Annotated in this window: 91 protein-coding genes and 2 tRNA genes; 41 read left to right on the forward strand and 52 right to left on the reverse strand. The window is 53.9% G+C overall.

Going from position 1 to position 89218, the window contains the following annotated elements:
* Window positions 1–265: 265 nt before the first annotated feature.
* Window positions 266–1135 carry a DNA-formamidopyrimidine glycosylase gene (locus DXY38_RS02025; RefSeq protein ID WP_115070271.1) on the reverse strand — a complete coding sequence of 290 codons (870 nt, stop codon included), beginning with the start codon at window positions 1133–1135 and terminating at the stop codon, window positions 266–268.
* Between the two features lie 5 nt (window positions 1136–1140).
* Window positions 1141–1350, reverse strand: coding sequence for a photosystem I reaction center subunit IV (locus tag DXY38_RS02030; protein ID WP_006854760.1), 210 nt, complete (start codon window positions 1348–1350; stop codon window positions 1141–1143).
* A gap of 108 nt (window positions 1351–1458) precedes the next feature.
* Here DXY38_RS02030 and DXY38_RS02035 point away from each other — a divergent pair, with 108 nt between their 5' ends.
* Window positions 1459–2532: a hypothetical protein gene (locus tag DXY38_RS02035; protein WP_006854759.1), complete on the forward strand. Its 1074-nt coding sequence runs from the start codon at window positions 1459–1461 to the stop codon at window positions 2530–2532.
* A gap of 50 nt (window positions 2533–2582) precedes the next feature.
* Window positions 2583–4073: an ATP-dependent DNA helicase RecQ gene (locus tag DXY38_RS02040; RefSeq protein WP_115070272.1), complete on the forward strand. Its 1491-nt coding sequence runs from the start codon at window positions 2583–2585 to the stop codon at window positions 4071–4073.
* Window positions 4074–4102: 29 nt separating this feature from the next.
* Here DXY38_RS02040 and DXY38_RS02045 read toward each other — a convergent pair whose 3' ends face one another.
* Together DXY38_RS02045 and DXY38_RS02050 are read right to left on the reverse strand one after the other, a co-directional pair.
* Complete coding sequence (locus tag DXY38_RS02045) at window positions 4103–5206, reverse strand: LysM peptidoglycan-binding domain-containing protein (protein WP_115070273.1); 1104 nt, start codon at window positions 5204–5206, stop codon at window positions 4103–4105.
* Between the two features lie 104 nt (window positions 5207–5310).
* Window positions 5311–6711 carry an aldehyde dehydrogenase family protein gene (locus DXY38_RS02050; RefSeq protein ID WP_115070341.1) on the reverse strand — a complete coding sequence of 467 codons (1401 nt, stop codon included), beginning with the start codon at window positions 6709–6711 and terminating at the stop codon, window positions 5311–5313.
* 112 nt (window positions 6712–6823) lie between these two features.
* On the opposite strand from DXY38_RS02050, the gene DXY38_RS02055 reads away from it, so the two are divergent.
* Window positions 6824–8566, forward strand: a complete 1743-nt coding sequence (locus DXY38_RS02055) for an alpha-amylase family protein (RefSeq protein WP_115070274.1) — start codon at window positions 6824–6826, stop codon at window positions 8564–8566.
* Here the strand turns inward: DXY38_RS02055 and DXY38_RS02060 are convergent.
* Window positions 8497–10074, reverse strand: coding sequence for a glycerol-3-phosphate dehydrogenase/oxidase (locus DXY38_RS02060; RefSeq protein ID WP_115070275.1), 1578 nt, complete (start codon window positions 10072–10074; stop codon window positions 8497–8499). The two genes, DXY38_RS02055 and DXY38_RS02060, sit on opposite strands and share 70 nt — an antisense overlap.
* The gene (gene glpK / locus DXY38_RS02065; RefSeq protein WP_115070276.1) at window positions 10067–11578 is read right to left on the reverse strand and encodes a glycerol kinase GlpK; all 1512 of its coding nucleotides are present in this window, start codon (window positions 11576–11578) and stop codon (window positions 10067–10069) included. The genes DXY38_RS02060 and glpK overlap by 8 nt, the downstream gene beginning before the upstream one ends.
* 21 nt (window positions 11579–11599) lie before the next feature.
* Here glpK and DXY38_RS02070 point away from each other — a divergent pair, with 21 nt between their 5' ends.
* The gene (locus tag DXY38_RS02070) at window positions 11600–13057 is read left to right on the forward strand and encodes a glycoside hydrolase family 13 protein (RefSeq protein ID WP_170952821.1); all 1458 of its coding nucleotides are present in this window, start codon (window positions 11600–11602) and stop codon (window positions 13055–13057) included.
* Window positions 13058–13091: 34 nt separating this feature from the next.
* On the opposite strand, the gene DXY38_RS02075 is transcribed toward DXY38_RS02070, so the two are convergent.
* The 6 genes from DXY38_RS02075 to DXY38_RS02100 form a co-directional block, all read right to left on the reverse strand.
* A complete protein-coding gene (locus tag DXY38_RS02075; RefSeq protein ID WP_115070277.1) occupies window positions 13092–13619 on the reverse strand; it encodes a hypothetical protein in 528 nt (175 codons plus the stop codon).
* Window positions 13620–14024: 405 nt separating this feature from the next.
* Window positions 14025–14618, reverse strand: coding sequence for a hypothetical protein (locus tag DXY38_RS02080; protein ID WP_115070278.1), 594 nt, complete (start codon window positions 14616–14618; stop codon window positions 14025–14027).
* 26 nt (window positions 14619–14644) lie between these two features.
* On the reverse strand, window positions 14645–16717 hold the full coding sequence (locus tag DXY38_RS02085; RefSeq protein ID WP_115070279.1) for an ATP-binding protein: 2073 nt from the start codon (window positions 16715–16717) through the stop codon (window positions 14645–14647).
* A complete protein-coding gene (locus DXY38_RS02090) occupies window positions 16717–17283 on the reverse strand; it encodes a response regulator transcription factor (RefSeq protein WP_115070280.1) in 567 nt (188 codons plus the stop codon). The genes DXY38_RS02085 and DXY38_RS02090 overlap by 1 nt, the downstream gene beginning before the upstream one ends.
* Before the next feature lie 415 nt (window positions 17284–17698).
* A tRNA-Thr gene (locus tag DXY38_RS02095) sits at window positions 17699–17770 on the reverse strand.
* 10 nt (window positions 17771–17780) lie between these two features.
* Window positions 17781–17862 (reverse strand) — tRNA-Tyr (locus tag DXY38_RS02100).
* 67 nt (window positions 17863–17929) lie between these two features.
* Here DXY38_RS02100 and aroQ point away from each other — a divergent pair.
* Both aroQ and DXY38_RS02110 read left to right on the forward strand, forming a co-directional pair.
* Window positions 17930–18385 carry a type II 3-dehydroquinate dehydratase gene (gene aroQ, locus DXY38_RS02105; protein WP_115070281.1) on the forward strand — a complete coding sequence of 152 codons (456 nt, stop codon included), beginning with the start codon at window positions 17930–17932 and terminating at the stop codon, window positions 18383–18385.
* Window positions 18385–19011, forward strand: a complete 627-nt coding sequence (locus tag DXY38_RS02110; protein ID WP_115070282.1) for a tRNA-(ms[2]io[6]A)-hydroxylase — start codon at window positions 18385–18387, stop codon at window positions 19009–19011. The genes aroQ and DXY38_RS02110 overlap by 1 nt, the downstream gene beginning before the upstream one ends.
* A 45-nt stretch (window positions 19012–19056) precedes the next feature.
* Here DXY38_RS02110 and DXY38_RS13860 read toward each other — a convergent pair whose 3' ends face one another.
* The 3 genes from DXY38_RS13860 to DXY38_RS02120 form a co-directional block, all read right to left on the reverse strand.
* Window positions 19057–19473, reverse strand: a complete 417-nt coding sequence (locus DXY38_RS13860; protein WP_206749671.1) for a hypothetical protein — start codon at window positions 19471–19473, stop codon at window positions 19057–19059.
* Window positions 19474–19767: 294 nt separating this feature from the next.
* Window positions 19768–20154 (reverse strand): hypothetical protein, encoded by a 387-nt coding sequence (locus DXY38_RS02115; protein ID WP_115070283.1) that lies wholly within the window; start codon window positions 20152–20154, stop codon window positions 19768–19770.
* Between the two features lie 1246 nt (window positions 20155–21400).
* Window positions 21401–21970, reverse strand: coding sequence for an acireductone dioxygenase (locus tag DXY38_RS02120; protein ID WP_115070284.1), 570 nt, complete (start codon window positions 21968–21970; stop codon window positions 21401–21403).
* A 107-nt stretch (window positions 21971–22077) separates the two neighbouring features.
* Here DXY38_RS02120 and DXY38_RS02125 point away from each other — a divergent pair, with 107 nt between their 5' ends.
* Together DXY38_RS02125 and DXY38_RS02130 are read left to right on the forward strand one after the other, a co-directional pair.
* Window positions 22078–22824, forward strand: coding sequence for a precorrin-2 C(20)-methyltransferase (locus DXY38_RS02125; RefSeq protein WP_115070343.1), 747 nt, complete (start codon window positions 22078–22080; stop codon window positions 22822–22824).
* Window positions 22821–23447, forward strand: coding sequence for a DUF4079 domain-containing protein (locus DXY38_RS02130; RefSeq protein WP_115070285.1), 627 nt, complete (start codon window positions 22821–22823; stop codon window positions 23445–23447). The genes DXY38_RS02125 and DXY38_RS02130 overlap by 4 nt, the downstream gene beginning before the upstream one ends.
* Here the strand turns inward: DXY38_RS02130 and DXY38_RS02135 are convergent.
* Both DXY38_RS02135 and dusB read right to left on the reverse strand, forming a co-directional pair.
* A complete protein-coding gene (locus DXY38_RS02135) occupies window positions 23433–25448 on the reverse strand; it encodes a glycosyltransferase (RefSeq protein ID WP_115070286.1) in 2016 nt (671 codons plus the stop codon). The two genes, DXY38_RS02130 and DXY38_RS02135, sit on opposite strands and share 15 nt — an antisense overlap.
* Window positions 25445–26440 carry a tRNA dihydrouridine synthase DusB gene (gene dusB, locus DXY38_RS02140; protein WP_115070287.1) on the reverse strand — a complete coding sequence of 332 codons (996 nt, stop codon included), beginning with the start codon at window positions 26438–26440 and terminating at the stop codon, window positions 25445–25447. Before dusB ends, DXY38_RS02135 begins: the two co-directional genes overlap by 4 nt.
* Window positions 26441–26644: 204 nt before the next feature.
* Here dusB and DXY38_RS02145 point away from each other — a divergent pair, with 204 nt between their 5' ends.
* Window positions 26645–27106, forward strand: a complete 462-nt coding sequence (locus DXY38_RS02145; RefSeq protein WP_115070344.1) for a DUF1823 family protein — start codon at window positions 26645–26647, stop codon at window positions 27104–27106.
* 3 nt (window positions 27107–27109) lie between these two features.
* Here DXY38_RS02145 and DXY38_RS02150 read toward each other — a convergent pair whose 3' ends face one another.
* On the reverse strand, window positions 27110–27493 hold the full coding sequence (locus DXY38_RS02150; protein WP_006854734.1) for a L,D-transpeptidase: 384 nt from the start codon (window positions 27491–27493) through the stop codon (window positions 27110–27112).
* Between the two features lie 133 nt (window positions 27494–27626).
* On the opposite strand from DXY38_RS02150, the gene der reads away from it, so the two are divergent.
* From der to proC, 6 genes are all read left to right on the forward strand, one after another.
* Window positions 27627–28994 carry a ribosome biogenesis GTPase Der gene (der, locus tag DXY38_RS02155; protein WP_006854733.1) on the forward strand — a complete coding sequence of 456 codons (1368 nt, stop codon included), beginning with the start codon at window positions 27627–27629 and terminating at the stop codon, window positions 28992–28994.
* Window positions 28995–29000: 6 nt separating this feature from the next.
* Window positions 29001–29915 (forward strand): energy-coupling factor transporter transmembrane protein EcfT, encoded by a 915-nt coding sequence (locus DXY38_RS02160; RefSeq protein WP_115070288.1) that lies wholly within the window; start codon window positions 29001–29003, stop codon window positions 29913–29915.
* Window positions 29916–29933: 18 nt separating this feature from the next.
* The gene (locus tag DXY38_RS02165; RefSeq protein ID WP_115070289.1) at window positions 29934–30200 is read left to right on the forward strand and encodes a PipX family protein; all 267 of its coding nucleotides are present in this window, start codon (window positions 29934–29936) and stop codon (window positions 30198–30200) included.
* Window positions 30200–30874 carry a YggS family pyridoxal phosphate-dependent enzyme gene (locus DXY38_RS02170; RefSeq protein ID WP_115070290.1) on the forward strand — a complete coding sequence of 225 codons (675 nt, stop codon included), beginning with the start codon at window positions 30200–30202 and terminating at the stop codon, window positions 30872–30874. Before DXY38_RS02165 ends, DXY38_RS02170 begins: the two co-directional genes overlap by 1 nt.
* A 107-nt stretch (window positions 30875–30981) precedes the next feature.
* Window positions 30982–31557, forward strand: coding sequence for a cell division protein SepF (locus DXY38_RS02175; protein WP_006854729.1), 576 nt, complete (start codon window positions 30982–30984; stop codon window positions 31555–31557).
* A 7-nt stretch (window positions 31558–31564) separates the two neighbouring features.
* Entirely contained in the window at window positions 31565–32395 is an 831-nt protein-coding gene (gene proC, locus DXY38_RS02180; protein ID WP_115070291.1) for a pyrroline-5-carboxylate reductase, read from the forward strand.
* Between the two features lie 7 nt (window positions 32396–32402).
* Here proC and DXY38_RS02185 read toward each other — a convergent pair whose 3' ends face one another.
* Genes DXY38_RS02185 through hpf form a run of 5 tightly spaced genes read right to left on the reverse strand, consistent with a single transcriptional unit; the run spans window position 32403 to window position 37123 of the window.
* Entirely contained in the window at window positions 32403–33584 is a 1182-nt protein-coding gene (locus DXY38_RS02185) for a glycosyltransferase family 4 protein (protein ID WP_115070345.1), read from the reverse strand.
* 28 nt (window positions 33585–33612) lie between these two features.
* Window positions 33613–34995, reverse strand: a complete 1383-nt coding sequence (locus tag DXY38_RS02190; protein ID WP_170952822.1) for an MFS transporter — start codon at window positions 34993–34995, stop codon at window positions 33613–33615.
* A gap of 19 nt (window positions 34996–35014) precedes the next feature.
* Complete coding sequence (locus tag DXY38_RS02195) at window positions 35015–35848, reverse strand: DNA repair protein RecO (RefSeq protein ID WP_115070293.1); 834 nt, start codon at window positions 35846–35848, stop codon at window positions 35015–35017.
* Entirely contained in the window at window positions 35845–36525 is a 681-nt protein-coding gene (locus tag DXY38_RS02200) for a 2-deoxyribose-5-phosphate aldolase (protein WP_115070294.1), read from the reverse strand. The genes DXY38_RS02195 and DXY38_RS02200 overlap by 4 nt, the downstream gene beginning before the upstream one ends.
* A gap of 22 nt (window positions 36526–36547) precedes the next feature.
* Window positions 36548–37123, reverse strand: a complete 576-nt coding sequence (hpf, locus tag DXY38_RS02205; protein ID WP_115070295.1) for a ribosome hibernation-promoting factor, HPF/YfiA family — start codon at window positions 37121–37123, stop codon at window positions 36548–36550.
* A gap of 11 nt (window positions 37124–37134) precedes the next feature.
* Here hpf and lipB point away from each other — a divergent pair, with 11 nt between their 5' ends.
* The 6 genes from lipB (at window position 37135) to queA (ending at window position 44777) form a co-directional block, all read left to right on the forward strand.
* Complete coding sequence (lipB, locus tag DXY38_RS02210; RefSeq protein WP_115070296.1) at window positions 37135–37857, forward strand: lipoyl(octanoyl) transferase LipB; 723 nt, start codon at window positions 37135–37137, stop codon at window positions 37855–37857.
* A 21-nt stretch (window positions 37858–37878) separates the two neighbouring features.
* Window positions 37879–39825, forward strand: coding sequence for an AMP-binding protein (locus DXY38_RS02215; protein ID WP_115070297.1), 1947 nt, complete (start codon window positions 37879–37881; stop codon window positions 39823–39825).
* 83 nt (window positions 39826–39908) lie between these two features.
* Entirely contained in the window at window positions 39909–40352 is a 444-nt protein-coding gene (locus tag DXY38_RS02220) for a YlqD family protein (protein WP_115070298.1), read from the forward strand.
* Between the two features lie 44 nt (window positions 40353–40396).
* Window positions 40397–41734 (forward strand): dihydrolipoamide acetyltransferase family protein, encoded by a 1338-nt coding sequence (locus DXY38_RS02225; protein WP_115070299.1) that lies wholly within the window; start codon window positions 40397–40399, stop codon window positions 41732–41734.
* Window positions 41735–41743: 9 nt separating this feature from the next.
* A complete protein-coding gene (locus tag DXY38_RS02230; protein WP_170952823.1) occupies window positions 41744–43663 on the forward strand; it encodes an APC family permease in 1920 nt (639 codons plus the stop codon).
* Complete coding sequence (gene queA / locus DXY38_RS02235; RefSeq protein ID WP_371410980.1) at window positions 43656–44777, forward strand: tRNA preQ1(34) S-adenosylmethionine ribosyltransferase-isomerase QueA; 1122 nt, start codon at window positions 43656–43658, stop codon at window positions 44775–44777. Before DXY38_RS02230 ends, queA begins: the two co-directional genes overlap by 8 nt.
* Before the next feature lie 95 nt (window positions 44778–44872).
* Here the strand turns inward: queA and cysK are convergent, their stop codons facing one another.
* Entirely contained in the window at window positions 44873–45859 is a 987-nt protein-coding gene (gene cysK, locus DXY38_RS02240; protein WP_115070300.1) for a cysteine synthase A, read from the reverse strand.
* Window positions 45860–45987: 128 nt separating this feature from the next.
* On the opposite strand from cysK, the gene DXY38_RS02245 reads away from it, so the two are divergent.
* Window positions 45988–46770 (forward strand): outer membrane protein, encoded by a 783-nt coding sequence (locus DXY38_RS02245; protein WP_115070301.1) that lies wholly within the window; start codon window positions 45988–45990, stop codon window positions 46768–46770.
* Between the two features lie 4 nt (window positions 46771–46774).
* Here the strand turns inward: DXY38_RS02245 and DXY38_RS02250 are convergent, their stop codons facing one another.
* Both DXY38_RS02250 and DXY38_RS02255 read right to left on the reverse strand, forming a co-directional pair.
* On the reverse strand, window positions 46775–48259 hold the full coding sequence (locus DXY38_RS02250) for a PLP-dependent transferase (RefSeq protein WP_115070302.1): 1485 nt from the start codon (window positions 48257–48259) through the stop codon (window positions 46775–46777).
* Window positions 48256–49413, reverse strand: coding sequence for a PLP-dependent aspartate aminotransferase family protein (locus DXY38_RS02255; RefSeq protein ID WP_115070348.1), 1158 nt, complete (start codon window positions 49411–49413; stop codon window positions 48256–48258). The genes DXY38_RS02250 and DXY38_RS02255 overlap by 4 nt, the downstream gene beginning before the upstream one ends.
* 68 nt (window positions 49414–49481) lie before the next feature.
* Between DXY38_RS02255 and DXY38_RS02260 the strand changes: the two genes are divergently transcribed.
* Window positions 49482–51503 carry an ABC transporter ATP-binding protein/permease gene (locus tag DXY38_RS02260; protein ID WP_115070303.1) on the forward strand — a complete coding sequence of 674 codons (2022 nt, stop codon included), beginning with the start codon at window positions 49482–49484 and terminating at the stop codon, window positions 51501–51503.
* A 48-nt stretch (window positions 51504–51551) separates the two neighbouring features.
* Window positions 51552–51809 (forward strand): hypothetical protein, encoded by a 258-nt coding sequence (locus tag DXY38_RS02265; RefSeq protein WP_115070304.1) that lies wholly within the window; start codon window positions 51552–51554, stop codon window positions 51807–51809.
* 71 nt (window positions 51810–51880) lie between these two features.
* On the opposite strand, the gene DXY38_RS02270 is transcribed toward DXY38_RS02265, so the two are convergent.
* Window positions 51881–52282 carry a hypothetical protein gene (locus DXY38_RS02270; protein ID WP_115070305.1) on the reverse strand — a complete coding sequence of 134 codons (402 nt, stop codon included), beginning with the start codon at window positions 52280–52282 and terminating at the stop codon, window positions 51881–51883.
* Window positions 52283–52721: 439 nt separating this feature from the next.
* On the opposite strand from DXY38_RS02270, the gene DXY38_RS02280 reads away from it, so the two are divergent.
* Window positions 52722–52985 carry a hypothetical protein gene (locus DXY38_RS02280; protein ID WP_038014737.1) on the forward strand — a complete coding sequence of 88 codons (264 nt, stop codon included), beginning with the start codon at window positions 52722–52724 and terminating at the stop codon, window positions 52983–52985.
* Between the two features lie 126 nt (window positions 52986–53111).
* Here DXY38_RS02280 and rpsD read toward each other — a convergent pair whose 3' ends face one another.
* A complete protein-coding gene (gene rpsD, locus DXY38_RS02285) occupies window positions 53112–53720 on the reverse strand; it encodes a 30S ribosomal protein S4 (protein ID WP_006854709.1) in 609 nt (202 codons plus the stop codon).
* Between the two features lie 78 nt (window positions 53721–53798).
* Here rpsD and yidD point away from each other — a divergent pair, with 78 nt between their 5' ends.
* Genes yidD through DXY38_RS02300 form a run of 3 tightly spaced genes read left to right on the forward strand, consistent with a single transcriptional unit; the run spans window position 53799 to window position 55903 of the window.
* Entirely contained in the window at window positions 53799–54065 is a 267-nt protein-coding gene (gene yidD, locus DXY38_RS02290) for a membrane protein insertion efficiency factor YidD (protein ID WP_115070349.1), read from the forward strand.
* The gene (locus DXY38_RS02295) at window positions 54046–54354 is read left to right on the forward strand and encodes a glutaredoxin family protein (protein WP_115070307.1); all 309 of its coding nucleotides are present in this window, start codon (window positions 54046–54048) and stop codon (window positions 54352–54354) included. Before yidD ends, DXY38_RS02295 begins: the two co-directional genes overlap by 20 nt.
* Before the next feature lie 25 nt (window positions 54355–54379).
* The gene (locus DXY38_RS02300) at window positions 54380–55903 is read left to right on the forward strand and encodes a UDP-N-acetylmuramoyl-L-alanyl-D-glutamate--2,6-diaminopimelate ligase (protein ID WP_115070308.1); all 1524 of its coding nucleotides are present in this window, start codon (window positions 54380–54382) and stop codon (window positions 55901–55903) included.
* Window positions 55904–55907: 4 nt separating this feature from the next.
* Here the strand turns inward: DXY38_RS02300 and cax are convergent, their stop codons facing one another.
* Entirely contained in the window at window positions 55908–57053 is a 1146-nt protein-coding gene (gene cax / locus DXY38_RS02305; RefSeq protein WP_115070309.1) for a calcium/proton exchanger, read from the reverse strand.
* Between the two features lie 48 nt (window positions 57054–57101).
* Window positions 57102–58385, reverse strand: coding sequence for an ABC transporter substrate-binding protein (locus DXY38_RS02310; protein ID WP_170952824.1), 1284 nt, complete (start codon window positions 58383–58385; stop codon window positions 57102–57104).
* On the opposite strand from DXY38_RS02310, the gene DXY38_RS02315 reads away from it, so the two are divergent.
* Window positions 58375–59547 carry a hypothetical protein gene (locus DXY38_RS02315; protein WP_244278976.1) on the forward strand — a complete coding sequence of 391 codons (1173 nt, stop codon included), beginning with the start codon at window positions 58375–58377 and terminating at the stop codon, window positions 59545–59547. The two genes, DXY38_RS02310 and DXY38_RS02315, sit on opposite strands and share 11 nt — an antisense overlap.
* Before the next feature lie 3 nt (window positions 59548–59550).
* On the opposite strand, the gene DXY38_RS02320 is transcribed toward DXY38_RS02315, so the two are convergent.
* Window positions 59551–60759: an aminotransferase class V-fold PLP-dependent enzyme gene (locus DXY38_RS02320; protein ID WP_115070312.1), complete on the reverse strand. Its 1209-nt coding sequence runs from the start codon at window positions 60757–60759 to the stop codon at window positions 59551–59553.
* Window positions 60760–61049: 290 nt separating this feature from the next.
* Between DXY38_RS02320 and DXY38_RS02325 the strand changes: the two genes are divergently transcribed.
* Both DXY38_RS02325 and DXY38_RS02330 read left to right on the forward strand, forming a co-directional pair.
* Window positions 61050–61760, forward strand: coding sequence for a DUF4079 domain-containing protein (locus DXY38_RS02325; RefSeq protein WP_115070313.1), 711 nt, complete (start codon window positions 61050–61052; stop codon window positions 61758–61760).
* Window positions 61761–61802: 42 nt separating this feature from the next.
* A complete protein-coding gene (locus tag DXY38_RS02330) occupies window positions 61803–62744 on the forward strand; it encodes an alpha/beta hydrolase (protein WP_115070314.1) in 942 nt (313 codons plus the stop codon).
* Here the strand turns inward: DXY38_RS02330 and DXY38_RS02335 are convergent.
* Together DXY38_RS02335 and DXY38_RS02340 are read right to left on the reverse strand one after the other, a co-directional pair.
* The gene (locus tag DXY38_RS02335; RefSeq protein ID WP_244278977.1) at window positions 62697–63407 is read right to left on the reverse strand and encodes a hypothetical protein; all 711 of its coding nucleotides are present in this window, start codon (window positions 63405–63407) and stop codon (window positions 62697–62699) included. The genes DXY38_RS02330 and DXY38_RS02335 overlap by 48 nt on opposite strands.
* A 192-nt stretch (window positions 63408–63599) precedes the next feature.
* Entirely contained in the window at window positions 63600–63845 is a 246-nt protein-coding gene (locus DXY38_RS02340; RefSeq protein WP_006854698.1) for a NifU family protein, read from the reverse strand.
* 84 nt (window positions 63846–63929) lie between these two features.
* On the opposite strand from DXY38_RS02340, the gene DXY38_RS02345 reads away from it, so the two are divergent.
* Window positions 63930–65399 carry a malate:quinone oxidoreductase gene (locus DXY38_RS02345; RefSeq protein WP_115070316.1) on the forward strand — a complete coding sequence of 490 codons (1470 nt, stop codon included), beginning with the start codon at window positions 63930–63932 and terminating at the stop codon, window positions 65397–65399.
* 38 nt (window positions 65400–65437) lie between these two features.
* On the opposite strand, the gene DXY38_RS02350 is transcribed toward DXY38_RS02345, so the two are convergent.
* From DXY38_RS02350 to DXY38_RS02375, 6 genes are all read right to left on the reverse strand, one after another.
* A complete protein-coding gene (locus tag DXY38_RS02350; RefSeq protein ID WP_115070317.1) occupies window positions 65438–65767 on the reverse strand; it encodes a multidrug efflux SMR transporter in 330 nt (109 codons plus the stop codon).
* 26 nt (window positions 65768–65793) lie between these two features.
* Window positions 65794–67374, reverse strand: coding sequence for a VWA domain-containing protein (locus DXY38_RS02355; RefSeq protein WP_115070318.1), 1581 nt, complete (start codon window positions 67372–67374; stop codon window positions 65794–65796).
* A 135-nt stretch (window positions 67375–67509) separates the two neighbouring features.
* Window positions 67510–68142 (reverse strand): Tfp pilus assembly protein FimT/FimU, encoded by a 633-nt coding sequence (locus DXY38_RS02360; RefSeq protein ID WP_115070319.1) that lies wholly within the window; start codon window positions 68140–68142, stop codon window positions 67510–67512.
* Entirely contained in the window at window positions 68143–68676 is a 534-nt protein-coding gene (locus DXY38_RS02365) for a hypothetical protein (RefSeq protein WP_136988005.1), read from the reverse strand.
* Entirely contained in the window at window positions 68654–70438 is a 1785-nt protein-coding gene (locus tag DXY38_RS13450) for a hypothetical protein (protein WP_136988007.1), read from the reverse strand. The genes DXY38_RS02365 and DXY38_RS13450 overlap by 23 nt, the downstream gene beginning before the upstream one ends.
* A gap of 2 nt (window positions 70439–70440) precedes the next feature.
* Window positions 70441–71145 (reverse strand): type IV pilin protein, encoded by a 705-nt coding sequence (locus tag DXY38_RS02375; protein WP_115070322.1) that lies wholly within the window; start codon window positions 71143–71145, stop codon window positions 70441–70443.
* 340 nt (window positions 71146–71485) lie between these two features.
* Here DXY38_RS02375 and lepA point away from each other — a divergent pair, with 340 nt between their 5' ends.
* Entirely contained in the window at window positions 71486–73300 is a 1815-nt protein-coding gene (lepA, locus tag DXY38_RS02380) for a translation elongation factor 4 (protein ID WP_115070323.1), read from the forward strand.
* Between the two features lie 52 nt (window positions 73301–73352).
* On the opposite strand, the gene DXY38_RS02385 is transcribed toward lepA, so the two are convergent.
* From DXY38_RS02385 to DXY38_RS02425, 8 genes are all read right to left on the reverse strand, one after another.
* A complete protein-coding gene (locus DXY38_RS02385) occupies window positions 73353–73835 on the reverse strand; it encodes a type II secretion system protein (protein WP_115070324.1) in 483 nt (160 codons plus the stop codon).
* A gap of 79 nt (window positions 73836–73914) precedes the next feature.
* Window positions 73915–74304: a hypothetical protein gene (locus DXY38_RS02390; RefSeq protein ID WP_115070325.1), complete on the reverse strand. Its 390-nt coding sequence runs from the start codon at window positions 74302–74304 to the stop codon at window positions 73915–73917.
* A 517-nt stretch (window positions 74305–74821) separates the two neighbouring features.
* Window positions 74822–76426 carry a VWA domain-containing protein gene (locus tag DXY38_RS02400; RefSeq protein ID WP_244278978.1) on the reverse strand — a complete coding sequence of 535 codons (1605 nt, stop codon included), beginning with the start codon at window positions 76424–76426 and terminating at the stop codon, window positions 74822–74824.
* Window positions 76427–76535: 109 nt separating this feature from the next.
* Window positions 76536–77222, reverse strand: coding sequence for a Tfp pilus assembly protein FimT/FimU (locus DXY38_RS02405; protein WP_115070327.1), 687 nt, complete (start codon window positions 77220–77222; stop codon window positions 76536–76538).
* Window positions 77219–77659 carry a hypothetical protein gene (locus DXY38_RS02410; protein ID WP_115070328.1) on the reverse strand — a complete coding sequence of 147 codons (441 nt, stop codon included), beginning with the start codon at window positions 77657–77659 and terminating at the stop codon, window positions 77219–77221. The genes DXY38_RS02405 and DXY38_RS02410 overlap by 4 nt, the downstream gene beginning before the upstream one ends.
* A 259-nt stretch (window positions 77660–77918) precedes the next feature.
* Window positions 77919–79631: a hypothetical protein gene (locus DXY38_RS02415; protein WP_136988010.1), complete on the reverse strand. Its 1713-nt coding sequence runs from the start codon at window positions 79629–79631 to the stop codon at window positions 77919–77921.
* Window positions 79632–79706: 75 nt separating this feature from the next.
* On the reverse strand, window positions 79707–80243 hold the full coding sequence (locus DXY38_RS02420) for a type IV pilin protein (RefSeq protein ID WP_170952826.1): 537 nt from the start codon (window positions 80241–80243) through the stop codon (window positions 79707–79709).
* Window positions 80244–80403: 160 nt separating this feature from the next.
* On the reverse strand, window positions 80404–80880 hold the full coding sequence (locus tag DXY38_RS02425; protein WP_115070331.1) for a prepilin-type N-terminal cleavage/methylation domain-containing protein: 477 nt from the start codon (window positions 80878–80880) through the stop codon (window positions 80404–80406).
* A gap of 232 nt (window positions 80881–81112) precedes the next feature.
* Between DXY38_RS02425 and DXY38_RS02430 the strand changes: the two genes are divergently transcribed.
* The 4 genes from DXY38_RS02430 to DXY38_RS02445 are packed head-to-tail and all read left to right on the forward strand — an operon-like array spanning window position 81113 to window position 83097.
* A complete protein-coding gene (locus tag DXY38_RS02430; RefSeq protein WP_115070350.1) occupies window positions 81113–81562 on the forward strand; it encodes a hypothetical protein in 450 nt (149 codons plus the stop codon).
* Window positions 81562–81990 carry a hypothetical protein gene (locus DXY38_RS02435; protein ID WP_115070332.1) on the forward strand — a complete coding sequence of 143 codons (429 nt, stop codon included), beginning with the start codon at window positions 81562–81564 and terminating at the stop codon, window positions 81988–81990. The genes DXY38_RS02430 and DXY38_RS02435 overlap by 1 nt, the downstream gene beginning before the upstream one ends.
* Window positions 81987–82505 carry a GspH/FimT family pseudopilin gene (locus DXY38_RS02440; RefSeq protein ID WP_115070333.1) on the forward strand — a complete coding sequence of 173 codons (519 nt, stop codon included), beginning with the start codon at window positions 81987–81989 and terminating at the stop codon, window positions 82503–82505. The genes DXY38_RS02435 and DXY38_RS02440 overlap by 4 nt, the downstream gene beginning before the upstream one ends.
* 16 nt (window positions 82506–82521) lie before the next feature.
* A complete protein-coding gene (locus DXY38_RS02445) occupies window positions 82522–83097 on the forward strand; it encodes a prepilin-type N-terminal cleavage/methylation domain-containing protein (protein WP_371410981.1) in 576 nt (191 codons plus the stop codon).
* Between the two features lie 248 nt (window positions 83098–83345).
* Here the strand turns inward: DXY38_RS02445 and DXY38_RS02450 are convergent, their stop codons facing one another.
* Both DXY38_RS02450 and DXY38_RS02455 read right to left on the reverse strand, forming a co-directional pair.
* The gene (locus DXY38_RS02450; protein WP_170952827.1) at window positions 83346–83723 is read right to left on the reverse strand and encodes a hypothetical protein; all 378 of its coding nucleotides are present in this window, start codon (window positions 83721–83723) and stop codon (window positions 83346–83348) included.
* The gene (locus tag DXY38_RS02455) at window positions 83723–85195 is read right to left on the reverse strand and encodes a sensor histidine kinase KdpD (RefSeq protein WP_115070335.1); all 1473 of its coding nucleotides are present in this window, start codon (window positions 85193–85195) and stop codon (window positions 83723–83725) included. Before DXY38_RS02455 ends, DXY38_RS02450 begins: the two co-directional genes overlap by 1 nt.
* Before the next feature lie 61 nt (window positions 85196–85256).
* Between DXY38_RS02455 and DXY38_RS02460 the strand changes: the two genes are divergently transcribed.
* Window positions 85257–86156, forward strand: coding sequence for an ABC transporter permease (locus tag DXY38_RS02460; protein ID WP_115070352.1), 900 nt, complete (start codon window positions 85257–85259; stop codon window positions 86154–86156).
* A gap of 20 nt (window positions 86157–86176) precedes the next feature.
* On the forward strand, window positions 86177–86437 hold the full coding sequence (locus tag DXY38_RS02465; RefSeq protein ID WP_115070336.1) for a hypothetical protein: 261 nt from the start codon (window positions 86177–86179) through the stop codon (window positions 86435–86437).
* A gap of 26 nt (window positions 86438–86463) precedes the next feature.
* On the opposite strand, the gene trmH is transcribed toward DXY38_RS02465, so the two are convergent.
* The gene (gene trmH, locus DXY38_RS02470) at window positions 86464–87153 is read right to left on the reverse strand and encodes a tRNA (guanosine(18)-2'-O)-methyltransferase TrmH (protein ID WP_115070337.1); all 690 of its coding nucleotides are present in this window, start codon (window positions 87151–87153) and stop codon (window positions 86464–86466) included.
* Between trmH and DXY38_RS14060 the strand changes: the two genes are divergently transcribed.
* Together DXY38_RS14060 and DXY38_RS02475 are read left to right on the forward strand one after the other, a co-directional pair.
* Window positions 87152–87286: a hypothetical protein gene (locus tag DXY38_RS14060; RefSeq protein WP_256359562.1), complete on the forward strand. Its 135-nt coding sequence runs from the start codon at window positions 87152–87154 to the stop codon at window positions 87284–87286. The two genes, trmH and DXY38_RS14060, sit on opposite strands and share 2 nt — an antisense overlap.
* The gene (locus tag DXY38_RS02475) at window positions 87283–87630 is read left to right on the forward strand and encodes a glycine zipper 2TM domain-containing protein (protein ID WP_115070338.1); all 348 of its coding nucleotides are present in this window, start codon (window positions 87283–87285) and stop codon (window positions 87628–87630) included. The genes DXY38_RS14060 and DXY38_RS02475 overlap by 4 nt, the downstream gene beginning before the upstream one ends.
* Window positions 87631–87635: 5 nt before the next feature.
* Here DXY38_RS02475 and DXY38_RS02480 read toward each other — a convergent pair whose 3' ends face one another.
* Both DXY38_RS02480 and DXY38_RS02485 read right to left on the reverse strand, forming a co-directional pair.
* Window positions 87636–87839 carry a hypothetical protein gene (locus tag DXY38_RS02480; RefSeq protein WP_115070339.1) on the reverse strand — a complete coding sequence of 68 codons (204 nt, stop codon included), beginning with the start codon at window positions 87837–87839 and terminating at the stop codon, window positions 87636–87638.
* An 85-nt stretch (window positions 87840–87924) separates the two neighbouring features.
* On the reverse strand, window positions 87925–89218 hold a 1294-nt coding region (locus DXY38_RS02485), incomplete at its 5' end, for a carbohydrate porin (RefSeq protein ID WP_115070340.1).

Raw genomic sequence — 89218 nt, forward strand, 5'->3', positions numbered from 1 at the left:
GGGTGGCTTTTTTTGTGCCTAATTTCGCGTTACTTTGGTCCTGATTGGTTATCTCCATTGCCATGGGATCAGATCTAATTTTTTAATAAGCAATCGTACTGTGTAGGTTGAATCTCCCTTTTTGATTCTGCATTAATTGTGATTCGATTGCGGTGTTTCTTATCGGTCTGCTGGACTCTAGCCCGACATTTTTGTGAATCGGACTTAACTATTTTTGCCCTTATCCTCTTGATCAATTAAGGGATTTCCCTTGGGATTTTCGTTTTTAAGTCTGACAGCTTGAGCACCAGTGGGTGCTTCTTCCTGCAAGCTTGATGCGTTCAATTGCTTGCCCACATTTTAAACATGGTTGTCCTGTGCGCCGATACACCGCAGCTTGTCCTCCGTAATTGCCATTCACTCCTTCCAGATCTCTGAAGTCACTAAAGGTTGTTCCCCCTGCTCCAATGCTCAGTTCTAGGATCTCAATTAGGCACACCCTGAGCTTGTCTAATTGCTTGCGATTGAGTTGGCCTGCTGCTGTTTGAGGGCGAATGCCCGCAGCAAATAAACTTTCGTCGGCATAGATGTTGCCAGTGCCAGCCACTATCGATTGATCCAATAATGCCGCTTTGATCGAGCGCGTTGATCCTTTGAATCGCTCTTGTAAGTATTGCGTTTTGAAGTCTTGGCTAAAGGGCTCAGGCCCCAACTTTTTCAAACCCGTCATCACTGACTCCACCGCAACTGCAGGTGGGACCCACCACATTTCTGCAAAACTTCTCAGATCAACGAAGCGCAATTCCTGGCCTTTGGCATTCCAAAATCGAACGCGCGTGTGATTGCAGGCTGGAGTGTCGTCTTCGATCCACTGAAATTGTCCGGTCATTCGTAAATGCACCCCCCAATAACCGGCGCTCTCTTCAGCTCCATCTGCTTCGGCTGATGCTGGCCTATGCAGTTCTGCGTAGAGGTACTTTCCTCTTCTCCTCCATTGACCTACACGGCAATTGACGAGTCCTAATTCAAAGCATTCAGGTCCACCAGGACTCGCAATCGCCCTGTCCCGGCACACTTCAAGATCGCTGATAACAAATTGGTCAAGACGATCCGCTAATCCACGACGAACCGTCTCAACTTCTGGGAGTTCGGGCAACGGCCTCAGGCCGGCTCTAGTTCCGCTTGAGCGAAATTATTGGTGTTGATTCCGCCTTCTGATCCGGAAATCCCGTTGTAATTCACCTTTTCAAAGCGAACGACCACCGGGTATCGAATGCCTGAAGTATCGATGGAAGCCACCGTGCCGACATCGTTGTACCAATAGGACTCAGGGCGCTTAATGCGCACCTTGTCACCGCGGGAAATTGCCATCGCTGCGCAGAAACGTTGATGCAAGCTGAGCGTATCGCTGCATGGTCTCCAGATGGAGTGAGCGTCACAGAATGTCGTTCGCCCTGATGCTCAGATCGAGGCATCGGCATGGCAGCATCCATCACCACCCCACCGACAACGCCTTTGACGAGCCTGAGTCCCGAAGCACCCGCGTTCAATCTCGACCTTCCAGATCCTGAAAGCGATGCCATCAGCACGATGGAATTCCTGGCTCGTCTCGAGCAGGCCTGGGATGTGTGCGACAAATTTGATCTTCAGACGGAAATTTGGCGTGGTCGCATCCTGAAATCGGTGCGTGATCGCGAAAAACGTGGAGGGGAAGGACGCGGTGCGGGCTTTTTGCAGTGGCTTCGCGAACGGGAAATCAGCAAGACCCGGGCGTATGGACTGATTCAGCTGGCTGAATCAGAGCAAGGTTTGGTGGGCGAGGGTTTGCTGGAGCCATCGAGTGTGAACCAGTTTTCCAAACGGGCCTTTCTTGAGACCGCGTTGGCAGCGCCTGAAGTGCAGGTGATGATTGCGGAAGCGGCCAACGAGGGGCAGGAGATCACCCGTAAGCAAGTCCGCAGACTGACGGATGATTTCACCTCTGCCACCAGTCCCCTGCTGCCGGACGAAATTCGTCAACGGGCGCAGGAGAATTTGCTGCCTTCCAAGGTTGTCGCGCCATTGGTGCGCGAACTGTCCAAGCTTCCCGAGCTTCAGCAGGAAGACTTCCGCAAGGTGCTTCGTGATGAGCCGGAGCTGGATCGGATTAAGGATGTCACCCACACGGCCCGATGGATTACCAAAGCCACGGAGTCAGGCGTTGCTGTCCGTGCCTTTCACCAGGGTGATCTGGACCTAGAGAAAGCAATGCAGGAGGCGCAGCGCCTCGACGCTCTTGGCTTGCTTGCCGATGCCGTCGGGCAGGCTCAGGCGCTGGAAGCCGCCGTTCTCAAGCTGCATACCTCCTGGAGACGGTTAGGCGGATTGCATGAACGGTTGTGGGTGGAAAGCGGAAGTAGCACTCCTTATCTTCGTGATGTTTTGACTGCGCTACAGACCTTGAGTGGAGCCACCATGCGGGTGTCGCTCGGGGAACTTGCTGGTGGCAAGAGGGTGAGACTTCAACTCGTTGAGGAGGCTCCTGACCAACTGGAGCCTCCCATCACCCTCTAGATCTAGTGCTCGTTAAAGTGAGCACACTATCTGTGGAGTGAGGGTGCGAGTTGGATCCACTCCTTGAGGCTCTCCACAGGTATTACGGCTGGGATTCTTTTCGTTCAGGACAGCGTCCGGTGATCGAAGCCCTGCTCAGCGGCCGTGACTGCTTAGCTGTGCTGCCAACAGGCGGGGGCAAATCACTCTGTTTTCAGCTCCCTGCCTTGGTCCGGCAAGGCTTGGTGGTGGTGATTTCTCCACTCGTTGCCCTGATGGATGATCAGGTTTTGCAACTCCAGCGGCGGGGCATTGCTGCCGCCTGCCTGCACCGCGGGATTCAACCGGAACAACGACGTTTGATTCAGACGCAGTTGTCGGCTGGCAGCTTGCGTCTTCTTTACCTCGCCCCTGAGCGTCTTCAAGGGGAGGCGGCGAGGGACATGCTCTCTGCCCATGCGCGGGAAGGGCGGTTGGTGGCTTTGGCCGTGGATGAAGCGCATTGCATCAGCGCTTGGGGGCATGATTTTCGGCCTGACTACAGGCGCCTTGGTCAACTTCGCGCCCTGTGTCCTGGCGTTCCACTCGTTGCGTTGAGCGCCACCGCAGCCCCTAGGGTGCGGGCAGACATTCTTCGTCTGCTGGGGTTATGCAAACCGCTGATCCAGGTGTCGTCGGCGCAACGCAGCAATCTCCACTACACGATGCGGCGCCGTCCGAGAGATCCTCTCCCCGATGTTTTGGAGGCTCTCAAGCACTCACGTGGTGCCACCTTGATCTATGCCAGGACTCGGCGCTCGGTGGAGCTTTGGGCCGAACGGCTGCAATCCCAAGGAATTCAAGCGATCACGTATCACGCGGGACTGGAGGTAGAGCGCCGCGAGGAGGCACTCAGGCATTTCCTAGAAGCTGATGCGCCGGTCTTGGTGGCCACCGTGGCGTTTGGGATGGGCGTTGACCGCTCGGATGTGGGGCTGGTGTTGCATTTGGATTTGCCGGCCACCCCGGAGGGCTATCTCCAGGAGTCAGGTCGGGCTGGACGCGATGGCAGACCGGCTCATTGCCTGGTGTTGTTTTCGCCTGGAGATCGAACCAGCTTGGGCTGGGCCATGCAGTCCACTTTGCGTCGTGCTGCTGAATCCAAGGCGTCCGACGATGACGTTTGGCGGGTGGAGTTCTCCCAGCAGCAATTGCGGCGGATGGAAGCTGTTGCTGAGGGAGAGATTTGCCGAGAGCAAGCCCTGTTGCTCTCGGTGGGCGAGCTCACCTCTCCTTGCGGCCGCTGTGATCGTTGCTTGGCTGATGGGCGGGCGAAAGATTGGTCGGATCGCGCCCAAGAATTATTGGAGGTGATCGATGCCGGTCAGGGAGCAGACATCCGCAGCCTGACGGAGCGTTTGCGCGAAATTGATGGCAGCGAAGAGCGTTGGGGCTGGCTTGCGCGCAGGCTTGTGCAAGAGGAGCTCATTCGTGAGAGCAATGACGGCGCCCAACGCTTGTCCTTAAGGGATAGCGGCAGACAATTTCTGCATGCCCCGTGGCCTCTTCATTACGCGGCTTGAGTGCAGTTGCTAAATGATCTCCGCCTGGCTTAAGCGGTTTTTTTACAGCGATCCATCATGAGATCCCTCTCGAAATTGGTCTGAGGGGCAATCCAGCTTTTCCATGCGCCATCAGAGCTGGTGACGTTGATTTTGCCTGCTGAGCAGTTCACCGCTACGTAAAGGGGCTTGCCTTCGCTGCTCAAGGTTGGAGCCACCATGCTGCCGCCCATGGATTGCCAGTTGCTCCAGTCCACTTGGAGCGGACCGTAGGTGCGCCATGCCGCTGGTTTGGCCTCAACTGCTTTGACCTTCACTGCTTTTTTTGTTGCTGCCGTTTTTGTGGCAGCAGGTTTGGTTTGAACTGGCTTGCTCTGTACTGGCTTGTTCTGAACAGGCTTGGCCTGAACCGACTTGGCTGGCTGGCTGGCTGTGGCGGTGAGAACGGGCTTTGCTGCTGGTGTGGTGCTGGCTTGCACTGTTGTCCTGACCGATGTGCTGACCGTTGTGCTGGCCGATGTGCTGACAGATGTATTGACCGATTCGCTGGTCTCAGGGCGACGGGTATCCCGCAGCATCAACTTGGTTCCAATCGTCACCTTGTTGGGGTCATTGATGGTGTTGAGATCAATCAACGACGCCACGGGAACCTCATAGGCGCGCGCGATCTGGGTGAGGGTCTGACCCCTAGCCACGGTGTGGGATGTGGCATTTGGGTTGGCTTTGATCGGCGTCGGCTTGGCCTTCGCCATGGGTTTTGGCTTGGGAAGCACGGCCGATGTCGGCAGCTTCAGTGTTTGGCCAACCTCAACATGGTCAGCGCTTGGAAGGCTGTTGATGGCGATCAGATCTCTTTCGCTGACGCGATATCGCGCCGCAATGCCACCGAGGGTGTCTCCTCCGCGAACGGTGTGGCGTCCTTTGCCAGCGCTAACAACACCCCTGGCACCACTTGGCAAACGCAATGTTTGCCCAACTTCTACATGGTTGGAATTGCGAATTCCATTTTCTCGCATCAAGCTTTTAACCGAAACGCCATAGCGGTCAGCAAGACCGGAGATGGTGTCACCTGGTTTTACGGTGATTGATGCCGCGCCCGCTTGAAGGGGCATCAGTGCCGACAGGGTTAGGGCGGCGGCAACAATGCTTCGCATGCTTCTTTCTGAGCTGGGCAAAACATAAGGTGTCTGGCCCAACTCGCCAGTCCCTCGCGCGGATTGATTTGTATCGATTGATGGAGACCGTTGTTGCGTGGTGTTCAGCCAACCAAACGGCGAAATAAGGCAGGATTCAATGAATACGGGGGGTAGCGAAGACGGATGTCGAGAAAAAAGGGCCGGCTCAGCACCGAGCGCTCATGGGAGAAGGTTTGAAAGCCGGTTTCTGCGTGATAGCTGCCCATGCCACTGGGGCCCACTCCACCGAATGGCAATTCAGGAACCCCTTTTTGCATCACCACATCGTTAAAGCAGACGCCACCTGAACTGGTGCGTTGCAGAACCGCGCTTTGGTCGTTGTGGTTACCGCCAAAGAGGTAGATCGCCAATGGCTTGTCTTGCTGTTGAATCCGTGTAATGGCGGAATCCAACGTATCCACCGTCAACATGGGCAATAAGGGGCCAAAGATTTCCTCTGCCATCAAGGGATCCTGGTCGCTGTGAACCTCAATCAAGGTGGGTGCGATCTTGCGGCTTTGGCGGTCGCATTCCCCCCCAAACAGGATGCGTCCTTCGGCTCTTGCAGTCGCGAGCAGGCCTTCGAGATGTTGAAAGTGTCGATCGTGAATTAAAGAGCTGAGATCAGCAGAAGCGAGTGGATCGTCTCCATAGAGATTGCGGCGCTCCTCCTTCAAAGCATGCACAAGGCGCTGCCGGATGCTGGTCTGAACCAGGAGGTGGTCAGGGGCGATGCAGGTTTGTCCCGCATTAATGCCTTTGCCCCAAATCAAGCGGCGGGCCGTCACGGTCAGGTCTGCACTATCGAGCACAACCGCTGGGTTTTTCCCTCCAAGCTCCAGCGTGACTGGAGTGAGATGACGGGCGGCACCGGCCAGCACCTTCGCTCCAATGGCTCCACTACCCGTAAAGAAGATATGGTCGAAGCCAAGGTCCACGAGAGCTGCCGCTGTGGATCCATCCCCATTCACCACCCTGACCACATCGTTGGGGAATATCTCAGTGAGAAGGCGTGTGATCAGGGCTGCGGTCGCAGGAGCATGCTCCGAGGGTTTCAAGACAACGGTGTTTCCCGCAGCAAGGGCACTGATCAGGGGCTGGAGCGTGAGCATGAAGGGGTAGTTCCATGGTCCGATTACAAGCACGCATCCCAAGGGCTCTCGAATGAGTTGGGCCCGGCCTGGCTGTTGCGCGATTGGCACGGGGATGCGTCGAGGTCGCATCCAAGCCTTGAGGCGCCTCCGTGTGACTTTTAATTCTTGAAGCAACGCCACGATTTCAAACATCCCCTCGAGCTCTGGCTTGGCAAGGTCGACGCGAAGGGCCTGAAGAATGTCTGCTTCATGGCGATCAAGCAGGTCGCTTAATCGTTTTAATTGCAGGCGCCGCCAAGCTTCTGGTCGTGTCTGCCCCGAGACAACAGAGGAGCGGAGGCTCTTTAAATCAGCAGCTTGGAATGCCTCGCTGGGGCAGGAGCTGACCATCGATAGCCATTGGATCTGATTCCATGCTCGCAGTCCTGATCGATGGATCGCGAACGAGGGGGTGACGTCGCGGCCGATCAGGGTTAGTACGAGTTGGAATGGCACCGGCGTGATGACGAACCAGAAGCCGTGGTGGAACGGTGCAGTCATCTATCAGCTGATCGTCCGCAGCTATGCCGATGGCAATGGTGATGGCATCGGCGACCTGCAGGGCTTGGCTAGTCGCCTGCCCTATCTCCGTTGGTTGGGCGTGGAAGCAATCTGGCTCACCCCGATTTATCCATCGCCTCTGCAGGACGGTGGTTACGACATCACTGATTTCAAGTCCATCCATCCAGAACTGGGTGATTTGGCGGCCTTCCATCGGGTTTTGATCGCTGCGCACTCTCACGGCATCAAGGTGGTGATGGATCTGGTGCTGAATCACACCAGCACGCTCCACCCCTGGTTTCAGCGCGCTCGTTGGGCCCCAAAAGGAAGTCCTGAACGGGATGTCTATGTCTGGAGTGATGACCCCAAGCGCTATTCCGATGCACCCGTGCTGTTCCGCCGTTTCGAGTCTTCGAACTGGGAATGGGACGAGGTGGCTCAGCAGTACTACCTCCACCGCTTTTTGCGCCATCAACCCGACCTCAACTACGACAGCCCAGTCGTGCAGGAGGAGATGCTCGATGTGGTGGATTTTTGGATTGAACGAGGCGTGGATGGCTTCCGTCTCGATGCGGTTCCATTTCTTTGTGAAGCCGAGGGATCTCGTTGTGAGGGGTTGCCTGAAACCCACGAATTCCTCAAGCGCTTACGGGCCCGGGTGGATCGCCATGGCAAAGATGTTTTGCTTCTCGCTGAAGCGATTCAACCGGTCGAGGAGGCTGCTCCTTACCTGGCGGATGACGAGTTGCATGGAGCCTTTAACTTCGCCCTAACGGCCCATCTGTTTGCCTCGATTGCCAGTGGAACGGTGGAGGCTTTGCGTGAGTGTTTGCAGGCGGCTCAGAATGCTGTTGGTGGTTGTCGCTGGGCCTTGCCCTTACGCAATCATGATGAGCTTTGGCTGGGAGATGGCCATTTAGTTCCAGAGGATGTGATCCAAACGATCCGAGCTGGATTGCATCAAGGACAGGGCCATTGGCTGAACTGGGGCATCAATCGACGTCTTGCGCCTTTGCTCAATGGTGATCCGGGTTCCAATCGGGTGATGCATGCCCTGCTGTACAGCCTTCCCGGACTTCCATGCCTGTACTACGGCGATGAGCTTGGGATGGGGGATTGGCCGGGCTTGCGCGACCGAGACCCGAACCGCACTCCGATGGCCTGGACGCCTGGACGGAATGGGGGGTTCTCAACGGCTCCAGATCCACTGTTGGTGTTGCCACCAATCACGGCTCCCGGATACGACTATCGGGTTGTGAACGTGGAAGTTCAGAAGCAGTTGCCAGGATCGCTTCTGAATTGGCACCGGCGGATGCTCACATGCCGCAAGTTGCTTCCAGTCCTGCGTGATGGCGACTTTGAGTTGTTGGATTGCGCCCATCCTGGTGTGATCGTGTATGTCCGCACGAACGCCACCATGACCGTGATGGTGGCGGCCAATCTGTCTGCCGCGGGGGCATCTTTTCGCCTCGACCTGAGCCGCTGGTCTGGTGAACGCACCCGTGAGGTGCTTTGGGGGTGTGACTTCCCCCCTGCTGATGCGGATTGGTTTGTCTACCTCGCTGCTCATGGGTTCAGTTGGTGGTTGATTGGTGAGGTGGAGGGAGCAGATAACAGCAGCGATGACTCTGCGGTTCAGAGGGACAAATTCAGTTCCGGTGGTGTTTTGGGAGCATCCACCCCCGCCTCTTCAAGAAGGGTTTGAACCTGGGGGAGAAGCCGTTCGGCTTCGTCCTTGTCCACCATGGCCAGGCGACAGCGTCGGGCGAGGACATCCGTTGCCGTGCATGCATGTTCCGCGCTGATGGCATGGCGTAATTCACCTCGGCATACAGGGATGACATCGCTCAACGGCTGTCGGTCGCTTTCACTCCAACTGGCTACGAGTGCAGCCGCTTCCAATCCGAAACTGGATTGCAGGTGGGCCCGTTGCTGATCGCGTAGAGGGCTCTCTGGGAGCAATCGTTCCAGGGCGCGGACTTGCTCTTGAAGCAGAGAGGGAGTGCGCTTGGGGTCTTGATCTGCGCCGATCAGCGGTAACGCAGAGGGATCTGGCAGGGGGCTCCCAAATTGCCGTTCCACTGCTTTAAGGGTGTCAAGTGCCATGGGTCTGCAGGTCGTCCACTTGCCCCCCATCACGCTGATCAGGCCACTGTGCAGCGTTTCAACCTCGTGCTCCCGCACGACCCTGCTGCTATTGACTTCGGCACCGGCCGGCTTGAGCAGCGGTCGTCCGCCAGCCCAACAGCTCCCTACATCTGGATGGCTCAGATCGGGGAACCAGCGCTTCACGTAATCGAGCAAATAGTTTTGCTCATCTTCGGATGGAGCCGCTGCGCCTGCTTGTGTGCAGGGGGTGTCTGTGGTGCCGACCAGGGTGCGTCCAAAGAATGGCAACATGAACAAAACGCGTCCGTCATCGGTGGATGGCAAGAGCAATCCAAGCCCCTCAGGACAGAGGTCAGCGCGTAAGACCAGATGCACTCCCCTGCTGGTGAGCATGCGCATGGAGCAGTCGGGATCAGCCATCCTGCGGATGTCATCGGCATGGATGCCTGTGGCATTCACCACCGCCCTGGCTTCCCAGCGCTCTTCCTCCCCTTTGTAATTTTCGCTAATGGCGGCACAGATCTGCCCTTGGCTGTTGCGTTCTAGTTCTCGAACCTTGGTGCGGGTCCGAAGAACAGCACCGGCCCGTTCAGCAGTAAGAGCCAGCAGCAGATTCAGGCGAGCATCATCAAATTGCCCATCGCTGTAGGCCACTCCGCGTTGAACATCGGGATGCAGCAGGGGTAAGGCCTGTTTGAGTTGCTTGGAAGAGAGCAAGCGACTGCTGCCGATCCCTGCTCGACCGGATAGGGCGTCATAAAGGCCGAGGCCGATGCGGTAATAGGCCTGGCCGAAGAGAGAGTCGCTGGGCAGGGCCAGTTCAAGGCGTCTTGCTAAAAACGGGGCCTGGTTCAACCAGTGGCCTCGCTCGAGCAAGGCTTCTCGAACCAAGCGCAATTGGGCGAGGTCGGCTGTCTTGAAAGCAAGTTCGAGATAACGAACCCCTCCATGTAGGAGCTTGGTGCTGCGGCAGCTGGTGCCACTACCGAGGTCATGGCCCTCGAGCAGCGCAACCCGTAGGCCGCGGCGGACCGCTTCGTAGGCCACGCTGCATCCACTCGCCCCGCCGCCGATGACGACGAGGTCAAAACGTTGATCAGCCATTCCAGTGCAGGCTCCTAGTCACAGCATCGTTCCAACGCTGGCGCCAGCGCTGGCGCTGCTCCAGGGTTTGTTGGGGCTCAAACACGCTGGAGTTTTGGGTGCGATTCGGCACCAGGTCTTTGAGATCTGCAATCACGCCGGCTTGTAAGCCAGCCAGAAGGGCCACACCGCGCGCTGTGCTTTCGAGATGCTTTGGACGGCGCACGCGCAAACCGGTGCTGTCGGCTTGGGCTTGCAGGAGAGGATCGGAAGCAGCTGCTCCCCCATCAACGGCCAGCTCCCCGAGGCTTTGGTCCATGGCTTGCTCTGCCAATTCCACAAGACTGGCAACGGAGAGGGCGATTCCTTCCAGGGCGGCTCGGGCGATATGACCTCGTCGGGTGTCGCGGGTGAGCCCGATCAACAGACCACGGGCACTGGGATCCCAGTGTGGTGTGCCCCATCCGGTGAAGGCGGGCACAAGCATGACCCCGGCGGCGTTCTCCACTTCTTGCGCTAAGGGATTGACCTCTTCGGCACTGCCAATGATGCCGAGGCCGTCGCGCAGCCATTGCACCACCGTGCCCGCATTGAACAGGCTTCCTTCTAAGCAATAGGTGGGGGTGCCGTGCTCATCGGTCCAGCCCAGGGTGCTGAGCAGACCGGCGTCGGACTGTCGGATGGTGGTGCCCGTGTTTACGACAAGAAAAGCACCCGTGCCGTAGGTGCATTTGCCTTCCCCTGGTAGCAGGCAGAGTTGCCCCAGGGTGGCTGCTTGCTGGTCACCAAGCAGGGCTTGAATCGGCACGCCCGCAAAGGGCAATCCTGCTTGGATGACCCCGAAATCTCCTCGGCATGGTCTGAGTTCCGGGAGGGCCTGCTTGGGCAAGCCAATTTCAGTGCAGGCGTCATCGAGCCATTGCCGCCGTTCCAGATCCATGAGCAGGGTGCGGCTGGCATTGCTCATGTCGGTGGCATGGATTGTGCCGCCACTGAGTTGCCATAGAAGCCAGCTCTCTACTGTTCCAAAGCAGAGATCACCTTGGGCCGCGGCACTGCTTGCGGCGGGCTCATGGTCGAGAAGCCAGCGGATTTTGCTCGCGCTGAAATAAGGGTCGAGCATGAGGCCCGTTCGGGCTCTCCAACTCGTTTCAAGGCCGCTTGCCTTCCATTGCTCACAGAGATCGGCGGTGCGGCCGTCCTGCCAGACCAGCGCGGGGCCGCAAGGACTGCCATCGCTTCGTTTCCAGAGCGTGGTGGTTTCACGCTGATTGGTGATTCCGCAGCTGATCACGGCCTTCCGTTGCTCCGGAGTGATCGCTTGCTCAAGGCGGCTCATCGCCAGGCGCTGGCTCTCCCAGATCGCCGTGGGACTTTGTTCGACCCAGCCATCAGCCGGATAGTGAATGTCCAGAGGAGCGGAAGCGCTGGCGACTGGACGGCCATCCGTATCGAACAGAGCGGCGCGGGAGCTGCTGGTGCCTTGATCTAGTGCGAGCAGGAGGGGCGGTGCTGCCATAGCCATCTCGTTTCCTACTTGCTAGCGATGGGACCAGAGGCATGCAAAGGAATGACGGAGACACAATGCATTGGCCAGTTTCCCGCTTGGGTGGCTGAGGCGGTGGTGTATCAAGTATTTCCAGATCGTTTTCGCCGCAGTGGACGGGTCGAAGCGCAACAGGGCTTGTCGTTGCAGCCCTGGGGGACAGATCCGGCGGAGCAGGGGTTTCAGGGGGGAGATCTGTATGGGGTGATCGATGCTCTCGATCACCTCCAGGGGTTGGGAGTGACCTGCCTCTATCTCACGCCAATCTTTCGTTCGGCGGCCAACCATCGCTATCACGCCTACGACTACTTCGAGGTGGACCCACTCCTGGGCGGGAATGAGGCCCTGGATGCTCTGATTGCGGCGGTGCATCAACGGGGCATGCGCCTGATTCTCGATGGGGTGTTTAACCATTGCGGGCGCGGCTTTTGGGCGTTCCATCACCTGCTCGAAAACGGTGATCGCTCCCCTTATCGCGATTGGTTCCATGTGCATCAGTGGCCGCTTCGTCCCTATCCGCGCAAGGGCCAGGCCTGTGGTTATGGCTGTTGGTGGAATGATCCGGCATTGCCGAAGTTCAACCACGACCATCCGCCCGTGAAGGAGCACCTGTTGGCGGTAGGCAAGCACTGGTTGGAGCGAGGCATCGACGGCTGGCGTTTGGATGTGCCTGATGAAGTGCCAGCAGCCTTTTGGGTGGATTTTCGCCGCATGGTGAAGGCGGTGAATCCTGAGGCTTGGATCGTGGGTGAGATATGGGGCGATGCCCGGCCTTGGTTGCAAGGAGAGCATTTCGATGGGGTGATGAATTACCGCTTGGGTTGGAGCAGCCTCTGTTGGGTGGCGGGCTCTCGCTTGCGTCGTCGCTATCGCAACCCGATGTACCCCTTGCGCCCTCTGGAGACGGAGGCATTGCTTGAAATCTGGTCTGAGACGCAGGCTTGGTATGCGCCGGAGGTGAATCGCTGCCAGCTCAACCTTTTAGATAGTCATGATGTGCCGCGGGCGTTGCACAGCCTGAAAGGAGATGTGGCTGCTCTGTCTTTGGCATTGCTGATCTTGATGCTTCAGCCTGGGGCTCCTTGCTTGTACTACGGAACGGAAGTGGGCCTTGAGGGAGGAGCCGAACCTGCCTGTCGAGAAGCGATGCCATGGGAGGAGCCCTGGCCCCATGATTTGCGCAAGAGGATCATGGCGTTGACCAAGGTTCGCCAACAGCTGGAGGCGGTGCGGGGGCGAGGCCTGTCGTGGCAGGCTCATGCCCGTGATGGCCTCATCGGACGTGCACCTGGGGTGGTGGTAGTGGTGAACCGCTCTCGGCGGAAGGCTTTACGACTCGAGCTTCACGACGTCGCACGAGATGGTTGGGAGACGGATGGTGCGGTGATTGGTAGCTACCAGAGGGCTCACCATTCACTGTCGCCTCAATCAGCGGTGTTGTTTAAGGCCCTGGGATGAATATTGTTTGCATGGTTCGTTCTGCTGTTTAAGCCTATTTGAGGAGTGAGTTAATCAGATTTGAAATTCGTTCTTGATTGGAATGCTCTTGAAGCACCACAACACTAATATTGTCTTTGGAATTAACTTTGATTTCTTTTAAGTATGTATTTTCTAAAGGTAGGGCCGTAGAAGGGTATAAAGATGCGTCCACTATGCGTTGCTCTAAACATTCAAGACTGTGTTGATTGCTAAAATTTTTAGCTGAAGACACAATCCAGCCTGGGGGTGGTGGATTGAGCAGGGAGTGATCAAGCCACCGATTGGCATCAAGTCTTAAGCTTGATTTTCCTTGTAAACGAGCCGTTTGATGGACCATTCGCTCGAGTTGTAGCAAGAGCGAGTCTTCCTGGGGTTGCCAATTATTGCCTATTTTTTGGAGTTTTATTCCAAAGACCTGAGCACATTTTTTCTGGTTTCTGCTGATTGTTGTTTGATGCTGCTCAAAAATTTCACCTACTTTTTTCCCAGACTGAAGCCATATCATTCCATCAAAGCTAGAAAGCAAATCTAAACTAACCATGACGCTGACTTTGGATCAAAATTCCACCTAAAGAGCTTGTTATTTTGCTGATTTAGACACACTTCATTATGCTCGATCTTGAGGGTGTAGGGATCAATGCATGCAATCTATGCACTTTTGGGACCAGGTATTGGCCGAATGTTTGCCCTTGCTGCAACGAATTATGTTTATGAAGTTACAAAGGAACCAACGCTTTGGGTTGGTTTTGATTCTTTCTTTCCCTTTGCTAAGGCCTAACTGGACTGGCTTGGTTGGCTTCTTTGTTCGATGATCTCAATGCCGTGTATGTGAGAGGGATGCGCATGGTGTATTGATTGATAGGGGTAGAGCCCTTGCCCACTGATCTATTCAATCTTTAAGCAGGGAGATATCAATCAGGAAACAGGCGATGCTCTGATTCCTTGGTCATGCTCTCTTTTGTGCCTGTTTGAGACTGTTGATCAGATCTAAGATACGTTCGTGATTTGCATGTTGCTTTAGCACCGTAAAACCCACCTCTATGGTGATGTTCAGTGGAATGATGACGTAATCATCCGATTCAGCTGGGAGGTCAGTGAGAGGGCATAAACAAGCGTCAATAATATGCTGTTTCAAGCATTGCAAGCTATGAGGATCGTTGAGATTATTTGCCGAACCGGCAATCCAACCTGTCGGAGGTGGATTAAAAAGAGGATGATCAATCCATCCATTGACCTCAATCCTCAGGCATGATTTGCCTTGTAGGCGAGCAACTTGATGCACTTCGCGCTCGAGCTCAAGCAGAGTCAAATCCCCTTGAGTCTTCCACTGGCTCTTGGATTTGCTAAGTGTAATTCCAAAGACCTGGGCACATTTCTTTTGATTGCGGCTCACTGTTGTTTGGTGCTGTTTAAAAAGTGCACCTACTTTTGCGCCCGATTGAAGCCATAGCAATCCATCAAGACTGGAGAGCAGGTCTAAGCTAACCACTTGATGATTTAAAAGTAAATAAATAATCTTCCAATCACGCTTTTTTTGCAATCCCCAGTACTGGGTAGAAGGATCATTTAGTGATTTTTAGGCAGGTTGAGTTGGGCAAGAAGCCCTCCACTTGACCCCTTAAGAAGAGATAGGTGCCCGTTATGACTTTCTATTGCCGAGCGCGCAATGAATAAACCTAAGCCTGTGCCATCGGGTTTGCTGCTTTTCATCAGTGACCCCTCAATGATTTCTGGCAAAAGACCTTCACCATTGTCTTCAATTTCTATGCTCCAGTATTCTCGTGTATCCTTCAGTCTGACAAGAATTAATGGGTCTGGATTGTTAGACTTACGCAAGGACTCGATGGAGTTTTTTAAAATATTAATGAGGGCAATTTGTAATTGCACAGCGTCTCCATTAATCAGTGTGCTTGAGTCTGCAATCGAATCAATTTGTTGGCTGTTAATCCAAGCATGACTGTCTGGATTATTTGAATTGATGTAGAGTAAACTGCTTTGAATGACTTGTTTTAAATCAATCTCAGAGAATTCTGTTTGGGCATTGCGGAGAAGTGCTCGTACTTTATTGGTGATTAAAACAATTCTTTCGGATTGCGAATTGATGGCGGAAAGCTGATGTGTTAGGTCGGATAAATTGGGACTCTTGTTGTTATCAAGTGAGTTAATGAGTGACTGAGATGTGAGCTTTAAGATGCTTAGGGGTTGATTGATTTCGTGGGCAATGGATCCTGCCTCAAGGCTTGTTTTTAATTTCTTGCTCATCACGGAAAGGGCTCGCTCGTCTTTTTCTTGCTTGTCTCGAAAAAGCCCGATAATTTGTTTCTCTTTTTGTTTTAGGTCTTGAGTGAGTTTGTTAAATGCTGTCACCATGGCCGTAATGGCTTGATGGAGATCGTTAAATTCTTTGCTCCCTGATTTTTGAAGCTCGCAATTAAAGCTGAGGAGCTTGGGCTGTTCTGTTGAGTCTGTAATTTGATGCTCTGTGCTTTGACTCGCTGAAGTTAAGGCCCCTAGGGGGGTGAGCAGGGCATTAATTAAGCGGCGGTTGATCGCTAAGGCTGTAAGGAGGGCTGCAATACTGATAAAAATCATCAGTATTAAATTGCGTTCTGCTGTGCTCACTTCTTGATCGACTGATGTCCCTGTGATTAAAAACCAATCGAGGCCAAACTCCTGCCCCCAAGGGGTCGCTCTCAAAACAAAGTGTTGTGCGGTTTGGTCTGGAATCTTAACAAGTTCTTGATTTAAGTTGTTCGCATCGATAAGTGGTTTTCCGTTTTTCTGCGAAAAAAATTGACTTGAAAGAGATTTTGCGATTGGATTTTTTAGCTCTTGGGCGTTAGCCCTGCGTATGATATCGCCAGAACGAACCAGCACGATCTTAGGCTCTGAGCTTGCAACGATATCCCCATTCTTCTCAACAATCAAAGCTAGGCCTGACTGGTCTTTCCAGGCTTCTTGAAGCCAGTTGCTTAGTTTGTTGATGAGCATATCAACGCCAACAACTCCAATTAGCTTTTCCTCCTGATTGAAAATGGGTGCGTTGTAGGAAATTGAAAAGGTGTCTGGCTGGTCTTCCCAGGCATAAATTTTGCTCCATGTTGGCTTGCCAGCTTTTACCGTATCGACGTACCAAGCCTCTTGGTGGGTTGTGCTCATACCAGTGATGACATCTTCTTGCCGAAGTCTCTGTCCGATTGGATTCATACTGAAAACAAACATTTTTCCCCGCCCTAATCGTGCACTGTCTTCGTTGTGGAAAAAACTCCCCTCCGCGCTCTTTTCGATACCTATAAAGGAACCATCTTCTGATCCATAGTTGATGTAATCAACAGGAAATGAGCGAAGTTGTCTCCAGAAACGCAGGCTGAGCTTGTCGAAATCCTTGAGTAACTCAGGGTCGGCAGCGATCGCTTCCTCGTTAAGTTGATTGATAATCGTTAGAAAACTAATCTTGCTGCTTAATCTTTCTGATACTCGTATGACTGGGAGATGTGTGCGATGGGATTCTTTCTGCTCGATGACATTATTTTGCCCGACGCTAAACCCTAAAATGCTCAGAGATCCTGCTACAAGAATCAGCTGAAGACCTGTTGTTCTGGTTAGCCTGACAGCTAATGATCTGGCTTGTTTTTTCATTATTTGATGCTTTGAATTGTGCGAGTTAAAGCGGCTCTTCTAATGAGTTCAGCTCCGCTAACATTCAGCTTCTGGGCAATAGCTTTGCGATGCGTCTCTATGGTTGAATGAGCACTTCCCAGCTCTTTTGCAATTTCCTTTGTGGTTTTCCCCTCTCCGATAAGACCGTAGATGACTTGCTGTCGTTGGGTTAGCTCATGATGAGCGGGCTTCACAATCACATTGATGCAATGTCGTAAAGCATCGAATGCATCGGTTTTGTCGATGATTCCATAAATGGCTTCTTTGAGGTTGTTGGGACAAATGAATTCTTGTGCTGACCCAGAAAGGATGATTAATTTGATGTAAGGATTTTGTGAGAGTAGGTGGCGTGCTAAGTCGTTGCCGTGGCCGTCCGGTAGATAGAGGTCAAGAATTGCAATGTCAATTTTGTGTTGCTTCGAAATCTCTCTTGCAGCTTCGATGCTGTTTGCTTTGAAGATAGCCGTTATCTCAATGAAGTTCCCCACCATGGAGCCGAGGAGGTCAAGAAATATCTGCTGGTCTTCCAGCACGAGGCAGTTCATGCAGATCGTGCAATTTGTTTAGAACTTAGCTGGTTACCAGTCTTTGTAAGTTACGAACTCTCATCTCTTAGGGCAAAAACAAGGGCTATGCATGATTTGCATAGCCCAGGGGAGTGATTTGATGAGTTTTGGATAAAGCGGCCAGCTTTGTGCGCTGTTTTGTATTAATTAATGCAAATTAAAAGCTTGGTTTGATCTACCAGTCTGCGGCGAATGGCCATGGTTATGGTTGCTCCAACGCCCATTGGAAGGGTTATAAGCGGATCGAAATAAACTGATCAGGGAACGAATGTGTGCTGAACAGGAGCCTTGCGCGATGCTGAGCAAGCGCTGATTCGGTTTAAAGATCAGGAACACCATGATCTGATCCAGCGCTGTTGGACAGTCTCAGCAACCAGCCCTGGTGTGAGAGTGAAGCCCTTGTCGAGACTTGAACTCGAGACCTCTCCCTTACCAAGGGAGTGCTCTACCGCTGAGCTACAAGGGCGTGTGGTGGATGGGCCGGGTTGGATTTGAACCAACGTAGGCAGAGCCAGTGGATTTACAGTCCACCCCCATTAACCACTCGGGCACCGACCCGAACCACACCCTGAGAGGTTACCAGCAAGGCTGTCGATACGATCAACCCATGTTTTCGAGTCGGGCCATGCACCTGTTGCTGCTCAACGGCCCCAACCTCAATCTGCTGGGCCAGCGGGAACCAGGCCTCTACGGCCGCCAGACCCTTGATCAGATCGAGACATCACTGAGTGAGCGAGCCTGCGCTGATGGCCTAACGCTGGAATGTTTCCAGAGCAATTTCGAAGGTGCCCTGGTGGACCGCATCCATCAGGCGATGGGAAAGGTGGATGGAATCCTGATCAACGCAGGGGCCTACACCCACACCTCGATTGCGATCCGTGATGCCCTTCTGGGGACAGCGATTCCCTACGTTGAGCTGCACTTGAGCAATACCCACGCCCGTGAACCGTTTCGGCATCGCTCGTTTCTGGCCGACCGTGCCGTTGGCGTGATTTGTGGTTTTGGCCCTGTGAGCTACGACTTGGCCCTGGATGGGTTGGTCCGCCACCTGCGGAACTCTGCAAGCGGAGGGGAGAGCTGATGCCCCCGACGTCTGTGGCCAGCATTCGTTGGTTGGCAGCACCCACTAGCGCGTCCTGGCTGCAGCAAGCGATCGCCAGACCGATGGAGGTCTTAATTGATCATGCGCACTGTGAGCGCAAAGCGGCGGGGTCTGCCGTGCAGCTGATGTTTCGCTATCTGTGCGAACCAGGCCTGGGGGAAGTGTTGAGTCCGTTGGCGCGCGAGGAGCTTGAGCATTTCGAGCAGGTGCTTGCGTTGCTGCAGGCACGAGGGCGCTATCTCGAGCCTTTGCCATCCCCGGGGTATGGCGGTTTTCTTGCCAAGCACATCCGTAAAGGGGAGCCGCTTCGGATGCTGGATTCGTTTTTGGTGGCCGGTTTGATCGAAGCTCGTAGCCATGAACGGATGGCGCTGTTGGCGGAGCACAGCCCGGAGCAAGATTTAAAAGACCTTTATGGAAGCTTGTTGTTGAGTGAGGCGCGCCATTTCGGTCTCTATTGGGTGCTGTGTGAACAGCGCTGGGAGCGTTCGGTGATCGTGCCCCGGCTGGAAGAGCTTGCGCAGGTTGAAGTGGAGGCCCTGACTGGAGAATTGGAGGAGCCGGCCGATGTCAGGATGCATTCAGTGGGCGTCGAAGCTAGCTGATTTGTTCAACATTTTTGTGCCCCCAATCGTGCCACTTGCCCTTGTTTAATATCTGGTATATGTTTTGATTACATTTTTATTTTGTTCATTGGTATATATCATCTCCAAGCCGGCTTTGCTATATCCTTCACCACTTTGAGTCCATATCCCTCCCATTAGATCCGTCCATAGTCCTCCGGGTCGATACTTCAGCGTTGTGACTGGACCATCAGACCAACGAATGGTGGAATGCGTATGGACTCTTTGCTGAATTCCAATGGACGGATATTGCGGGTATGTGTATGCATATTCATTCTCGACTTTGCAATCAATCGGCCCTTTCTCATTGAAAAAGCATTTGCCAGATTTTGAACTCTCATACCCGATAATGCCCAAATCGCTTTCACTTGTTTGCGATAGTGCACGATTTGGTAAAGCCGATAGGAGTAAAGCCGCAGCAAAAGCAGATTGGGCTAAAATCATCTTTAAAGATTGTTTTTTATTATGTTAACACCGCAACTAAGAATTCAGCTATCGATGTCCTTTGAATAAGGCATGTCTGCACCTTGCAATACACCCTTTAATCACTGGGAGCAATACAGCAGGTGAGTTGGCAGAAGTCAATAGCCCAAGGGAAAGGCGACGCAGCATGGGACATTTATTAGATGGGGTAAGAGGCCTCGCTCTTGCTTCAGATACCCGCTGCAGTAAGAAGTTTCAGCTTTGCTGTATATGAGCAGGCAATAAAAGCCCGATTGCAGCGGGGTGGGAGTTGAATCAAGGTGAAATAAAACCCTTGAATTTTAAATAACCACAAAAATCATTGGAGAGGCGTTTGGAGTACTTTTCGATTTGGGCCGCTGACCATTTGCCATCCTTGAAATCCCCTAGTCCTGTCCAAGAAGACATTCCGCCACTACAGTCAACCCAAAATACTGATGGACTGGCAAGATTTAGCCGTTGGTCAACACTGCTGTTATTGGAAATGACCGCGAATGCATACTCAAGGCCTTTGATTTGTACATAACTATAAACTGCATTGGTATTAGGGCTCCCGAAGCTGCCAGCCGTCTTTGTGTTGGCAAAAGCCGCATGTCCTAAATGCCCAGCAAGAGTTAGAAGTGTACCCAAAAGAATAGAGCTGGGTTTGAAAACCATCGGCATCTGCTATTTGTAATTCAATAAATAATACTCAAGCAAGACAGCATCTGCAATCAATTATCCCTGGATTATATGATTGAAATCGAATCGATACTTCTGCCGAAGCGGTTTGGGGCCACTGCGTTGATAGTGGTCAATACTCCGCTCCATAGCTCTGAGCACATCAGCAACCACAATCGACTGCTTCGATGGCTTTTGGCTTGCCAGATAAGAGTAAGCCTCTGGCTCCAGTCACTGCAGTGGTTCTAAACCCCTTTGATCAACATCACAGGCGCCTTTGACATAGGTCATCGAGTGGGCCGGTGATTCCGGAGATGGTGTGTGGGTCGAGCAAGCAAATCACTCCTCTCAGATCGCCATGGCTAGTGCATTGATTACAATCCAAAAGATCATGACTGCTCCTCTAATTGCTTTCGCATTGATGTCGCCAATGCCGGAAGGCTCCAAGTCTGAAAAGCTTTGGCGTGATTCATCTGGAAGCGTGAATAGCCGCTTAAGTCAACATTCGGCTCGCGATACCGTTCACCCCTATTCCGGGTTTGGAGCATATGGCGGATAAGGTTCATTCATCATTGCCATAGAGGGCATTGGTTTCGATTTTGAATTGTGCTAAGCCTCTTTTGTCACGTCTGGATGTGGTATTGAATATCGGGTTCGATTGATCGATGGGTTAATGGTGCCATTCTCTCTCGAAACTTCTCTTCGTGATCAGAGTTGTGCGATCAGGCCAGGCGTATTCAAAGGTTGTTGCTCGTTGCTGCTTTCGGTTGATGAATTGACGTCTTGTTTGAAGACCTTCCCGTTGTGGATTGGAATGGGTTGGCTCATGTTTTTAGCTAGCAGTCTAGAGATCACGGAATAAAAAAGCTGCTCCCTTAAGAGAGCAGCTTAAAAACCAACACCTGAGCTATCAAAACCAAGAGCGTCTGCTGCAACCAGGATCTCTATGGTCGATCTTCTGTAGCAGCTAGTTGAATTTTCCCCCTTCGAGGAGCAGACCGTGAACCTACAGCTTGATTTTAAATCTGAATCTCAATCAGTGAAGAGTAGAAGATTCTTTGTGGCTGATTAGTTCTTGTCTGTTAACGACTTGGACATGGCGGCTGCGAGAGCAACGCAACCAGCGACGATCAGATAGCCCATGAGATTTGTTTGAAGGCCTAATCATCATTTGTTTTCGAGCTGCCTGCTGACTGTCTCCGATGAGACCGAATCCTCAATCAATCGGTTGGATTGTCTGTTTGCTTGCTTAGGCAAGGCCTGGATAGTGACTGGCAATTGGGTCATCGGTGAAGGATGCCGCCCACCCTCCTGATTTTTTGAAAAAACGAATCACGCAGTAGCTGGGGTTCGCGCCCATGTCGAACCAGTGCCGGGTTTCCGCTGGAATGGCGATCCAATCATTGGCTTCGCAGATCAGCTGAAGCACCTCCCCGTTGATATGGAGTGAAAACAAGCCGCGACCCTCCACAAAAAACCGCACTTCGTCTTCCGCATGCTGGTGTTCGCGTAGAAATGTTTGGCGCAATGTTTCGCTGCTGGGTTGTTCTCCACCAACGCGCATCACGTCCACTGTTCCGTATCCATCGCTTTCTTGGACGGAACGTATCAGTGATTGATAGGCCAACAGAATCTGCTCTTGATTGGCCCCTTGTTCAAGCCCTGGCTGGCTTGGCCAGCGTTGAAACTTGATCCCTCGCGTTTTGAGTTCTGCGCTGATCAGGGCGGGATTGCTGGTGCTGAACAGTGGCTGCGCTGCTGAAGCACGGCCTGCAGTCATCCCTGATGCCTGTGTTGCGTAAATCCTCAGCTGCGTCATCAGCGCTGCGTTGCCTGAACCGCACTCCTGTTTAGCTCTGACGAGTCTCTGGCGTGGCGCCTGTCCCACCGGACACTGTCATTGTTGGGCTGTTGGTTGGGGATCTTGTGCCTCACGCTCTGCAATTGATCGGAGTGGGCCCTGGTGATCCAGAGCTTCTCACCATTGCTGCTGTACGCGCGATTGAAACCGCCGATGTCGTGGCGTACCCCGTTGCTCGTACTGATGTTGATGGGATGGCTTGGACCATTGCCTCTCGCTGGACGCGTTCAACGCAACGGCGACTGCCTCTGGTTTTTCCGATGGTGGCGGAAGCCGAGCCGAGATTGAAGGCTTGGCGTCATGCTGCCGATTCGCTCGCGTCTGAGCTGCGACGAGGTTTATCGGTGGTTTTGCTTTGTGAAGGTGATGCCTCGTTGTTTGCCTCGAGCAGCTATGTGCAACTGGCACTGCGCAAGCAGCATCCTGATCTCAGGGTCAAGTTGATTCCAGGTATTCCGGCGGTTTGTGCAGCAGCAGCTGCTTGCGCAGAGATGGAGATTGATTGGCCTCTCGCCTTGCAGCAAGAGGGGGTGCTGATTCGTCCTTGCCCAGACCGGGTTTCTGATCTGGAGCGATTGCTTGAATCAGCTGAATCGAGCTCGATGGTGCTGGCATTGATCAAGCTGGGTCAGCGATGGCCATGGGTTCGAACTTGCCTGGACCAGCGCCAGCTGCTCGAGGGCTCCCTCTTCGCGCAACGGGTGGGTTGGCCTGATCAGGTCTTGGCGAGGGCAACCGAAATTCCCGCTGAATCGAAGCCTTATTTTTCACTGCTGCTGATTCGGCAGACTTGGCCTGAGGTATTGCCGTGACGGAAAGCGTTTCGTTTCTCACGTCTTTGAATTGGCTCGGGCTGGTTCACCCCGTTCTGATGATTTTGTTTGTCTATCCGGTGGTGGGTGCCACGATTCGGTTAGGCATTTTGGCCCGGGAACGTCGGCTGGATCTCAATCCGATTGCGCCAACGGTGCCGGTGGAACACGCCGATCACGGTCGTTGGGTGACGGGGGGAATGGTGTTGGCGGTGTTGGTGGCGTTGTTTCACAACGCTTTGGCAGGAGGGATGCAGGGTGATCAGATGTTGGGATTCCTGCTGGCTGTCGTGGGTGCTTCAGCGGCATATGTGGCTTTATTAGGTGCCAAAGGTGTTGTCCCGAAGATGTTGTGGGCAGCAGCCTGTTGGTTCACTCTGATGCTGATTGCTTCTCAGCCAGCTTTGCTCCAGTGGCGCCAGGCCTTCCCCACAGCGGTTTGGCAGTCGCATCTTTGGGGTGGTTCGGTCTTAATTGCCCTCATGTTGGCTGCGGTGGTGATGCAGGAGCAGATTGCTGGTCGGCTCTGGATGCGACGACTGCATGTGTCGATGAATGTTGTGGTGGCTTTGTTGCTGGCGACACAGGCGATCACGGGGACGCGTGACTTATGGATGCGTTGAGGCTTGGCTAGCTGGCGGGTGCTGCGGGATCAGGCTTGGGCGCAAGGGGCCGCGTTTGGGCGGCGCGATCAGTCGCCGGAGCAAGGCCAGCAAGGCACGGCCTTCCTGAGGTGCCTGCCGGTCGACCCAGCATCCTGGCCGGCAAAAGAGCCAGCGGATCAGGGCATAGCGATCCTGCCGAGCCAACTCTCCCCAGTGGAGAAGGGCTTCTGTGTCGGTTTTGTTGGTCAAGATCACTGGCAATGCCGGCAGCTCTTGGCACCAGCGCAGCTTTGAACTGGCCACCCATGGAAGGGGAGAACGGGAGTAGGCGATCTTGGCGCCGCTTTCGCTTAAAGCGGTGATGCAGCAGGGATAACGATGTCCGCCATCATCTTCAATCCAGGCTTCCATTTGGAGCTTTTGCCATGGGGCGAGGTCCTTCGCGGCAGGGTCCCAACAGGCACGAACCGCCACGATCAAACTGAGCAGATTGATCACGCCCCACACCAGCCCGACCGGCCGACCGGCAAGCACCTGATCTGGTAAGCCGCTGGCGTTGGAGATCAGCCCCTGGAGATTCACCAGATTGAACAGCACGAGGGCCAACAGCGGCAGCAGCAGTTCCACGCTGGTGCTGCCACGATCACGGCGCTGATGTTTGGGAGTGACGCGAAATCCACCGATGCGTCCAATCAGGTTGGACAGCACGGTCATGGTGAGGGGAACGGTGAGCACCCAGCCGGTGAGCTCGCTCAAAAAAGCCGTTCGAGACCCACGGTTTAACCAGCCCAGGCTCAGCACTTGTAAGCCCCAGAGCGGAAGGAGCAGGGTCAATGCGGCCTCGCTGTTGAGCAGGATCGGAATGATGCCCAGAAGGCCATAGCTGAGTGGCATCAGCATCAGCACCAGCCTTGGCACGTTGTTGAACCAATGCATCACGCCTTCGAGGTAGGCGATGCGTTGCCCAAGCGATAACCCCTTGGGATGTAAGAGGCCGCTGCGCAGCCGAAGGCTTTGCAAGGTGCCAGAGGCCCAGCGTTGGCGCTGGTGCACGAAATCCGCCATGGTTTCGGCCGCCAATCCAGCGCTGAGTTTTTCCTGCAAATAGAGCAGTCGCCAGTGCTGACGCGTCAGGCTGATGCCGGTTACAAAATCCTCAGAGATGGCTTGTTCCACAAAGCCACCGATTTGATCGAGTGCTTTCCGTTTCACCACAAACGACGTGCCTGCACACACCACCGCCCCCCAGCCATCGCGCACCGGTTGGATCCAGCGGTAGAAGCTTTCTTCATCTGACAGAAGCCAACGTTCCATCCCCAGATTGCGCATCACGGGGTCCGCGTTGATGAAGGTCTGAGGGGTCTGAATGAGCGCAACCTCAGGTTCAAGCAGAAAGCCAATGCTGCGATCAAGAAAGGTGCGTTGGGGAATGAAGTCGGCGTCGAAGACGGCCACCAGCTCTCCTCGGCAATGGCGCAGACCATGGTTGAGATTGCCGGCCTTGGCATTCACGCGCTCCGGTCGGTGCAGGTAGCGGCACCCGAGCTCGGCAGCGAGGGTTTTCACCTCATGGCGACCGCTGTCGTCGAGCACCCACACCTTGGTGTGGGGATAGGACAAGTTGGTGCAGCCAATCAGGGCTCGTTCGAGCACCTTGATGGGTTCGCCGTAGGTGGGAACCAGGATGTCCACGTGGGGTTTCCAGCCGCTCTCAGCCCAGCGCTGTTGCCGATCGTTGATCTCGAAGCGGCGATCGGGGAATCGTCGCCAAGCCAGCCAGAGCGGGATCAAGCCAATGAGCAGCAGCCAGGCTTCGGCGACCAGGAGCAGCAGGCTGAGGCTGATCGATAAGCGGTTATCAAAGTTGAGGCTGGAGGTGACTCTCCAGGTCAAATAGCGAAGGGTGAACACGGTGATCAGCAGGATCAGGCTGCGCCGTCCCCAGATCGGGGTGTCTTGTTCAGGGCGACGAATCAACCAGAGCGGCCAGATCAGCAGCACAAGAACCAGCGCGTTCATTCCATTCGCTGCATCTGTTGATCGAGTAACTCAAGGGCTGCGGCGGGCGTGGGGGCGCGCATCAGCTGCTGCCGAAACTGGGATGCGCCGGGGAAGCCAGTGCAGGTCCAGCTCATGTGTTTCCGCGCAATCAGCAGGCCGTGATCCCCGCGCGCCTCGACGAGGGCCAGGAGTTGTTCTTTGGCGAGGGCTAGACGTGCATGGGCTGTGGGCGTGGCTGGAATCGGCAGCCCACTCAGGGCGGCATCGATTTGGCCCACCAGCCAAGGGGCACCCATGCTTCCGCGTCCCACCATCACGCCATCGGCGCCGGTGATCCGCAGGCAGCGCAGCGCTTCTTCTGGGCTGTTGACATCCCCATTGGCGATCACGGGAATACGCAGGGCTGCTTTTACTGCGGCGATCGCGTTCCAATCCGCACTGCCGCTGAAGCGTTGCTCTCGTGTGCGGCCGTGCAGCGTCAGCATTCGCGCCCCTGCATCCTCCAAGCGTCGGCACCAGCTCACGGCGGCCTCCGCCCCCGCGCCGTCGTGTTCACCACACCAGCCGAGGCGGGTTTTTACGGTGACCGGTAGCCCCACGGCGGCCACCACGGTGTCAACAATTTTGCAGGCCAGATCAGGGTCGCGAATCAGCCCGCTTCCGCCTCCTTTTCGGGCGATTTTGCGGACAGGACAGCCCATATTGATGTCGATCAGAAAGGCCCCGGCATCGGCCGCTCGCCGGGCTGCATCGGCCATCGCGGCGGGGTGGTGATCAAACAGCTGCACCCCAATGGGGCCGGTTTCGTTTTGCAGGCCATCCATTTTCAGCCGACCGTGCCCTAGCTCAAGGCTGGTGGCATTCACCATCTCGGTGAACAACAGCGCATCGGGAGCCCAGCGGCGCACCAGTTGCCTAAAAATCCGATCGCTGACGCCAGCCAGGGGAGATTGCAGTGCGCGGCATCGAAGTTGTCGCTCTAGAAGTCGACCCTGAATCTTCAGCGGCATGGCCAAAGGCCGAAGATCTACTCATTCTGCTGGTTTGGCAGCTGGCCAGTCAGCTGGCCCGGCAGCTGGTCAGGATCTGGGCTGGAGGCTGGTCAGGATCTGGGCTGGAGGCTGGTCAGGATCTGGGCTGGAGGCTTGATCTGACATTTGGGCTTGTCAAGCCAAGGCGATGGGGCGAAGGATGGAGGTCTCCGGTTTGCTCGCATGCCCCCTACGCCTTGGCCGCTTAGCCGCTTGTTGTTGGAGCGAATTCTTGAGGACCGAATCAGTGATCGCTTTGTGGCCGAGCGGATCTGGGAGCGTTTGGGGTATCAGCCACAAGGGGAAGGCCTGGTTTGGCTCGCTGGGCCTGAGACGCCCTCGGCATGGCAAGAGGCCTTCCCCCAGGCCCCTGAAGTGATCAGTGTTCGCCCCGCATCCGTGCAACTCACCCGCTCGATTCCACGCGAGCACAAACAGCTCTTGAAAGAACAGCTGAAGTTTGCCGGGTATCGAATCGGAGAGCTCTACCCACGCCGCACGCGAAGGGCGACGGCGGTGAATTGGCTGTTGGCCTGGCTTGCATCCCGTGAGCAGTTGCTGGCAGAGGAGGGCCCCTTGCCACCTTTGCTGGATGCGCCGCTCAATCCAGTGAGCGGCCATCCGGGTGATCTTCCCGTGCGTTGAGCGTTAGGCCTGGATGATCACCTTGGTGCCTTTCGCTGTGTTTTCGAATAGCCAGCGCGCCTGATCGGTGGGCATGCGCACGCAACCGTGGCTTCTTGGGACGCCAAAGGACTGGCCAGCATCTTCTTGCCAGGGGGCGGCATGAAGGCAGATGGCTTCATTGGCGGTGATGCACATGGCGTAAGGCACGCCTGGGGAGACGAAGTTGCGTCCGCGCATCGTGACCGAGCGGTACTTGGTGAGCACAGAGGCATGGCCGGTTGGCGTCGGCGTGGAGGCTTTGCCCGTACTCACGGGAATCACACGAACGGTCTGTTCTTGCTGGTCAAACACTGTGAGGGTCTGATCAGAGAGATCGACCACGAGCGTTGCAATGAGTTCGAGCATGGCTGTGCCGCTGATGTCGCTGTCACAGGCCTAGCTGTGTCGCATGCGTCTCATTCATCTCTTTCTGAATGATTTCGCATTTCTGTGATGGGTCACCTCTGTACTGTCAAGAAAGTTTTTCTGGGCTCCTGTCTTGGCACGTCCGGTCGTCGCAATCATCGGACGTCCCAACGTCGGAAAGTCCACCTTGGTGAACCGTCTTTGTCGAAGTCGTGAGGCGATCGTTCACGACCAGCCAGGTGTGACCCGAGATCGCACCTATCAAGACGGGTATTGGGGCGATCGAGAATTCAAGGTGGTGGACACCGGCGGCTTGGTGTTCGATGACGACAGTGAGTTTCTTCCTGAGATCCGCGAGCAGGCCGGCCTTGCCCTCGCTGAAGCCAGCGTGGCGTTGGTGATTGTGGATGGTCAGCAGGGACTCACGGCTGCTGATGAATCGATCGCGGAATGGCTGCGTACGCAGCAATGCAAGACGCTGCTGGCGGTGAATAAGTGTGAGTCTCCGGAGCAGGGGTTGGCGATGGCCGCTGAATTTTGGCGCCTCGGTCTTGGCGAACCCCATCCGATTTCGGCCATCCATGGTGCTGGTACCGCCGAGCTTCTCGACCAGGTGCTCACCTTTCTTCCGCCCAAGGATGAGGAGAGCGATGAAGAGGAGCCGATTCAGCTTTCGATTATTGGTCGCCCCAACGTGGGGAAATCCAGCTTGCTCAACGCCATCTGTGGGGAGACGCGGGCGATCGTTAGTCCGATTCGTGGCACCACCCGCGACACGATTGATACCCGTATCGAACGGGAAAATCGTCCCTGGAGATTGATCGACACCGCGGGAATACGCCGGCGTCGAAGCGTGAATTATGGGCCAGAGTTTTTTGGGATCAACCGCAGCTTTAAAGCCATTGAACGCAGTGATGTCTGCGTTTTAGTGATCGATGCTCTCGATGGTGTGACCGAGCAAGATCAGCGCTTGGCGGGACGGATCGAAGAGGACGGTCGCGCTTGCGTGGTGGTGGTGAACAAGTGGGATGCGGTGGAAAAAGACAGCCACACGATGACGGCGATGGAAAAGGAGCTTCGCGCCAAGCTCTACTTTCTCGATTGGGCTCCGATGCTGTTCACCTCAGCGCTCACGGGGCAGCGGGTCGACAGCATTTTTGCCTTGGCGGCTCTTGCTGTGGAGCAGCACCGCCGCAGGGTGAGCACATCGGTTGTGAACGAAGTGCTCAAGGAAGCCCTCAGCTGGCGGAGTCCCCCCACCACCCGTGGTGGTCGGCAGGGCCGGTTGTATTACGGCACCCAGGTGGCGAGTCGTCCGCCCAGTTTCACGTTGTTTGTGAATGAGCCCAAGTTGTTTGGCGATACCTATCGCCGCTACGTCGAGCGTCAAATTCGTGAAGGGCTCGGCTTTGATGGCACGCCGGTGAAGCTGTTTTGGCGAGGCAAGCAACAAAGGGATGCAGAAAAGGAGCTGGTCCGCCAGCAGAACCGCCAAGGCTGATCCTCCATGGACTGGTTGCGACAGATTCCGATCGGGCAGTACGTCGATGGCAGCGCTGGTTGGCTGCGTCTGATCGATCCGCGTTTGAAGCTGGGTTGGGTCGTGATGTTTTTGCTGACCCCTGTGCTGGCGGGTCCGTTATGGCGTCTCGGGCTTGTGCTGGCTTTGATGGTGATCACCGCCTTGAGTGGCTTGCCCGCCAGGTTGTGGTGGCGCTCTCTTCTGCTGGTGGTGTGTCTTGGGGTTGGCTTTGGCCTCCTGGCGATGTTTTTGCCAACGGGAGATCCCGCGGCCACGCAGACCATTCGGCCTGTTCAGGAGTTGCAGGGTTTGTCCTTGCAGGCGCCAAGTTGGGAGTTGTTTCGCCTCGGTCCTGTTCAGCTTGGACCGCTGAACCTGGGCCCCCTGTCTGTGGACCGGCGTTCGGCTGAGCTCGGTCTCAACAGCGCAACGTTGATTATCACCGTGGTGCACAGCGTGAATCTGATGCTGCTGTCCACCCCCAGCGAAGATCTGATGTGGGCCCTGAATTGGTGTCTATTCCCGCTGACCAGGCTCGGTTTGCCAGTGGATCGTCTCTGCTTTCAGTTGCTGTTGGCGCTCCGTTTTTTGCCTCTCGTGCAAGAGGAACTGCAGAATTTGGTGCGCTCGGTGGCGAGTCGAGCGGTCAATCTTCGTCAGCTGGGCTTCAAGGCTTCCTTTGGATTGCTCCTTTCTGTGGGAGAACGACTTCTTGCCAATATTTTGTTGCGGGCTGAACAAGGTGCTGATGCCTTGATTGCCAGGGGAGGGCGTTGGCTTCCTGCGGACTGCTTCCGCCCTGTTCAGAACCCGTCTGCCCTCACCCGTGGTTTGAACTTGCTGTCATTTGTGCTCCTTCTCGCGGTGGTGGGATTGCGAGGCAAGTACGGTGCTCTCTAATTCTTGATGGACTGAGTTGTGGGAGCGGAGCGTTATCTCAATCACCCCACCTTCGGAATGCTCTATCAGGTTTCGACCGCTGGTGAAGGCCGGGATCTGTACGCCACGCTTTATGCCCAGCGCATGTTCTTCCTGGTGACGCTGCAACCCAGAGGGGCTCAGTTTGAGGTGATTCCTTATCAGGACGCCCGGCATCATGCAGAGCTTCACCTCGCGCGCTGTCGACGTGATCGCTCTGCCGATTTCGCCGATTGGAAGCAGCTGTTCGATCAAACCTTCATTTGATGGCGTCCAGCAGCACAGAATCTGAGACGATTCAGTCGCGGTGGCAGGCGATTCACGGTGATTGTCCAACCGCCGTGCATTTGCTGGCTGTCAGCAAAGGCCACCCGGCCATGGCGGTGCGTGAGCTTGTCGCGATGGGGCAAGTGGATTTTGGGGAGAGCAGGGTGCAGGAGGCACTCCCCAAACAACAGGACTTGGCAGACCTCAGCGGCTTGCGTTGGCATTTCATTGGACGTTTGCAGGCCAACAAAGTTCGGGCTGTCGTGCGGGCCTTCCCTGTGATTCATTCGATCGACTCTCAGGCCCTCGCAGAGCGCACCTCCAGGATTGCCTTAGAGGAAAAAAAAAGTCCGGAGGTTTTTTTTCAGGTCAAACTTCGCGACGACCCGGCGAAGGGTGGCTGGGAGCCGGATGGCTTGCGGGAGGTTTGGCCTGAGCTGCAGTCACTGCCGGGCTTGAAACCCATCGGGCTGATGACCATGGCCCCCCTTGGCCTGGGGCCTGAAGAGCGTCAGAGCCTCTTTCATGAGTGCAGAACCCTCGCGGATGAGCTGGCTTTGCCCGAATGCTCGATGGGGATGAGCGGCGACTGGAAGCAGGCTGCGAAGGCTGGTGCCACCTGGGTTCGCGTGGGATCTGGATTGTTTGGCCCGCGGCCTGAACGCTTGGTTTGACCACCACTCAGCTACGGAGTCTGTTGTGAAGATGATCAAATGGTCCAGTCACTCTTGCTCACAACTCTGTAGAGCGCTATTCAGGGTCAAGGTTTGATTGGTTTCCGGTGTCGCTGATTTCTCGTCTTCGTGCGGTCGTTGCGGGTGATGATTACCTCGATGGTGATTATGACGATCTCGATTACGACACTGGCGAACAGGACGAAATCGAGGAAGGTCCTTCTCACTCCATGACGAGTGCTTTGGCAACGCTTGATTCGAGCAATCCTTTTGAAAGTGAGCAATCTTTCACTGGATCCAATGTGATCGGTATGCCTGGTATTAGTACCGGAACCGCTGAAGTTTCCTTGATGGAACCTCGCAGTTTTGATGAAATGCCTGGAGCGATCCAAGCCCTGCGTGAGCGCAAAACGGTGATCCTCAATCTGACGATGATGGAGCCAGATCAAGCGCAACGCGCAGTGGACTTCGTGGCTGGTGGAACCTTCGCCATTGATGGCCATCAAGAACGGGTTGGCGAAAGCATTTTTCTGTTCGCGCCGAGCTGCGTGACCGTCACGAACGCCACCCAGGACGAAGCCTCCGTTCCAACCCACGTTTCGAAGGACGTGGAGCAAGCTTCTTCTGAGGCCAGCATCGCTCCAACTCCCGCCTGGAGTGCCACAAGCGCTACCGCACTTTGAGCCCTCAGTGCCCTTTGCCTTTGGTGTGATCGGGCTGGGCCGGATGGCTCAGGCCCTCGTGATTCCCCTGATTGAACAGGAACTCATCCCTGCTGATCAGGTGATTGCGGTTGTTGGCCGTCAGGATTCTGTGGCAACGGTGTCTGAGCGCGTTCCCTCTGGCGTGAAGATCGTTGCGGCCGCTGATCCTGCTGCAATAGATGCGTGGGGGGCATCGGTTCAGCTTTTGGCCGTCAAGCCCCAGATGCTCGATGCAGTCGCTGCGTCAGCGCCCCCTCGATCAGTCATGCCTGAGTCGGGTTCAAGCCTTTTGATCTCCGTGCTGGCTGGGATTCCCTTGGCACGGCTCCAGGATTTATTTCCTGGCCGGGTTTGTGTGCGTGCCGTACCCAATACCCCCTGCCTGGTGGGTCAGGGACTCACGGGTTTGGCCTGGGGGGATGGCGTCTCTGATCAGGAGAAGCGGCAAGTGCGTTCCTTTTTTGAACCTGTCAGTGAGGTGTTGGAGCTGCCTGAAGACCGGCTTGATGCTTTTCTTGCGCTCACTTCTTCTGGCCCCGCCTATGTGGCCTTAATGGCGGAAGCGATGGCCGATGGTGCTGTTGCCGTGGGCATGCCTCGGGCTCAGGCCCATCATTTGGCCCATCGAACGCTCGCTGGGACCGCCGCCTTATTGCATGAGCAACAGCTTCACCCCGCTGCGCTTAAAGACATGGTGGCCTCTCCGGGTGGCACCACCATGGCGGCGTTGCGTCAGCTTGAAAAAGCGGGGTTGCGTTCGGCCTTGATTGAAGCCGTGATCGCTGCCACGCAGCATGGTCGGGGGATGGCCAACTAACCCTGGCTTAAGCGGCTACAGGGTTCTCGGCGATCAGGGTGTCGTAAAGCGCTTCCAGAGCATCGATATTCGACACCATCCGGTAGCGCTCCATGACCCGCTCACGCGCTCGCCGCCCTAGTTCCTGGGTGAGTAGCGGTTGATCACGGAGAACAGGCAGCAAGGTGCGCAGCTGGGTGGTGACCCCCTGCGTGCTGAGCACGATGCCGGCTCCACCCGCCAGCACTTCTCCATCCGCTCCAGCGTCCGTGGCGACGCAGGCGCATTGGCAGGCCATGGCTTCGAGAAGGGCAATGGAGAGCCCCTCCACCAGGGATGGGAGCACGAACACCTCAGCGCATTGGAGCAGGGCAATGCGGGTATTGAGATTGGCTTCGTAGCCCCACCACAGCAGATCCCCGATCCCGTTGCCGTAGACGTTTTGCAGGGTGCTGCGCAGGGGGCCGTCCCCAACGATCACGAGCCTGCAGCCGGCTGGCTTGACCAGTCGCCAAGCCCGCAACAACGCTTCCACATTTTTCTCGGTTGCGATCCGTCCCATGTACAGAAAAATGCGCTGATCACCAAGGCGAGAGCGCACGGCATGCAGTTCCTTGCTGATCGAGACGGAATGGCTCGGGGCGGGAGACCAGCGCTCGGGATCGACGCCATTGGGGATGACGGCAAGGCGCGTTTCGTGGACCCCTAAACGGTTCAGCACTTCCGCCTGAAGATCGGAAAAGACGATCACCCGGTCGTAGCGGGAGAGAGCAGGCGCATAGAGCTGGTAGCTGAGCTGTTGCGTGCCCGCTGTGAGGTTGCGCAAGCCCGCATCAAAGGGGGGGTGAAAGGTGGCGACCAGCGGAATCCCTAAGGGTTGGCAAAGCTCCGGAAGCCTGAAGTCGAGGGGGGAGAGGGTGAGGCTGGCGTGCACGACATCGGGCTGCAACCTCTTCAAGGACTCACGCAACTCCCTCTGGGCCCTAGGGGAGGGGATTGTGTACACCTGAGACTTCACCAGGTAGGGCAGGCTCACATCCGGGTCGTGGGCCAGCAACGACGTGTTGCTACTGCCGGGGGCGCCAGGGTTATCGAAATGAATGAAGCTGGTTTGATGGCCGCGTTTCTTCAGGGCCTCTGTGGTGCTCAGCCCGTAGGTGACATTGCCGCAGAACGGAGTTTTTTTGCCGAGCCAGGCAATGTGAGCCACTGGCACCGTTTCAAAGCCGAGTCTGAAGTTAGCAGCGCTCCCAAGGGCGCTCCCATAGAGCGGCAGCGAGAGACAGGGCCGCAAGCACCCAGAGCACCGGGATCAAGCCAATGCTGCTCACCAGGGCACCGGCCAGAACCAGGGGCAGGCTGAGAGCAATGTTGATCAGGTTGTTCTGTAGACCGAAAACCCGACCCCGCTGCGATTCGGGAGTGTCTTCCTGAATCGTGGTTTGAGCAGGAATTGCCACAAGAGCGGCGCCAATTCCGAGGACTCCGCACAAGGTCAAGGTGATGCTGAGATTTCCGCGCAGTTGGCCAAGCATGATCAGGCACCAGGTGATCGTGCCCAGTCCGGCCGCGGCGAGGCGACGACGGCTGAAGCGATGGCCCATTTGGGCCACCAGCACCGCGCCAATGGCCATCCCGAGTCCGCTCATCGCCAGAAGGGTGCCGAAGCCTGTTGGCCCCAACCCTTGGATGGCAGACGCCAGGCTGATCGCCAGCACATACAGCGCGGCTAGGAGGCTGTAGAGCACCACGAGATGCACCATCGCTCCACGGACAGATGACTGCTCTCGAAGCACCTGAATGCCTGCCACGATTTCTTTCCAGACCGATTCGCTGCTGTCCTTTCGCGGCGGTTCGCGCATCTGGATGGTGCTCAGGCTGATGGCCGCCATCCCATAACAGAACGGAAGCAGCAGAAATTCGCCGCCGTTGATGCCCACCGTTTGAAGCAGGTGGTTGAGTCCTCGCAGGATTGGATCGCCTAGGGCAAAGCCCACGATCGTGGCTCCCATGCTTGTGGCTTGATACAGGGAGTTGGCGGCCAGCAGGTGTTCTCTGGGCACCAGCAGTGGGATCGAGGCTTGCTCAGCGGGGGCGAAAAACTGGGTGAGAACCGATTCAAGAAAGGTCATCACCAACAGAGCCCAATATCCCCAGCTCAGCCCAAACCAGTGCGGCCCAGGGATCAGGAACAGAGGAATGCACAGCACAAGCAGCGCCCTTAGGCCATTGGAGGCCACCATCACCCTGCGTTTGGGCCAGCGGTCGACCCACACCCCCGCAACGGATCCGAGCACCATCGCTGGGATGGTGTTGGCCACATAGATGCCGGTAGCCAGCAAGGTGATCCGTTGGGCTCGCGTTTCGAAATCCATGCGAATCGCAGAGGCGATTTCAGCAAGGGCGCCATTGCTATCCGGTGTGTTGGTCACCCAGTACTGGGCAATCAAATACACCATCAACACGATGTAGAACTTGTCCGCAAGTTGGGAGAAGATCTGGCCGACCCAGAGGCGTCGGAAGCCATCGAGATGGATCACAGCCTGAAGGCCGCGGCGACCTTCGGGATTGGCGCTCGTGGGCAGGGCCGGATCCGGACTATTTAGGGAGGGGCCGCTCAAAATGTGTTCATTCGCCGGATCATGATCGCCCACCACTGGCCGTAGCGTGAACAGCCTCTTTCACCATGGCAAAGGAGCGCACGGGCCTTGGGAGATGCACGCGGCACCAGCACTCCAAAAGGGTAAAAAGTCTGAGCCAAACGGTTCTGGGTCCCATCAGGCCGCCGTCTTGGCGTTCCGGCAGTTCAAGCCGCGTTAAGCGCTGAAGCAGGGCGAGTTCGGAGGGGTTGATCTGGATGGCTGCTCCAGCTTGCGCACCGATGGCCAGACCTTCGTCCGCCAGCAGGCTGCAGCGCCAGTCCCAATTCCCGATCGGTGGAGAGAGGGCCGCTCCAGTGCGGCAACACGTTTGCAGAGGCAGGCCGTAGCCGCCGAGCGCGAGCAGATGAACGCAGGCCTGAACAAGCGTTGCCAGGGTTCGATCCACACGCTCGCCCTCAGTGCTTTCACGTTGAGCTTCACCCTGATTCTTCGCCAGCAGCTCGAGACGCTCGAGATGCATCAAGACCACACTGAGCATTCCGGGTACGGGATCATCTCCAGCGACCAACGAGATCGAAAGCTCAGACAAAGCCTGGGCGGCTGTGAGCGTTTCCAATCGTTGGCCCACGTTGCCGAAATTGTGTTGCACCCGCAGTTGGCGCACCCGAAGCAGGCCGCTGCGTCCTCCCACCTGCAGCTCAAGGGTGGTGAGGGGAACCGCTGCCGCCAGGCTGCTGCGAGGTTTACGCGCCCCTGGCACGGCCAGGCGAATCAGGCCGACGTCATCGCTGAGCAGGGTGAGCAGCCTGTCGTGCTCTCCGAGGGGGCCCACCTTTAAGGCCAATCCTTCGATTCGCCGTTCTGGGCTCATTGCGGATGCCGAAGAGCCTGAATCAACGCTGGGCCATGGCTGGTTCCCAGGGCTGTGGCGCCCTCTTCCACAAGATCCAGGGCCGTTTCCAACCGTTGAATGCCCCCGGCCGCCTTGATGGCGCAATTCCCCCTGGCAAGTTCCTTGAGCTTGCGCACTTGCAGCGGAGTGGTGGCCGCTCCAAATCCGTTGCCCGCTTGCAGGCACGCAGCACCGGCATCGATGGCGGCTTCGACAGCCAAGCTCAGCCGCTCTGGCGGCAAGCGGTTGACATCCAAAATCACCGTGACCGGTAAGCCGAGATCGCAAATTTTTGCAAGTTCTTCCGCATAGGCCTCCGCCCGCCCCGCTGTGATGGCAGCGAGGTTTGGCACCACATCAAGGGCATCCGCTCCCCTGGCTGCGGCCCATTCCGCCTGCGCCCGTTTGAGCTCCGCTGGAATCGTTCCGAAGGGGAAGTCCACAACGGCGAACAGGCGAAGAGGACCGCTTGGTCCAATGCGATTTCGGACCGCTTCCAGGTGGCAGAGGCTGGTGCAGAGCCCCCCGAAGCCAAGCAACCTTCCCGCATCGCAAAGGTTGTGCAGGGCCTCCTCGTCCAAGAGTGGATCTAAAACGGCTTGATGGATCAAGGGCGGGAGCTCAGGAAGCTCCCGCTGACGCGGCGACGCGGTCATCGTTGTGGGGCAAGCACTGGCCTTAATTCCGCGCTTGGATCACACCAAAACCGCCGTGATTGCGGTGATAAATCACCTGGAGCTCACCGCTTTCTTTGTCTCGGAAGAGGTAAAAGTCGTGGTCGATCATCTCGAGTTGATGGCGTGCCTCTTCGAGACTCATCGCTGGCATCTCGAAATATTTGCGCCGAACGCCTGGGCTTGGGAGCTGCGCTTCTTTCCCTTCGAGCAGGGAGTCTTCCGTGGGACGTTCCGTGAGCAGGACGTCATTCGCCGCCGTAGGGGTGGTCCGATGGCCATGGTCGCTGTGGCGTTCCTTGAACCGTCGCAGCTGGCGCGCCAGCTTGCTTGCGACCAGATCGATGCTGGCGTAAAGGTTTTCGCTTCTCTCCTGGGCGCGGATCACCGTGCCGTTGGCAAACACGGTGACTTCAGCGGTTTGTTGCGGCACCCGGGGGTTTCTGGCGACGGATAGGTGCACATCTGCTTCCTTGACGAGGTCGTCGAAGTGATGGATGGCCCGTTCCAGTTTTGTTTCGGTGTATTCCCGCAGTGCGGGCGTCACATCCAAATTGCGACCATGGATCAGAAGCTTCATGGCGGTCCCCTTTGCCTGGTTCTACCGGCAACCTACTAACTGCCCCAGACGCAGGAAACCGGTCTGCGGCATTTCTTTTTGAGCCGGTTGCGCCCGTGCCGTTTCTCCAGGCCTGGGAGTGGCAACGACTCTGGCAGCAGCGATTGCTTGCTGCGGAAGGCTCAGACAGAGAAGCGGTGTGGATTCTTCAACATCCGCCTTGCTTCACCCTTGGTCGGGGAGCGACGGAGGATCACTTGCGCTTTGAGCCAGACCATCCGCCAGCGCCCCTGCATCGCATCGATCGTGGCGGGGAGGTCACCCATCACGCTCCAGGGCAGTTGGTGGTCTATCCGGTGTTGGACCTGCGCCGGCGTGAACCCGATCTGCATTGGTACATGCATCAGCTCGAACAGGTGGTGATCGATGTGTTGGCGGCATTGGGCTTGACGGGGCACCGCATTTCAGGCCTCACGGGGGTTTGGCTTGAGGGGCGAAAGGTGGCGGCCATCGGGGTGGGATGTCGTCGCTGGATCACGCAGCACGGCCTTGCTCTCAACGTGTCGTGCGGCATGGAAGGGTTTGCACAGGTTGTGCCCTGTGGCATTTCCGATCGTCCGGTGGATCGTTTGCAGCGTTGGATTCCTGGCATCACCCCTGCGGTCGTGCAGCCACTGCTGCGGGATGCACTGGCCCAGCGTCTGTCCCTCAGCTGGTGCGACCTTGCTGGTCTTGATTCTGGGTGGTACTCCTAGGCGCAAGCTGAAAACAACGTTGTGGGTTCGTTTGCACAGGCCAGCTGGCGACCAACGCCTTGGGAGTTGAAATCACTCGCCCGTCAGCAGCATGTGCAAGGCCTGGGGCGCGTGGATCAACTTTGGCCCTGGCTTGAGCAACGCCATGGAGCGCTGTTGGCTGTGGATGCTCCCCATGCCGCCCATCCGGAGCATTTCACCTACGCGGAGTTGTCGCAACGGATTGCAACGGCGGCAGCAGGGTTTCGTTCCTTGGGGATTCGTGAGGGCGATGTGGTGGGACTGTTTGCCGAAAACAGTCCTCGCTGGCTGATGGCTGATCAGGGTTTGATGCGCGCTGGTGCGGCCGATGCGGTGCGTGGCGCCTCGGCTCCTGTCGAGGAGCTGCGCTACATCCTCGAAGACGCCAAGGCCGTGGCTCTGGTGGTTCAAAACGCGGACCTGTGGCAACGGCTGCAATTGCCTGATCAGCTGCGCAGCCAGCTGCGCTTTGTGCTGCAGCTCGAGGGCGATGCTGTGGATCCAGACGTGATCACTTGGGCTGATCTTTTGGCGGCTGGTGCCGGGCAACAGGCACCGGATCCAGACGCTGGCCGAGATGCCGCCAGCGCTGCCAGCACAACAGCCACCATCCTCTACACCTCTGGAACCACCGGTCAGCCCAAGGGCGTTCCGCTCACTCACGCCAACCTGCTGCATCAGATGCGCAGCTTGAGTTGCGTCGCTCGGCCAGAGCCCGGCGCTCCCGTTCTCAGCGTGTTGCCGATCTGGCATGCCTATGAACGCAGTGCGGAGTATTACTTCTTTTCCTGCGCCTGTTCGCAGAGCTACACCACGATCAAACAGCTCAAACGTGATCTCCCCAGGGTGAAGCCTGTGGTGATGGTCACGGTGCCGCGTCTGTGGGAGGCGGTGCAAGCCGGGTTTGAGGATGTTCTCAAAACATTTCCTGCCTCCAGGCAGCGCCTTTTGCGCGCGGCGCTCGCCAACAGCAGTGCCTATTGCTTGGCCCGGCGTCAGCGTCGCAACCTGATGCTGATGCCCCTGGGTCGCCGTCAGCGCTTGATGGCGCGCTTGAAATCTGCCGGACGCTGGCCCGCTCATGCCCTGGCATCCAAGCTGATCTGGCCAAAGCTGAGGTTGCAGCTCAGTGGTGGTCAGCTGCGCTTCCCCATCAATGGAGGAGGAGCGATCGCTCCTCATGTGGATTCCTTTTTTGAGGCGGTGGGGATTGAGTTGTTGGTGGGCTATGGCCTCACGGAGACCAGCCCGGTCGTGAGTTGCCGGCGTCCATGGCGCAACATTCGCGGAAGTTCAGGCCAGCCCTTGCCGGATACGGAGTTCCGGATCGTGGATGCTGAGACGCGTCAGCCGCTGGGCTTTCGTGAATGTGGTGTTGTTTTGGTGCGCGGTCCCCAGGTGATGGCTGGCTATCTGCGTCGTCCAGAGGCCACAGCAAAAGTGCTCGATGCCGATGGCTGGTTCGATACCGGTGATCTGGGCATGCTCTTGCCCGACGGTTCGGTGGTCCTGACGGGACGTGCCAAGGACACGATCGTGCTCAGCAGCGGTGAAAACATTGAGCCGGCACCTTTGGAGGAGGAGCTGGTTTCAAGCCCCTTGATTGAACAGGTGATGCTTGTTGGTCAAGATCAACGCCAGCTGGCGGCCTTGGTTGTGCCGCGCCTCGAGGCGATGTTGGCCTGGGGGGCAGAGCAGGGTCTCCGTTTGCCGGCTGATCTCGGGGGGACTCCAGGCGATCAAGACCTGCGGCGTCTGCTGCGGGGGGAACTGAATCGTCTGCTGAGTTTGCGGGTTGGAGCCCGCTCGGATGAACGGGTGATGGGTGTGGTGTTGGTGGCGCCGTTCACGATTGAAAACGGCTTGCTCACGCAGACCTTGAAGCAGCGTCGCGATCGGATCAGCGGGCGTGACCGGGAGTCGATTAACGCTCTTTACGGAAGCTGAATAGATGCTGATACCTGCATCCCCTGATTTGGGTTGACCTGCAGCCACTGGACTGGGACCCTTGGCACCTCGTCATTAATTTCATGTCGGACGGCAACACCCTCACGATTAAGCGCTCGATCACCATTCGTGCGGTGGTGACTCCCTCATGGAAGGAGGAGGCTGAGCGCGAGTTGAGCAATGGCATCGCCACCACGGATCAGCAGCTTGCCCAGCTGGAGCAAGAGGGACAGCAAGTGGTGGACGAAGTGCGTCGTCAAAGTGCGAATCCGCTCGACCCCCGCGTGCAGGATCAGGTGGCACAGGTGCAGCAACAGGTGGCGGCCAAGCGCTCTGAGCTGGAAGAACAAAAGCGAAACCTGCTGCAACAACAGGCTCAAGTTCGTGAGCTAGAGATGGATCAGATCGTTGAACAGGGTCAACTCGATAGCTTTTGCGACGTCAAAGTTGGCGATAATTTGGTCAGCAAAATGCAGGTCTCTGTCGTTGTGCGCGATGGCGTGATCGAGTCGATCGATCAGGGCTGACCCGGGCCGTAAAATCTCTCTGATTAGCTCTTCTGGAGACGGTTTTGGCAACCCACGACATTTTTATGCCTGCCCTCAGCTCCACCATGACGGAGGGCAAAATCGTGGAGTGGCTCAAACAGCCCGGAGACAAGGTGGCGCGAGGCGAATCCGTTCTCGTTGTTGAGTCAGACAAAGCCGATATGGATGTGGAGTCCTTTCAGGAGGGCTACCTGGCTGCCGTGTTGATGCCTGCGGGAAGCACGGCCCCGGTGGGGGAAACCATCGGCTTGATCGTTGAGACGGAAGCCGAGATTGCGGACGCCAAGGCCAAAGCCCCCACCGCAGCCCCTTCAGCAGCCCCAGCGGCTGCGCCGACTGCTCCAGCTGCTGCGGCACCTCCTGCTGCGGCACCTCCTGCGGCACCCGTTGCCCCAGCTCCCGTGGCGGCTCCCGCTCCCGTTTCAGCTCCCGTGGCAGCACCCGCGAGCAATGGACGCTTGATCGTGAGTCCTCGGGCGCGCAAGCTGGCCTCCCAAATGGGCGTGGACCTTGCCGGTCTGCGCGGCACGGGCCCCAATGGTCGTATTCAGGCGGAAGACGTTGAAAAGGCGGCCGGGCGTCCGGTGACCCCACCAAGAGTGGGAGAAGGCACGTCCGCCGCTGTTGTGGCTGGTGCCATGGGCGCTGCTTCAGCGTCGGCTCCCGCGGGGAACAGTTTTGGGGCCCCGGGCGACACCGTGGCCTTCAACACCCTTCAGGCGGCCGTGAACCGCAACATGGAAGCCAGCCTCGCTGTGCCCTGTTTCCGCGTTGGATACACGATCACCACCGACAAGCTCGATGCGTTCTACAAGCAGGTGAAGCCCAAGGGCGTCACGATGACGGCGCTTCTGGCCAAAGCCGTGGCCGTGACCTTGGCACGGCATCCGCAGGTGAATGCCGCCACCACGGCCTCTGGCATGAGCTATCCGGCTGAGGTGAATGTGGCTGTTGCCGTGGCGATGGAAGACGGCGGATTGATTACGCCTGTGTTGCGCAATGCCGATCGCACCGATCTGTATGAGTTGTCGCGTCAGTGGGGGGATCTTGTGAAGCGGTCCCGCAGCAAGCAGCTGCAGCCGGAGGAATACAGCACCGGCACCTTCACTCTCTCCAACCTGGGAATGTTTGGAGTGGATCGTTTTGATGCCATCCTGCCCCCTGGCACCGGCGCGATCCTGGCGGTTGCGGCATCTCGCCCCACCGTGGTGGCAGGCAAAGACGGCTCCATCGCTGTGAAGCGTCAGATGCAGGTGAACCTCACCGCTGATCACCGGGTGATTTATGGCGCCGACGGTGCTGCCTTCCTCAAGGATCTGGCGGAGCTCATCGATACGCGTCCGGAGAGTTTGGCTCTGTAAGCCGCAGCTGTGTTGGCTGCTTCATTGCTGTCACGCCTGATTGGCCGAGCCTTGCCTCGGGCTCAAGTCGCCCATGAGCGACTGCCCAACCTGCAGGCTTTGCCGATTCTCTCGTCGGATGCTCTCTCCTCTGTGGCTTACGCCACAGAGGCATCGCTTGGTGTGCTCGTTCTAGCGGGGAGTTCGGCCCTCAAGCAGTCGCTCCCCATCACCCTGGCGATCATCGCGTTGATCGTGATTGTGGTGCTGTCCTATCGGCAGGCGATCTCCGCCTATCCCAATGGCGGCGGTTCTTACGTGGTGGCTCGTGAAAACTTGGGACGCAACGTGAGCCTCGTGGCCGCGGCAGCCCTTCTCATCGACTACACGCTCACAGCCGCCGTGAGCTTGATGGCTGGAACCCAGGCCCTGTCGTCTTTGCTGCCCTTGTTGCTGCCCCATGAGTTGGCGTTGTCTCTCCTGCTGCTGGCCCTGGTGGGTTGGGCCAATTTGCGGGGCCTTCGTGAGGCGGGCAGGGTTTTTGCGATTCCCACCTACGTCTTCGTGGTGATGATCCTGTTGCTCACCCTTGTTGGGGTGAGCAACCTCAGCTTGCACCATGGCTGGACGCCGGAGCCGCCGCCTTTGGAAGCCGCTCTGCAGCCCTTAGGGCTGTTTTTGATCTTGCGCGCATTCAGCTCTGGCTGTTCGGCGATGACCGGGATTGAGGCCATCTCCACTGGCGTGCAGGTGTTTCGTGAACCCGCAGCGCGCAATGCCCGGGTAACGCTGCTTGTGATGGGTGGATTGCTTGCATCGATGCTTTTGGCCGTGACGGGCCTGGGCTTCATGTACGGCGTTGCCCCAGATCCTCAAGTCACCGTTTTGGCTCAGATCGGTGTTCGCGTGTTTGGCAGCGGCAGCCTCTTGTTTTGGCTGTTGCAACTCTCCACCCTGCTGATTCTGGTCTTGGCCGCCAATACGGCCTTTGCTGGGTTTCCTCTGTTGGCGGCGATGCTTGCGGAAGACCGTTGCCTGCCGCCGCAGATGCGCTGGTTGGGAGACCGTTTGGTGTATCAGAACGGCATTGGCGTTCTGTTGGCGGTGTCGGCGTTGATCATTTGGATCTGCCATGGAGACACCACCGTGGCGGTCAATTTGTATGCCCTTGGCGTGTTTACGGCGTTCACGCTGTCGCAGCTGGGATTGGTGCTGCATTGGTGGCGCTTGCGTGGATCGGGTTGGCAGGGGCGGATGGCGCTCAATGCCTTGGGTGCCTTCTCCACGTTCGTGGTGTTGTTGGTGATCATCGTGAGCAAGTTCACAGAGGGTGCCTGGACGGTGGTGATTGCTCTGCCCCTGGTGGTGTGGGGGCTCGCTGTGATTCGCAAGCGCTCCAGGGAGGTGCAGGCTTTATTGGCGCCTGATCCGGGCATGGAGCCTCTTTACCTAGAACCGAATACGTCGCCACGCCATCAGGCCATCGTTTGGCTTGGTGGTCTCAACCAGCCATCCTTTGAAGCCGTGCGTTATGCCTGTTCGATTGCGGATCAGGTCACGGCTGTGATGGTGGTGGTTGATCAAGACGAAGCGGGTCAACTCAGTCAGGAATGGGATCGTCTAGCGGGATCTCAGACAGGCGCCTTGGAGCTCAAATTGCTTGAGAGTCCATTCAGCTCTCTCCTGCAGCCCTTTTGTGATTTTGTTGTTGATCAGGAGCAGCTTCATCCTGAGCAGTGCACAACGGTTGTGATGCCATTTGTCATTCCGAGGGATCACCTGGATCAAACCCTCCTGAACCAGAGGGCTTTCAACTTGTTTCGTGCTCTTTCCGATGGCAAAAGTCGCGTGTTTTCGATGGTGAGGTACTACATCCCGACCGCCGGGACTCCAGGTGACTTCGTGCGGGCAGCATGGGCTGATGTTGTTGTGGAGCCAGATCATGCCTGACTCACGCGATCTCCAGCTCAGCTCGTATGACTACGTTCTGCCGGAAGAAAGAATTGCGCAGGCGCCGGTGGAGCCGCGGCACGATGCGCGTCTGTTGGTGGTGCCCCCTGCAGGGAGCTCCCTGTCTGAGCTGAGGCATCAACGCGTTTGGGACTGGCAGCAGGAGTTGCAACCTGGCGATCTTTTGGTGGTGAATGACACCCGCGTCCTGAAAGCCCGTCTTCGGGTGCGGCGCAGTGGCGGTGGTTTGGGTGAATTGCTCGTGCTCGAGCCCCGTGGCGAGGGGAAGTGGTTGTGCTTAGCGAGACCTGCCAAACGCATGCGGCCTGGTGATCAGCTTTGGCTCGAGGCCTTGGAGCAAGAACCGTTGTCCTTAGCCGTGCTGGCGAACGATGCTGCCAGCGGCGGCCGGATCGTGCAGTTTCCTCCGGATTGCGTGGATGCGCTTGCACTCGAAGGACTGTTGGAGCGCTACGGAGAAGTGCCGCTTCCTCCTTACATCACGCGGCATGACAGTTCGGATCAAGAGCGCTATCAAACCCGCTACGCCACCCGTCCAGGAGCGGTCGCGGCTCCGACGGCGGGATTGCATCTCAGCGATGCCTTGCTTGAAGCGATTGCCGAGAGGGGTGTCGCCTTGGCCCATGTCACCTTGCATGTGGGCTTAGGCACCTTTCGGCCGGTGGAAACGGAGGATTTGACGGATCTCACCTTGCACAGTGAATGGGTGGAGGTGCGCCCAGAGGTGGTGGAGGCGGTCTCGGCCTGTAGAGCTCGCGGAGGCCGGGTGATTGCCGTGGGCACTACGAGCGTGCGCGCACTGGAGGCGGCAGCGGCTGCGGGTGGAGGGAACTTGCAGCCCTTGAAGGGGCCTGTGGACCTCGTGATTCAGCCCGGCTATCGCTTTCAAGTTGTGCAAGGTTTGCTCACAAATTTCCACCTTCCCAAGAGCTCCCTGTTGCTTCTTGTGAGCGCTCTGATCGGCCGCGACCCGTTGCTTCAGATCTATGCCGCAGCGATCGAGGAGATGTATCGCTTTTATTCCTATGGCGATGCCATGTGGATTGCTCCTGAGGCGGTGCTTTGCGATGCGCGACCAGAGGGATCCCTCTGAGGGATCCCATCAAAAAGCCCCGTGCTCAGACGGGGCATCCCAACGCTCATTCGCGAAGGTGTTGATCTAAAACGAGTTGATCTAAACCCTGTTGATCAAACAGGAACGGGTTGTTCGATGATGCCGGTGGGCACATCGGCGAACATCACGGAGGAAAGGTAACGCTCGGCAAGGTCCGGTAGGACCACCACGATCGTTTTGCCAGCAAATTCATCCTGTTGGGCGAGGCGAATGGCCGCTGCGGCCGCGGCGCCACAAGAAATCCCTACTAGCAGGCCTTCCTCTTGGGCCAAGCGCAGGGCCATTTCGATCGATTCCTCATTGGTGACTTGCTCCACGCGATCGACCACAGAGAGATCGAGATTCTTGGGAATGAAGCCGGCGCCGATGCCCTGAATTTTGTGGGGGCCTGGCTTGAGCGCCTCGCCATTCATGGTTTGGGTGATCACAGGGCTGTGGCTTGGCTCCACGGCGACCGAGGTGATGGCCTTGCCCTTTTCCTGTTTGATGTATCGCGAGACGCCAGTGATGGTGCCGCCGGTGCCAACGCCGGCGACCAAGACATCGATCGCTCCATCGCAGTCATTCCAGATTTCAGGACCGGTGGTCTTTTCGTGGATCTCTGGGTTAGCGGGATTATCGAACTGGCCAGGCATGAAGTACTTGGCAGGATCGCTATCCGCAATTTCCTTGGCCTTGGCGATGGCGCCAGGCATGCCCTTGGCGGCTTCCGTGAGAATCAGTTCGGCACCAAGCACGGCCATCACCCGTCGACGTTCGATCGACATCGATTCCGGCATGGTGAGAATCAGCTTGTAACCCCGAGCTGCCGCCGTGAAGGCGAGGGCAATTCCTGTATTCCCTGAGGTGGGCTCCACGATGGTTTTGCCTTCGCTGAGAACACCGCGCTTTTCAGCGTCCCAGATCATGTTGGCGCCGATCCTGCACTTCACGCTGTAAGCCGGGTTGCGGCCTTCGATCTTGGCCAAAACGGTGGCCTTGCAACCCTTGGTGACGTGGTTAAGGCGAACGAGCGGGGTGTTGCCGATGGCTTGGCTGTTGTCGGCGTAAACGCGGGACATGAGGCAGGAATTATTTTCTAGAAATTTAATTGCCATTAATGGCACGTCATTCCAGCTTCAGGCCTTGTTAAGACTTCAATGTCTGTTGACATGGCTTTGTCTCAGCAGACCCACTCATTTTGTATTCGATGAACAGTTGCTATGCGTCTTTTTTGGCGTGCGCTTTGGTTGTTGTTGCCCCTGCAGCTGTTCGGGCTGAGTCAGACGAGCAGGAGCGTGGCCCCTACCTGCGACTCGGTGTTGGGATGCAATGGCCAGAGAGCAGTGAGCTGAAGGATCAGAGTTGTTCCAGCAGCAACCCACCCGCCTTATTTGGCTGTGGGCAAGGGGACGACGGCAGGAGCTTGGGGGCCTACGGCGGCTTTGAGCAAACCCCCGTTGTGGATGCTGCCTTTGGCTATCGCTGGGCTTCATGGCTGCGGACGGAAGCGCTGCTCAATTGGTCGCCCCAGCTCAGCTTGTCCAGCACTAGCAATTTTCTTGGTCGGGGCTCCAACCAGCCGGTGAGTGCTTCCGGGAATGCCCTGGCGGGGTTTGGCGTGGTTTACGTGGATGGACCTGAGCTTGCCACCGTGCGCCCTTACATCGGAGCCGGTCTGGGTGCTGCCAGTACGTCCCTCGGGCAGGTCACCTATCGCATTCCAGCGATTTCAAAGGATGCGGTCACGGTGACCTCTGGGGGGAGCTCCACGTCATTGGCCTATTTGCTTACGGCTGGTGTGAGCATCCCTGTCAGCGAGAGGCTGGACCTTGACCTGGCCTATCGCTGGACCGATCTGGGAACGGTGAAAACCAATGCAGGATCCGCCAAAATCGTGCGTCCTGCAGGCCGATCCAGCCTCAAGATTGCTGGCACTCAGATTGATCTTCAATCTCAAGCCGTTCTGGCGAGTTTGCGTCTGCGTTTTTAGTGGCCTAACGAGACAGGGCGCGTTCAAACCGTTGCCAAAGCTCCTCAGGCTGTTCGAGTCCGACCGAGACGCGCAGGAGGTGAGCGGGAACGCCGCAGTCCTCAGCCCAGGCCAGCTCGTCGTAGTGAGCCAAAAGCACATAGGGGCACACCAAGGTGAACGGTGTGCCCAGGCTTGGCCCTTTGCAAACCGATAACGCGTCGTAAACGGCTTGGGCCTGATCGCTCCCGCCCTTGAGCTCAAAGGAGAGCAGACAACCATGTCCGGCACCTGGGCGCAGGAGGCTATGGAAGTTGGCGCATTGATCGGGGTAATACACGCGAGCCACTGCCGGATGGTTGCTGAGTCGCGCAGCTAGAGCTTGGGCATGGCGATTGAGTTGGGGAACGCGTGCTTGGACATCGCGGCTTCCTTGTTCCAGGGCGATCACATCGGCATCGCCAAGGGCGACGAACCCTGTGATTGATCGCTGATCTCGGAAGGTTTGCTCCCATGGGGACCAAGGGCTCACGACCAGGGATCCAGACAAGACATCACCACGGCCGGCAAAACTTTTGGTGAGGGAACTGAAGATCAGGTCTGCATAGGGCAGGGGATCAATGTTCAAGCAAGAGCCAATCGTGTCGTCTGCGATCACTGGAATCCCGCGGGCATGCGCTAAGCGGGCGAGGGTCGCAAGATCCACGCACTGAAGCAGTGGATTGCTGGGTAGCTCCACGATCACAGCGGCCGGATCGATGCGATCAAGAGCAGCTTCTACAGCTGCGTTGCTGGTTTCCAGCAACAGTTCGCTGCCAGCAAACACCACCTGAGGCAGCTTCAGCACATCCACATAAGGAAAGCCGATTTGCAGGGTGGGGCGTCCTGGCCGCATCGCCGTGACCAATTGAAGAGCGGTGTGCAGAGCCGCCATCCCGGAGGGATGCAGGCTCAACTGTTGGGTGTCACATCTATAGATAGAGGCCAGTCGTTCGATCACAAGAGCCTGAGCTTGATCAGCGCTCCCGGCTGCTGGTGCTGCTTCCTTGCTCAAGCCGATCGCGGCCCGTCGCGACGAGGCTCCTAACCCAGCGTGTTGCCAGAAAGCCTTGGCATGGGGGCTGGCTTCAGCGTTGGCAATCAAGACGGCGAGTCCGAGTTGATCCACGATTTGGGTGGAGGCATGGGGAGCCACCCCATGGCAATGGTCCTGGGCGAGCTGGGCGGCAGCTCTGTTGGGGTAGGGCCAAGCACTGGATCCAGCCGACGCCATGCCGGCAGGCAGCATCGCTAGGGCTTTGCGGGCAACCTCCGCAACCAAGGGATGGAGCGCAAAGCGTGGATAAAACGCTCGCAATTGCGAGCGGCATTGCGGATCGTTGTCTTCGTAGGCGATGACGTCGCGCCAGCGCGGTAAGGCCACCGATACGGCGTGGGTGCTGTCAGGCAAGGGATGGCCGAGGTCCTCGCCTTGCCAGCAGGGATTGCGCAGGAGATCGCGGGGACTCACGGAAGCAGGCTGAGGGCGTGGTCAAGATCGATCAAGAGGTCCGTGATGTCTTCGCAGCCAAGCGATAGACGAATCAGTCCGTCGCTGATACCTAAGGCGGTTTTGATCTCGGCAGAAACGGCGGCGTGGGTCATGGTGGCTGGATGGCAGATCAAGCTCTCAACTCCGCCAAGGCTTTCGGCCATCGTGAACCAACGCAGGGCTTTACACACGGCATAGGCCTGTTCACGGCTCGCATTTAATCCAATCGTCACGATCGCTCCGCCTCCCTTCATCTGGCGCGAGGCCACAGCCCTCTGTGGATGATCGTCTCGTCCTGGGTAGCGCACCCACGAGACGGCGGGATGGGATGCCAAATGATCTGCCACCGCAGCGGCATTCGCCATCTGTTGGTTCAGGCGCAGAGGCAGCGTTTTGATGCCTCGGGTGATCAGCCAACAGTCGAAGGGTGAGGGCATCAGCCCCAACGCTTTTTGGGCAAACACCATCTTTTGGTGCCAGCTGGGCTCATCGGTGCAAACCGCACCGCCGAGGGCATCGGAATGGCCATTGATGTATTTCGTGGTGCTGGTGAGGGACAGGGTGGCGCCGAGTTCCAGAGGACGTTGCACCAAGGCGGTCGCGAAGGTGTTGTCGACCACGACGGGGACGCCCGCGGAGCGGGCAGCGCTGCAGACCGCATCGAGGTCAATCACCTTGAGCAGTGGATTGGTGGGACTCTCCAGCCAGACCATCGCTGGCTGCCGCTCAATGATGCGGGCTGCCGCATCGGGGTTGGTGAAATCCACCCATTCGGTGCGCACCCCAAACTTGGCAAACACCTGTTCGAACAAGCGCACGGTGCAGCCGTAGAGGTTCTCCTCGCAGAGCACCAAATCTCCCTGGCTCAGGGTGGAGGCAATCGCGGTGATCGCACTGACTCCTGAACCAAACACCGTGGCATGGCTACACGCCTCTACGGAGGCCAACACCGTTTCAAGAATGCGGAAGTTGGGGTTGCCCGAGCGGGTGTAATCGAATCCGCCTGGGTTGCCATGCTCAAACGTTGAGGTGGCGTAGATGGGTGGCATCACCGTGCCGGTTTCGCTCGCGAAGCTTTCGCCGTGGTGAATGGCCCGGGTGGCTGTCGCCGGTTCTGGGACAGGACGCTGCAAGGCGTTGATGCGATCTAGTTCAAGGCTATTCAACGGCCTGTTGTTAGAGGGTCTGGCTGGCCTTCAAGATGAGGATCGGTGAAGGAGTGTTGATGGGCGCAACGAATACGAAAGATCTAAGGCAGTTGTTGTTGCCTTTTTTCGTGAATGGCACAGATCGGCGCGCGCTTCAGCTGTTTATCGCTCTGATGAGCTCGGTGATTGTTGTCTCCCTTGGCTTATCAGCCTGGACCATCTTCATTGCGAATGGTCTGATCACTCATTTCCTTCCAGCCGACTTGATCACTGGTTTGAGTGTGATGGTTGATTTTGCTGGCTGGCTTGTGAATAGCCGCGCCTTAGCTGTGCTCACGGTGTTGTCAGTTTTGGCGGCTGGTTTCGCTGCATGGCCTCTTCGGGGGATGGATACCCGTCGGCGTGTGGCTTGGTTGTATGTACTGGTTATTTTTTGGTTTTTGTTGGTTGTAAGCGCACTCTCAGTTCTTATAACTTACTTTTTTAGGGATCTGACCAATTCATTCGTAGCGAAAGATGTTGCGGATTCTCGTAGGGGATTGGTTCAGATTTTTGTCTTGTTGTGTGTTTTTGTTCCGGCGATTTATGTCTATAGCTTTACCAAAAGTGCGTTTGCTAATTTTTGGCGTGAAGCGATGACCCTGCGCTTTTTTGGTGGTTATTTGGGCGGGAGATTTTTCTACCGGCTGAGCTCTACTGGCTCAGTTGATGGCGTTCCGATTGATAACCCTGATCAAAGGATTGCGCAAGATATTGAAAAGTTCACAGAGAAAAGTTCTGAGTTGTTTTTTGAGCTGGTTGACTCTTTTGTTTCGGCTGCAAGTTTCGCCGTCGTCTTGTTCACTATTGATGCGTGGATTCTTTTATATGTAGTGGTGTATGCGGTCTTCACGACTGGTCTAATCACTTTTGTTGGTAAGAAACTTGTTCAGTTGAATTATATTCAATTGATGCTAAACGCTGATTTTCGCTACTCTTTGACGCGTGTTCGAGATAATGCTGAGTCGATTGCTTTCTACGGCGGTGAAAGGAGCGAATGGGCGCGAGGTATCGATGCATTATTTGCCGCCATTGGAAATCAATATCGTGTGATTCGATTCAGTTCAGTGGTAAAGTCTATTTCAGTTGCATTCAGGAATTTTACCTACCTGGCTCCTTATCTTTTGCTTTGGTCTGTTTACTTTAAGGGCGAAATTGAGTATGGGGCTTTCATTCAAGTATCAATGGCATTCGGGTATGTGACGCGAGCTTTTAGCTTTGTTGTGGATAATTTTCCTGATATCGCCAATTTGCTTTCCAATGGCCAACGCCTCACAGAAATTGGTCATGGTTTCGATCTCAGCGCAGGTGATCTCGAGACTGGCCCTTCCTTGTCTGCATCGCATTCAGCTCCCGAAGCCAATCTGCTAGCTCCTGGGGTGATGATTCATGTGGAGTCCGCCACGCTGAAGATTCCATCCGAAGAGCGCACATTGGTGCGAAACCTCAGCATCGATCTCGATCAGGAGAGTCGTCTTCTTGTTGTGGGTCCATCGGGATGTGGGAAAACCTCGTTGCTGCGGATGTTCAGCGGCCTTTGGCCTCCCGCTTCTGGAGTGGTGGCATCACGGGGATTTCGAGAGGGGGTGATCTTTGTTCCGCAGAAGCCCTATGTGTTTTCAGGCTCCTTGCGCGAACAGCTGCTCTATCCAGATGTTGAGTTGGATCTCAACCAGGAGCGGATGTACACACTGCTCGACTCGGTCTCTCTTTCCTCCGTCCACCAGACCCTTGAGTCATCGGAGGCGTTCATTGATTGGCCAAAAGTGCTCTCTGTGGGAGAGCAGCAGAGAATTGCCTTTGCGAGGGTTTTGCTGGCCAAGATGAAATTTGTGCTTCTCGATGAATCCACCAGCGCGTTAGACATCCCAACGGAACGGGCGGTGTATCAGCTACTCCGTGATGCTGGCGCTGGGTATGTGAGTGTGGGACATCGGTCTACTTTGCTGCCCTTTCACGACTCTGTGCTGGAGCTTGATCGTGACGGCGGCTGGAGCTTGTGTGATGCCCATGACTATGCCTTTCCGCAGGCTTGATGGTTTGCCTCAGGGCGTCTTAGCGTTCAAAGGTTGTTGGGATGCATCATGAAGGAAAGCCAGGTGCAGCAACGTGACAAGGATGAATGGCGTGATCATGTGCTTCAGGAGATTGTTGACTTTTTAAGTAAGAACAAAGAAGAGATTCATGGGCGTTATCTCGATCAACGAAGCGGCAAACTTCCACGAGATTTTATTGAAGAGAAAGGCTTGATGGATTTTGAATTGGCGATCACATTTCTGGAGGATAAGCCCAAGGGAATGGGGCTAGGCCTTGGCTTTTTCAAGGCGACTCTGATTCGCTGAATATAAGAAAACTTTCTTGATTCCTCCAATCAAGACGTTGAGCGATGAATGAGATGCTGTGTGGTTAGAGGTTAAAACCCCAAACCGATAAATAGTTCTTGATGCACAACATAGGTGTGGTACAAGGTTGTTCCGGCATTGGGCGAAAGTTCGATTCCATCACTGTTGAAGGCGATGTTGCAAATCAAGTTTCCTTTCCAGGCAATCTTGTCTTCACTTTGCTCTGCTGACCATTCCATCGCAGCGCTGAAATGATCAGGAATGATGGCTCCGATTTTTTCGCAGATGTCTGAAAGCCTGCAGAGGGCAGGGGGTTTGGCAGGTAGCGATAAACCTTTCCTTAGTATTAATTCGTCGATCACTCCTGTATATCTCACAAATTCGATGAATGCCTCTTCCTCTTCTGTGAGTGAGGCCTTGGAGAGTGCTTGATCAAAGAGATCGGCCGGAAGGACTGGCCTGGTTTTAATCATTTTGTTCAAACGCTTTGTTGCAGGGAAATGATTGTAGTAACCAGGGTTGGATTTTTGAATATCAATGGCTTCGCCCGTGGGTACGCTCTCGTTATTCAGTGCAAAGGGTTGTGTGTCATTGATTGCACGACCAGCAATTGTTTGCCACAGTACTTGGAAAGGGTCAATTCCATGGGTCTGAGGAAGTCACTTAAAAAAGCCATGGTTTATTTGCTTGGCGTTGTCGATGAGTACTGGGCGATGCGAGAGCCTAGTCAGTACGGCAAAAAGGATCCCGAATGTTCGATCTCTGCTGAGAGTCAGGACTGTGTGAGCAAGAGTGTGCCCCATTGAAAGCGTTGATAACTGATGAAAGAAAATGGTTATAGCGAAAAATATTGTGATTATTGAGGAGTCTTGTGGGGTTAGCGTTATAGTTCTGTTGAATTGAGAATTTCAGTTGAATCAAGCCAGTATCCGCCGATTTATATTTACTTTAATTACGGGCTATTTGGCGATTTTTGGTGTTCAGCAGATCCCCTATGAATTTCCCAATCAATGGGCTGTGTTGATTCCGGTTTTGATCGTTGTTTACATCATCACCGTATGGCTGGATGGAGTTTTCTTTAAGGATGATCAACCTCTTGAAAAGCTTCCTGCTTCCGTGACAAAGGCAAAGAAGAAGAAATCATCTAAGAAGTCGAATGGATTTGGCGATACTTAGAAAATTATTTGATTGGCTTGAAAGGTGTGTGTGTGGGCATAAAAAATCCTGCTGGCTTGATCTCCAAGGCCAACAGGAATAGACATGGATTGAGAACAGTCCCAGATCGAAATCTGGGCTTGAACATCAGACTTTTCTGGAGTAGTACTCAACCACTAGCAGTTCGTTGATCTCAAGGGCCACCCATTCGCGCTCAGCGCGGCCAACCACTTTCGCGCTCAGCTTGGGTTTGTCGAGTTCAAGGTGGGGAGGCACGTTGGCCAATCCTGGGAATTGAAGATTCGCTTCAGCGAGCAGTTTGCTGCACTTGCGTTCGCGAATGGCGATCACATCACCTGCCTTGCACTGATAACTAGCGATATCAGTGACCCGTCCATTCACGGTGACGTGGCCATGATTCACCAATTGGCGTGCGCCGGGCACGGTGGGGCCAAATCCAATGCGGAAACAAACATTGTCGAGACGGTTCTCGAGCAGTTTGAGCAGGTTGGTTCCTGTTGAACCTTCCTGAGCACGCGCTTTCTTCACGTAGCGCACGAGTTGACGTTCGGAAACGCCGTAGTTGAAGCGAAGCTTTTGCTTCTCTTCTAAGCGGATTGCGTATTCGGAGCGCTTGCGACGGGCTTGGCCGTGCTGACCGGGTGGATAGGACCGTTTTGCGGCCTTCCGGGTGAGACCAGGTAGGTCTCCCAAGCGCCGCGTGATCCTCAGGCGAGGGCCGCGGTATCTGGACATAGGAAAGAAGGGATGAAATGGTTCGCGCTCAAGCGAGAATCCGTCATGCTGGGTTTGTGGCCCGCACCGCGGAATCGCATGCACGAATCAAACATCTTATCTGCCGGCAGCACGCATCCCTTCAATCGGTTGGTAAGCGCGGTGATGCTTGCCCTGATCAGTTTCTATCGGCATTGGATTTCCCCTTTGATCGGCCCTCGCTGTCGCTTCATTCCCACTTGCAGTGCCTACGGTCTTGAGGCGATTGAGCGCCATGGTCCCTGGAGGGGCGGTTGGCTCACTCTGAGACGGTTGCTGCGTTGCCATCCCTTTACCCCCTGCGGCTGTGACCCCGTCCCCGATTGATTCCCGGCGACTTTTGCTTTACAGCAGGGTTGGTTGTTGTCTCTGTGAGGGGCTGGAACAGCGCTTGCGAGACCTCAATCTTGAGCGAGGCGTCCATCCCCTCAAGCTCGTTGTGGTGGACATTGATTCACCCGAATGTCCAGCGTCGTTGCGCGCGCGTTATGACCTCGAGGTGCCCGTTTTGGTCTTGGAGGACACCGAGCTCCCTCGCGTTTCCCCCAGACTGAGTGGGGATGGATTGCGCAACTGGTTGCAGCGGGTCTGCTCCACTGGGGCAGGTTCGGATTAGAAAACCCTTCTGTGGTGCCCCAGCGATGACCCAGACACTCCACGCCTTGCTTCATTCGGTGGGTTTGCCTGTCCCCCAGGGCTTGGTCGATGTCGTGATCGAATCGATCACCTGTGATTCACGTGGCGTGGGTCCTGGGAGTTTGTTCATCGGTCTTCCCGGCGGGAGGGTGGATGGAGGCAGCTTTTGGCCTAAGGCTCTTGCTGATGGCGCTGCCGCTGTTCTGATTGGCTCAGCCGCCGCCGCCGCTCAGCCTCCTGAACAAAGCGACGCTGTGGTGGTGGTGCCTGATCCAGTTGCTCTCTGGGCTGGTGAGCTAGCAGCAGCTTTTTGGAATCACCCCAGTGATCGCATCGGCTTGATTGGGGTTACGGGCACCAATGGCAAAACCACTACGACGCATCTGATTGAACATTTGAGTTCGGCCTGTGGACGTCCTTCTGCTCTGTTTGGGACCCTTCTGAATCGCTGGCCTGGCCACAGCGTGACCGCAACTCATACCACCGCTGTGGCTGATCGGCTGCAGGCTCAGCTCGCTGAGGCCTGTTCCGCTGGCGCTGAGATCACTGCCATGGAGGTGAGTTCCCACGCCCTTGATCAGCATCGGGTGGCTGGATGCCGCTTTTCTGGCGCTGTGTTTACCAATCTCACCCAGGACCATCTCGATTACCACGAGACGATGGCGTCTTATTTCGAAGCCAAAGCTCGCCTGTTTGCCCCACCGCTTGCCCCACCTCTGGTCGCTGATCGTGGAGCTCAATTTGTCGTGAATGTGGACGACCCTTGGGGAAAACAACTATCGGAGCGGTTGGGCGATCGTTGTTGGCGGAGTTCGTTGTCCGAGGGCTCAGTTTCCGCAGAATTGACGATGTCTGATTTGGTGATGGGCTCGTCTGGGGTTGAAGGCCGGCTGTTGAGTCCGATTGGTGAGGGCTCGTTTCACTCTCCACTGCTGGGTCGATTCAATGTGATGAATCTGTTGCAGGCCGTAGGGGTTTTGCTTCAGCAAGGTCTCCCTTTGGAGCCGCTCCTTGAAGCCATCAGCACATTCGGGGGCGTTCCTGGTCGGATGGAACGGGTTGTTGTGACCTCAAAGGGGGGAGCGCTGCCCACGGTCTTGGTGGATTACGCCCATACGCCAGATGGATTGCGCAGCGCTTTGAAGGCCTGTCGCCCTTTCGCCGACGGCAAACTGATTTGTGTGTTTGGTTGCGGCGGTGATAGGGATCGTGGCAAGCGTCCGCAGATGGCTGCGATTGCGGCAGAGCTTGCTGATGGGGTGGTGGTGACGTCTGATAATCCACGCACAGAAAATCCTCAACAAATCCTGGATGATGTTGTGAGTGGAATTCCTAGTGGAGCTGCGTTAACGGTGACCCTGGATCGAGCTGAAGCGATTGCGGAAGCGATTCAGAATGCTGGCTCACAAGATCTTGTTCTCATTGCTGGTAAAGGTCATGAGGATTATCAAATTCTGGGCACCGAAAAAATTCATTTTGATGACCGTGAACAGGCTTTAAAAGTTCTGCAAGATAAATTGAGCTCTTAAATCTCTAGCTTGGGTAATAGTAAAAAGCGGCTCCAAAAATCGAAAACATACCTAGGAGTAAAACACCTTCCAGCCAATTCGATTTTGCGTCCATATTCACAAGATTTACAATTAAGACGCTAAAGATGAGTGCGATGACTTCGAAGGCTGTGAAGTCAAGATTCATGGGCTGACCGATCACTGATCCAATAATGATCAGTGCTGGGGCGATTAGTAGGGCAACGAGCAAGCTGGATCCCATCGCTAAAGAGATCGAAAGATCCATTTGATTTTTTAAGGCCCCTTTAACGGCAGGCACATACTCCGAAAACCCCCCAATGATCGGAATGATGATGATTCCGGTAAATAGGGCACTGAAGCCGAGCTGTTCTGTGGCAGGCTCTAAAAAATGAACAAAGCTCTCGGATTGATAAGCCAAGCACGCCGTGCTAACGATTAATTGAATGATCCAGGGCACTAAGTTTGTTTTTTTTGCTGCTTCCTGAGGTGCATCAGCGTCATCATTATGGATGTGTTGGGGGTCAAATAAATGGCTATGGGTCGCGAGCGAGAATATTAATGTTAGGAAGTAAATGATAATAAGGACTGCCGCAACAGTCATTGATAGGCCATGAATTGCGACGGGATCATCGATTCCTGATGTGCTGATGAGGGATGCAGGTAGGGCCATCGCCATGACGGCTAAGGTCATGGCGGCACCGTTGGTGCGAACCATGGTTTCCTGAAAACTTTGTTCGCTGTATTTCAGTCCACCTACAAGCATTGCCACGCCCGTAACGAGAAGTAGATCGGAGAGAATCGCTCCAGTAATACTTGCTTTAACAACATCAATAAGGCCGAGCCTTAGAGCCGATAAGGCAATAATAAATTCAGCACAATTGCCAAATACTGCGGTGCAGATAGCTCCAATCGTTGGTCCGCTATGTTCTGCAATCTCTTCCGTTGCATCGCTAAGCAACAGGGCGATCGGAATGATGCCTGTCGCTGAAACAATGAAACAAAGCAGAGTTGGCCAACCCTGCATCGAGGCCAGCTGTGTTAGCCCCAGCATGAGTAGCGCTGGAATCAGCTTCCAGCGTCCGGATTGGACGAAGGCGGATATCAAGCTTTGGGGTATGAAATCGTCTGCTTTATGAAGGTCTGAGCGCATGTATTGTTTGATGGTGAAATGGGGTTGAGATCCTTGCTACGGCAGAAGTTAAGGCTCCCATTGTTGTGCTCCAAAAAATGTGAGCTCAACGTAATTGCTAGCTTGCTTGTTATTGCTTGACAAGTCTAGCTCAAATCCTCCCAAGTCTACTTTTTTAATCGACTTAAGGCTCGTGAGGAGAGTTTCTTTTGTGAGTGGCCCTTGGACATTTTTGATTCCTTCTGTGATTAATTTGGCAGCCATAAATCCTTCCAGGCTTGTGAATCCAAATCGGGCTGAAGGATTGTTTACGCGCATGAGGCGTTGATACTCCGCGACAACAGGAATCCAGCGGTCCCAGGGAAAGGGAACGACTTGGCTAACCCCAATGCCATTGGCTTGTCCTACAGGTAGTGATTGTTCAAGGGCTCTGGTGCCAACAAAAGACACATTCATGATCTGGGCTTTTGTATCTCGTTGTAGTAACTCTTTGCTTAATGCTGCTGAGCTGACGTATGTCGAGATGATGATGATGGCGTTTGGTTGACTGGACGTTAAGACTTGAAGTGCTGATTGTATTTGTGCAGAGTTTCTTTGAACTGTGGAGATTGCATATGGTTTTAGGTCGTGCCTTTTTAGCGCTGATTCTGCAGATTTAAGTCCATCTTTTCCGAAGGCATCATCTTGATAGATAATGGCTATTTTCTGTCTCGCATTTCGAACAAGACTATCCACAATTTTATCGATTTCCATTTGATAGCTGGCCCTTAAATTCACCACCATGTTCAATTCGTTGTCTCGTAGGATTGAGGCGCCTGTTAGAGGGGCGATGAGGGGTACTTTTCTTTTTTCAATGACGGGAAGGATCTCTTTTGTTGTTGGTGTGCCTACGTACCCAAATAAGGCGAGAAGGTTGGGGCGGTCTAGCAGGGTTTTCGTGTTTCTGATGGTTTGCTCAGGCTCATACTGGTCGTCGAGGCTGATCAAGCGGATTTTTTTCCCGTTGATTCCTCCTTGTCGATTCACTTCGTTAAACCATGCTTGCGCTCCAGCTTGATATTTTTTCCCGATTTGAGCTGAAGGTCCGCTCAGTGGTAAGGATTGACCGAGGAGGATCGTGCTTTTGTTGTCAGAGTATGTTTGGGATTCTTTTTGTTGGGCTGATGTGGAAGCGATCGATAGAATGAGCCCAATCGCTATCAGGGTATTTCTACGAAGAATCGTTGCTATTGGCTTAACCCGTAAAACACTTGTTTGATTCGCTGCTTTTTTTTTCATGACGAAGGTTCGAAGACGGAGAAAGTGGAACATCTTGGCGATCGCGTCAGTTGTTCTGGCAGCCTTGCTTTCCATCGTTGGAGTAACTAGTTTAAATGTTGATCAAGTGCCAGGTCGTGATTCCCTGCGCCTTTCTTCAGCTTCTCGTGCTTTGACGACATCAGTGGATCGTCTTCCTCGTGATGGCTGGAGTTCTCAGCGAGGAGAGTCGTTGAGTGGAGGTGAAATTCAAGCTGATATTGATGCCTTAGATGATGCGCAATATCATGTAAAGATCGGGGTGTATTCAAATAGTACCTATGATTTGGATTTAAGTATCCCTAGCTTCTCCTCGAACGGCTACGTATGGATGCGTTGGAAACAGCCTCTTCAGGATTACTTAGAAGCTAACGATACGGATTTACAGGAGCATATTTTGTTGCTGAATGCGTTGTTGTCTGATGCGGATCCTGTGTTGAATCCTGTGCAAGATAAACCAGCAATCTTGTCTGATGGTACTTATTATCAGCTTTATACTTATGTCGGGCGTTTTTATATCGATCGGGCAAGCTTTAAGCATTTTCCCTTCCTTACAATTAGTTTGCCGATTGCGATTGAGGCTGATGATGTGGCAGGTGGGCTTGGCTATGGAACACTACGTTTTGAGCCTGATAGTCGTAATAGCGGGATGGGCCTCTATGCGGGTACGGGAATTATTGGTTGGTTGAATCGAGGCTGGTCGATTGCTGAGTATCGGCATAACTATGCAACCAATTTTGGCCTGGGTGGGCTGGATCGCGACTACAGCCTTATTGTTTATGACATTACCTTTGGAACCTCATCTTGGTCCTCTTTTTGGCGCTTGATGTTGCCCTTGTTGGTGGTGATGGTGATGGTCCTACTGGTCTTTAAAATTCGTCCAGATGAACAAGATGCTCGAGCCGGAATTCCGGTCACCGTTTTATTGACGTTGGTGTTCTTGCAGCAGGTCTATCGAGGAGAACTTCCTGATCTTCCCTTCCTAACATTTCTGGATCAGGTCTATGTGATTGCTTATGTGATTACTTTGTTTGCGTTTGTTTTGTTGGTATGGATTGGCCGACGTTATGCCGATATGGAGAGTATGCCGCTTGGAGAGGCACGCGATAATCTTTCGAAAAGACTTGAATTCTTAGATGAGGTTTGGCCGCTTTCGATGGTGTTGTTTTGCTCTATTGCTGTGGTGACGTCTTGGTACTTAATACCCGCAGGGGCTTAAGGATTAGTTGCCTGTCAGCTCTTGAAGAGCCTTCACGAAGGATGTGAGTTCGCGCTCTTCTGTGGTGATGTGGGTACAGGCTCTTAGGCAGATGGGTTCTTCCAGGTTGCGGATCCAAATCCCTTCGCTACCGAGTATTTTTACGATTTCAGTTGTGCTTCGGGAGCATGAATCGTTGAGTTGGAAGCTCACCAATCCTGCGGGGGGCTCCCCCTCAAGTAAGGGAGTGGTTCCTGGAAGCTCATTCAGCTTTCTATAGAGCTCGCCGCTTAGAGATTGGATGGTTTGGAGGCGTTGTTGCTCATTGGCTTCACTAGCGAGCAAGCCCAACGATTGACGCAGCCCTGCCATCAATGGCACACAGCTCGTTGCGATTTCAAAGCGCCGGCTGTCGTGGTGAAACGGGTCTGGATCATCGATCACGGCGCGTGTTTCATCGCGCAGGCTGCGCCAGCCAATCAGGGTTGGATTGGCTTGGTTGAGGATTCTTTCTGATAAGGCCACACCTCCAAGCCCCTCGGGACCGCAGGCCCATTTGTGGCCAGTGAATGCATAAATATCAGCCGCCTGTGCTGCTGCTTCCACAGGAATTTGACCCATGCTTTGGGCTGCATCCACGAGCAGAAAAGGTTGCTGAGCATGCTGATCAAGCTGCTCTGCCACCGCAGGGATGGGCATCAGCTGCCCGGTGTTCCAGAGCAGATGAGACAGCACCACCACCTTGGTGCGTGGCTGAAGAGAGTCCTCCAAGGCTTGAAGGACGCCTGCGTCGGTGTCGTGTTGGGCCTCACGTCCTTGCCTGAACTGCTGAACCGGCAGGGTGTCGACCTCTAGGTGTTCCCGTCTGGCAAGTTCATGGCATGCCGCGACGACTCCTGGGTGCTCGCAATCACTGATTAGGAGGCGATCACCTGCTTCAAAGGGAAGTCCCCAAAGCGGCAACACGCAACCGCTGGTGACGTTTTCGGTGAGAGCAAGGCGATGGGGTGCCACACCACACATGCGACTGAGCAACGCACGCGTTTTGTTTGTTTCTGAACTGATATACGGCCACACATCTGTAGTGAAGGGCCCCAGTTCTTGGATGCGCTGCCAGCTTTGGGTCATGGCCTCCAACGAAGGCGTAGGCAACGGTCCCTGACCGCCGTAGTTGAAGTAGATCTTGTTGCCCAGTGCTGGACAGAGATCGCGGAGGGAGTTTCGAATGTCCATGGTTATCGATCAGGTATGGATCACGAGAGGCTTCTGTTGAGCACCAAGCTATCTACCAGGACTTGCGCCAGTGATTAAGCAGGGTTTTGGCCATTCATTTGTGGATGATTTTGAGGGGAATTGTTGTGTGAATCGTTGTTGCTAACGACGCGATTGCGTTGTCTTGATGTTGCTTTTTGGGTCCTTTTTGCTTGGAACCATTGAGCCTTTGAGGGCAACGACGATGCCTACAGGGGGCTTCGGCATGTTTTCGCAGCGTGGCTACGTTTTGCGTTGATGCTCTGTTGGTGATGGCCGGCGTTGATTGGTTGTGGATCTTGCATCCTTTCCTTGCCGTGGTTTTGGTTTATCCCCTGGTGGGTGTGGTGGTGCGCTTGGCCGTCCAGACGCGTGCACGTCGGCTCCAGAAACAGAATCTCCCCGTCACGGTTGGGCGCGACCACAGCGACCTGGGTCGTTGGCTTGCAGCGGCTGTGGTGATGGTGGTGTTGATTGCCCTCTCTGTTGTGATTGGCACGAAGGTTCCTGTCGCTGAGTTCCAAGGGGGTCTGGGGCGTGCGATCCAGCTGTTGCTGGTGTTGGTTGGAACGATCGTGAGCCTCCTGGCCCTTTGGCGTTGCAAGAGGCCCGGATTGAGGTTGGCTTTTTCTCTCATTACCTGGGCCGGAGTGTTGGGGCTTGGCGCCCAGCCTGAGGTTTGGCGGCTTTCGGATAATCCCCTTACGCCTGCGTTTTGGCAGTCCCATTACTGGGCTGGAGTTGGAGTGACGGGCTTGATGTTGTTTTCCCTGGGAGCGCGCGCTGAGATCCTGCGCGACATTCGCATGCGTCGCTTGCATGTCACCGCCAACGTGCTGGCGGCCTTGCTGTTTTTGACGCAAGGCCTCACGGGGACTCGCGACCTTCTCGAGATTCCGCTCGGTTGGCAGAAGTCCACTATCTATGCCTGTGATTTCAATGCGAAGACCTGTCCTTCACTGGATCCCAATGCACAGCCCTGACTGACCCCTCTGGCTAAAGAGAGAGGGTTGTGGCTTCAACCCATGGATTCTTCAGCGTTGAAGGCACTGTTTTTGCAACGTGTGAGCTTGGGGGGAAATGAGCTTGCGGCCATGTCACAAGCTTTTTCTGCGCTCTATCGAAGTTTTCAGACTGATGTTGTAGGGCGTGTGCGCTGCTCTCCTATGAAGGGCACGACCTACACCTGGATTGATCCTCCCTCGGGCCGTAGCGAAAATGTGTGTTTGTTTTTCCATGGTGGGGGATACACCATGGGATCGACGGATGATCACTTGCAATTGATTGCCTCACTTGTAGAGGATTCAGGGATCAGTTTTTTAGGGGTTGATTATCGTTTGTGCCCGAACGATTGTTTTCCAGCTGCTCTCGATGATGTGGAAGATGCTTATCGCTGGTTGTTAGCGCAGGGCTATCGAGCAGAGGCGATTGGTGTGACAGGAATTTCTGCTGGGGCCACATTGGTGATGCAATTGCTGCATCGCTGTCAGAGCAAGGGCTTGCCGATGCCAGCTGTGGCACTGGTGATGGCAGGGGTGATGGACTTCAGCTATGGGAGAGAGTCTGTTGCTTTTAATGCCAAGGATGATCTTGTGTCATTGCAGCGACTCGAGGCCATCTCTTCCCATTATTTGCCAGAGGATGGTTCATATGATTCACGAGATCTTGATTGTTTGCAGCAGGATTACAGCTGCTATCCCCGTACATTATTCCAGGCTGGTGATCGTGAAGTGTTGCTCAGTGATGCGATCGCCTGTTTTTCAATTTTAAAAACGGCAGGACATGATGTGGCTTTGCATGTTGTGCCTGGAATGATTCATTGCGGGCAGCTCTTTTCACGTGACTTTTTACCCGGTCAACGGGCAATGGCGGAGGCAGCCCTCTTTCTGCGTGAAGGATTCGTTGCTTCCAATCCATTCTCAGTGCGTGGCATGGGTGAGCGCAAGAAGCAAAAGACTGGTCATTGATGCGGTGCCAGCCACAAGCCAACCAAGACGCGTGCGATTAACGGCTGGTAGTTCTTCTCGGAAGACGGCCATCAGCAGTCCCCCTCCCAGAAATGCCGTGGCGATGGCGAGATGGAGGTCGTCCACGGGGTGGAGGAGTGCTGCATGCAACAGCCCCAACACCAGGGCAGCGGTTCCCACCCAGCGCCTGCGTGTTCGGTAGATGGCTGGATGCCGAGCGTCCATGGTCCGATCGGCTAGGAGGACATGGGCGCTGATGGCGATGGTGAACAAGATTCCATAGGCCAATCCGGTGCTGATCAGGGATGGAAGCGAATAGGCATAGAGGTAGCTGATCGCAGCGAAATTCAGCGTGTGCAGTGATCTCGCAACCCTGCCAGCCTTGCGTTTATGGGTGGCGAGCACATCAAGGCTGTACGTCACCATGATTCCTGCCAGGGCGATCAGAAATAGCAACGCCTCTGTAATGGGGGTAGGGGCGAAGGCCTTCATCCCAGGGGCTTGGGATAAGGCTTGGCCATGGCTGGCAAGCTCGGGCAATAAGTGCACAAACACGTAGGCCATGCCCGCTCCGCCTCCAAAGGAGGCCCAGCGCACCTGTTCGCGATCAGGTCGTGTTGCCACCTTGCCTGCGAGCCAATGCGCACTGGCAATGGCAGTCACGCAGAGAATGGAAGTGATCCAAAGCATCACGATTTACACCGAATAACTGCCTCAGTTTTGCCGGTTCACTGAAGGATTGGGTGTGTTGAAAATACTTTTTAGAGTTATTGATTGGCGCCTAGTAGCTGCCAGTGAATGCCAGCTTTAATGAGTTGTTCTGGATTTTCGATGCGATTTTTGATGTTCTTGCGATCAGAGAACTTGGACCACTTCGCTCACCTCAGGAATCGATTCGCGCATCTTGCGTTCGATTCCCATTTTTAAAGTCATCGTGCTGCTCGGGCAGCTTCCGCAAGCGCCTTGCAGGCGAACTTTCACGATCGGACCATCGATTTCGACCACTTCCACATTGCCACCATCGGCCATCAGGAAGGGGCGGAGTTCATCGAGCACCTTTTCCACGTTCTCGTTGGTGAGGGCCATGGTCTCGGTGCTCATCGCTCAATCTTCGGATTGGTTGGATTCTAGGCATTCCTAAGACGCTCGGCCTCATAGCCTGTCGACAGCAGATCTGTTCGCCCCTTGGACCGCTACGACGTTGTTCTCGTGGGTGCTGGGATCATGAGTGCCACCCTGGCAACCCTCCTGCATGAACTCGATCCAGACTTGCGGTTGTTGGTTGTTGAACGGTTAGAGGCACCCGCTTTAGAAAGCAGTGCTGCGGGAAATAACGCTGGCACGGGCCACGCTGCCAACTGTGAGCTCAACTACACGCCTCTTCAGGCGGATGGCACGATTTCAACGGCGAAACCGCTGGCGATCAATGCCAGTTTTGAGTGCAGCCTCGAGTTTTGGTCGTCCCTCTGTGAGCAGGGGCGTTTAGATCCCTCTGCGTTTATTCACCGCGTACCCCACATCAGTTTTGTGTGGGGTGAGGGCGATGTGGCCTACCTGCGCCAGCGCTATGAGCAGTTGAAGCCGCTGCCTGCTTTTGCGGCCATGGAGTGGAGCCGCGATGAGGCTGAGCTCGCTTCCTGGATTCCGCTCGTGATGGCCGGGCGAGATCCTCAAATGGCCGTTGCGGCCACCAGGATTGAGCGCGGTACAGACGTGGATTTCGGGGCTTTGTCCCGCTCTCTGTTTGTTCCCTTGCAAGCGTCGGGGGCCCTTGATTTGGTGTTCGGCACTTCGGTGTCTGATCTCAACCGCCGCGCAGAGGGCTGGGAGCTGCAACTGCGTGGCCCTTCTGGACGCCGCGACGTGCTGACGCCGTTTGTGTTTCTCGGCGCCGGTGGTGGGGCCCTCCCTCTCCTCCAACGTTCGGGGATTCCTGAAGCGGCCGCTTACGCCGGGTTCCCCGTGAGCGGCCAATGGCTTGTCTGCAACGACCGGGATTTATCGGAGCATCACTTTGCCAAGGTGTATGGCAAAGCCAAGGTGGGGGCTCCACCGATGTCGGTGCCTCACCTCGACTCCCGTTGGATCGATGGCCGTCGATCCCTTTTGTTTGGGCCCTATGCCGGCTTTAGCAGCAAGTTTTTGAAGCAGGGGTCCTTGCTGGATCTTCCTCGTTCTGTGCGCACTTCCAATGTGTTGCCCATGCTTCAAGTTGGGGTCAACAACATCCCTCTGGTTCGTTATCTCGTGAATCAACTGCGCCAAAGCAGTGAGGATCGGATGGAGGCGTTAAGGGCTTTTCTCCCAACGGCGCGCGCGGACGATTGGGCTTTGTCGGTGGCTGGTCAGCGCGTTCAGATCATCAAACGCACCCCCGCCGGAGGCCGTTTGCAATTGGGTACAGAAGTGGTTTCCGCTGGCGATGGTTCGTTGGCTGCCCTGCTTGGTGCCTCTCCTGGGGCGAGCACCTCGGTCACGATCATGTTGGAAATTCTTCAACGCTGTTTCGCTGATCGCTTGGCTTCGCAAGCGTGGCAGCAGCGCTTGCAAGCGTTATTGCCGAGCTATGGGCAAGATCTCAATGCGGATAGAGAGCTTCTTCAGCGCAGCCGAGATCGCAGTGATGCCTTGCTTGGGTTGGGTGTTGAGCGCTAAGTAGGAGTAAGTACCCCCTTGTTGATCGACGACCCAAATTAGGGATGTTTGCCAGTGAGATTCACGATGATCACTCCAGCTGTGATCGTGGCGATTCCCACAAGTTGTCCTGGTGAGGGCACTTGCTTATAGGCAAGCAATCCAACCAGGACGATGGCGATGATCCCGATCCCACTCCATAAGGCATAGGTGATGCCAAGCGGAATGGTCTGCACCACTCGAGAGAGCAACAGCATCGAAGTGGAGTAAGCAGCGAGCACAACGAGTGTGGGAATCGGCCTGCTGAACCCCTGAGAGAGTTTGAGGCAGGAGGTCCCAAGCACTTCTGATGCGATGGCCAAGAGAAGCAAGACCCAAGCCTTATTCATCTATCAATCATCATGGTTGAAAATAACTAGTTGTTACTAGCAGTTAAGTAATCCTTGTCGATTTGCAAATAGTTACCGGCGGTATTGCTCGATAGTGATTCCATCCAATTGGACTGGAGACCCAGGGAAATCGTATTGACCTTTAATTCTGTGTTCCTCGATTTATTTAAGTCTGAATAGTGCTGAACAGTTTCCTTGAAATCAGTAGTTCTCCAGCGACCTCCATTTCGATTGATGGATGGTTCTCCGTCGGAGAGAAAATAAAGAGTATCGGTATCATCTAGTGCGAAGGCATAATCAAGTCCTTCCCATGGATGCGTTCCACCCCAACGGTAGGAGTATCTCTCATCATCTAAAGTATTCACGAAGGCAATGGCTGAATCCCTAACGCCAGAATCACCGAGAACTACAGCTCCATTTTGAGACTCGCTCCAGCTGCGATGGTTGACATATCCGGGGGAACTAAAGGATTGCAAAGTGATCTTTGTATCATCTGGTAGATCACTTAAAAGTGTAATAAGCTCATGCTGCAGTGATTCCATCCGCGTCAAAGAACAACTCTTACGAGACCAGTAATAGGAAGATCCACCCCAATAAATACGCCAATCTCCGTAGCTGGTTCCCCATAAAATGCAGGCACTCATGGAACCTGAACCATCCACTAAGAAGTTCATGTTTTTGCTACTTACGCTTCGGAAGTAGGCGCCATTAAGAACTCCAGAGCTTTCTCCTTGACGATTGAGGCGTTTATCTGCCCTTGCATAGCCTGCAAAGTAGAGGTTTTCCTTTGTTGGCTTACCAACGATCTCAGACGTCTGCAAATAACTATTTTCACCATCATTGCTATTCGCATTGGGATCAATGAATCGTATCAACTTCCTGTTTTCGTCTGTGACGACTCGTAATGCAGGCTCTAAGTAGCCACGAATTGGGGTTTTGTCGTCTTTAAACTTTAAATCTAATTGTCCAACGATTTCATTTAAATCGGCTTCAATGGGGATTCCATTAGAGTTTTTGGGTGATTGGTTTCTCTTTTCCTTTTCAGTGCAGAGTGTCTTTCCGATTTCTTTCCAGCAGGGCATGACCCCAATATCGTTGATAACAGGTGCAATATGAAGATCATCCGTTTCGCTATAGCGCCCATCACCCATCAAAGGTGATCCGCACCTATTAAGGCTATAACCTTTGCCACTTGTATTAATGCTCAAACCATAGATTACAGGCTGATTTAAGTCAGCCATTTTTAGGCCAAAAAGTGGATTAAATGCAATATTTTTACCTTGGGCTATGGTTTCACAGCTTTTAAGAGTGTTTTGGTGATCGTCGCTTTTCAGATTTGTATATTCAAGCCCAGAGGGAGTTGTATCGCTATCTATTAATACATTAAGGCTTCTCTCTACTTCTGATCGGAGAAGGCGCGTACCATTTGTTGAGTTTTGGCGAAGATCTGCTTTGTTAGTGCTGGTGTTGATAAGTGAACTGGTCGAATTGAGTGCGACCGCAGATGCGCTGATTAATGCAACTCCAGCCGTTAATGAGATCAACGTTTCTGTAATGCCAAATCCAGAATGAGCTGAAGAAAGGTGGCGGTTATTACGTGTTTTCAAAGCTGCTACCTCAAGTCGTTTGGAGATGACTGGACCTCATTAACCACATTTTAGTCGTTTAATGGAACACGTGTCCAATCCGCATTGTAAAATTATATGCTGTTTAGGATTGAGTATAAATTATCTTGTGCGTATTTATGTGTCTGTGCAGTGCTTCTTGTGGATATTCCATTTGCCTTTTCTAATCACTCCATTAGAGGAGATTTCAATGCACAAGGTGGGTAGCGGTCGGCTTGGGTCTTGGTTCCAATTTTGGGATCTCACTAGAATCACTAACGGCTCTGCAATGGCACTTGTTCCAGGTGGTGATAGCTCGTATCTATCACTAGATACCTGAATTTCAACACGTTTCGAGGAGGGTAATCCCTCCAGATTAAGGAAACGGTAGGGTTTAGCCCACGTGAGATTTCCAGGCTTATTCCAGCATTGGGCTGAATCACAACATTTTAAGCGTTCATCTCTTTCTTTCGCATTGAGATGATTTAATTCAAATAAATCTTTTGCCGATCCAAACGTATTGCTCGTGTTGAAGTTGTAGTTTGAGGAAAATTTAAGATCACAGCCAGAACCATCTGTGCCTTGCCTTGCTCTTAAGCTGTAGAAACCAGAGACAAGTGCTTGCGTAAAAGCTTGAATAGATGATTTTTCTATTCTTCTTCTGAATTGAGGTAGCGCCCAGGTAAGAGTTAAGCTAATGATGCTAATGACAACAATTAGCTCCAGCAAAGTGAATCCAGGCGCATCTTTGCTCTGTGCCTTCTTTTGCATTTAAAGAACGTCGCATAAATAATGAAAATTTGGATATAGGTTTAAAATCCTTCTTTCTGCGCCAATATTTTTTTCAGGAGCTGTTATTGTATAAATAACTCTCGTCATAATTGGTGTTTGGCTACTTTCGATTGTTCGGCTGAGTACGCGCTTTCCAGATGGGTCTGTGATTTTAGGCTCGGGTACATAGTAATCTGAATTATTTGAAGATAATTTCTCCCTTAGAAATAGTCCAGGATCTTTACAGGCACTTTCTTTGTCTGAGATGTTGATAAGTTTGAGGCGTGAGTCAGCTTGTTGTAGGAGCTGGATATCGTTATTAATTGCAGCTTCTATTTTTCTGCGAATTGTTTGGTGGCTGCTCGTGGAGATTGCACTAATACTTAGGCGCGAGACGGCAATTAACGTTAAGCTCATGATCAAGCCTGCCACCATCGTTTCGATCAATGTGAAGCCATTGAGGCCTGTTAATGGTGAACGTTTCCTTTTTCGTGGATTGGTTTCCATGAGTTTAGAAGCGTTGGAAGGTGTCATAACCGCTTCCTCTGATTGCACGACTGATGCTTCTTCCTAGACCAGCAAAGTTTTTATTCTTCCAATCCCATAAATCATACATTGTTTCCATAAACTTTGATGGGACATTTAGACTTAATGTGTTGTTGTTGGCGCAAATATTTTGAGACCAGATGGCACCATTGAGGCTCGTATTTGCTGTAAGTTCAACGGATCCTTTTCTCAACATGAGGAATGCATGCGGCAAGCTAGAGCCTGCAATCTTTAAAGGGAATAACGTGGAGGCACAGGTTGTTTCTGTGTCGGGTGATTTGATGTCATGATCACTCACGATGATGAGTCTTTCTGGTTTCTTATTACATATTTTTTGTCCTTGATTGACGCCACAAATCAAAGCTCTATCGGAGAGTTTAAAGGTACCATTTGAGCCTTCTGGGTTATTGTTGTTTTGGCTTGGTGTTGTGAGATGCAAAATCACGGGTCTTTTGTCATTTTCAATGTAAACCCTCGACCTCTCTAGATTTAGATGTTCTATGTAGATATGACAATCACCTGATTTGCCAGGGCAAAATTCATCTTGACTGAGTACGATTTCCCATCCCTTGTATAGATGTGGTCGGCGATAAAAGTCCCATACATTTTTTACGACTGAATCGTAATCACTTTGTAGGGTAGGGTCACTGCCGTCGTCGATTCTTTCACAAATAGGAAATAGGCCTCTCCATCTTGATCGTTTGCAAACTGAGTTTTTACTATAGTTTTGCCAACCTGTTTGGTAGGAATTTGTATCGTCAATTCTCCATATTCTTTTCTGGGAGCCAGAAGAACGGTGATCAATATTTCCTTTGATCTCAAATAATGTCTTTGTTGAGTTGGATTGTAAATTCTGGTTTGTGACTGGCCATATTCTCCAGTGAAGTTGTGAACTCGGGTTGTTTGAAATGCGATTTGTAAGATTTCCTGTATTACAATCTCTGCTGATGATTGCTGCATTGCCTTCTGGTACTGCCCAGGTGATCAGTCCATTGCCATTGATTGTTGTTTCGCCTAATTTATAATTATGTGCAAACAGAACAGCCCAATCGCTCGCTCTTTTTTTTAGAACAGCTGCTTCTACTTTTAGCGAACGTTCAAGACGAGCTCTGGCTAAATATTGGCCCTCTTCCATTCCTTTGCGTTGAACCAACCCTTCAATAATAAACTTTGCTTCTCCATTATCTAATTGATCTGATTTTGGTGGATTTTTATAGCTTCTCAGTCTGTAATAAGAATGTAATTCGTCTTTCCCATCATCTCTAATGCTGCTACTGCCTTGAATTGTTTGCTCCTCTAGCGCATCTGTTGGCCATATCTTGTTGGTCCCGCCTGGATGTTTCGGAAGGCCTTTGGAGGTATCTGTGCAGATTTCGTCCATTATGGGTGTATTCGCTGTATCAATCTTCTTCCATAAATAGTTGTTTTGTGAATTGCTATTATCTTCTGTATTCGACAACCCAAGTAGGTATCCTCTGTATTGATCAGGATTGTCGTCATTAAGCTTGCTCAGAATTTGATTAAGGCCATTGTTTGCAGCCGTTTCTGCGATTTGCCGATAACTCTCTGATGCAACAAGCTTTCTCGCTGTGAGTTGACGGACCATTAATGCTGATACTCCAGCTAGCAGGGTTGCCCCAAGCAGCATGGTCATCACCAAAGCAATGCCTTCGCTTTCTTTGCTCCTTTCACTCAACTGTGTGGAAGGTTTGTCTCGATGATATGGCTTTGATGGTTTGAATAAGGCCATCACTAACCTCGACAGCTTAATGTTGCTATGTCGGCTGCACCTGCATGACTTCCTTTTATAAAATCACTGGATCCTGAGATTAAATCTAGGCAAGCAACAATATTGAATTTTTTTCGGCTGGCATCAACAGGGATGGCTGAAAGTGTATAAAGCGAATCTTGAGGACTATGGATTGTTTCTACCGTATAACAGTTATTTTGATTCGTGCTTTCACAGCCGCTGCTTGCCAGGGTCAACTTACCGAAGTTGTTCTGGGTTGTAGCACCAGATGGCGTCATAATCGCTGCGACTTCATTTAGATCTTTCCAGCTTGTTGGATAAACACCATTTTCATCGGCAAAAGCAACGATCGCATTTTGTAATTGGGTTAAGGATGCGGCTGCCTCACTTTGGCGTGCACGATGGGATTGATTGATGTAATTAGGCAATGCAATTGCGCTCAAAACACCAATAATCGCAACAACCGCTAAAACTTCGGTTAAAGTAAATCCATTTAGTCCGCTATATATATCGCTATCGGGGTAAATGAATGCTCGTCCTTGTCGGAATGTTTTTGTTTGCAGCTTTTTTAGTGATGACGAAATGGACGTTCTGGAACTCGATTGATTGCCACAATGTTTGAGCTGGACGAAGCTTCCGTGGGCGCCTTTTCGCTTTTTTCCTGCAAGCGAGAGAGTCTTGACGTACAGGTTTTGAGTGGAATTCATGCCTGGTAACCGTCGAATTGTGAGCTGCTAGCGCTGCTAACAAGATTTGACTAGCTCTGTTTTTAGCCCTTTTCTTGATTTTAGCTGTGAATTGAGTGAGTGTTTCGGCTTTAAGCATTTCTACCTCCGACTCCCCGATGGCTTTGAAGTGTGCGGAAATGCCCTATCGGGGGCTGGTCGCTTTGATTAGGACCCCTTCCCTTGCGTTGGGGACAGGCATGAGAGTGCGCTGTGCGCCTCGCGTAGTCGCATTGCTTTTCCTGCATTGCTCTGGGGGCTTGGCTCGGCTCACTAAGATCAATCAACGCACAACCAGTTTCGGGGTGCCCTCCTCGCTTGCATGACTGACGCCCCCGTTTCAAGAATCAGAAATTTCTGCATCATTGCCCACATCGACCATGGCAAGTCGACGTTGGCCGACCGTTTGCTGCAAGAGACCGGCACGGTGGCCAATCGGGATATGCAAGAGCAGTTCCTCGACAACATGGAGCTGGAGCGGGAACGGGGGATCACGATCAAGCTCCAAGCCGCCCGCATGAACTACAAGGCGGCGGATGGTGAGGAGTATGTCCTCAACCTCATCGATACACCTGGTCATGTGGACTTCTCCTATGAGGTGAGCCGCAGCCTGCAGGCCTGTGAAGGGGCCTTGCTTGTGGTGGATGCAAGCCAGGGCGTTGAGGCTCAGACCTTGGCCAACGTGTATATGGCGCTGGAGAACGATCTTGAGATCATTCCTGTGCTCAACAAGATTGATCTGCCTGGTGCCGACCCGGATCGGATCAAGGAGGAGATCGAGGCGATTATCGGTTTGGATTGCTCGAATGCGATCCCTTGCTCTGCCAAAACAGGGATGGGCGTTCCTGAAATTCTCCAAGCGGTGGTGGATCGGGTGCCACCACCTGCCGACACGGTGAAGGAGCCCACGAAAGCTTTGATTTTTGATTCCTATTACGACCCTTATCGCGGGGTAATTGTTTACTTCCGTGTGATGAGCGGCAGGATTAGTCGCAAAGACAAGGTGTTGCTCATGGCGAGCAACAAAACCTATGAACTCGATGAAGTCGGGATCATGGCTCCGGATGAGAAAAAGGTGGATGAGCTCCACGCCGGAGAGGTGGGATACCTCGCGGCATCGATCAAGGCCGTGGCTGATGCCCGAGTGGGCGACACGATCACCCTGGTCAATGAGCCAGCTGATGCACCGTTGCCTGGTTATGCGGAGGCCAAGCCGATGGTGTTTTGCGGCTTGTTCCCGACGGAAGCCGATCAATACCCGGATTTACGCGAAGCCCTGCACAAATTGCAGCTCTCTGATGCAGCGCTGAAATTTGAACCCGAAACCAGCAGTGCAATGGGCTTTGGCTTCCGTTGTGGATTCCTTGGTTTGTTGCATATGGAAATTGTGCAGGAGCGCCTGGAGCGTGAATACAACCTAGACCTGATTGTTACCGCTCCATCGGTGATTTATACCGTAAATCTCACCAATGGTGAGCAAATTTTGGTGGATAATCCGGCCACACTTCCGGATCCTCAGCAGCGTGAATCGATTGAGGAACCCTATGTGCGCATGGAGATTTATGCGCCGAATGAGTTCAACGGGGCCTTGATGGGACTTTGCCAGGAGAGGAGGGGTGACTATATCGATATGAAATACATCACCAAGGAACGGGTGACCTTGATTTATGAATTGCCCTTGGCTGAGGTGGTCACTGACTTTTTCGATCAAATGAAGACCCGCACTCAGGGCTATGCCTCGATGGAGTATCACCTGATTGGATATCGCAAGAACGAGCTTGTGCGTCTGGATGTGTTGATCAATGCGGAACGAGCTGATCCTCTTACCACGATCGTCCACCGCGATAAGGCCTACAACGTGGGCAAGGGCTTAGTTGAAAAGCTCAAGGAATTGATTCCTCGCCAACAATTTAAGATTCCCTTGCAGGCTTCCATCGGTAGCCGGATTATTGCCAGTACGAGTATTAGCGCGATCCGTAAGGATGTGCTTGCGAAGTGCTACGGCGGTGATATTTCGCGCAAGAAGAAACTACTGAAGAAGCAGGCGAAGGGCAAGAAGCGGATGAAGGCGATGGGTAAGGTGGATGTGCCTCAGGAGGCCTTTATGGCAGTTTTGAAGCTGAATCAAACGCCTTAATTTGCTTGCTGGTTTTCGTTACGGACACCACCTTGGGCTGGCTTCTTGTTTTTTAAGTACAATCAGCAGCTGCTGCAGTGGGAGATGTCCCGGTTTTGTAGGTTAGATCCCTCTTGCCTGTTTCGGCTTGCACGCATGCATTGGCATCGTATTTGCCGGCAAGGTCTGATCCTGTCTTGCCTGTGATGTCAAGACCGTATAGAGGAGCAGTTAGGTTAGCGTCTGAGAATGTGCAAAATTCTGCATTAGTGTTGTTCGTGGTTATTTCCGAGGTCAGCATGGCTGCTGCTTCGGTAGAGCCGAGTTGATGTTCTGCAGCGACTTGGCTGAGAATCGCACCTGCTTTGGTGTTGCACTCAGTTGCTTTCGCTTTTGAGGTTTGGCTCAAAAAGTTTGGTAGGGCAACCGCGGACAAAATCCCCACGATCACAATCACGACCATGAGTTCCACCAAGGTGAAACCTTCGGTGCCGTTTCTCTGTTTTTGGCGTGCGACCAAGAGATTCTTGACGAATCTGTTTTGAGTGGAATTCATGGCTGGTATCCGTTGATTTGTTGGCAACTAGCGCTGCTTACGTGCATCGACTAGCCGCATTTCGCTTTTTGGATTTTAGCTATAAATCTCGTTTGCGCTTTATGCGCGTTTGGTTTTTAAGGATTTCTACCCCCGGTTTCCCCCTGGCATTGGAGCGTGCTTTGTACGGGATGCTGAGCCTGCCTTGGCTTTTTACTTGGCTTTCGCTCTTGGAACGGCTCATTTGGATACAACCGCACAATGCGTTTCGGGTCCCCTCACCGCGCTCACGAATGACCTCTCTGTAGCAGGGGGCACGAATTTCTGCAGCATCGCTCCCATCGTCTAGGAAAAGTCGACGTTCGCTGACTGTTTGCTGCATTTCACTGGCAAGGTGTCTAATCGAGACACCTAGGAGCAGCACGCGCGCGAGAATAAAAAGCTGAAGCGGCGTATCACGATCAAAACTCAGGTTGGCTTCATAAAACATCAGTCTGTCGTTCCTGCTTGGTGGTTTGTTTCCTACGGAAGCCGACCAATACCCGGATTTACGAGAAGCGCTGCACAAATTGCAGCCCTCTGATGCAGCGCTGAAATTTGAACCCGACACCAGCAGTGCGATGCTTTTTAGATTCCGTTATCGTTCCCTTGTTCTGTTGCATATGGACCGTGTTCAGGAGCACTTAGAGGTGTGATGGGATTGTTTCAGCAGGACAGGGTGGCACCATCGAGATCAAGGTTACTAGCAAGGAACGGGTGTCTTTGATTTCCCAAAAGGCTATTAGTATTAGCCTTTTGGGAAACATTCTGGTTGTAATTTTTAGGAGAGCTCGCTTTGCACGTATCTAATGAATAGATTAATACAAAGCTTATGGCTGCAGAATTGAATGTTCTTCGAAAGCCTTCTTGGTCGCTTTAATCTTTCGCAAGGCCGCTTTATTTTTTAATGGTAAAGATTTGAATGGGTTTGCGCCTTTGTATGTTTATGGCTTATTCGCTATATCCTTCTAGACATCATCAACCTTGATATATTCCCCTGAAGTTCTACTTGAAAGGATCTGCATCCATTCTGAGTCAAGGCCAACGCTGGTTGAGTTGAGTTTGATCGACGTGACTCCGTTGCTTACCCGTGTTGCATTGAGAGCTGCATAGTGGTCAGCAATATTGTCGTAATCATCGCTTCTCCATGTAGAACCATTCCGGTCTTTGTTGGGCTTCCCATCAGATAAGAAATAGATCGTATCTGTGAGATTGTCGCCGAAGGCATCATCCAGTGTGTTCCAGGGCATCGTGCCTCCCCAGTACGTGGGATCGCTACTGCTGAGGCTATTCACAAATCTGATCGCGGATTGACGTGCGTCTGAATTACTAGGACCCAGTTCCACCAGATTGTTGCGGCTTTCTTCCCATGTTTTGTTATTTCGTTTTCCGCTTGTACTGAAGGATGCCAGCCCGATTTTGGTGTAATCAGGGAGATTGTTGATGATGTCGATCATTTCGTGTTGCAGTGCTTCCATGCGGGTGAAGCTGCAAATTTTGTATGTGCGGTAATAGCCACGATCAGGATCGTAGAAGCGCCGGCGTGTATTGCCGTATTCTCCGCTCCAGGCTACACAGGCACTCATGGAGCCTGATCCATCAAGGATAAAACGCAAATTGCTGCTTGTAATGTTTTGGAAGAAAGCTCCACCGGCATATCCATTCCCTTCGCCACTATCGGTGGCGCCGTAGCCAAACCGAACGCGCTTATCGGCCCGTGCAAATGCTGAAAAATAGAGATCTTGCTTGGCCTGGCTTTTCACACCATTGACGCTTTCAAGAAAACTTGCAGAGATCTGATAGGGGTCATCTTTAGAATCGTCAAGTTCATAGGGATCGATCAACTTCAGAAGTTTGGTGTTGATATCTGTTTGAACTCTGAATGCGGGTTGTTGTGATGTGCGGGCTGGAGACTTACTCCCCGTAAACGCAAAGCTTGTTTGACTTAAAATCGTGGTCAGTGGCTCACTATCTGGGCATTCTTCGTCTTCAGAAAGATCACTTACTTTGCATGGGATCGTGCCAATGTCATCAAGGATTCTGCTGATAAAGATGCCTGATTGGTATTGTTCATTGTCTGTATCTGTGCTTTCCACTGAAGTGTAGGTGCCATCCATGTTGAGGGGAGAGCCGCATCGAAGCAGGGCATAGCCGCGTCCGTCTCCACTCAGGCCAATTCCATAGATGACAGGATCATCAAGCTCCACCATATTGATTCCAAACACAGGATTGAAACCACCAGCCTGAGGTAATCCTTTGCAGTAGTTGATAATATCGCTGTATTGGCTCAGATCAGTATCTTCCTCTCCCTCTGGTACACCTTCAGTGCGGTTCACGAGCAGATTCATGCTGCGCTCAATTTCAGAGCGCATCAGGCGTAATCCATTCGTTGTATTTTGCCTAAGCGTTGCCTTTCCGTGTGATTCAGAGATCAGGGTTTGCGTGGTGCGTAGTCCGGTTGATGCGGCTCCGATTATCATTGTTCCAGCGACGATCCCAACTAACAGCTCAGGCGCGGTGAAGCCGTTTTTGCGAAGCCTTTTCGTTGTTGATTTTTGCGGATAGAGGTTCATCATCGCTTCTTCTCTGATGATTGTTGCATACGATTAATGTGTCACATTGATGTGCTTAATCGCTGAAATGCTGGGTGAAGTGTTTCTGAGAATGGTCTGAATCGTGTTATTACGTTGTTTTGCATGAGCCACTGCTAATCGCTGATGTTGGTTCTTCGAGCTTCCAGTGTCCATTGGAGACTTCTCCTGCCCCATCAATTTGAACACAACGAATGGCTAGTTTGTTTCTTCCTGGAATGCAAGTTGTGGGATCATCCGCTGAAAAGGCTCGCTCATGGCAGATTAAAAATGAAATTTGATCTGAATTTAATGTTGTGCCTGGTGGTGTGAATCCAAACTTTGTTGTGCTAACTGCTACACGCACTGCCTTGGACGCTGGTGTTGATTCGTATTGCACAATTCGGAGATTGTCCTGGTCTCTGCCCGTGAGGGTGCTTATTGAATAGCCAGGCGCACCAGTGCTGCAGTCAGGATCATTGGCAAGCCGACTGATTTCAGAGTTGCAGCATTGCATGGTTGTTGTATTCCCGCTACCACCTTGACTAAACTCAACAACATTGTCCGGTGTTTGAAAGGAATAGGCTGTCGGAAATTCTATGAGGCAGCTGGTTTTTTGTTTGCCTAGCTTTGCCTTTAAATCCAATAATCCTGATTCCAGCTTATAGGCATAGGTTTTGACATCTCCTTGCCATTGATTTCTGCTAATCATTGGTACCGTTGCTGCTGTGGCGATCGAGAGAAGGGATACGGTCACCACCATCTCAATCAATGTAAATCCATTTTTTTTGTTTTTCATGAGAGTCTGTAGCACTGAGAAGAAAAGTTTGGATTAACTTCGATCATCCGTTGTTCGGCTCCGATGGTTGATTCGGGTGCTTCGAAGTTGTATGTCAACACCAATAGGTAGGGATCACTGTTATTCCATTCCATTACTACTTCAGGGTTTGGAGTGCTTCCAGCGACATCTGCTCTTTGCAGATGATTCATCAGAAATGTGCTTGGCTCTGCGCATGCTGTTGCAAGATTCGTATTGAGGCCTGTTTCGGCTTCAATGGCATCAGCCGTTAAATAGGAATCTTGCATTTGAACCAACTGAATGTGATCGTTGATTGCCGCTTCGATGCTGGTACGCGATGATTGGTTTCGGCTTGTGGCCATTGCACTGATCCCAAGACGACCTACCGCTGTCATGACGGCAGCGACGATCAGGCCTGCAATCAAGGTTTCGATCATGGTGAAACCAGACGAACCTTTCGGCCTTTTCTGGGTTGATCGATGTGGGACGAATGGATGTTTCATGGGGATGAGCTCATTGAGGTTGGCTCGATTCGCTGATGGAGGGGATTTGATACTCTTAATCTCCTCCTTTGATCTATAGATGTAGTCTAAATTTTGTCTGTCTTCGTGAACTGAGGCGTCTCAAAGTTCAGCCTTAAATTGTTTCTTGGGATTGCTGAGTGTTGGCTGAGATCGCATTTGCTGGCTGCGGCTTTTACCAGCGCTCAAAGGTGTCGAGACTCGTGCCTCGAATCGCCCTGGTAACCATGCGGCCGTAGCCGGGATAGTTGTAGCGGCTTAGCCATCCCCAATTGTCATTCGCTCTTTGAACAATGGGAATCCCGCTTTGCGATGTGTTTAGGGTGAAGGATGAGGGATTGTTCCCATCAACAACGCAGATGCTGCTGGCCCATGCCAGACCGCTGAGGGTTGCTCCGTTGGGGCGAATAGTACCCGTTGGTAGATACAGCAGCGCATAGGGCAGGTTGTCATCTTTGAAACTCAATGACCTCACCTTGGTGTTGCAGGCGTCTGCGGGTGCTGATCCACCACTGGCCATGATCACGAGCTGCTCAGGATTTCCATTGCAGGTTGTACTACCTGGATTCACGTTGCAAAGCTTTGCTGAACCTGAGAGTGTGATTGCGCGTGAAAAATTTGGATCGGTTGGATAAGCAATGGGCTGCTCCAAATGCAGGACAACCGATCTCGTGTCTGTTGTTTCGATTAAGAGTTTTTTGTTGCTTAAGTTGATGTGATCAAGATAAACATGGCAATCGAATTTTTCTGATTGGCTGCAGAGGATATTGGTCTTTAGGGTGATGACTGATCCATCAGGATCAATCTTGATCCCTTCCTCTTCTAGGGTTCGGAAGTCTCCTGAATCAGTGATGCCATAGTCACCTATGTCGGTTTTATCAGCATCACGCACGCAGACCGCTTCACTGCAGGGAAGTGCTGGATACTGAATTTCTGTGATGCCATCTTCTTCGACATCGTTTAGACCATCACCATCTCGATCACCAGGCGCTGGGGCGCTGTCATCAAAACTCCACATCCGGATCGTGTTGCCACCACTGCCTGTGGTTGTGTCTTTAACAGGATCTTTTTCGAAGAGGTTGGATGGTGGCATTCCGCTGACGCCCCTTCTTGTCGTATTGATATTGATTGGCCAAACCTGATTGTCTAGGCTTTTGCCTGCCAGTTCAGCATTGCTCGAGCTCACATCAGCGAGTAGCGCTGAATCGCTGCAGCCACTGGCATATTGTGTTGCGAGGTAATTTCCGGGTGTATTCGTTAAATAAAAGATGTTGCCAGGTCCATTAATTTCAGTGTCGTTTAAGCGGAGGTTGTGACCGCTCATCACACTCCAGTCTCCAGCGCCGGCAACTTTTGAGCTCACATAAAGAGAACGGCGTAGCAAGGCTCTAGCCATGACTGTTTCTCCACGGCTGACTATTCCTTCAATATAAAAAGTGCCTTCACCATTGCCTGCTGTTGCCGTGGTGTTGTAACTACGCAGCCGGTACGCCACTTGGATGTCATTACTGCCTCCATCATTGCGCATATCTCCTTCACTTATTAATACGTTTGGTGCTTGTGACTCTGTTTGCGCTGGGTATGCTTTGGTGTATTTGGTGACTGGTGTGCAGAGCTCCACCAATTCATAATCATCTGTATTGGGTTTTGCCCAGCCCCACTGTCCTTCGCTGTTGTTAAGCGAAAGAAGGAATCCTGTGTAGTTGTTACGGTCATCGCGGTTGATATCGCTAATGATCCGGTTGAGGCCATTGAGTGCTGCAGACTCGGCCATCTGTTGATAACTTTCTGAGGCGCCAAGTTTGCGTGCCATGATCTGGCGAACCATTAAGCCTGTGGTTCCAGCCAGCAGAACCGTTCCCATCAACATGGCAATGACCATGGTCATGCCTTCTTCGCTTTTTGCGGTGGTTAGCTGATTCGATCTTTTGTATTTGCTGGGAAAGGTGTGTTTCTGCATGACTTAGCTGCAATTTAGTGTGTCTGCGATTTCGGAGAGTTTTCCACTTTTTATGTCGCTTGCCCCGTTGCTGATATTGAAGCAAGATTTGATAGAAAACCCATACTCTGTGCAATCATTGGCATTCTCTGCACATGGGTCACTCTTACCTCTATCGACCACCCGTGTTGCGATCAGTGTGTACACTGAATTTGCAGGCCCTGTGATTGAGAGATCGTAAATTGAGTTTGGAAGTGTGATTGGTGTATTGAGTTTGCCTGTTGCTGGGCCATTTTTTGTCATGACGACTGCAATACTCGACAAATCATCCCAGCTGGATGGTGTCTCTCCCGTTTTATCAATAAATGCACTGATGATTGGAGGAATTGCTGAAATTGTGGATTTTGCATCAAACAGCTTGGCTTTGTTGTTGTGATTTACGTAATTTGGATATGCAACACTGACTAGTACTCCAACGATTGCTGTAGTGATTGTTAGTTCTGCAAGGCTGAAGCCATTTTTGATCCGCCATGCTTTTGGTGAAGGGATTTTTTTGATCATGAGAGTCATTGCATTTCCCGACTTGATTGATGCAGGTGTGAGTTTTAATCCCCTGCCTCATTGTTTAGGTTTTATTCGTTGACTGTTTTGCTTGTTAAATTTGGCTGATTTTAGAAAACTTATGTTATCAGGCAACATCTGTATGCTGCCTGATGTGTCATTACACCTCTGAAAATTTCATATTGCCGTCTAAAAACTGCACTTTTATGTTGCACTTTTTACCCTCGGCTAACTTGATGTCGGGTCCGCAGCTTACTGTGCCCGCTAGATCTGCTGGTATCACTTCTCCTGTGTAATTGATGTCAACTGTTGGAGCAGATGTTTTCGCTGTGGTGCCATGGCAGTCTTTGTCTATGCCCTTTGCTTTTAGATTGGCTGAGTATGTATCAGGCCAAGGACCATCCATTTTAATAGAGCTTGAACATTCTTGTGCAAGTCCGATGAACTCTCCAATTCGTGCTGTGGCTTCTGATTTCTCTTTTACGCCTAAAAATTGTGGTAGTGCTGTTGCTGAGAGTACGCCGACGATTACAATTGTAATCATTAATTCAATTAAGGTGAAGCCTTTTTCGGCAAGATTCTTGTCTTTCTTGCGGTTGAGAATGGAAAGCTGAAGACGGCTGTTCAGTGTGCTCATGATGTTCAATAAATGAATTTTGAAATGGCACCTTTGTGCTCATGAATCCACTATCTCCTGATTGATTGGTGCTTAGGCAAGAAAAGGGCTAGATCTTTCTGAGAAGTTTCTTAGGGCCCTTTCTCCCTCTAGATTTGCTGTCCTTCTCTTCGCCGGGGAATGCTTCACCCAGCTGTGTTTGAACCCTTTGAGTTGTTTGTTGGTTTGTCGGCCAAGATCACAGGCTGGCTTCGTGTTGCCCCTAGCGCTTACCGCTTCAGCGGTGTTGCTGCTGGGGAGTGCTTCGATTCATACGCTCAGCCTGCAGAAGCGCTTGCGGAGTAATGCCTCTCATCAGCGTGAACGGGTCGCTGATCAGTTGCGCGCTGCGGCGCAGGCCTTTGTTGTTGCTACCGGTGGGCATGAAGCCTGTTTGCTGCAGTGGCCATCACTGGACTGGCCTGCTGCCGTTCACGCTTGCGATGCATCCGATCCCTCCCAGCTGAGCCGTGGTGAGGTGGGCGAGATGCAATGGTCCCTGCTCGATTGGTCTCCCTTAGGGGAAAAGGGGTCGCTGCGATTGCAGTTAGCGGATGGCCGAATTGGCCGTTTCTGGCTTGCACTTGATCCTCTTGCTCCTGCGGTAATCGGCATCAGTGAGGTGCAGCTTCAGGCCCGAGTTCCTCAGCTGGAGGCTGATTGATGAGCTTGCTTGAAGTGGTGGTCTCATCGGTTGTGTTGGCTGGAAGCAGCGGTGCTGCTCTTGGAGTGTGGAATCAGGCTGCCACTGAAATTCGACGCGCCACTCAGTTTGAGGAGTTTGCTCTTCAGCTGGAGACGGCGCGGATCGCGACTGAACGTTGGCTTCAGTTGGATGCAGCAGCGTCTGACGTGATCGATTCCAGTTCGCCTGATTGCAGATTTAACCCTGAAGCCTTAGAGGCAGCCGTTGCCGAGCGTTTGCCGCTTGGATCTGAGCTGAGCATGCGCTGGAGTGCCGATCCGCAGGGTCTTGGCCATTGGCTCGAGATCAGTGCACCTTCTCAGCAAGCAACACCTCCCTTAAGGAGACGTTTGCTGTTGTCGCCTGCGGCCTATGGCCTCTGCAAGAGAGATGAGGTGAGCGCATGAGCTTGATCGAGCAGCTGATCGTGGTGAGCTTGGTGGGTATGTTGGCGTCGATCCCAATCGTGACCGGCCGCAGCGATCGTGATCAATTGCAGCTGGATGCCAGTGCGCGCCGCTTGCAGGTCGGTTTGGACCGGGCCCGCAGCATGGCTCGGCGAGAGCAACGAGCATGTGGACTTTCCCTAAGCGAGGAAGGATTTGTGGCTCCTGATGATGGGATCCTGCCTGCTGCCATTCCTGCCTGCCCTGAGATGGGGATGGCCTTGCAGGAAGGGTTTGAGCAGGGGCCGATTGTTTTGAATACCAACCTGCCGGCGGTGTTGCGCTTCACCGCCAACGGTTTGCTCTTGGATGGCGGGATTGCGGTGCTTAGCCATCAACGCCTAGCGAAAGCGCGTTGTTTGGTGGTGAGCTTGCCCTTAGGCGTGAGCCGGATTGGTTCCTATCAGGCTCCCCTTCCCTCTGATGGAGGACGTCTTTTGAGTAGCCGTTGCCTGCCTGATGGCGCCTCGAGCTAAGCCGATGATCAAGCGAATGAATGAAACAAGCGCTGAGAGAGGCTTCACGTTGATCGAACTGCTGCTGTCGCTCGGCCTTGGCAGCCTGCTGTTTGTGGTGATGCTGCAGCTGATCGGCGCTGATTTGCGCCTTGGCAACAGCATGGCGAGCCGTTTGCGTGAATCAGCGCAGCAACGCCGCACCTTGGAGTTGATTCGTGATGAGTTGGCGATTGGCTCTGGCTGGGAGGTGGATCCTGTGACTTCCGATCAATGGCCCTGCGGCATGGCCGGCCGTCAGCCGGTGCTCGCGATTGGGCTGGATGGCAGCAAGTCTCAGGGTTCTGCTCCAACCATTGTTTACAGCGTGGGCGCTGCGCCCTCACCCATTTGGCGCGGCCAGGTGTTGATGCGCTGCGGGCCCGCCTACGGCCTTGATGGTGTGATCAGACCAGGGGGCACAGCCCAAAACCGCGTTCTTATTGATGGCTTACCCAAAGACGATTTGGGGTTTCAAGTCCGCCAGGATCCTCATTCCAAGGTGCTGAATCTCGCGTTGGAACAGGAAGCTGATCGTGGCTCCAAACGCCTTCGCTCTGCTGCCGTGTTCTGAATGAAGTGCTTTCTCCTTAATCGTTGAAATAGACCTTGATTCTGATCTTCACCCAGCGTTTGTAAGGAAACACTCTCCAGAACCGCCATAACCCCTAGGCCAGCAGCCAGCCAAATAGGCCCACCACCAGTCCTACGAGGAATGAACTCAACCAAATGCTGATTGGTTGGAGTTTGCAAGTTTTTTGAGGCCTATTTACTCGACTCTAGGTATGTGCCCAGTGCAGGTCTTGCCTTTTCACACCAGCATCAGGCTGCATCGATTCCTTCTGCTTGTTCAAGCTTTTCAGCTGCAGGTATAGGCATGCATAGGAAGTAGGCTTCCACGCTCGTGGCCGCCAGGGCCAGAAAGAGATGATCAATCCAGCCGTTGCGCACCCCCATGCCCATGAAGGCAATCCAGGTGTTGATCACCACCATCACGCTTAGGAACGTGCTCAAAATGAAGCTAATAAAATGATTGAGACGTTTGCGTTGGGTCCAGAGACTCACTAACAAGGGCAGCAAGATCAGGGTGGACGTCGCATGCAGGATTTGCATGCTCAGATCGCTATGAAGATGGGGAGTAATCGCTGCCCATAAATTCACGGGAATCAGCAGGGAACAAAACACCAAGTAATAGATCATCATGAGGCTGAACTTGCTGTTGATGCTGGTTTTGGAAGGATGACAGAGAAGCAGCTTCCCTCTCCTTCTTTGCTTTGAACGCACACTTGTCCGCCCATCGCAGACATCAGGAGCGCGACAACAGAGAGCCCGAGACCGGTGCCGCTGCTGCCTGAGCTGTTTTTAGCCCGATGAAAGCGCTTAAAAATATGGGGGAGATCACTCTCTGGAATGCCGATTCCTTCGTCTTTCACATCGATGGCGATGCCATCTGGATGAGAACGAAGAAGCAACCAAATGAGAGAGCCTTCTGCGGAGTATTTGGCAGCGTTATCGATTAAATCCAAGAGAACTTGTTGGAGGCGACCCGGGTCAGCCAGAGCCTCACTGTTTTCATCAGCAGGAATGTTGTTGAGCACTTCAAGCCTGCGATCGGTGAGATTGCTTTGGCTGAGATCAGCCACTTTCTCGACCAATGGCCCAAGGTCCACCACTTCTTGGTTGAGTTGCAATTGGCCGGAGTCCCCTCGCGAAAGGTCGAGGAGATCGTCGAGAAGCATGCGCATGCGAATGCTTTCCTCTTCTGCGGTTTTCAGTCCGCGACGTTCATCGTCGCTTAACCCCTGGCTGCGCTTGATCGTGCGGTGCAGATACCCCTGAACAATGGTGAGCGGTGTTCGCAACTCGTGGCTCACGGCACTCACAAAGCGACGCTGATCATTCCAGGACAGGGCCAGCCGTTCCATTAAGTCGGAATAGGTTCTTGCCAGTTGGCGCACTTCCTTCGGTGCTGCCGTCATCTCTGGAATCGGATCTTGATTGAGGGTGTCGGCGGTGAGGGCGGCACTGCGTTCGCTGAGTTGCAGCAGAGGCCTCACGATCCGTCTCACCATCACGGTGATCGTGACCAGGGAGAGCAACATCGATCCCACCCCGATCAAGATCATCCAACCCAAAAATTCGTTTTGGATGCGGCCCGCGTCAATCGCTTTGGCACTACTCCAAAGCCGTTCCCCTGTGGGATAGGAGCGGCCAAGCAACGTGAGGTAATCCTCGTCTTCAACGCTGATCAGCCGAGTTTTGGGATCCTGTTTGTGAGCCTGCATGGTGGCTCTCATCATCTTTTGGGGGATGGCGATGGGGCCCACCGTTGGCAGCACGACGCGTCCATCTGCCAGCTCAATCCAGAGGGTGGTGCGCACGCTGGAGTGATCGCGTAGCTCCTGGCGCACTTCCTCCTCAATCGTTGGGCTCCAATCGCGGGCTGAATGGCCTTGGCCGAGGTGCCGATGGGCCACCAGGTTGTTGTTCAGATGGTCCGCATTGGCCTGCAATTCCGCTTCTCCGTTGCGGATTTGATTGCGATTACTCAGCCAAAGCCCTGTTGTGGTGGCCCCTGTAAATCCGATCAGCACGGCGGTGTAGGTGGCCAGCTGAAGTTGGCCCTCAAGGCTGCCAAGAAGTTTTGATCGCCAGTTGGACCCAGATGCCACGAAATCGGTCCTCAGCGTTCATGCCTATCTTCTTGCGATTTTGGCAGCTGGACCAGGGAGAATGAAACCCCTAGCGCGTTCTCTTGCCTTGAGTTTTGCGGTCTCTCCCTTAGGCATTGCACGGCCCACCCTCTCGGCTCGCATGGCCCGATGGGGGCTTGTGATTGTGGGGATCTACATCGCTGTTGCCCTGCTCACGCCTGTGTTGATCAGCGTTGGCTTCCTTCCGGATCCCAATGCCGGGTTGGACAATGCGATCTATGCACCGCCGTCTCCGCAGCATTGGTGTGGCACCGATCGGCTCGGCCGCGATGTGTGTGTGCGCACACTGCAGGGGAGTGGTGTGGCGCTTCAAGTGGTGCTGCTGGCCGTTGTTCTTGCCTTGGTGGTGGGAGTGCCGGTGGGCATGATCAGCGGCTACCTGGGCGGCGGGGTCGACCGGGTGCTGGTTCTACTCATGGACACCCTTTACACCTTGCCGGTGTTGTTGCTGTCTGTGGTCTTGGCGTTTCTGCTGGGCCGAGGGATTCCCAATGCAGCAGCAGCATTGTGTGTGGTGTACATCCCCCAGTACTTCCGGGTGGTGCGCAATCAAACGGCCCAGGTGAAATCGGAGCTGTTCGTGGAGGCAGCACAAACCCTTGGGGCCGGTCCCATCTGGATCCTGCGGCGCTACCTGTTCCGCAATGTGATCACGTCAGTGCCTGTTTTGCTCACCTTGAATGCTGCTGATGCGGTGTTGGTGCTTGGAGGCTTGGGCTTTCTCGGTCTGGGCCTGCCAGAAACGGTGCCGGAATGGGGGAGTGATCTCAATTTGGCCCTTGCGGCGGTGCCCACGGGCATCTGGTGGACGGCCCTCTACCCAGGATTGGCCATGTTTGTGCTGGTGCTGGGTTTGTCCTTCCTTGGTGAAGGACTCGAGTCTTGGGTGAGCAGTACGGGGCGCGACGCGGCAAACTGAAAACACTTGGTGTCTTGCGCATGACGCTCTGGGCCACATTGATGTTGCTTGGGCTGATGACCTACCTGTGGTTGGCGGGGCGCAGCAATCCCGATGACGTGATTGGTCTTTTAGAGCAAATCCTGGCCATCACCCTTGGCTTGGTGGTGCTGTTCATCGGACGCAGTTTGTTCCTGGAAGTGCTGGTGCTGGTGTTTGCCCTGCGTTTGCCCGCCGCCCGTCGCAACCATCCTGTGGCGGCTCGCTCCAAGGCTGGAAAAGACATGTTGATGCCCTTCTGATTGTCCTGATCGAGGTCAGATTTTGATTAGCAGCGCAGTTTTGCGTTGCGTGGAAGCTCTTCCTGAATCTCCCCCTCCGCGTTGAGGGTTGGATAAGCCCTTTCTTGTTCGCGGCACCACAGGGCAACGTCGGGATAGGCCCATTCGAACAACAGATCGTCGTAGTTCTCTGCTGGGATTCCCTCCCCATCGGAGGGCGCAAGTCCTGCCGCTTCACGCTGTCGCAGTGCCTCAAACAACAGGGTGGCGGTGGCCACCGATACGTTGAGCGACTGCACCATGCCGCGCATCGGGATGAACACGTCCGTGTCCATCAGCTTGGTGGCGTTTTCGCTGAGTCCCCATTTCTCTGCGCCTAAAACAAAGGCGCTGGGACCGGTGAAGTCGCAGTCGCGGTAATCCACCGCATCCACGCTCAGATTCGTGCCATACAGGTGAAAGCCCCTGTCTTTCAAGGTTTGAACGGCTGCCTCGATGTTGGGGTGGTCATGCAGGGGCACCCAGCGTTGGCTGCCTTGGGCCGTGCTGTTGTAGGTGCGCGAGCGGCCACTGAGGCTCACGGCATGGGCTTCCAGCACGCCAACCGCATCGCAGCTGCGCAGGATCGCAGAGAGGTTGTGGGGTTTGTCCACGTGCTCGACCAGAACGGTGAGGTTGGCCATGCGTTGGTTTAAGACCGCACGCAACCGCTCGAAACGACGGGGAAGGATGGGCATGGCGCATCGTTCTCTATCCCTGAGGGTATGGGATGCCGCTCTCGGTCACATCCAGACGCATCACGGTGCTGGTTCAGTCATCGATTCCCCGTTGGTTTGCAGAACGATGGAGTTGTTGCTTCTCACTCCATGAAACGCGCCGGGTTCGCTGTTGCTTTGATGTTGATGTCGGCGGCGGCTGCCGCTACTGCTGCTACTGCACCTGCTTTTGCAAGGCCGAAAAATATCTATGACGCTCAATCTGCCTATGTCGATCAGCGGTATGGCGGTTCAGCTCGCGATCCTTGGGTCGGTTCCAATCGTGATGTCTACGTGAACAATCAAGACACCAATAGTTGCCTGGAAGGCAGTGTGATCGGCGGCTTATTGGGCGCTGGCCTTGGGGCCGCCTTGTCACGGGGCAACGGCCGCTGGGTGGGTGTTCCCGTTGGTGGTGCCGCCGGAGCTCTGCTGGGATGTCAAGTGGATGGAGGTTGATCCACTCAGCGATCCCCGGTAGAACCAAAATTCGCTCCCAAAATCGCCGCTTGCAAGAGGGTTTGCATTTTTTGCAGATCCTCTTGCTCATAGGGCTCCCCGCCTGGCCAACGTTCAAGTCGGTAAGACACTGCATCGAGTAAAAGTCGGAGATCTGCTGGGCTTAAGGACAGATCAATCCGTATATCACCATTGTCCTGTGTTGTCATAAAGAAGAAAAACTAAATGCATGTTTAAGAGATTTTCGGAATGTAGTTGAATCGTGTTCGCAACACACTTTTCTTTTGCTGCGAATCAAAATTGAAAAGTTGTTTTAATGACTGCTCCAAGATTGTTCAATGTTTTGTTGGTTCCATTGTCGGATTGTCGTCCCGCTTCGCCGCCTACTTGCCAGCCGTAGAAGACTGCTGGAGTGATGGCAATGTTGTCCGTGATTTGCCAGCGATACCACGCCTCCCAGAGAAGATTCGAGTCGTGCACTTGCTCAGAAGTGAGTGAGTTTTTTGTTTTTTTGCTACCACTATTCGTGATGTAGGGGATTTGGCCGATGGCGGTACCAAGCGTGTTCCCTTGATAGAAAGCATCTCTCCATTCCATGCCGAGCATCCATGACTGAACTTCGGGTTTATTGGCGAGTTGGTATGGCGCGCGCTCCAGCTGGGTGAAGCCATAGCCAAAGCTCAACGAAGGGATCCATCCGTTTTGTTCTGGTTGCCAATACCCACTCAATCCAATGTTGTTGGAACTATTTGTTGGATAGTCTTCGTTTGGCTGTGAGATTTCTACCGCTAAAGGTGTGCCGCTGGGCAGAGATAGATTTTGGCTGTAGGCATAAACAGCGGCTAATCCCCATCCTCCACCAATCAATGGTAGATGTTCTCCAGTGATGGCCACTTGATTGGTCCATGTTGAGCTTGATGCAGCTGTGCCTATGCCGCCAGAATTTGAATAAAATTGCCCATATCGTCCGGATGAGGTGTACAGGTCTCCGCCTGGAGTTGAGTTGCTAACACCAGAGTTTCCTGAAATGTAGCTGCTACTGAGTTTCAGCCAGTCCCTCCCTAAAACGTTGTCTAGTGTGATTCCCAAGGATCCGCCGCGAGGATTGAAGTTGTAAGCACCAGGAGCTCCAGCGAAAGCAAAGGCCATCAGGATGGGCTCGGTGGTGTAAACACTTGGCCAGATCGCCAGCATGTTTGGGTCGCTTAGGGCGACCATCGGCCCTAAGCCGATGTTGATGTTTTTGCCTATAGGAAACGAATACGTAAGGGCATCGATTCCTATAATATTTGCAGCTGCTGGCTCTTGATAGGCTGCAGCAAGAACATTGCTTAGTAAGTATTGATTAGCGAATGAACTGTTTTGGAAATTTGCTCCGCGCAATCGAACATTCAATAAATCTTTTCCTGTGAAGCTTGTTTGAACGCTCAAGTTCACGTTGTAATTGAAGGTGGTGGCACCGTTGATACGGTTGCCATTTGCGGCAGACCACGTATCAAATCCGTTGCTTCCGAAGTAGTGATTTGCGCCGAGCACGAAGGTGGCTACACCCTTCAGTTTGGTGGTGGTGGAGAACTGCGTTGCTTCC

It is taken from the genome of Synechococcus sp. UW179B, assembly GCF_900474245.1.
Classification (GTDB): Bacteria; Cyanobacteriota; Cyanobacteriia; order PCC-6307; family Cyanobiaceae; genus Synechococcus_C.

Bases quoted from the DNA above. Each gene is read 5' to 3' on its own strand.
- DXY38_RS02030 (WP_006854760.1), bottom strand. From the start codon at position 1,350: ATGGCAATTTCCCGCGGTGACAAGGTGCGCATTAAGCGCCCTGAGTCC.
- DXY38_RS02035 (WP_006854759.1), top strand. From the start codon at position 1,459: ATGGCAGCATCCATCACCACCCCACCGACAACGCCTTTGACGAGCCTG.
- DXY38_RS02045 (WP_115070273.1), bottom strand. From the start codon at position 5,206: ATGCGAAGCATTGTTGCCGCCGCCCTAACCCTGTCGGCACTGATGCCC.
- DXY38_RS02050 (WP_115070341.1), bottom strand. From the start codon at position 6,711: ATGGTCAGCTCCTGCCCCAGCGAGGCATTCCAAGCTGCTGATTTAAAG.
- DXY38_RS02055 (WP_115070274.1), top strand. From the start codon at position 6,824: ATGACGAACCAGAAGCCGTGGTGGAACGGTGCAGTCATCTATCAGCTG.
- DXY38_RS02060 (WP_115070275.1), bottom strand. From the start codon at position 10,074: ATGGCTGATCAACGTTTTGACCTCGTCGTCATCGGCGGCGGGGCGAGT.
- glpK (WP_115070276.1), bottom strand. From the start codon at position 11,578: ATGGCTATGGCAGCACCGCCCCTCCTGCTCGCACTAGATCAAGGCACC.
- DXY38_RS02070 (WP_170952821.1), top strand. From the start codon at position 11,600: ATGGGACCAGAGGCATGCAAAGGAATGACGGAGACACAATGCATTGGC.
- DXY38_RS02075 (WP_115070277.1), bottom strand. From the start codon at position 13,619: ATGGTTAGTTTAGATTTGCTTTCTAGCTTTGATGGAATGATATGGCTT.
- DXY38_RS02085 (WP_115070279.1), bottom strand. From the start codon at position 16,717: ATGAAAAAACAAGCCAGATCATTAGCTGTCAGGCTAACCAGAACAACA.
- DXY38_RS02090 (WP_115070280.1), bottom strand. From the start codon at position 17,283: ATGAACTGCCTCGTGCTGGAAGACCAGCAGATATTTCTTGACCTCCTC.
- aroQ (WP_115070281.1), top strand. From the start codon at position 17,930: ATGCACCTGTTGCTGCTCAACGGCCCCAACCTCAATCTGCTGGGCCAG.
- DXY38_RS02110 (WP_115070282.1), top strand. From the start codon at position 18,385: ATGCCCCCGACGTCTGTGGCCAGCATTCGTTGGTTGGCAGCACCCACT.
- DXY38_RS13860 (WP_206749671.1), bottom strand. From the start codon at position 19,473: ATGATTTTAGCCCAATCTGCTTTTGCTGCGGCTTTACTCCTATCGGCT.
- DXY38_RS02115 (WP_115070283.1), bottom strand. From the start codon at position 20,154: ATGCCGATGGTTTTCAAACCCAGCTCTATTCTTTTGGGTACACTTCTA.
- DXY38_RS02120 (WP_115070284.1), bottom strand. From the start codon at position 21,970: ATGACGCAGCTGAGGATTTACGCAACACAGGCATCAGGGATGACTGCA.
- DXY38_RS02135 (WP_115070286.1), bottom strand. From the start codon at position 25,448: ATGAACGCGCTGGTTCTTGTGCTGCTGATCTGGCCGCTCTGGTTGATT.
- dusB (WP_115070287.1), bottom strand. From the start codon at position 26,440: ATGCCGCTGAAGATTCAGGGTCGACTTCTAGAGCGACAACTTCGATGC.
- DXY38_RS02145 (WP_115070344.1), top strand. From the start codon at position 26,645: ATGCCCCCTACGCCTTGGCCGCTTAGCCGCTTGTTGTTGGAGCGAATT.
- DXY38_RS02150 (WP_006854734.1), bottom strand. From the start codon at position 27,493: ATGCTCGAACTCATTGCAACGCTCGTGGTCGATCTCTCTGATCAGACC.
- DXY38_RS02160 (WP_115070288.1), top strand. From the start codon at position 29,001: ATGGACTGGTTGCGACAGATTCCGATCGGGCAGTACGTCGATGGCAGC.
- DXY38_RS02170 (WP_115070290.1), top strand. From the start codon at position 30,200: ATGGCGTCCAGCAGCACAGAATCTGAGACGATTCAGTCGCGGTGGCAG.
- DXY38_RS02195 (WP_115070293.1), bottom strand. From the start codon at position 35,848: ATGAGCCCAGAACGGCGAATCGAAGGATTGGCCTTAAAGGTGGGCCCC.
- DXY38_RS02200 (WP_115070294.1), bottom strand. From the start codon at position 36,525: ATGACCGCGTCGCCGCGTCAGCGGGAGCTTCCTGAGCTCCCGCCCTTG.
- hpf (WP_115070295.1), bottom strand. From the start codon at position 37,123: ATGAAGCTTCTGATCCATGGTCGCAATTTGGATGTGACGCCCGCACTG.
- DXY38_RS02220 (WP_115070298.1), top strand. From the start codon at position 39,909: ATGTCGGACGGCAACACCCTCACGATTAAGCGCTCGATCACCATTCGT.
- queA (WP_371410980.1), top strand. From the start codon at position 43,656: ATGCCTGACTCACGCGATCTCCAGCTCAGCTCGTATGACTACGTTCTG.
- cysK (WP_115070300.1), bottom strand. From the start codon at position 45,859: ATGTCCCGCGTTTACGCCGACAACAGCCAAGCCATCGGCAACACCCCG.
- DXY38_RS02245 (WP_115070301.1), top strand. From the start codon at position 45,988: ATGAACAGTTGCTATGCGTCTTTTTTGGCGTGCGCTTTGGTTGTTGTT.
- DXY38_RS02260 (WP_115070303.1), top strand. From the start codon at position 49,482: ATGAGGATCGGTGAAGGAGTGTTGATGGGCGCAACGAATACGAAAGAT.
- DXY38_RS02265 (WP_115070304.1), top strand. From the start codon at position 51,552: ATGAAGGAAAGCCAGGTGCAGCAACGTGACAAGGATGAATGGCGTGAT.
- DXY38_RS02270 (WP_115070305.1), bottom strand. From the start codon at position 52,282: ATGATTAAAACCAGGCCAGTCCTTCCGGCCGATCTCTTTGATCAAGCA.
- rpsD (WP_006854709.1), bottom strand. From the start codon at position 53,720: ATGTCCAGATACCGCGGCCCTCGCCTGAGGATCACGCGGCGCTTGGGA.
- yidD (WP_115070349.1), top strand. From the start codon at position 53,799: ATGCACGAATCAAACATCTTATCTGCCGGCAGCACGCATCCCTTCAAT.
- DXY38_RS02300 (WP_115070308.1), top strand. From the start codon at position 54,380: ATGACCCAGACACTCCACGCCTTGCTTCATTCGGTGGGTTTGCCTGTC.
- cax (WP_115070309.1), bottom strand. From the start codon at position 57,053: ATGCGCTCAGACCTTCATAAAGCAGACGATTTCATACCCCAAAGCTTG.
- DXY38_RS02310 (WP_170952824.1), bottom strand. From the start codon at position 58,385: ATGGAAAGCAAGGCTGCCAGAACAACTGACGCGATCGCCAAGATGTTC.
- DXY38_RS02320 (WP_115070312.1), bottom strand. From the start codon at position 60,759: ATGGACATTCGAAACTCCCTCCGCGATCTCTGTCCAGCACTGGGCAAC.
- DXY38_RS02325 (WP_115070313.1), top strand. From the start codon at position 61,050: ATGGCCGGCGTTGATTGGTTGTGGATCTTGCATCCTTTCCTTGCCGTG.
- DXY38_RS02330 (WP_115070314.1), top strand. From the start codon at position 61,803: ATGGATTCTTCAGCGTTGAAGGCACTGTTTTTGCAACGTGTGAGCTTG.
- DXY38_RS02340 (WP_006854698.1), bottom strand. From the start codon at position 63,845: ATGAGCACCGAGACCATGGCCCTCACCAACGAGAACGTGGAAAAGGTG.
- DXY38_RS02350 (WP_115070317.1), bottom strand. From the start codon at position 65,767: ATGAATAAGGCTTGGGTCTTGCTTCTCTTGGCCATCGCATCAGAAGTG.
- DXY38_RS02360 (WP_115070319.1), bottom strand. From the start codon at position 68,142: ATGCAAAAGAAGGCACAGAGCAAAGATGCGCCTGGATTCACTTTGCTG.
- DXY38_RS02365 (WP_136988005.1), bottom strand. From the start codon at position 68,676: ATGACACCTTCCAACGCTTCTAAACTCATGGAAACCAATCCACGAAAA.
- DXY38_RS13450 (WP_136988007.1), bottom strand. From the start codon at position 70,438: ATGGCCTTATTCAAACCATCAAAGCCATATCATCGAGACAAACCTTCC.
- DXY38_RS02375 (WP_115070322.1), bottom strand. From the start codon at position 71,145: ATGAATTCCACTCAAAACCTGTACGTCAAGACTCTCTCGCTTGCAGGA.
- lepA (WP_115070323.1), top strand. From the start codon at position 71,486: ATGACTGACGCCCCCGTTTCAAGAATCAGAAATTTCTGCATCATTGCC.
- DXY38_RS02385 (WP_115070324.1), bottom strand. From the start codon at position 73,835: ATGAATTCCACTCAAAACAGATTCGTCAAGAATCTCTTGGTCGCACGC.
- DXY38_RS02390 (WP_115070325.1), bottom strand. From the start codon at position 74,304: ATGTTTTATGAAGCCAACCTGAGTTTTGATCGTGATACGCCGCTTCAG.
- DXY38_RS02400 (WP_244278978.1), bottom strand. From the start codon at position 76,426: ATGAACCTCTATCCGCAAAAATCAACAACGAAAAGGCTTCGCAAAAAC.
- DXY38_RS02405 (WP_115070327.1), bottom strand. From the start codon at position 77,222: ATGAAAAACAAAAAAAATGGATTTACATTGATTGAGATGGTGGTGACC.
- DXY38_RS02410 (WP_115070328.1), bottom strand. From the start codon at position 77,659: ATGATCGAAACCTTGATTGCAGGCCTGATCGTCGCTGCCGTCATGACA.
- DXY38_RS02415 (WP_136988010.1), bottom strand. From the start codon at position 79,631: ATGACCATGGTCATTGCCATGTTGATGGGAACGGTTCTGCTGGCTGGA.
- DXY38_RS02420 (WP_170952826.1), bottom strand. From the start codon at position 80,243: ATGATCAAAAAAATCCCTTCACCAAAAGCATGGCGGATCAAAAATGGC.
- DXY38_RS02425 (WP_115070331.1), bottom strand. From the start codon at position 80,880: ATGAGCACACTGAACAGCCGTCTTCAGCTTTCCATTCTCAACCGCAAG.
- DXY38_RS02435 (WP_115070332.1), top strand. From the start codon at position 81,562: ATGAGCTTGCTTGAAGTGGTGGTCTCATCGGTTGTGTTGGCTGGAAGC.
- DXY38_RS02440 (WP_115070333.1), top strand. From the start codon at position 81,987: ATGAGCTTGATCGAGCAGCTGATCGTGGTGAGCTTGGTGGGTATGTTG.
- DXY38_RS02445 (WP_371410981.1), top strand. From the start codon at position 82,522: ATGAATGAAACAAGCGCTGAGAGAGGCTTCACGTTGATCGAACTGCTG.
- DXY38_RS02450 (WP_170952827.1), bottom strand. From the start codon at position 83,723: ATGATCTATTACTTGGTGTTTTGTTCCCTGCTGATTCCCGTGAATTTA.
- DXY38_RS02460 (WP_115070352.1), top strand. From the start codon at position 85,257: ATGAAACCCCTAGCGCGTTCTCTTGCCTTGAGTTTTGCGGTCTCTCCC.
- DXY38_RS02465 (WP_115070336.1), top strand. From the start codon at position 86,177: ATGACGCTCTGGGCCACATTGATGTTGCTTGGGCTGATGACCTACCTG.
- DXY38_RS14060 (WP_256359562.1), top strand. From the start codon at position 87,152: ATGGCGCATCGTTCTCTATCCCTGAGGGTATGGGATGCCGCTCTCGGT.
- trmH (WP_115070337.1), bottom strand. From the start codon at position 87,153: ATGCCCATCCTTCCCCGTCGTTTCGAGCGGTTGCGTGCGGTCTTAAAC.
- DXY38_RS02475 (WP_115070338.1), top strand. From the start codon at position 87,283: ATGAAACGCGCCGGGTTCGCTGTTGCTTTGATGTTGATGTCGGCGGCG.
- DXY38_RS02480 (WP_115070339.1), bottom strand. From the start codon at position 87,839: ATGACAACACAGGACAATGGTGATATACGGATTGATCTGTCCTTAAGC.